We start from the raw sequence: 109240 nt of genomic DNA, 5'->3' as shown, positions 1-109240 counted from the left end.
GGACGAGGTGCTGTCGAGTTCGGTCCACCTGTTCGCCCGCGACGACGTCGCGGACGACGAGAAGGTCCAGCAGGTCGTGATGGCGCTCCGGTCGGTCCTCTCGGCCGACGGCAAGCGATATCTGATGATGAACGCGCCCGAGGCGCGACTGGAGGAGGTCCGGGACGTGATTCCGGGTCTCGGCGGCCCGACGGTGATGAACGTCGAGAGCGAGCGCGGAGACGGAGCGGACGGTGACGCCGCGGGCGAGGACGACGCGATGGTCGCGGTCCACGCCGTCGTGGACGAACGCGACGTGTTCGAGACCATCAACGAGTTGAAGTCGGTCGGCGCGAGCGGGATTCTCGTGACCGAAATCGAGCGACTGGTCGAGTAGTCACGTCGGCGCGGTTCCGAGCAGTCGCACAAGATTGAATATCGTGACCGCGGCGATGACGCTCACGGTGTAGTGGGCCGCCGCCACGACGCCCGCCGTCTTGTACTTCAATCGGTACACCGCCCGGATAGCGAAGAAGTCGGCGGTCGCGCTGACGAGGATGATGACTCCCGGATGGTACGCCTGTAGCGCGAACGCGATTATCGCGGGGACGACGCCGACCGCGAGCGCCCGCGGTATCGGGACGTCGCCGAGGACGTACCGCGCGGCGATGTGGGCCGTGACGCCGTAGAAGAGTACGGCGAGCAGGAACGTGCCGACCAGCGCGACGATGGGGACCGCCATGTTGGCCACTCGGAAGGCGCGGGCCAAGGAAGTAGCGATTCGGGGCGACGCGAGGCGGAGCGGTGGACCCGCCGCGTCCGAAAAACGAAGTACCGGCCGTTCCGTCGTTCGACCGCGCTATTCCAGCAGACCGAGTTCTTCGAGACGGGAGACGATCTTGTCGACCGCCTGTTCGGCGTCTTCGGGCTTCTTGCCGCCGGTGATGACGAGTTTGCCGGAACCGAACAGCAGCGCGACGACCTCGGGTTCGTCGAGTCGGTAGACGAGACCGGGGAACTGCTCGGGTTCGTACTCGATGTTCTCCAGTCCGAGACCGATGGCGATGGCGTTGAGGTTGAGATTTCGCCCGAGGTCCGCGGACGTGACGATGTTCTGAACGACGATTTCGGGGTCCTCGTTCACGTCGATCTGGAGTTCGCGGAGCTTGTCGAAGACGATTTCGAGACTCTCGTGTACGTCGGCCGTACTCTTCGCGCCGGTACAGACGATTTTGCCCGAGCGGAAGATGAGCGCCGCCGACTTTGGGTTCTGGGTTCGATAGACGAGACCGGGGAACTGCTCCGGGTCGTAGTCGGCCCCTTCGAGGTCCATGGCCACGCTCTGCAGGTCGAGTTCCTGCCCGATTCCGGTGGAGGCGACCACGTTTTCAATGTTGATGGTCTCCTTTGGGTCGGTCATGTGCGACTTAAATGTCGTATTTAAGGTTTATAAAGGTTGGTACTCCATCCTGACAGATGACCTCACGGGTTTTAATATCGGATTCCCCCGCTACGATGTCGTTCCCGGAGGGCGGTGCGTCGGGCGAGCGCGGCGCAGACGAAACCCCCAAGAGCCACCGCCGAGTCCGGTACACCGTGTACGCGCTCGAACTAGCCGGAGAGGACGACGGGTTCGCGGCCGCGGAGGCGGCGAGCGCCGCGACAGGCGTCGAAGTCGTCGCACCCGGACTCGCCACCGCGAACGCCGTCACCGACCGCGTGCGGACTCTGGCGTACACTCGCCGCGCGAGCGAGTTGGTCGGGAAGACCGACGCCAGCGTCGAGTCGGCCCGCGTCCTGCTCGAAGCGTGCGAGTGCGACCCCGAGGAGACCGCGTCTGGCTCCGACGCGGCGAACCCCGACTGCGGAGAGATGGGGACGAACTCCAAAGAGACGGTGGCGGTACGCGCCCGCGACGTGCGGGAGACCGCCGGAATCGACACCCAACGCGCCGAACGGGTCCTCGGACAGACCCTCGTGGACCGGGGCTTCGCGGTGGACCTCGACGACCCGGACCGCGAGCTTCGCGCCCTGTTCTCCGCGGACACCTGCTTGCTCGGCTGGCTCGAAACCGAGAGCGTCCGCGACTACGGCACCCGGAAGCCGACCGACCGGCCGTTCTTCCAACCCGGCGGGATGGACCCCCTGCTGGCCCGCGCGCTGGTGAACCTCGCGGGCGCTCGGCCCGGCGCGACCCTGCTCGACCCGATGTGCGGGACCGGCGGCGTCCTCATCGAGGCCGGACTGGTCGGCGCGACCCCGCTCGGCGCGGACGCCCAGCGCAAGATGGCCCGCGGCGCGGCCGAGAATCTGGGCCACTACCTCTCCGCAGACGAGGAGTGGGGTACCCTGCAAGGCGACGCGACCCACCTGCCACTTTCGGCGGATTCCATCGACGCCGTCGTGTTCGACGCGCCCTACGGCAGGCAGTCGAAGATAGCCAATCTCGACCTCGACGACCTCGTCTCGGGCGCGCTCGCGGAGGCCCGCCGCGTCGCCGACAGGGCCGTCGTCGTCGGCGACCGCTCGCTGGCCCCAGAGGCCCGAGCGGAGGGCTGGACCGTCGAGGCGGAGTTCGAGCGCCGGGTGCATCGGTCGCTCGTCCGGTACATCACGGTGCTGGACGACGCAGACGCCGGTCCGGTCGGTCGCGACTGATTCCGGTTCGGCCGCACTCGGGGCTGCGAACGCTCGTTCTCGCCGACTACGACTCCGCGTCCAGCGCCTGCTGGTGCAGTTCGCGCTCCTCGTCGGTCTCGACCGTCAGTTCCGGGACGGGGACCGGTTTCCCGTCCTCGCCGATGGCGACGAAGGTGAACGACGACTCGGTGGTGCGCTCGGTGTCGCCGGTTCTGGGGTCCTCGCGCCACGCCCGGACGCGGACCGTGACGCTGGTCCTGCCCGCTCTGTAGGCGTAGGCCTCTATCAGGGCGATGTCGCCGACCGGAACCGGTCGGTGGAACGAGAGGTCGTCCACGCCAGCGGTCACGCACGTCTCGCCCGCGAAGCGCATCGCGGACATGGCACCGATCTCGTCCATCCACTTCATCAGTTCGCCGCCGTGGAGCGTCTCGTAGTTGTTGGCGTCGTTCGGTTGGACGCGGTAGCGATTCCGGATGTGGGTGTCGGAGAGTCTGGACATGGGACGTGTTTCGCAGGGGAGGGTCAAGAGTCAGGGGGACGAATCGGTCGCCGTCGAGAGCAGGTCACGGATTCGGCGTCTGGCCACGACGACGCCGAGACCGACCGCGACGAGCCACCAACCGACCGCGAGCGTCCGGTTCGTCCCGGCCGACCCGGAGAGACCGACGAGCCAGAAGAGCGAGGCGAGGAAGTAACTCGTGAGCGAGAACTTCCATAGCTGGTGGTACGTGACCGCGAGGCGGTCGCCGACGACGAGCAACCCGACGACGAGTCCGGGGAGGACCCAAAGATACGGGAGAAATCGCGGTGCATCGGCGGTTCCGTACGCGAGCGAACTGAGCGCGCTCGTCGGGAGTGAGAGCAGGAACGCGCTGCCGACGACGACGCCGATTCGTTCGAGGGTGTCCGGGAGGGCCATCGTCTGGGTGTCGAACCCCCGACAGAAAACGGTTCGGTCCGAGTCGCTACGCCTCGCCCTTCGCGCCGAGTTCCGCGAGCATGTGTCCGAGGTGGACTCGGTCGCTGGACCCCTCGGCGAGGTCCGCGTCGATTTCGCCCGCGAGTCGGGTCAGTTCCGCGAGTTCCTCCTCGCGGCCCGTGTACCGGTTGGAGTTGCGCGCGACCGTCAGCACCTTCTGGAGGACCTCCTGTCCGTTGTACCCCTCGTCCACGAGCAGGTCGTCCAGCGTCTTGCGGGCGTCGCTGAACTCGCCCGCCTCCGCGGCGTCGAGCATCTCCTCGATCTGGCTCCGGATTCCGATTTCTCGGACGGTCTGGACCGTCTCTCTCGTGATTTCGCCCTCCTTCTCGTGGAGCGTCTGGGCGCTCAGGATGGCCTCGCGGAGGTTACCTTCGGCGTATCCGGCCACGATGTGGAGGCCCATCTCGTCGTACTCGACGCCTTCCGCGTCCGCGATGTGTTTCAGCACCTCGACGATCTCGTCGTTCGTCGGTGCGCGGACCGCGACCGGGAAGCACCGGGACTTGATGGGCGGGATGAGTTTCGTCGGTTGCCGGGTCGTGATGACGAACTGGGTCGTCTCGTGGAACTGCTCCATCGTCCGGCGGAGCGACTGCTGGAAGTCCTCGCGGATGTCCTCGGCGTTGTCGAGGACGAGCGTCCGGTACTCGCCAGAGGAGGGCGCGTACCCCGCGTACTCCTTGAGGATGTGGTTTATCATGTCGCGCTTCGACCACTGGCGCTTGTACTGCTTTCGCTGGTCGGACCCGCGCTTGAACTGCTTGGAGAACTCCGTCTCTCCCTGTAGGAACTGCTCGAAGCGCGGGTCGTTGCGAATCTCCTTCTTGGTGCGGTCGAAGAAGTCCGCGACGTTGAGTATCGTCAGGTCGTTCTCCGGGTCCTCGTGTGCCTCCCGGGCCAGCGCCCGCACTGCCGCGGTCTTACCCGCTCCGGCCGGGCCGTGGAGAACGAGGTTTATCGGGTCGTTCACGGCCTTCTGGAGGTACTCCCGAACCTCCGGTTGCGGGAGGTCGGCGAGGTCGGGGGCGTACCGTTCCGTCCACAGCGGCGCGTCCATTAGTGGAGGCTAGGGGGTCGGCGGGTAAGAATCGGTCGGTCCGGTTCGAGGCGCGGGACCTGCGACCGCGAGGAAAAGGGAACCGAAGTATCTGGCCCGAACGGCAGACGGCCGTTCAGGAGGACGGAGCGTCGAGATTCCAACCGGGGTCCCGACCGGTGCGTTCGATGTGGTCGGACCGGCACGCCGGGCAGTAGTCGGGGGTGGAGGTCACGCTGTCGGGGACGTAGACCGCGCCGCCACACTCCACGCACGCATCGTCGACGATGGTCGCGCAGTCGACGCAGAGGTTGAAGTCGTCGACTGTGAGGTCGCGCAGGGGTTCGAGTTGTTTGTCCAAGAGGTACTCGTCGATGACCGCCTGACAGTTTTGGCACGGTTGCATGTCGATCCACTCGGTACCATGAGACTGACACACAAAGACCTATCGCCTCTGTGGATATTCGCCACCTGCACCACCGTCCAGTGAGCGACACGCGTTCCAGCCAGTCGGAACGTGGCATCTGCTGGGATTCCGACTGCACCAAATCACTGGAAAGAAAGAGTCGGTGGCCGACCGCGTCGGTTCCGCGCTGTCGCGCTCAGTTACCGTCGCCTTGACCGCTCTGCTCGCCGCCGCCGAACGTCCGTTTCAGTTCCACCGACCCGTCCTCGGTCTCGATTTCGACTTCGAGTTCCTTCCGGTCGGGAACTGCGACGGTCAGTGTGCCGTCCGCGGCCGTCTCGCCGACGGTCTCGCCGTTCACCGAGACCGTCGCGTTCGCCACGGCGGTTCCGTTGCGCGTCACCGAGACGGTGGCGTTCTCTCCCCGAGTGACGTTACCGACGAAGGTCGCGTTCAGTTCCTCGGCGTCCGTCACCGTCTCGTTGTCCTCCGTTTCCTCGTCGCTGTCCTCCTCGTTCTCGTCGTCTTCCTTCTTGTCGTCGCGCTTTTTGTCGTCTCGTTTCTCGTCCACGTCTTCGATTTCCTCGTCGGTCCCCGACTCGCTGATGACCGGCTTGAGGATGTACTTGCCGCTCTTGCCCGCCTTGAACACCGAGATGTCGAAGACGTAATCGACCGACTGGTTCGCGCCGACCGAGAACGTCTGGTGAATCTGGAGTTTCTCGCTCGGCAGTTTGACTCGGACCTGCTCGCCGCCGGTCAGGGTCCCGTTCACCTCGCTGACGTGGACGAAGACGGTCTCGTAGGTCCGGTTCTCGACCGGGAACGTGCCGAGTCGGGTCGCGTTCGCACCCGTCAACTCGGTCAGGTCCACCGTGCGGTCGTTCACGTCGTGGGTCGTCCAGTTTCCGCCGGACTCCTTGAGTCCGACCTTCGAGATAGTGACGTTCAGGTGCGCGAAGTCGCCCATCGCGTTCTTCTCGTCGCTCACGTAGAAGTTCACCGTGCTCCCGCCGTCTCTCGACGCCGTGTCGTCGTCCGACGCCGTATCGTCGCCCGAGGCGGTCGTCTCGCCGACTGTCGTCGCGGCGTCATCCGTCGTAGGTGACGCGGTCGTTCCTCCCTGCCCGCCGACACATCCGGCGAGTAGCAACATGACTGCGATGCAAACGGCAGCGTATCGTTCCATGACGGTTCGTCTGCACTCAGCAGCGGTTAATAAAAGCCCGCCGCCGTTCGAATCCGTTCTAAAGGCGCTTCCGTCGGGCGGTTTAACGGTATTGAACTGCGAAAATGGTATGGAATTTGGCTTTTTCGAGGGGCGACCCGTCGGACCGGAGTTACGCTTCGGTCGTCGTGGTCGTCGTCTCGCCACCGGCGGGCGTCTCGGTTTCCGCGGCGGTGGTGGTCGTCTGCGTGCCCGCTTCCTCGATTACGATGATACCGAGTTCACCGAAGTTCTGGGTGTACACCCCGTGGACGTACTGACCCGCGGGAATGCCCTCGGTACTGACCTCGAAGGTCACGTTCGTCTGCTCGCCCCCGTCGAGCGTGACCGTCTGGCGACCGACGACGGTTCCTTCGAGTCGGAACGCGACGGTTTGGGTCACCTGCTGGTCGTTCGGATTGGAGACGGTGGCGGACACGTCGATGGTCTCACCGGCAGTCGCGCTCTCGGGCGCGTCCAGTCCAGAGACCGTGAAGGAGTCGACTTGAGCCTCCGTAGTCGTCGTGGTCGTCTCTTCCTCGGTCGTGGTTGTGGTTTCCTCCTCAGTCGTGGTCGTCTCTTCTTCAGTCGTCGTCGTTTCCTCGGTCGTGGTCGTCGTCGTTTCCTCCTCCGTCGTCGTCGTGGTCTCTTCCTCAGTCGTCGTAGTCGTCTCTTCTTCGGTCGTGGTTGTGGTTTCTTCCTCGGTCGTAGTCGTCGTCTCCTCGGTCGTGGTGGTCATCATCGGCGGCTGCGGAAGTTCGATGTCCTCCGGAGCCGTGACGACGAACGTGACGTTCTCGATGGTGACGTCGCTGATGACGAACCGGACGGTCGGGATGTCCTGTGAGATGTTCTCCTCGATCATCTCCTCGACCTGCTCGGGACTCTGCGTCGTTATCTGGCCGACTTCCTGCTGGTTGGCCGCGCTCTGACGGAGAACCTCGCTCAGGTTGATGGTGACCCGACGGTCGGTGATACTGATGTTGCTGACGGTCTCGGTCCGGTCGGGCGTTTCCTCGTCACCGACGACGAACGACCACCGGTCGATGTTCATCTGCTCTATCTGGAAGACGAACTTCTCCATCTCGGGGGCCGGTTCTTCGACCGCCTCAGTCGTGGTGTCCTCTTCCTCCACCGCTTCGGTCGTCGTGGTGGTCGTCTCTTCCTCCACGACTTCCTCGGTGGTCGTCGTGGTAGTCTCGTCTTCGACCATCTCGGTGGTCGTCGTGGTCGTATCCTCCACGACTTCCTCGGTCGTCGTGGTGGTCTCTCCGTTCGCCTCCTCGGTCGTGGTCGTCGTCTCCTGTGCAACGCTCACGTTCGCTTCGTCGACCACCACTTGCTCGTTCGCGGTGTACGGGCCGTCAACTTCCCCCGTCGAGAGGACGAAGTCGTACACTTGGTTGTCGTTGGTGTCCAAGTGCGGCATGGCAACGAGCGTCTGGGTCTCGCTGATGGGCCGGGCGAGCGTGACGGTCACGTTCTCGTGGGTCCCGGCTTCGAGGTAGACCGAGTTGCCGAGGACGCTCGACAGCGGAGCGTCTTGGTACGAACTGTCGTGGATAGCGATGAAGCCGCCCTCCGGCAGGGTCGCCGACTCGATGACGACCCGCTCACCCTCGGACTCCTGCTCGTTTATCGTGACGCTCGCTTGGTCCTGTTCTGTCGAATCGTCTGCCGCCCTCGTAGTCGTCTCTTGCACCGACGCCGCGTTTGTCCCGGCGTCCGATGCCGAATTACTCGTCACTGCGAGCGATACAGCTGTACCACTCGCTAAAATCAACAGCACCGCCATGAAGACGGCACTAAACGTCCTTCTATTACGTGTCATGTGTAACCCCCATTCCGCAAAGTACCGGACGACGAGTCCGAGAATAAACGGGCGCGACTGTTCACGCACGTAACAGCCAGATACGACGCATTAGGCCGGGACTATCCTTCAATTTCGGTCGCGCGGCGTCGGTCGAAACACGCTGTTTCCCCCGAGGTAATTTGGCGTACCACCCTCTGATTTCGAAGGCGCTTTCCCACGCGCTCTCCGAGGTGTTCCCGAGGATGTCGATGCGCGTTACCTTTCTCGGAACCGGCGGGGCAGTGCCGACTACAGAGCGAAACCCGAGTTCGGTGCTGGTCAACCGGGACGGAGACAGACTGTTGTTCGACGCGGGCGAGGGGACCCAGCGCCAGATGATGCGCTTCGGTACCGGGTTCACCATCTCGGATATCTTCGTCACGCACCTCCACGGCGACCACGTACTCGGACTGCCGGGCCTGATTCAGACGCTCGATTTCAACGACCGAGACGAGGCGCTGTCCATCTACGCCCCCGCCGGAACCGAGGAGGACATCGACGCGCTCGTCCACGCCGCCGACAACCGGCCCTCGTTCCCGGTCCACGTCTACGGCGTCGGACCCGACGAGGCCGCAATCCGACGCGACGACTACGAGGTCCGGACGTACCGGACCGACCACGACACCAACTCGCTCGGATACGCCCTCGTCGAGGACGACCGCAAGGGCCGGTTCGACCGCGAGAAGGCAGAGGAGTTGGGAGTACCGGTCGGCCCGAAGTTCTCGCAACTCCACGAGGGGAACCCTGTCGAACTCGAAGACGGCACCGTCGTGGAACCCGAGCAAGTGGTCGGCGACGCTCGACCCGGTCGGACGGTCGTCTACACCGGCGACACCCGACCGATTTCCGCGGTCGCAGAAATCGCCGCGGACGCCGACCTGTTGATTCACGACGCCACCTTCGCCGACGACCGGGCCGACCGCGCCGCCAGCACCGGCCACTCGACGGCGCGACAGGCCGCGGAAATCGCGAGGCGTGCCGACGCGGAACGCCTCGCGCTGACTCACATCTCCTCGCGCTACGCCGGAGACGTGTCCGACCACCTCGCGGAGGCCCGCGAGGCGTTCGACGGGGAGGCGTTCGTTCCGGACGACGGCGAGATTCGGGAGATTCCGTACCCGGACGAGTAGGCGACGCTTCTCTCTCGCCTCCGACTTCTCGCGCGACTTTCGCGTTCGACCATCACGCCTTCGACCAGCCCCGTCACTCGTCAACATTGTCCGAAAGCAGTGCGAATGGACAGTTATTTAATACTCCCTTATAGATTATAAATTGTAATTTCTAATAATAGTAAATTTAGCCGAAGAGGCGCGCTTCGACTGACTGGCGGCGTCGTTGCTGGCTCGGCGATGTCGGGGACGGCGGCGGCCGAATCCGTGTCCATCGCGAGCACCGACCCGGAACCCGCGCTGGGTGAGAACGTCACGTTCGAAGCTACGGGCTACGACCCCAACAGCGACTACTCCCAGTACAACTGGACCATCGAGGACTCCAGCGGGAACGTCGTCACCAGCGGCATCTGGGGCAAGACCATCGACTACACGTTCGACCGAGCCGACACCTACACCGTCTACGTCATCGCGTCCAGCGACTACAGCGGGAGCAAAGCGACCGACAACATCAACATCGGGGTCTGAGCGACTCCGCGCGTCGGCGTCACCGACACCCCACTTCGTTTCTCTCCAAGTAATTTAAACAATTAGTGTGTCGTATTTTGACTAATGAATGGGAAATAGCTGGATTTATTCTTACGTTCTACGAGCAAACGGACGCATGCGTCAGTCCGCATCGTTGTTACTGGTTCTCTGTCTCGTCGTCGCAGGTGCCGTGCCACCTGTCGCGGCGGGAGTGACCGAGTCGCACAGTACAACCGGGAGTACCGCGCCCGCCCCGAGCGCGGCCCAGACCCCGACGAACAACACGACGGGAGAGGGCACGACGCTGACCATCCTGTCGTACAACGACATCCAGACCGCGGCCGCCCAAGACGGGACGTTCCCACGGATGGTCCACCTGATAAACCAGCGTCGCGCCGCCCACGAGAACCCGACCGTGGTAGTCGGCGGCGGCGACCAAGTCAGCCCCCACTCGCTCTCGCCGCTCAGTCAGTGGCGACTGCCCGTGAGGGCGCTGAACGTCCTCGACCCGGCCGCCGAGGTCATCGGGAATCACGACCTCGACTACGGCTTCGAGGCCGTGGCGAACTTCAGCCAGCAGTCGGAGTTCCCGTGGCTGATGGCCAACATCGTGGACTCCGAGACTGGTGAGCCGATTCCCGGCACGAAACCCTACACCGTCGTCGAGCGCGACGGCGTGAAGGTCGGTATCGTCGGCGTCGCCGACGAGAAGATACAGTCCAAGACCGCGGTGGACTTCGACCAGCAGGGCTACGAACTCCGGAACTACTCGGAGACCGCCAGCGAGTACGCCACGATGCTCAAGGAGGAGAAGAACGTCGACGTGGTGGTCGTCTCGGCGCACCTCGGCGTGCCCGTGGCCAAGACCCTCGCCAACACCACCGAGAACGTGGACGCCATCGTGGTCGGCGACGACGAAATCGAGTATCCGCCACAGGAGACCGGTGGTGCGGTCATCATGGAGGCCGAGGCCCGCGCCGAACACGTCGCGGAACTCAACCTGACCGTCGAGAACGGCGAGGTGACGACGTGGAACGGTCGCCTCCTCGACGTGACCGAGAACGTGTCCAAGAACGAGACCGTCTCGAACATCATCACCGAGTCCCGGCGGGAGAGACTCAACGACGTGGCCGGGCGCACCGAGGTCGCGCTCGACGCGCGGTTCGCCTCGAACTACCACGACGAGACCGCACTGGGCAACATGATCACCGACTCGTTCCGGGCCCAGACCGGCGCGGAGGTCGCCGTCACGAACGCGGGCGGCATCCGGTCGAACGGCGTCTACGGCCCCGGAAACGTCACGGTCGGCGACGTGTACAACATCCTGCCGTTCAGCAACACGCTGGTCACAGTAGAGTTGACTGGCGCGGAACTGGAGCAACTGCTCGCCAGTCAGGTCGTCACGCTCGAAAGCGAGACCGGCCAGAACTACGGCGCGGAGTCCCAGTTGCAGGTCAGCGGCGTGACCTACGAGTGGGTCGGCCACGAGAACGAGAGCTACGTCCGCGACGTGTGGGTCGACGGCGAACCCCTCGCCGAGGACGAGACCTACAACGTGACGGTCAACTCCTACATGGCCGGTTGGGACGGGTCGGTCCTCGAAGACGCGCCGCGCGTCAGCGAGAGCCACATGCTGTACGGGACGGCGCTGCTGAAGTACATCCAGCAGAACTCCCCCGTCGCGCCCGAGGACACCGACCGCATCCGGCGCGTGGACGCCGTGACCGAGGTGCAGTCGGTCTCGGTCCGGAAGGGCACCGCCACGGTGAGCCTCGACGCCCCGAACGGCACGACCGACGTCGTCGCCGATAGCTTCTACGCGGTCCGGGGCGACTCCGGCGAGCGCCTCGACGCCGAATCGGTCTCGCTCGAAGACGGCGAGGTGACGGTCAGCTTCGAGAACGCCGAGTACCGAAAGCTCGCGGGCGAGGGCGGTCGACTCCAGATTTACGGCGAGTACGACACCTCGGCCTACGAGCGCGTCTACTTCGAGCACTCGGTCCTGAACGCCGACTTCGAGGCCAGCGACTCGGGGAAGAAGAAGGGCCACCAGAAGGACGGGAAGAAAAAGGGTGGCAAGAAGAAAGGTGGGAAGAAGAAAGGCCACCAGAAGAACGGTCACGACAGTCTCGCGCCCATCACGCAGACGTCGGCGACGCCGATTACCGCCGCGTAATCGCACTGCGAACGATTCCCGGCCGCTTCTTTTTCCGGCACGTCGCGCGAACTCGGTAGTCTCTCGACACCGTGGTGTTCGTTCAGCGCTACTGCCGGAGTCGGCAGTTCCAAGGACGGTCAGTCGGGTCGAACGCAATCGGTGCAAACGAGGAGAAACGCACTCCGGAACCGAGGTTGCGCGTCGGATTTATATCCGCCCGCACCCTACCCCGGAGCGTGAACGCCCGCACGAGTGCGCTCGACACGCTCGTCTTCGGCGTGGACGTCCAGAGCGGAGACGTCCGTGGCGACGCACCCTCCTACGCGCTCGTCGCGTTCGATGGCGAGAACATCGACCGCGACGTGGTATCTCACCGGAAACTACGGCGACTCGTCGAACGCGAGGAACCCACCCTCGTGGCGACCGACAACATGTACGAGTTAGCGTCCGACAAGGACGCGCTCGTCCACTTCCTGCGCGACCTCCCGGACGGGACTCGTCTGGTGCAGGTCACGGGGGCCGAGCGACCGGAACCCCTCTCGCGGGTCGCCTCGCGCCACGGCGTCCCCTACGGCAAGAAGCCCATGAAGGAGGCCGAGGCGGCCGCGCGCCTCGCGGCCGGGAACGTCGGCTACGAGGTCTCCGCGTTCACGAACACCACCGAAATCAAGGTCTCGCGCGGTCGCTCGACCGGCAAGGGCGGGTGGAGCGAGGACCGCTACACCCGCCGGATTCACGGTGCGGTCCGGAAGCGAAGCCGCGAAATCGAGAGCGAACTGGACTCGGCGGGACTCGACTACGAGCGCGACGTGACCGAGAAGTACGGGGGGTACTCGAACGCGGTCTTCGAGGTCGAGGGTCGGCCCGAGGACATCCCCGTCTCGAACGAGCGCTCGGGCGACGTCCGCGTCGAGGTCGAGCGCCAGCGACGCGACGGCATCGAGTTCGAACCCCTCGCAAAGCGACGGGATCACGTGCTGGTCGGCATCGACCCCGGCACGACTACCGCGGTCGCCGTCACCGACCTCGACGGGAACGTCCTCGACGTACTCAGCACGCGGACCGCCGACACCGCCGAGGTCATCGAGTGGATAATCGAACGCGGGCGGCCGGTCGTGGTCGCCGCAGACGTGGAACCGATGCCCGAGACCGTCGAGAAGATTCGCCGGAGTTTCGACGCCGAGGGGTGGATTCCCAACTCGGACCTGCCGGTGGACGAGAAGCAACACCGGACCCGCGACCACGACTACGACAACGACCACGAACGCGACGCGATGGCCGCGGCGCTCCACGCCTACGACGACCACGAGGACCAGTTCGAGCGCATCGCGGAGAAGGTGCCCCCGCGGATGGACCGCGGCGAGGTCACCGCCCGCGTGGTCGCTGGCGAGGACTCGGTCGAGACCGCGCTGGTCGCGCTCTCCGACGACGAGGAGACCGAGGAGGAGGAGACCGAACACACGCCGCGCGAACTGACCGCCGAGGAGAAGCGCATCAAGCAGTTGGAGTCGCAGGTCGAGCGCCTCGAAGACCACGTCGAGGACCTGAACGACACCATCGAGCGCAAGGACGGCCGCATCGGGCAGTTGAAGGGCGACCTCGAAGCGGCCAAGAGCGAGGAGCGAAAGGACGTACGCGAGCGCCGAGAGGTCACCCGACTCGAACGCGAGAACGACCGACTGGAGCGCGAACTCGACCAGAAGGACGAGCGAATCGACGAACTGGAGGGCAAACTCGCGCGCCTCAAGGAACTCTGGAAACTCGACCACTCGAACTTCAGCGACGTCTCCGAGAAGAAGGCCGGTCTCACGCCGGTCAAACCAGTCGAGAAGTTCACCAAGGGGGCCATCGAGTCGGCCCACGATAGTTTCGGTCTCGCCACCGACGACGTGGTGTACCTCCGGGACGCCTCCGGCGCGGGACGCTCGACCGCCGAGCGACTCGCCGAGGTGGACCCGAAGGTCGTGCTGATCGGCGACGGCGGTCTCTCGGACGCCGCAGACCGCGTCCTCTTCGAGAACGAGATTCCGGTCGGTCCCGCCGACGACGTGACGATACAGGAGGTGGACGAACTGGCGGTGACCCGCGAGCGAGAGGTCGAAGCCGTCGTCGAGGACTGGGAGGCCCGCGCGGAGGAACGCCGGAAGGAGCAGAAGGCCGAGCAGTTGGACCGACTCATCAGCGAACACCGGGCCGACCGAAGCTACGACTCGGGGTCCGAGGCCAGCGGCCAGAGTCCCTGACTATATTTCTCCATTGATACCGCAGATAAATAGCGTGAGGGCGGCCGACGTACACGTCCGAACCCTTGGCACGGTCCCGGAACGCTAAAGCACCGCGCGAGACACAGACCGCGTATGGACGCCTACGAGTTGATTACGCGGAACGTCGAGGAGGCAGTGACAGAGGAGGAGGTACGCGAACTCGCCGAGGACCCGGAAGGCAAGCGCGTCTACGTCGGGTACGAACCCTCCGGGGTGCTCCACATCGGGCACATGCTCGCCGCGAACAAACTCATCGACCTGCAGGAGGCGGGCATGGAGGTCGTCGTCCTGCTGGCCGACGTCCACGCCTACCTCAACGACAAGGGCACTTTCGAGGAGATAGAGCAGACCGCCGAGAAGATGCGCAAGCAGTTCCTCGCCTACGGTCTCGACGAGGAGAAGACCGAGTTCGTCTACGGGTCGGAGTTCCAGTTGGACGACGACTACGCCCTCGACCTCCACAAACTGGAGTTGGACACCACCCTCAACCGCGCCCAGCGCGCGATGGCCGAGATTCAGGGCGGTGAGACCGCGAAGGTCAGCCACGTCGTCTACCCCCTGATGCAGGCGCTCGACATCGAATATCTCGACCTCGACTTGGCGGTGGGCGGGATGGACCAGCGCAAGGTCCACATGCTGATGCGCGAGGAGTTGCCAGAAGTCGGCTACGACTCCCGGCCGGTGCTCCACACGCCCATCATCGCGGACCTCGGGACGGGCGAGGGCAAGATGTCGAGCAGTTCGGGCGTCACCATCTCGATGGAGGACAGCACCGAGGACATCGAGGAGAAGGTCAACTCGGCGTTCTGTCCGCCGACACGCGACCCCGAGGACGACCTCGAAAATCCGGTCCTCGAAATCTTCCAGTACCACGTCTTCCCGCGGTTCGAGACCGTCGTGGTCGAGCGTCCCGAGGAGTACGGCGGTAATCTGGAGTACGACGACTACGAGTCGCTGGCCGACGATTTGGAGAGCGGCGAACTCCACCCCGCCGACGCGAAGGGCGCGCTGGCGAGTTACCTCGACGAGTTGGTCGCGCCGGGCCGCGAGAAACTGCGAGAGATCGAGGGGTAATCGACACGACCCGCTCGTTCCGAGCCGCTGTACGTGCGTACACCCGGTCGCTCGGAGATGCGATAAAACCGGTATACTGTCGTACACGCCCTGAACTGGCGTGAATCGTCGTACTCCCTTATGGCGACGGTAGCTCATTGTCCGCCCGGAGATGACGACAAAACGACAGCGTGTTTCGATACGTTCGAAATCGGAGACGGTCCTCGCCGCACTGGTGTTCACGGGTATCGGTTCGCTCGCGGGGCTGTTGGGGGCTACTATCCCCGGAATGGCCGGGTTCGTGGCGGCGACGACCTCCGACGCGGTCTACATCGTGAGCAGTCGCGGCGTCCAATTCGGGTTCGGCGTGTTCGCACTCGGTTATCTGTCCTATACGGGTAGTTGGGACCGGTACGCGCGCTTTCGACGCCCGGGGCTGCGGGACGTCGGTGCCGTTCTCGGCGCGTTTCTCGCGCTCCTCGCGGTCGGGTACGTCGTAAACGCCGTCGTCGGGCTACTCGGCTTGCCCCACGAGGTCACCACGGGAACCACCGAACACAGTCTCGCGCTTCACGCACAGCCGCGCCTGTGGCCCCTCGCGTTCTTGGCGTGGTTCGCGTTCGCAACGCCAGCCGAAGAGCTGTTCTATCGCGGACTGGTCCAGACGCGTCTACGCGACGCGTTCCCAGCCACGACCGTCGTCGTTCTGGCCGGTGCCTGTTTCGCCCTGTCCCACGCGTCGTTCGCCGCGCTCAGTGGCGCGAGTGGAACTGCGCTCGCGGCGACCTTCATCGAGTTGCTCGGCGCGGGCATCGTGTTCGGCGCGCTCTACGAAGTGACTGACAACCTCGCGACCGTCGCCATCTTTCACGGATTGACGTGGCTCGAACTCGCCCACACCGTCGAACGGATAGTTGCCACTGTCCTGTGAGCCGCACGCGGTGCAAGCTGTAAGCGGAAAACTACAGTTCGTCCCATACTTTCCGCAGACGCACCTCGGGACGACGGAGCAAGTCGAGGGCGCTCCCCACCGCGCTTGCAGGGTCTCGGCGGAAGGTCGAGATAGCCGGGAGAACGTCGTGTTTGAGTGTCTGTGCAGCCTTGATGAGGAAGACTCCCGAGAGCGCCACGACGACCACGAGCGAACAGAGGTACACGAGGACGGTAGCACCGGCGCTCGTACCGAGTAGGTCTCTCGACGTCGTCGAATCGACGAGCAACGTCACGAACAGCGGGACGGTCGCGCTCGCAGTTAGTTTCAGCAGGCCGTCCGCGCGACTGTCCCAGCGGTTCTCCTCGAACTGCTCGCGGACGGAGACCTTCGTCTCGCGGCGTATCTCGGCCGCGGTCTGCAGGTCGAGGTCGTCGAGACTCCGTAGGTCTCCAGACTGTTCGGCCAACTCGTCGGCCCGACGGCGAGCGCGCGACAGGACGGTCTTCCGGTCCACTCCCTCCAGTTCCCGAACTCGTTCGAGGACCAACGTCGCGTCCGCGAGCGCTTCGCGGAGTTCGTCCTCCGAGAGGTCCTCGACGGCGAGGCCGAACTGCGCATCCGGGTACCCGGCGAGCACTCGGGTGTCGAGCAGTCCGGCCGCGAGTCGCTCCCTGATCTGTCGTTCGTCTCGGCGGCGCTTCTGTTCGTCCAAGTCCGCGAAATCGTTCCGAATCCGTCGGCGCTGGGTCTTGGTGAGAAGTGACGCCGTCCTGTCATCCATAACTGGAGTGTGTCCGCACGAAGTCTTAATAACCAAGTATCGTCGAGAGAATCGAAGCCGGGACGTTGGAATACACCGACACCGCGCGTAGTTCCGAGCCTCGCGCGTTCGAAATTACGTACGAGTTACTCGAAGCCGCCACCGCCGCCCATCATCCCGCCGAGTCCGAAACTCGACATGAGACCGGAGACGAGACCCCACGCGATCAACACGAACCCGACGACGACGAGTCCGATTCCGGCCGCGACTATCGGCTGTTGCCACGCGACGACGCCGAGACCCCCTATCAGGAGCAACACCCCGACGATGCCTTTCGCTCCGAGTTTACCGAGCATACGTCGGGGTGTGTCCGGATGTGACTTAAACACCCTTGCTCCGGTGCGGGGCGGACGGACGACAGTATATTTAAACCTCCCCGTCACCAAGTGGAATCTATGAGTGACAACGACGGCGGACGGCGAAAGAACCTCCGTATGCCCGACGACGACGAGGTATTCGCCACAGTCACTAACATGCTCGGTGCGAATCGTGTAAAAGTACGGTGCGCCGACGGAACGGAGCGCACGGCCCGCATCCCCGGCAAGATGCAGAAGCGCATCTGGATTCGGGAGGACGACGTCGTGCTGGTCGAACCGTGGGACTGGCAGGACGAGAAGGCCGACATCAAGTGGCGCTACGACAAGCAGGAAGCCGACCAACTCCGCGACGAAGGCCACATCCAGTAGAGCCTGTTACTCGGGGCGTTCGCTCGCAGTGGGAGGGTACCGCTCGACTGCGCACCGTTCGCTCGGTTCGCCGCTTCGATTCGATAGAAGTAGTTGTAGTTTCGAATACCGGTAGTTACACCGATGTCGGGTGGTTACATCTGCGTCAGGACACCAGACCCCAATCGGCAAGAACGCGGGCTTGCGTCCGGGCCTTAAGTGATACGCTCCTACTACTCTCCGATGAGTACTGGAGACACCGCGTTCGACACCGACGCAGCGCACGACGAGGCGATTCGAGCGATTCGGACCCGACGGTCGGGGCACAACTTCGACGCCGACGCCGAACTGGACGACGAGACGCTCGAAGAACTGATTCGAGACGCCGCGCTCGCGCCCTCGTCGTACAACCTCCAGCCGTGGGAGTTCGTCGCCGTGCAGGACGACGACCGACTGGACGAAGTCGTCGAACTGGCCTACGGGCAGGAACACGTCAAGGAGGCCGGGACTGCGATTCTGGTCGTCGGCCACACCGAACCCGAGACGGCCGACCGCGTCTTCGACGAGTGGGTCGAGGCGGGCCGCTTCGACGAGGAGACCGGCCAGCAGGTCAAAGAGCAGACGGTCGCTGGCTACCAGAGCGAGCAGGCCGGGCGCGACTACGGCATCCGCAACGCCAGCCTCGCGGCCCAGAACCTACTGCTGTCGGCCCACGCCCGCGGGCTTACCGCCACGCCGATGAGCGGTTTCGACTTCGAAGGGATGGCCGAGTTCCTCGACCTCCCGGAGGACAAGATTCCCGTGATGCTCGTCGCTGTCGGGCCGAGCGGCGGCGAGGAACCCGAGCGACTCCCCCGACGCGACGTCGAAGAGATTCTCCACCGCGAAACCTACTGACACCTACTCTCTCCTACCGAAGCCCACCCTTTTATCGCTGGACGCGCTAGGTCGGGACAGATGACGGAGGAGCACAGCCTGCTCGAACCCGAGAACGTCGAGGGCGTCGGGGACGAGTGGGAGGAGATAGACGTATCCGACACCGAGGCCGACAAGGTCCAGCGCCAGCGCGACCGGGAGTTCAACAAGTTCCGCGAGCGCCTGAAGAACACCGAGCAGTTCAAAGTCGAGCAGTCGGTGTTCGACGACGCGACGCTGGCGGCGCTCTACAAACTGGTCCAAGACGGCTACGTACAGGCGTTCGGCGGGCCGCTCTCCTCAGGGAAGGAGGCGAACGTCTACTCCGCGCTCGGGAGCGAGGAGCGAGGCGAAGTCGCGGTCAAAGTCTATCGCATCAACGCCTCGGACTTCCGCGACATGCGCGAGTACCTCGTCGGCGACCCCCGGTTCGAGGAGTTGGGCGGCAACAAGAAGCGGGTCGTGCTGGCGTGGACCCGCAAGGAGTTCGCCAACCTCAAGCGCGCACGCAAGGCCGGAGTGCGCGTCCCCGAACCGATTGCTGTCCAGCGCAACGTCCTCGTCATGGAGTTTCTGGGGTCCGACGGCGAGCGCGCACCTACCCTCGACGACGCCCACTTGGAAAATCCCGAGACGACCTTCGAGGTGGTCCGGGAGTACATGCGGCGACTCTACGACGCCGGACTGGTCCACGGCGACCTGAGCGAGTACAACATCATCGTCCACGACGGCGAACTCGTCATCATCGACCTCGGACAGGCCGTGACGATTCACCACCCCAACAGCGGCGAGTTCCTGACGCGCGACTGCGCCAACGTCGCCTCGTTCTTCCAGCGACAGGGGATGGACGTTCGCGGCGACGAACTGGAGGCGTGGATTCGGGACAACGCCGACCCCAGCAAGTGAACCACCCCCGAAAGTGACCTCGACCGCACACCTCCGACCCTGAACGAGCGAAACGCTCAAGTGGCGAACACGACTACTCCGACTCGATGAGGTCCGCTCTCTCGACTTGGCGCTGGCAGACGTCCAGAGAGCGGACAGTGTCGTAACTCGGGGCGCTCGGCTTCACCGGGCGTCGGCGGCGACGGCGCTCACTCGCTTTCTTCGCGCATCGACTTCCGAGCGACAGCGACACGTCACAACACCATGCCAGCAAACGACGCTTCCGACGACTTCACCGTCACGCCCTACGCGGTCGAAGGAGAGATAGACTACCGCGAACTCCTCGACCGGTTCGGCGCGGACGAACTGACCGACGACCAGATAGCTCGCTTCCCCGATCCGCATCCGATGGTCCGCCGAAAGGTGTTTTACGCGGGCCGGGACGTGGACCGATTCCTCACCGCGACCGAGGAGGGTCAGACCGTCTCGCTCGTGACCGGGGTCGGTCCCTCGGGACCGATGCACATCGGGCACGCGATGCACTTCTACCACGCCAAGCACCTCCAAGAGCGGACCGGCGCGCACGTGTACGTCCCGATGTCGGACGACGAGAAGCACTTCACCAAGGACCTCTCGCTCGCCGAGATATCCGAGTACGCCAGAGAGAACCTCCGGGACCTGCTCGCGGTCGGGTTCGACCCCGAGCGAACGCGCGTCGTCGTAGACACCGCCGACGCCGACGTAATCTACCCCGTCGCGGTCCAGTTCGCTAAGCACGTCACCCAGTCCACGATGGAGGCGACGTACGGCCGACCCGACAACGTGGGGATGTCGTTCTATCCGGCGGTCCAGATAGCCCACCTGCTCCTGCCTCAACTGGTCCACGGGCGACACGCCAGCGTCGTCCCAATCGCAGTGGACCAAGACCCGCACGTCCGACTCGCGCGCGACGTCGCCGCCAAGGAGACCTTCGACGTGGACAAGCCCGGGGCGCTCCTGAGCAAGTTCCTACCGACGCTCGACGGGCCGGGCAAGATGAGCAGTTCGGACGAAGCACCTGCTATCTACCTCACGGACGACCGCGAGACGGTCGAGGAGAAGGTTCAGACGCACGCCTACTCCGGCGGCGAGTCGAGCCTCGACGCCCACCGCGAACACGGCGGCGACCCGGAGGTGGACGTCGCCTACCAACTGCTCGCGTTCTTCTTCGAGGACGACGACGCAGTCCTCGAACGTCTCGCCGACGAGTACCGCGCTGGCGACCTGCTCAGCGGGGAACTCAAGGCCTACGCCGCCGAGAAGATAGCCGACTTCCTCGACGCCCACCAGGAGCGCCGCGAGGCCATCGACGACCTCGAAGCCGAGTTCCAGCGGTACCGTCTCACCGACGACGAACGCGAGCGCGCACTCCCGGAGGGGGTCGGCCTGTTCGACTGACCGCCGCCGGTTTCCGATGCAGTTTCGGGTTACTCGCACGCGGACGAAGCCTTAAAACACCCGGAGCGACTACCATACGCCATGCAACACGTGAAGATTCCGCAGGACCGAATCGGTGTTCTCATCGGCGAAGGAGGTGAGACGATGCGCGAAATCGAGAGTCGCGCGGAGGTGCGACTCGACATCGACTCCGAGAACGGGAAGGTCGACGTCGAGAAGACCGGCGACCCCATCCTCGGTCTAAAGGGACCGGAGATAGTGAAGGCTATCGGCCGCGGATTCGCCCCCGACGAAGCCCTCACCCTACTGGAGGACGACATGATGATGTTAGACGTCATCGACATCGACGCCGCCGCCCGGAACCAGAACGACCTCGAACGGCAGAAGGGCCGACTCATCGGCGAGAACGGCCGTACGCGCGAACTCATGGAGGAGTTGACCGGCGCGAGCGTCGTCATCTACGGCACCACGATGGGCGTCATCGGCAGTCCCCAGCAGGTCGACGTGGTCCGGAGCGCGGCCGAGATGATTCTCGACGGCGCGCCCCACGGATCGGTGTACTCGTTCCTCGAACGCAAGCGCAACGAGATGAAGCGCAAAGGGATGGAGTTCCACCAGTTCCCCGGATAGAATCGACTCGCAGTTTCTTTTCGACGTAGTCACCGAAGAAAATCGTCTCGTCTCGATACGACCCCGTTTTAGAAAGGCCCGTCTACTTCCGCGCTGACGGTCGTGTCACCCAGTTGTCCTGATGGATAGTATTACCGGATTCACGGATTAGGACGTCCTCACGTCCTATCGTAATTTAGCGTCGTACCCGCAGCGCGGCCGGTTTCCACATACCCTTATAAAACTACGCGTGTTAAGTATTCACATATCACGTTTAGGAGTCTGTGCTGGCGTTCTCGTCCAGGTTAGAGAAAGCTTTATGTAGAATGGCAATCAATCATTGCAACGAACATGGCACAACGAATGGGCAACCAGCCGATGATTGTACTTTCCGAGGACAGCCAGCGCACCTCCGGAAAGGACGCGCAGTCGATGAACATCACCGCAGGGACCGCCGTCGCCGAGGCCGTTCGGACGACACTCGGTCCGAAAGGCATGGACAAGATGCTCGTGGACTCCACGGGCGAGGTCGTCGTCACGAACGACGGCGTCACCATCCTCAAGGAGATGGACATCGAGCACCCCGCGGCCAACATGGTCGTGGAAGTCTCCGAGACCCAGGAGAACGAGGTCGGCGACGGCACGACCAGCGCGGTCGTCATCGCCGGTGAGCTCCTCGAGAAGGCCGAGGACCTCCTCGAACAGGACATCCACGCGACCACGCTCGCGCAGGGGTACCGACAGGCCTCCGAGAAGGCCAAGGAACTCCTCGAGGAGAAGGCCATCGACGTGGACGCCGACGACACCGAGACGCTCGAGAAGATCGCGTCCACCGCGATGACCGGCAAGGGCGCGGAGAACGCCAAGGGCCTGCTCTCGAAACTCGTCGTGCGCGCCGTCCAGAGCGTCGCCGACGAGGACGGCATCGACACCGACAACGTCAAAGTCGAGACCGTCGTCGGCGGTTCCATCGACCAGTCCGAACTCGTCGAGGGCGTCATCGTGGACAAGGAGCGCGTCCACGAGAACATGCCCTACTTCGTCGAGGACGCCAACGTCGCCCTGCTCGACACCGCCCTCGAGATTCAGGAGACCGAAATCGACGCCGAAGTCAACGTCACCGACCCCGACCAGCTCCAGAGCTTCCTCGACCAAGAGGAGGAACAGCTTCGCGAGATGGTCGACAAGCTCGAAGCCGTCGGCGCCGACGTCGTCTTCGTGGACGGCGGCATCGACGACATGGCCCAGCACTTCCTCGCCGAGAAGGGCATCATCGCGGTCCGCCGCGCCAAGTCCGACGACATGAGCAAGCTGGCCCGCTCGACCGGCGCGAGCGTCGTCAGCAACGTCGACGACATCGAGGAGTCGGACCTCGGCTTCGCCGGTAGCGTCGCCCAGAAGGACGTCGGCGGCGACCAGCGCATCTTCGTCGAGGACGTCGAAGAGGCCAAGTCCGTGAGCCTCATCCTCCGCGGCGGCACCGAACACGTCGTGGACGAGGTCGAGCGCGCCATCGAGGACAGCCTCGGCGTGGTCCGCGTCACGCTGGAGGACGGCAAGGTCGTCCCCGGCGGCGGCGCACCCGAGACCGAACTCGCGCTCGAACTCCGCAACTACGCCGACTCCGTCGGCGGCCGCGAGCAGCTCGCGGTCGAAGCGTTCGCGGACACGCTCGAAGTCATCCCGCGCACCCTCGCCGAGAACGCGGGCCTCGACCCCATCGACAGCCTCGTGGACCTCCGCAGTCAGCACGACGCCGGTAACTTCGGCTTCGGTCTCGACGCCTACACCGGCGACATCGTGGACATGGAGGAAGACGGCGTGGTCGAGCCGCTCCGCGTCAAGACGCAGGCCATCGAGTCCGCCACCGAGGCGGCCGTCATGCTCCTCCGCATCGACGACGTCATCGCCGCGGGCGACCTGAAAGGCGGTCAGGTCGACGGCGACGACGGCGGCGACGGCGGCGCGCCCGGCGGTGCCGGCGGTATGGGCGGCGGCATGGGCGGCGGCATGGGCGGCATGGGCGGCATGGGCGGCGCAATGTGACGTAGGCCGCAACCCTACTTCCTGCCCGTTCGACTGCCCGGCCGCATCGGCCCACTCCCGTTCGAATTACGCGGTGTCGCCCGACACCGCACCGCGGTATCCGATATCTCCGTTTTTCTTGCGGTCTCGCGCGTGAATCGTGAGTTCTGCGTCTGACCAGTGACGAAACGACTGTGACTCGAGAGACGGGACCGGTTCTCGTCACCGCGAGAAGTCGGGTGAGCGCTACGCTCAGAAGTCGCTCAGAAGCGTGTTCGAGACGAGTTTCGAGATGCCCCGGCGGAGGCGCTCGGAGGCAGACTGGCCGCTGATGTCGAGTTCGTCGCCCAGTTCCTCCAGTGCAGTCTCGCGGGGAACCTCGAAGTAGCCCACGCGCTCGGCCGTTATCAGCGCGTCTCGCTGTTCGGAACTCAGGCCGAACTCGTCTTCGAGGTCCGACTCGCCCGGCGTGTAGAGCCGGTGGAGTCGGAAGTCAACGGCCTTGTCGGCACAGGTGTTTCGCATCTCCACCACCGAATCGCGGTCGGGAAATCGGACCCGTCGTTGCCAGCCGTCGGCCGACCCCGTGGCGGCTATGGGCGACGCGCCGATGTCGTGGTAGATGGGATAGATGGCACAGACGCGGTCGTAGTCGAGTCGCGCGCGATATAGTTTCCGACCGGCGAGTTCCTCGATGACCGTACTTTCGAGGACCGTTTCGTCGCGTTCGAGTCCCACCTCCAACCGTTCGAGGTCGCCACCGAACGCCCAGAATACCATCACGGGCGCGTCGAACTCGGTCGCCATCTGCTGTTCGAGTTCGACGGTCACGTTAGTGGCTTCGTCGAGGGCGTCGGCCAACGCGAGTTCCGAAGACCTGAGGGAGAACTCGGCGATGAGACTCATTAGGAACTACCTACTCTCGATTGCTTGAAAGCCTATTGGTCCTAAATCAAGCAAATAATGCCTCGTGGCCTAGTCACTTCCGTCGATATCTAGGTCGAACTGCTCGTGTTCGCTGGCGGCGTTGAGGACGACGCTGGTGTTGCTCTCCTTGATATCGGGGTCGTTCAGCAGAGTCTTGATACCTCGGTTCATCCCGTCAGTATCCGTGAATTTCCCGACTGCGATGATGTCGTAGTCGCCCGTCACCTCGTAGACGCTAATCATCTGGTCGTGACGCTGGAGGCTCTCGGTCACGTCTTCCAGCGCGTTCCCTTCGACCTTGAGTTGGAGGATGGCGGTCACGTCGTACCCGAGGGCGTCGTAGTCCACTTTGGGCGTGTAGCCGTCGATGACGCCCTCGTCTTCGAGGTCCTGTAGGTGGTTCGAGACGGTCGTCACCGACACGTCGAGGTCCTCCGCCAGACTCCGGAGACTGGCCCGACCGTCGCCCAATAGCGCGTTCACCAACTTCGCGTCGAGATTTTCGTACGTCATTACGCTTCCAAACGGGACCCATCCTTTAGAATTTTACGAATATCCAATTCTAGCCCGAAAAGCCAGAATTGGGCCAACCGGTAAGGTTTTAATAGTACATGTAGTGGTGTAGAATGCCAACAAAAATGACGGATGGACAAGTTGCGGCCAGCAAAGAGGCGGGGTTGACGGACGCCGAGCGAGACGTACTCGAACAGATCGAGGAGGAGAACGTCGACTTCGTTCGCCTCCAGTTCACGGACATCACGGGGACGGTCAAGAACGTCAGCGTCCCGGCCTCGCAGGTCGAGAAGGCCTTCGAGGAGGGAATCTGGTTCGACGGCTCCTCCATCGAGGGGTTCGTCCGGATTCAGGAGAGCGACATGCGTCTCGAACCGGACCCCGAGACGTTCGCCGTCCTGCCGTGGCGGTCGGACGGTGACACCGCGAGCGCTCGACTCATCTGCGACGTGGTGAACACCGACGGAACGCCCTTCGAGGGCGGCCCGCGTCAGGTGCTCAAGAGCGTCCTCGCGGAGGCCGAGGAGATGGGCTACTCGGTCAGTATCGGCCCCGAACCCGAGTTCTTCCTGTTCCAGAAGGACGAGGACGGCCGGGCGACGACCGTTCCCCACGACTCGGGCGGCTACTTCGACCTCGCGCCGAAGGACCTCGCGAGCGACGTGCGCCGCGAAATCATCTTCACGCTGGAGCAGATGGGCTTCGAGGTCGAAGCCAGCCACCACGAGGTGGCCGACGGCCAGCACGAGATCAACTTCAAGTACGACGACGCGCTGTCGGCCGCGGACAACATCGCGACCTTCCGCGCGGTCGTCCGCGCCGTCGCCGAGCAGAACGACATCCACGCGACGTTCATGCCCAAGCCCATCAGCGCCATCAACGGGTCGGGCATGCACAGCCACATCAGCCTCTTCGACGACGAGGGCAACGCCTTCGCCGACGAGGACGACGAGTTCAACCTGAGCGAGACTGCCTACAAGTTCATGGGCGGCGTCCTGAACCACGCGGAGGCGTTCACCGCGGTCACGAACCCGACGGTCAACTCCTACAAGCGCCTCGTCCCCGGTTACGAGGCACCCGTCTACGTCGCGTGGAGCGACGTGAACCGCTCGGCACTCATCCGCGTCCCGGACGCCGCGGGCGCGAGTTCCCGGTTCGAGATTCGGAGTCCCGACCCGTCGTGTAACCCCTACCTCGCGCTCGCCGTGGTCATCAAGGCCGGACTCGAAGGCATCGAGAACGACGCCGACCCCGGCGACCCGGTCCGCGAGGACATCTACGAGTTCGACGACGCCAAACTCGACGAGTACGGGATCACCACGCTCCCCGGGAGCCTCGACAGGGCTATCGACGCGCTCGAAGGGGACGAAGTCGTCCGAGAGGCCCTCGGCGAACACGTCACCGAGAAGTTCGTGGAGGCCAAGCGCGCCGACTACGCCGACTACAAGACCCACGTCTCGGCGTGGGAGAAAGAGAAGTACCTCGAGAAGTTCTGAGTCGGACGCCCAGTTCAGGTCACTGTCGCCGACTCCTCTTTTCGCACGCGCTCGACCGCCAACGGGAGCGCCACGATTCCCGCCGGAACCAGCAGATTCAGGCCGAAGACCGCCGGTAGCGTGAGTTCGAGTGCGTTCCCGGCGTAACCGAGCGCACCCAGCACGGCGAGTCCTCCGAACGCGGCGAGCGGTCGTACCGACGCCTCGGACGGTACCTCGAACGCCGTCCACGCCGCGCCAGCACCGAGGACGCCCGCGGCCGCAGCGGTTGCGTCCGGCGTGAGTCCGTTCGTCAGAAGCGCGGCCGCCGCGGCGACGCCCGCGACGGCGAAGGCCCGTCTCGGTCGCCAGTCACGGACGCCGACGAGGGCCGCCACGTACGCGAGTCCCGCGCCGACGCCGACGACCACGTCCACGGCGTAGTGGACGCCGATGACGACCCGGGAGAGGCAGACGACCGCGACCGCGGCCGCGGCGACCGCCGCGCGACGCCGGTGACTCCCTCGGTCGAGAGCGAGCGCGAGGAGAGCGAACGCCACCGTCGCGGAGAGGGCGTGACCGCTCGGAAAGCCATAGCCGGTCGCGCGAGCGACGCGGACGGTCGTGGGTGGCCGCGGGAGCGCGAAGAGACCCTTCAGCGCGAGCGTCAGGGAGGACGCGCCGAGGACGCCCGCGAGCGCGACCGCCCCGCGTCGCCGGTCGCCGAACCAGTAGCAGAGCGCGACCGCGGCCAGCAAGACGCCGACGTCGCCGACGTTCGTGAGCAGGCCGAACAGTTCGCGGACCGCCGGTGGGAGGTGACGGTCGAACGCGACCGCGACGCCGATGCTGCGACCGGTCATCGGCTGGGGGTAAGACCGGCGGCAGGTATACCTTTCGACCGAGGGTTACCGATACGGTCTACGACCAGAAGGTACCGATGCGGTCTGCGACCGGAGAGTGTCGAGAGGGCCTACGACCGGAAGTTACCGATGCGGTCGCTGATGCGACTCGGGAAGGTCAGCACGCCGACGCCGAACCCGAGCATCACCATCAGCGCGTAGAGGCCGAGCGTCGAGAGCCAGACGACCAGCATCGCGAAGATGGCCCACCACCGGGTGAGCCAGAGGAACGCGCCGAGGGTCATCAGCGTCCCGTACAGCAACACGAGGTACGGACCCCAACCGCGGGCGTGACCGCGGCGCATCCGCTTGCGGACGTACTGCTTCAGTTCGGACTCGACTTCCGGCTTCTCGACCGTGCGCGATTCGATGTCCTCTTCGAACGATTCCACGTCTGCTCGTAACTCCCGCAACTCGTCGCGGAGTTCCACGATGTCGGGAGCGGATTCGTCGTCGTCGGTCATGTATTGGGAGAGTAGTTCCTGCTTGCGTTCGATGCGCCGTTCTTCCGGTTCCTTGGTCCGCTCGGCGTAGCTTCCGCGGTTGGCGAGAACGACGTTTACGACGCCGCCGAGCAGGACGAGGATGCTGGCGAAGTAGAGCCACGTCACCAGCAGGAGCGCGGTCCCGAGAAACTGGGAGGGACCGGTCGAGGAGGCCGCCGCGTATATCTGGAACAGAACCTGCAGTATCGTCCAGCCGACCGTCGCGACGACAGCGCCCGGGAGCGCCTCCCGAATCGAGACGCCGGCGTCCGGGAAGACGACGTACAGCGGGAGGAACACCGGCACCAGCGCGACCAACTGTACGACCGTCGCCACGACGCCGACGAACGGGAACTGCGGGAACAGCGCGGTCGCCGCGCCCGCCAGCACGAGAACGACGACACCGACTCCGATGGCTGCCAGCACGAGAAGAGCGTCCTTGACTTGGTCCGCGATTCCCGTCTTGGCGTCGGTCGCGTAGATGGCCGAGAACGCCTCGTCGAAGCCCCGGAACACCTTGATTGCGCTCCAGACCAGCACTACGAGACCGATTATCGTCGTCCCGCCGGCCCCCGGACTCGTGATGAACTGCCGTAGCTCCGACTGTCCCGTCGCCGTCAGCAGTCCCGACGCCTGATTGACGACCTGCGTCGCGAACTGGTCGCCAGCCACGAACGAGACGACGATGAAGGCCAGCAGTAGCAGGGGGATGAGCGAGACGAACGAGTAGTAGGCGGTACTCGCCGCCAAGAAGGTAATCTCCTGCTCGCGCGCCTCCTCGATGACCGAGCGACCGGCGTTCAGAGCGTTTCCGAGACTGGGCACGCGACTCATTTCGCCAACGAGATACAAATATTCATTGGCAATACGCCGGGTATCCGGTTCGGAGACGCGGAGTTACGAGTCTCGTGTCGCCTCGCGTATCGCTTCGACGGTCGCTGGCGTCTTGAACGTGGTTCCGCCGTAATGAGTCCGGGACGTTTCGTAGCCCGCGTCCCGGAGGTCCCCGAGGAACTCGTCCATGGCCGGGGCGGCCCGGCCCCACTCCTTGCAGAGGCGGTGCTGGTCGTAGTGGGTCGGTTCGTGGAGTTCGCCTTCGAGTGTGTCCAGCAACCGCTCGACCTTGCTCTCGGTCCCCATCGAGTCGTCCAACTCCTCGCGGACCGCGGCCACGAAGTCGGCGTCGTGGGCCGGGCCGAGCCACAGCGGTCCGGCCGTCAGGGTGCGCTCGCTTCCGCACTCCGGACACGTCTCGATGGGGTCGGCGACGAGACCGAAGTCGTGTTCGCGGTAGAGGCAGTCCTCGCAGTGGTAGACGTGGCCCAACTCGTCGATAGCGGCGTTGGCGTCGCTGGCGCTGTGGTCGAGTTCGAGGTAGGTCCGGACGTAGTGGCTCGTGGCGTGGGTGAGAATCGGCGTCACGCCCGCGTCGTAGCGCGCGGCGGTCCGGGCCATCGCCGACAGCAGGACGCGGACGCCCATCTCGGCGTGGTAGTCGGTGTTTCGCGGGACCGCGCTGTACTTCCGGACGCCGCTGTGGAAGTGCGCCCCGCAGAGCGGCGCGGTGTCGGTCGCGGTGACGCAGACGAGGTCACGTGTGTTGGCGAACGCGGCGTCCGCGAAGGGAATCGGCGTCCCGAAGGGGTCGATGTCCACCACGTCGAACACCTCTTCGTGCATCAGTGCGTTGGCGTCGCGCTGGACGACCTCGCCGTCGAGGTCGTTGCGCTCCAGATTTCGCTCGCAGAGTTCGACGGCGTCGGGGTCGATGTCCGCGAGGGTGGCGTTCCAGCCGTCGGCAGCGGCGCGGACGCCGCGGATACCGCTGGCGGCCATCGCGTCGAGGTAGTACTCCGCGCGCTCCTCGCGGTCCCGGTAGGCCCGGAGCGCGGCCACGGTCAGGTCGCGGTTCAGCTCCTGAACCGGGTTGAAGAACACCTCGTCGCCGATTCCCTCGTCGGCCTGCTCGGGGACCTCGACCTCGACTCCGCCTTCGCTGACGCGCATATCGCCACTCGTCGCTCCCCGGCGAAAAGCCAACCGATGCGAGACCACCTTTTTTCTCGTCGGGTGTCCTCGCGCCGACGGCGCTGCGGGCACCCTCCTCGAAAAAATCTGCACCGGCAGAGACAGGCTCTGACGAGCCTTCGTTCGCGTCGTTCACGAAGAGACCAAAAAACCGCTCGCTCACTGCGTTCGCTCGCGGTGAAGTCACTCGTTCTCCCGGTGGTCGCTCCGGTTCGGCCCTCCCGGGGTAGTCGGATTGGCTGTCCCCGGTCCGACTCCGGACGACCGCGCGACCGGAACCTGTTTAGGCCCGCCCTCCAAACCCCTCTGGCGTGTTCCCGGCCGACGCCACCCGACGCGCCTCGCCGCCCGTCGCTGCCCGGAGGCGGTGGTACTCGTGAACGAGGTCGAGGAGTGGCAGGACGACCTCGAAGCGGCGGGCGAACTCACGCCCGGCGTGACGAACCACATCCTGTCGGTCCACGACGACAGGGGCGCGCAGGCCATCGAGGCCGTCTCGGAGGGCCGAATCAAGGAGTATCGGGACTTCACGGTCGTCGTCGGTCACGACGACGAGTACATCGTGGAGGGACGCGGCTGTGGCTGTCGGGACAGCGAGTACAACCTCGACCCGGAGGACCCGACCGACCTCTGCTGGCACGTCATCGCCGTCGCCATCGCGCGCCGCGTGGACGAAGTGGACGACCACGACATGTGGTACTCCGAGGTCCGGGACTTCTTGTAACGCTAGAAAACGAGTCCGAGTCCGAGAGCGTCGGCGGGCGCTACTCTCGGCAGATGTCCACGAAGTTACGGAGGATTCGGAGACCCGTCTCGCCGCTCTTCTCCGGGTGGAACTGGGTGCCGAAGACGGTGCCGGACTCGTCGGCGACGATGGCGGGGAACGCTCGCCCGTAGTCGGTCGTCGCGACGACCGCGTCGTCGTCGTCGGGCACCGCGTAGTAGGAGTGGACGAAGTAGGCGTACTTCCCGTCGATACCGTCCACGAGAGGGTGGTCGCGCTGCACGTCGAGTTGGTTCCACCCCATGTGGGGAACTTTCTGGCCCTCGGCGAACCGGACGTTCGTTCCGGGGATCAGGTCGAGACCGCGGACGTCCCCTTCGCCGGCGTGTTCGGCCTCCTCGCTCGACGTGAGCAACATCTGCATCCCGAGGCAGATGCCGAACACGGGCGTCCCGCTCTCGGCGACTTCGAGGAGGGACTCGCGGTACGGTCCGGCGTTCTCGACGCCCTCGCGGAACGCGCCCACGCCGGGGAGGACGACGCCGTCTGCCGATTCGAAGCGCTCCGGGTCGTCGCTGGTCTCGACGTTCGCGCCCGCCCGCTCCAGTCCGCGGGTGACGCTCCGCAGGTTGCCGAGTCCGTAATCGACGACCACGACCGACGCCGCGTCTCCGCGCTCCTGCGTCCGCGCACGCTGACTACTCATACTCTAACGTGAGACTGGCGACGGCAAGTCGCTTTCCCTTGGGGCAGGAACTCCCCCGACCGCGGGCGCTGTTCGGTTGCCGACGATTGGGAGATTTCGCCATCTGTCGCCGTTCTACCGTCCGAACGGGGATAAAGTATATAGCAAAAATAGGAAGACTTAACCGACGTCTGTCTGACGAATAAGACGATTCGGTCATGGCAAACCGACGAAAATTCCTCAAGACGACTGGCGTAATCGGGACAGTTGGACTCGCGGGTTGTATGGGCGGTAACGGTTCGGACGAAGGGACCACCACGACCTCATCGGACACCACCGAGGGAGGCGAGAGCGACGCGACGGAGACGACCACGGAGTCGAAGATGGACTTCCAGAACGGCGAGATAAACTTCAACGTCTCGCCGAGCGTCGCTCAGGAGCGACTTCAGGCGCAGTATCAGCCCATCAAGGAGCACCTCCAGAACGAGTTCGACGTCCCCGCGAAACTCAAGCTGGCGAACAACTACAGCGCCGTCATTCAGGCGCTGGGCGCTGGCACGTCCGACATGGCCGAGACCGGTCCGTTCGCGGCCGCGCTCGGCGTCGAGGCCGGAAAGGCCGAAATCGCGCTCCAGCGGAAGGGGTACGGTAGCTGGGAGTACAAGAGCATCATCGTCGCGGCCGACGGTGTGGACGTGAGCAACCTCGACGAGATGAAGACGTACGTCGAGAACAACGAGACCACCATCGCGTTCGCCGACCGCCTCTCGGCGAGTGGCTGTCTGTTCCCGCTGTACGACCTGAAGAAGGCGGGCATCGAAATCGGGACGCTCCCCGAGGGCGGCGGCAGCGACGCCGCGTTCACGCCGAACTTCTCCAGCCACACCGGCGCGTACGAGACGCTCAAGAACGGACAGGCCGACTTCGCCGGGTTCGGCGGGTTCGTCCCCGGTCTGCAGGACAACTTCGAGAAGAACGCGACCATCATCAACGAACACACGGGCCTGCCCCGCGCGCCCATCGTCCTGAGTCCGAAACTGACCGAGGAAGAGAAGACGGCGCTCGTCGAGGCCTTCACGAGTGCTCCCGACAAGATTTACCTCGGGAAGGACGGCAAGAAGGACACCGACAAGAAGAGCGACGACCCCGACGACGACCTCTGGTTCAACGCCGTCCGGAAGGTCGACGTGGACAAGTATCAGCCGGTCATCGACGCCGCCAAGGAACTCGGCGTCGGCACGGACTACTTCAAAACGTCCTAAAATAAATAGATAAATAAACCGTTACACTCGTTTTTTCACCGATGCCAGCAGTCTCACTCGATAACGTAACTAAGATCTACGGGAGGGACACGGTCGCCTTGGAGGACATCAGCTTCGAGATTCCCGAAGGCGAGTTCGTGGTCCTCCTCGGTCCGTCGGGGGCGGGCAAGTCCACCATGCTCCGCGTCCTCAACGGGCTGACACAACCAACGGAGGGCGAGGTCATCATCAACGAGAAACCGGTCGGCGGAGAGCGGAGCGAGGTCGGCATGGTCTTCCAGATGCACTACCTCATCGAGAGCATGAGCGCGTTCAGAAACGCGCTCACCGGCGCGCTCTCCCGGTCGAACTTCGCACAGAGCGCGCTCACCATGTACCCGGACGAGGACAAGCGCGCCGCACTGGAGGCGCTGGAAACGGTCGGCCTGCTCGACGAGGCCGGACAGCGCGCCGGGTCGATGAGCGGCGGGCAGAAACAGCGCGTCGGCATCGCCCGAGCGCTGGTGCAGGACCCCGACCTGCTGCTCGCCGACGAACCCGTGTCGAGTCTCGACCCGAAGGCCGCGAAGGACGTGATGCGGTACATGAAGGAGGCGGCCAAAGAGCGCAACCTGACGACCGTCGCCAGCCTCCACCAAGTCAACATCGCCCGCGAGTTCGGCGACCGATTCCTCGGCGTCCGGGACGGCGAACTCATCTTCGACGGCGACCGCGAGGACCTGACGATGGACGTCGTGGACCAGATTTACTACGGCGACGACGAGGCGGCCAAGGAGCGAGCGGAGAATCTCGCCACCACGGCACCCGAGCGAGGTGAGGACGATGAGTAGTTCCCGAATCGGCGAGACGCTTCAGGTGCTGGAGCGACGCCGACGCATCCGACAGTTGTTCGCCGTGGCCATGCTGGCGGTCGTCCTCGCGGCGACGTACTTCGGTCTCGACTTCATCGGTTTCGACCCGAAGGAACTCTGGGCGCAGGTGCCCCAAGAGATAGAGTTCATCAAGAGCTTCGTGCCGCCGAACTTCGTGGACTTCACCATCTACACCGAGCAGAACAACATCACGGGCCTGAAGGCGATTCCGGCGAGCTTCCGGAACTTCGGCCAGCCCATCATCGAGAGCCTGACCAGCGACAGCGCGTCGCTGGTGCGGCTCAGCATGGTGACGATAATCCTCGGGTTCACCGGCACGGTGCTTGGCTTCCCGCTCGCGCTGTTCTTCGGCGTGCTCGGCTCCGAGCAGGTCACGCCGTTCCCGTTCAACTTCGTCTTCCGCGGCGCGATGAGTGCGATTCGGGCGATTCCGGCGCTGGTCTGGATTCTCATCTACGTGCCGCTGGCGGGCATCAACGAGGTCAGCGCGGTGCTGGCCATCGCCACCGACACCGTCGGGAATCTCGGCCGACTGTTCACCGACGAGTTGGAGGAAATCGAGGACGGACCCATCGAAGCCATCCAATCGACCGGGGCCTCGCGTCCGCAGGTCATCGGCTTCGGGATGCTGAGTCAGGTCTCGACCTCCTACGTCGCGTGGACGCTCTACATCCTCGAAATCAACACCCGCATCGCCATCAGCCTCGGCGTCGTGGGCGCGGGCGGCATCGGCCGGTACATCCGCCTGCGACAGGACCTGTTCAAGTATCAGAAGGCCGCGGCGGGCATCATCATGGTGTTCGTCATCGTCATCTCGGTGGAACTGCTCTCCTCGCGCATCCGCGCGCGACTCCGCCCGGACGAACACGAGAGCAAGTCCATCCTCGACGCCATCCGAGACCTCACCGACGGAAGCAAGTGGCTCGGGACCGGCTCGAACAGGCCCTGAGACGGGTTTCTACCGGTTTCCGTTTCTTTTCGCCGGTTGACTCGCGTCCCGGTCGGCTGACGGGGACGTGTATCTACTCGCCGCGCTCGACCGCTTGTTCACACCGCTCAGTACCGCGCATACTTCGCCTACTGCGTCGCGCTCCGTGACTGGCGGCCGTCGGAAGCCAAATCACCCAAACGATGAAGGCCGCAGAGCGTCCCCTGCCGATATGGTCTCCCGAGAGACGAGTCGGCGAACGTTCCTCCTCGGCGCGGGCGGACTCGGTGGCGCGAGTCGGTCCGCGGCGGACACCCGTGCGGTCGGCGCAACTCGCCGGTCGGCGCCCGGTCAACCGGCGGTTAGCGTTCCCGGTATCGACACCGACCACCGAGTTCGGTGGACGTTCGAGACCGACACAGCGGCGACGGTCTACCCCCCGGTCAGGACCCGAGAGGCCCTCGTCACGCTCGTCCGGAGTAGGTCCGACGGGGAGTCGCAGTACGAGGTGTGCGCCCTCGACGCCGAAACGGGGCAGACTCGCTGGCGACGCGAGTTGGACGGCCGCTCGACGTTCCCGAAGGCCGCCGACGGACTGGTCTACGTCGTGGACGGCGAGCAACTGCGCGCGCTCGACGCTAACGACGGTAGCGACCGGTGGCGAGTCGCCACGGGCACTCTCGATTACCGATACGTCGCGGTCGGCGACGGTGCGGTCGTCGTCGCCGCCGCCGACGGACGCGTGACCGCCATCGACGCCGCCCAAGGCGGTGAACTGTGGACGACCGAAATCGACGGCGAGGACCGACTCGTCGGTCCGTTGCTGGACGGCGAGCGCGTCTACCTCGGCGGGACGGGCGGCTACTACGCGCTCGGCCGGGAGGACGGTCGCCAGCGGTGGGTCGCCCGGACGCCCGGAGAAGAACGGGCGTGGGCCGCCGAAGTGCAGGACGGCCTGTTGGTCGGGTGGTCCAACGAAGCGGTCTACGGACTCCGGGTCGGCGACGGGACCCAACGCTGGCGGACACCCCACGAGCGACTCCCGCCTCATCCGTCGATGGGCACCGTCACCGCCGACACCGTCTTCGTCTGGGGACAGTCGCTGGCCGCGATAAACGTCAGAACCGGCGAGAAGCGGTGGACCTTCGGCGGCGACGCCGACCGAGGCTACGGCATCGAGACGGACGGAGATGGCGTCTACTTCTCGGTCGGCGACGAGTTGGTCGCGGTCGACGCCGAGTCGGGCCGCGAGCGCTGGCGCGCCGACACCGGAACTGGGAACAACTACTGGGGGACCGTGCGAGACGGACTCGTCTACACGGTCGGGAGGACCCGGACCGCCGCCATCGACGTCGGGTCGGGAGACGAGCGCTGGAGTCTCGACTTCGAGGACGACCGGGGACTCTGGGCCGACGTCGTCGGCGACCTCGCGCTGGTGGCGACCCAGAGCGGGACGCTGTACGCCGTGGACCGACCCTCGCCGCTCGCCACCGCACCGCTCGCCGCGGCCGAGCGATTCGCCACCTCCCCGTCGGGACTCGGACTGTTCGGCCTGCTCGGGGCCGGTCTCCTCGGCGTCGGCTACCGCCGAGCGACGCGCGCGACCGCCGGTAGCGACTCGGATGCGGAGTTCGGCCGCCTCGACCGACTCGGCGGCGGTCCGGTCACCGAGACGTACCGCGAGCGCGTCCGGACGCCCGACGGGCCGACGCTGGTCGCCGAGACCCGCGTCCGAGACGGCGTGGACGCCGAGACCCGGCGGGCGGTCGCCGACGCCGTCGAGCGGTGGGCCGACCTCTCCGGGGCGGCCGACGGCGTCCTTCCGATTCGGGAGTTCGACGTCGGCCCGGACGACGACCCGGTTCCGTGGTTTCGGACCCCCTTCGTCGCGGGCGGGTCGCTGGCCGACTCGTGGCCGGTCGCGGACCGCGAGCGCGTCGAAGTCGTCTCGGGCGTCGCCCGGGCGCTCCACGCGGCCCACCGCGAGGGCGCGGTACACGGCCGACTCGCGCCCCGCCACGTCTTCCGCGAGACCCCCGACGAGACCCGGCGCGACTCGATTACCGGCGACGACGTGCTGGTCGGCGACTGGTTTCTGGCCGAGGTGTCGGCCGACGCTCGGGACGCGACCGACCCCTACGCGCCGCCCGAGCGACCGCAGAAGTCCGGCGGGACACCGCGAGCGGGCGACGTGACATCACCGGAGGCAACCGGAGCGTCGATGCAGGAGACCGACGCGGCGAGCATCGAGGGCGACGTCTACCGGGTCGGCGCGTTGGCCTACCACCTGCTCACGGGCGCGGTTCCGGGGCCGGACCCCGTGCCCGCGAGCGACCGCAACCCCGCGCTCTCGGCCGAACTCGACGACGTCCTCGACCGGGCGCTCGCGGCCGACCCGGCCGACCGCTACGAGACGGCGCTGGCCTTCGACGACGAGTTCCGGTGGGCCGCGCTGGACCGCTAGCGACCCCGGACCGCCACGTAGCACGCCGCGACGAGCGGACACGCGACGCCGGAGAGGAACGTCGTCGCGCCCCACGCCAGCGGCGCGAGCGCCCGGTCGCGCGACCCCGCGGAACTCCGTCGCCAGCGGGCGTCGAGATACACCAGCGAGGCGAGGGCGAAGGGCACGAAGACGGCGGTTGCGACGACTGTGAGCGATTCTGACACCGCGACGAGACCGGGAATCGGGAGCGCCATGGGACCCGTTCTTCCGACGGAGGTCCCATTGTTATGCGGCGATTACTGTCGGAGAGCGAGGCGAACGACCGGGGCAGAAGCGCGAGACCGCTCGGGTTCAGAAGTCGCCGAGTTGGGACTGGCCGTTCGAGTCGCCGTCCGCCATCGCGGCGGCCTTGTCGAAGGCGGCGTCGAGTGACTCCTCCTGACTGCGGTCGTAGAAGGTCGCCGCGGGGTGGACGCAGACGAGGACGTCCCGGACAGCGCCGCCGAGGTCCACCTGTTCGACGTTGGCGGCCTCCTTCGTGACGGCCACGTCGCGGTCCAGCAGGTGTTCGCTCGGCACCTTGCCGAGCGTGATTATCACCTCGGGGTCCACCTGCTCTATCTCGGATTCGAGGTACGGCCAGCAGTTCTCCAATTCCTCGGCGGTGGGGTCTCGGTTCTCCGGCGGGCGGCACCGCACGCAGTTGGTGATGCGTACGTCCTGACGGGCCAGTCCCCGCTCGCGGAGTTTGTCGTCCAGAACCGTCCCGCTTCGACCGACGAACGGTTCGCCCTGCTCGTCCTCCTGTGCGCCCGGTCCCTCGCCGACGAACAGGAGGTCGGCGTCGGCCGGACCGGTACCGTTGACGATCTGGCTCCTGCTGTCCACGAGTTCGGGACAGCGCGTGCAGTCGGTCACTTCGAGACCGTCCATTTCTCCCATGGGTGAGGCCACGGGTCTCGGGTATTAAGAATCGGTGGCCTTCGGGTGAGATGACTGTATCCTCATACCATCTGCCAACCCACATCCAATAGGGTCTTAAGAACCAAGTGGAAAAGTAACCAAAAATGAATTTCGAGGAGTTTCGAGAATCTGTTAGAGACTTTGTAGACCTCCACGCAAGTAAATATGAAGAGGCCTTTGAGGAGCCTTTAAATAGAAAACTGGCTACTTCTTACGCCATCCAATATTTAGGCAGTTTCTCAAACCAAGAGGAGGTTGATGTTGTTTCGGAATATTATGAAAGCCGTACCTTAGATGATCGTGAAGAAAGAGTTGGGAAGGAAGTTGCACTAAGACTGACTAATGAGAAAGACGAATTTATTGAATATATTTCTAAGGCAGAGTTCAGCTACGTAACTGGGAGTGCTTTAAATAACAAGTCGGCAAAAATACTAACTAAGATGTACGAGAATATCCTGTCTTTAGAGCAGGAAAAGCAGGAAGGTCTCTATCTTTGGTATTTAGATGGATTCCCCCATGAAGAACTTGGCTCTTTAGAGAGGAACTATACAAGAGCAGTAAAATTCAGCGAAAATCACAGAGAGACGTTCAATATTGAGTCTCACGGTCACGCCAAATCCGGAATAGAATTTTATTCACGTCTAATTGATGTCTTTGACGTTGGTTCTCCCTTACTCTATGCTATATCTAGAAGCGAAGATGAAGTCTTGGATGAGACTATGGACTTTGTATCCTTAAACTTCGGCTACATCTATAACAAAATTCAAAATAGTCGATATTCATCAGTCATCTCACTAATTGATAGAGATATAAGAAATGGGGTAAAGCATGGAGATACACGAGTCCTCCCCAATCAAGAGAGTATTCGGATTGATAAGAATGTGAACATATCATACTCTAGTTTCAGTAAGAAAATAGCGAGGGCCTATATTGGGTGTGAGGTAGTGTATGGTCTACCGGCGATTATTGGACTTGCTGGTCAAAATCAAACCGATATTGATGCTTCGGTAGACTTCTGAGAATTTAATAACTAATGTCTCTAGTTCTCCTGAATTCGTCGCCCGCCCGCGCCGCCAGTCGCGCCACTCGCAGGGGTTCGGGTCGGCCGCCCTCGGGCGTGAACGCCCGCACCGCGTCGCGGGCCTCGCCGGAATCGACGCCGACCGACCGGACGAAGACGGTCTGGTCGTTCACCGCGAGTCGCTCGCGGGGTGGCTGGCGCTCGAAGACGGCTTTCCGTCGGGCGAGTTCCTCGCCCTCGAACTCGGCTTCCAGCGCCTCGACCAGTCCCGGACTCTCCTCGAACGTCACCGAAATCACGGGGCGGTCGGTCGCCTCGGACACCCGGTGTAGGTCCACGACGTTGTACCACGCCAGCGCGATACCGGCCACGAAGAGGTATCGCACGTCTTCGCGGTCGAGGTCCGAGAAGAGGTGGATAACGGCGTCGGTGGCGTCCGTCCCGCCGACGGTACAGGACTCGTAGGCGAAGCCGTCGGTGACGCGACTCGCGCGGGTGACGACGCCCGCCAGCGTGCTACGGCGTTCGCGATAGGATTCGGCGATACCCAGCGCGCGGACGCCGGACTTCACGGCTCGTAGGGTCGGTCGTAATTCCGTCCCGGTCCGAATCCGTCGTCTGATTGTGTCACGTTCGATACACCGTGAGTGGACGACCAGTGCTGAACAGAGTTACGACCGACCCTATCAGGTCTCGCTCTGTCCGTCGTCTTTGATGTCTTGAAGTCGGTCGATGAGTTCGTCGTTCGAGGCACCGATCTCGAAATCGACGCTGCCCTCGTGGGAGTTCTCCTCCGTGTCGACGCCGCTGTCGTCGATGTCGGCGTCGTAGTCCTGATTGTCCTGTTCGGACTCGTCGTAGCTCCCAAAGCCCATGTCTACTAGCATGTAGGCGCTTCGACCACTAAAGTCCCCCGCCGCCCGTCAGCGTTTTGAGGGGTGGTGCCGAACAGCCCGGCATGTACGTTCACAACGTCACCGCCGACGCGGAGACGTTCACCTGTAACGCCTACCTCGTCGAGGGCGACCGGACAGTGCTTGTAGACGCCGGGAGCATGCCCGGCGTCGTGGACGTAATCGCCGACCGCGTCGAGGACGTGGACGCGGTAGTGTTGACCCACCAGCACGGCGACCACATCGGCCAACTCGACGCCGTGCTGGAGGCCTACGACCCGGAACTGCTCTGTTACGCCGACCACCCGCGCCGAACCCGGGAACTCGACGACGGCGACTCGCTCCGCATCGGCGACGAGGAGTTCGAGGCGGTCTACTCGCCCGGCCACGCCGACGACCACCTCGCGTTCGTCGGTGACTCGACGCTCTTCAGCGGTGACGTGGTGGTGTACAACGACGGCGCGTTCGACGACGGGAGCTTCGGCCGGACCGACATGGCCGGTCAGTCCCGCGAGCGCGAAATCGAGAGCATCCGCGAGCTTCTGAACCGGATGCCCGAGGGCGTCGAAGACATGTACGCGGGCCACGGCGACGAGTTCAACGGAGACGTGCGCGAAGTCGTCGAGCGCGCGCTGGAGCGCGCCGAGCGCCGCGAACCGAAGTACCCCGACGAGTAACCGACAACAGTTTTACCCTTCGGCGTCCGGGTCTCAGTTGACAGATGAAAGCCCAAGAGAGAGTCGCGGAGTTCTTCGCGGAACACGACCTGGAGGGCGAACCGGCCTATCAGATTCTGGACCTCGCGTCGGAGGTCGGCGAACTCGCCAAGGACGTCAACGATTCGACCGACTACGGCGCGTCGCCCGAGGCGTTGGACGTGAAGACCGACGAACTCGGGGATGCGCTGTTCGCCCTGCTCGCGGTCGCCGAGTCGCTCGACGTGGACGCCGACGAGGCGCTGGACGAGGCGCTGGCGAAGTACCGGACGCGAATCGAGGAGACGGGCGACCCCGGTTCCGGGGAGTAACGCCGGACTCGCCACGTCGCCGTCGCTGTCTCGGTCGGAAGCGCAGAGACCGCCGACAGGCGGTCGCGTGTCGCGTCTGCGAGAGAGCGAAGCGACTGCTCGGCGACGCCGCCCGAAAGAAAACGGCCGCGGAAGAACGGTAACAGGACGCCGGAATCGACTCAGGCGTTTCGCGGTTCCTTGCTCTTCGGTCGGAGGTTGCCGTAGCCGCACTTCCGGCAGTTGTCGGCGTTCTTGGGGTTGCGAGCGTTACATCGCATGCAGATCGTCTTGTCGAGGGTTCGCGCTGTCGCTTTCTCGAAGCTAGCCATACCGACGCGTTGGCCGTCATCGCATTTAAGTCTTGCAGAGTGAGGCGGGCCGACGGTCGGTCGCGGGCGGCGACAAGCCATAACTTCCCGTCCGGTGACGTCTGGGCCATGCCGGACGGAATCGCCGCCGCGCTCCTCGGACTGGTGGTCGTCCTCGGCGTCGTCGGACCCGCGGGAGCGGCCGCAGGCGTCTCGGCGGAACCCGGAGCAGTCGGGACAGTATCGACCGACTGGACCGACCCGAGCGGCGGTCCCCAGACAACCGACGCGACCCGAACGACCGGCGCGACCGAAATCACGAACTGCACGACCGTCACCGAGTCCGGCGTGTACGTCCTCGCGGAGGACGTGAGGAACGCGTCGCCGACTCGCCTGCGGACCGGTCTCGGCGCCTGCATCGCCATCCGGGCCGACGACGTGACGCTCCGCGGCGGCGGCCACACCGTCGCGGCGGACGAGCGCGGCGGGGAACCCGGCGTCGTGGGCGTCCTCGTGAGCGCGCGAACGAGGGCTGGGGAGGCCACGCTCTCCGGCGCGACGGGCGGCGGACAGGAGCGGCGCTCGAACGTCACCGTCACGAACCTCTCGACGACGCGCTGGGGCGCGGGCGTCGCGGTCCTCGGAACGACCGACGCGACGCTCCGGAACGTCTCGGCCGTGGAGAACCTCGGCGACGGCGTCTTCGTGGAGAACTCGCCCGGCATCGAACTCCTCGGCGGGACGGTCCGCGCGAGCAACACCGGACTGTTCCTCCGGAACGCTCCAGACGCCCGCGTCGAGGGGCTGAACCTCACCGGCAATCTCGCAGGCGTCTCGGTCCGGAACTCCGACGGCGTGACGCTCGAAGGGGTCGGCGTCGCCGGGAGTTCACAGTACGGTCTCGGCGTCTTCGCGTCCGCAAACGCGACTATCGCCGACTCGACCGCCGCGGACAACGGTTTCGCCGACGTAATCCTCTCGCGGTCCGACGACGCGGCACTCCGGAATCTCACGATAGCGCGGGAGAGCGGAGGGACCGACGGTGGAGAAACGAGACCCCGGAGTCGCTCGGTCGGTATCTACCTGAACGACTCCGCCGACACCGCGCTCACACGCGTCTCGGTGGCCGACGCGCCGGGGACCGCGATTTACGCGGCCCGCGACTCGACCGCGGTCGGCGAGCGCGTGACGCTCGGGAACGCCACCCTCTCGTTCGAGACCCGCGACGTGGCGCTCGACCCGGCGACGGACGCGCCGCCGCTTCCGACCGACCGACAGGTCGTCGGCGTCCCGCTCCGGGCTGTGCCGACCGACGAGGATTCGGATCTCGCGCTGTCAGTCGGTTACGACGACGCCGCGGTGGACCGGACCAGTGCGACGGAGGACGCGCTGTCACTCTGGCGGTTCGACGCGGGCGAGGGGTGGCGACGGGTCGAGTCGGTCGCGGACGCCGAGCGAAACGTCGCGTCGGCCGAGTTCGGAGACCTGAGTCGGAACGGGACGGTCCTCGCGCTCGTCGGCGAGGCGGAGTCGGGGAACGCGACCGACCGGAGCTAACTACGAATCGGTCGCCGACTGTTCCGCTCCGGCGTCGAGGTACTCCTGCTGGACCGCGACGACTTCGGTCGAGTCCTCGCAGTCGGCGTACCGCCGGAGGGGTTCGGCGTTGAGTTCGAGGAACGTCTCGCCCCACGTGAACTTCGAGAGGATTCGCTCGGCGTGTTCGCGCTCGCCCAGAATCGTCAGGGCGGCGGCGAACGCCTCGACCGTGTTGAGTCGGAAGGGCTTGCCGTAGCTGACGGGGTTGGCCGCCACGAGGAACGGGAGCGCGCGGTGGACGCCCGGCATCTCGAACAGGGCCTGCTCGGCGGTCTCCCACGAGCAGTCGAGCGCGACCAACCGGTCGGTCTCGGCGCGGTCGGCGGGCGAGAGCGCCTGCTCGGCGTGGGGATTCAGCACGATGCCGTAGGGGGTCGCCGACGCGCTCCGGTGGAGTTGCGCGAGGTCGAACCGCGCGAGCTTTCTCGCGGTACACTTGTCGGGGTCGTCGTCGCCCTCGTAGCGGACGTGGAGATTCACTTTGCTGGTCGAGAGTTGGTCGCAGGCGGTGAAAAGTGGCTCGTTCGGGGCGGAGTTCGAGAGAAAGAGGACAGCTACAGCGACATAGTCACCCTGTCTCCTTCTTCGAAAGCGACCGGCCCCTTTCAGTCCCACCCGGTGGTTTGTTTGGCCAATCGTCGCTCGGTGGACCGTTCCACTCGGCGCGCACTGGCGGACCCTCGTGGTCCGCCTTCTCTGCGCGAGGGACGAGCGAAGCGAGGAGGTTGGGGAGGTATGAGGTCCGCGGTTGCGGTGCCGTGCGGTTGCGGTGACTCCTTGGCGTCGGCAGTAGCTAGCTGCTCGTTCGCTCTGGTCTTCGCTACGCTACTCAAAAACGAGTTCTCAAGAAAAGCTCCGAAGGTGTGTTCTACTCGTAGGCGGTAATCCCGGTTACTGACTGGCTTCGCCGCGTTACTCGGACTCTACCGAGTCACTCGTAGGCGGCGATACCGGTCAGGTCCTCGCCCAGAATCAGGGTGTGGATGTCGTGGGTGCCCTCGTAGGTGTAGACCGTCTCCATGTTCGCCATGTGGCGCATCGGCGAGTAGTCGGTCGTGATGCCGTTCCCGCCCAGCATCTCGCGCGCGATGCGCGACTGGTCGCGGGCCATCCGGACGTTGTTGCGCTTGGCCATCGAGACGTGCTGAGGACGCAGGTCCCCACGCTCCTTCAGTTCCGCCAGCCGGTGAGCCAGCAGTTGGCTCGTCGTAATCTGGGTCGCCATCTCGGCGAGCTTCTGCTGTTGAATCTGGAAGCGCGCGATGGGACCGCCGAACTGGTCGCGGTCGGTGGCGTACTTGCGGGCGGTCTCGAAGGAGTCGCGGGCCGCGCCGACCGCGCCCCACGCGATGCCGTACCGGGCCTGCGTGAGACACGAGAGCGGCCCCTTCATGCCCTCGACGCCCGGTAGGACGGCGTCTTCCGGGACGTACACGTCGTTCAGGCCGATTTCGCCCGTGACCGACGCGCGCATCGAGAGCTTGTCGTCTATCTTGTTGGTCGTCACGCCGTCCGTGTCGGTCTCGACGAGGAAGCCCCGGACCGGATCGTCCTCGGCCGAGCGGTCGCGCGCCCAGACGACCGCCACGTCGGAGATGGGGGAGTTGGTAATCCACGTCTTCGACCCGTTGAGGACGTACTCGCCCGCGTCCTTCTCGGCGTAGGTCTCCATGCCGGAGGGGTTCGAACCGTGTTCGGGTTCCGTGAGACCGAAACAGCCGACGAGTTCCCCGGTGCCGAGACCCGGGAGCCAGCGTTCCTTCTGGTCCTCGGAGCCGTAGGCGTGGATAGGGTACATCACGAGCGCGCCCTGCACGCTCGCCATCGAGCGGATGCCGGAGTCGCCCGCCTCCAACTCCTGCATCAGCAGGCCGTAGGCCGTCTCGCTGACGTTCGGCGAGCCGTACCCTTCGAGGTTGGGCGCGTAGAACCCGAGTTCGCCCATCTCCGGGATGAGTTCGGTCGGGAAGGTCCCGTCCTCGAAGTGGTCGCCGATGTCGGGTTTGACCTTCTCCTCGACGAACTGCCGGGCGGTGTCTCGAATCATGCGCTCCTCCTCGTCGAGGTCGTCCTCTAGGGAGACGTAGTCGAGCATGACAGACGTTGGAACGGGGAGTGTGAAAAACGCTCCTACTCCGGCGCAATTATTGCCGGAGCCACGCGACCGGCGCGACGCGGTCCGACCCTCAGACCTCGACGTTGTCGTCTCGACTCACCGCGATGTCCAGATACGCGTCGACCTGTTCGGCGAACGGGCCGGGTGCGACTACTTCGTCGCCCTCGTCGTACTCGATGAGACCCATCATCGAGAGCTTCGGCAGTTGCGAGTGGCGAAGCGACGTGAACACGCGCTTGCAGTGTTCCTCGGACACGAGGTCGATGGGTTTGCCGGTCTCCCACGCCGCGACCGTGTCCACGAGTTCCCGGAGGTCGAGGGCTTCGTCGGCCTCTCGCAGGGCGACGAGGACGTACCGACTCCGCCGGGAGGACAGCGCGTCGAAGAGGTTGTCCTGTGACAGCGGGGGAACGTCGATGCTGGGTTCCGTGTAGGACGGACGGGGTGACGCCGAACCGCCGTTGCCGTCGGCGAGGTCGTCGTTCATTTCCAGAAGATACGCCGCGAACCGGGGTGGGCTTGCTGGTTCACAGATAATGGTGTTTAAGTGGACTCGGATACGGAATCGACGGAAGGCGGCGACGTATCCTCGGGTAGCGACCGACAGGACGTTAGACAGCACTTTTCCGACTCGGACGCCGACGGGAAGGCATGTACGAGGCGCTACGCGAGAGTGCGACCGCAGGGGCGCTGTTGGTCGTCGTCGGAACGCTCGCAGTCGTGACGGGGCGGACGTTCCTCTTTCCCAGCCTCGGGCCGTCCGCGTTTCTGCTGGCGACCCGACCGTCCGCGCCGGTGAGCGCGCCGCGGCGCGTGGCGGGCGGTCACGCGCTGGGCGTGCTGGCCGGACTGGTGACCTACCACGCGCTCGCGTCGGGGGTCGCCGTCACCGCACCGCCGCCCGCGCTCACCGGTGCGAGCGCCTCGCTGGCGGTCAGTGGCGTCGTCTCGGTCGTGGTGACGACCGCCGGGATGGTCGCCGCGGACCTCCGGCACGCGCCCGCCTGCGCGACCACGCTCATCGTCTCGCTCGGTCTCCTCTCGTCGCCCGCCGACGCGCTGCTGGTCGTGACGTCCGTCGTCCTGCTGCTCGCGACCCATCGAGCGCTCCTCGCAGTCGAGAGAGCGCCAGTCCCCGCGGTCACGGACCGGACGAACTAGTCTCTCCGGAGATACCCAGAGAGGGAGCACCGCCGACGCGCGTGTCGCTACGCCGAGGCAGTTTCGCTCTCGCCCGAGGGGTCCGCGTCGCGCACCTCTCGGACGAACTCGCAGAAGTTCTCGAAGACCAGTTTGACCTCGCAGGCCGCCCGGTAGTTCTCCTCGGTGATGCCCGCCAGCACCTCGGCCATGCGTTCCTCCGACAGGTCCTTGCCCTTCGTGACCGACTCGGCCGTCTCGGCGTCGTACTCGGGGTGGAACTGAACGCCGAACACGCGGTCCTTCCGGAAGCCGTGGTTGGAGTAGTCGTTGGCCGCGATTTCCTCCGCGCCGGGCGGGAGTTCGGCCACCGCGTCCGAGTGGGTCGTGAAGACGGTGAACCGCCGGTCGATGCCGTCGAACAGCCGCGAGTCGCCGGTGTGTTCGACCTCTCGGTAGCCGATTTCGTACTCGCCCATGTCGCTGACCTCGCCGCCCAGCACGTCCGCGAGCAGTTGATGGCCCCAGCAGACGCCGAGGCACGGGATTCCGGCGTCGATGGCGTCTCTGACCCACGCTTTCGTTGGTTCTATCCACTCTTCGTCCCAGTAGACCGACGAACGGGACCCCGAGACCACGACGCCGTCGAAGTCGAGGGTCTCCGGGAGTTCGCCGCCCGTCGCGTCGAACTCCACGAGGTCGGCGTCCAACTCCCGGCGGAAGTTGCGCCGGGTGTCGGTGCCGTCGTGGGCGGCGTTGACGAACGCGATTCGCAATCGACTCATTACCAGTCACAAAACACTCGGGGTCCAAAAGGCGTTGCGCTGTGGGGAGTTCTGCCGGTATCCGGGACGCCCAGTCGCCACGACACGGGTCAGTCGGTAACGTCCGGGAAGAACTCCCCGTGGAAGCCGAACGGCACGACGTGCGGGAGCGGCGCGCGCGCTCGCTCCTCGAACGTCTCGGCGTCGAGGACGAGGAGGAACGACCGTTCGGCGTCGGCGTCGAGCGCGAGCGACAGCACCACGCCGCGGTCCTCGGCGTCCCCGTCCGGACGCGGCACGAATATCGGTTCGCCCGCGTAGACGCTCGCTTCCCACCACTCCAGCGCCTCGCCAGTCTCGACGTTCACCTTCGCCAGTCCGTTTCCGCCCTCGCGCCGGGTCGCCTGCCCGTAGGCGTAGCGGTACGCGCTCCCGCGTGCGGCCGGGGCGACGCGGGGCAGTTCCATCCCGCGATACAGCGATTCGCGTTCGACGTCACCGCCACCGCCACCAGCGTCGAGGGGCACGCGGAACCGCGCGAGCGTCCCGTCTGCGGCGTCGAGTTCCGGACTCCCCTCCCCGCCTCCCGCCGACCCGCTCTCGGCGTCCCCGTCCATCGCGCTCATGAAGAGATTGTCCACGATGGTCGCGTCGTCGTACGCCGCGAGGTCCACGACCACCTCGTCGTCGGTCTCGAACCCGTTGGCGGTGTGGAAGAAGAAGAAGGCCGCCGTGGACCGGTCGGCGACCAGTTCGCCCGACGAGCGGTCGAAGATCCGAAACCGGGTGCCGCGCTCGGGTCGCCACCGGTAGCTGTCGATGAACCCGCCGCCGCCGGGCAGGAGGAACCGGAGCGGGTTCACGACGTACGGCGGTTCGACGAGGACGGCGTACGTCGGCGTGAGCGCGAAGCTGTGGATGTACGCCGGTCTGTCCACCTCGACCGACGCCACGGGGACGCGCTCGGGGCGGTCGTCGGGCACCCGGTAGACGTGATACCGATTCCGACGGCCGAACTCGGTCCCGTAGCCGACCGTCTCGCCCCTGTCTCGGTCGTACTGGAGGTGGGCGGTGACGTGGTGGAGGGTCAGGTCGTCCCGGTAGCGCAGGTCGCCCCGCGTCGAGAGGTCGGCCGGGTCGAACCGCACGCGCCGGGGCGTCTCGGTCAGCGCGACGTACTCGCCGCCGAGGCGCGCGACGTGGACGTTGGCGTTGTCCGTCGGGTCGGTCAGGAACGACTTGAGCCGCCGGAGGTAGCTCCCCGAGGTGGCGAACTGGCTCGATAGCTCGCCCTCCTCGACGGCCGTCCGGAAGGTCTCGGTCCGCAGGAATCGGTTCGAGTACGTCACCTCGCCGTCCCCGAAGCGGAACGCCCGGAGCATCGCCAGTCCGTCGAACCAGTGGGCGACGCGCTCGCCGCCGACCTCGAACCTGCCCGGGCCGTTGCGCACGAGCGTCCCCGAGAGCCACGCCGGAATCTCGCCCTCGACGGGTACGTCGAGTCGGTCGCACTCGGACTCGCGCGAGCGGAAGCCGGGGCTGTACGCTGGCATCGGACGGTACTCACTCCTCGTCGATGCGCTCTTCACCGGAGAGGTCGCGCCGGAGCGCCGCGCGGTCGAGTTCGCCCGTCGAGCGCCGGGGGAGCGACTCCAGTCGGTCGAGTTCCCGGACGGCGACGGCCTCCGGCAGCGCGTCGTCGAGGACCGACCGGAGTTCGCCGGGGTCGGCGTCGCCGACGAAGGCCGCCAGCACGCCCTCCGCGTCGGGGACCACTCCCGCGGCGTCCACTCCCTCGCGCGCTTCGAGCGCGCGCTCGGCCGCCCGGGGGTGGACGCGGGCCGACGCGGCGTCGAGGGTCTCGCTGGCGCGCCCGAGCAGGTAGTAGTCGCCGCCCTCGCGGGTGGCCAAGTCGCGCGTCGGCACCCACTCGGGGAACGTCTCGCCGCCGTCGCCGTCCGCCGCCGTTCCGCCGCCGGAGAGATACCCCCGCGCCGTCACCGGCCCGCGGAACTGGAGTTCGCCGACCTCGCCGTCCGCGACCGGGGTCCCGTCCTCGCCGACGAGACGGGCCTCGCAGTCGGGGAACGGTCGGCCCACGCGGTCGGGGTCGGCGTCGTCGGACGCGTCACTGTCTGATGCTCCGCTTTCGGAACCCTCCCTCACGCTACCCTCGGGAGGGACGAAGAGGTTGTTCGGCCCGGTCTCGACTCGGCCGTAGGTCCGGACCACGGGCGCGTGCCGGGCCAGCGCGCCGCGGACGTCCGCGGGGAGCGCCGACCCGCTAGCGACCAACTCGACGCTCCCGAAGTCGGTCCCCGCGAACGACTCGCTCTCGACCAGTTCGCGGTACTCGGTCGCCCCCGCGAACAGCGCGGTCGCGTCCTCCTCGGCCACCGCGTCGAGGGCGTCCTCGGGGTCGAACGCCCGGAGCAGGGCGACCCGACCGCCGACGTAGAGCAGCGGCAGGGTGAGTCGGAGGAGCCCCTCGGCGTCCGAGAGCGGAAGCAGGGCGGGCGCGCGGTCGCCCCGGCCGAGACCCCACGCCGCGGCCGCGGTGATACAGTTCCACTCGACCGCTCGGGCGGGGAGGTCCACCACGCGCGGGGCCGTCGTCGGTCCCTCGCTCAGCGACTCGTCCCGTCGCTCGCGCTCCGGGTCTTCCCCGACCATGGGTCGGTCGGCCTCCGCTTTCGTGTGCAGGTAGAGCAGGGAGTCCTCCGGGTCCGGGTCCGCGCGCTCGTACGCCTCGCCGTCACGGCGGCCGAACTCCTCGAAGGTGTACGTCAGGTCGTCGGGCAGTTCCCGGACCAGGTCGCGCTGTGCCGACTCGTGGACGACCACCGCCGGGTCCGCGACCGCCAGCGGCCGCTCGACGGTCGCGGGCGTGAGTCGGTGCGAGACCGGCGCGAACACCGCGCCGAGTCGCCGGGTCGCGAACAGGAGCGCCAGCGTCTCGACGCGGTTGCGCGAGAGGACGGCGACCGGGTCGCCGGATTCGACCCCGAGCGCCGAGAGCCGCCGCGCCATCGCGTCGGCCTCGGATTCGAGGTCGGCGTAACTGACCCGCCGGTCGGTGTTCTCGTCCACCAGCGCAGTTCGGTCCCCCCAGAGCGCGGCCCGGCGTTCGAGCGAGAGCGTCATACCGGTGGTTCGGCGTCACCGACCGTAGGCGTTGTTGCGGATTCAGTGGCTCTGGCTGTGAGTCCTCGAAGAGACTGCACGGAGCAAAATCAGGTGGCGCTAGACGTTTCCGAGTCCGAGGCTGAGCTTTAGAGCCTCGTCTACCTCGGCCATCGTCTGCTCGCCGAGGCGTCCGACGACGGAGTGGATTCGCGTTTCGATGGAGACGACGCGAACTTGGTCGAGTCGAACCGACGAGTCCTTCTCGAACGGCGAGCCGTCTGCTTCGACTGGCACTTCGAATGGATAGCCGTGGTGAGTACCCGTCGCTGGAGCGACTATCGTCGTGTTGGCGTTTCGGTTTCCGACGTCGTTCTGGACGACGACTGCGGGCCGTGTCTTTTCCATCTCGCTTCCTTCGGCGGGGTCCAGTCGAACGACGACGACGTCGCCGCGACGGACCACGGTATCGTCGGTCATTTCTCTCCGTCGTCCCACGCCTCGTCCGACGCGTCCGCCCACTCCTCTGCGAGCGTTTCTGCACTCTCGGAGGCATCGCGGTACGCGGCGGCCAGTTCCTCCTCGTCAGGTCCGTCGGACTCGACTTCCACCACGGCGACGGTCACGCGCTTGTTCGCGTATTCGGTCCCGAGATAGATCCGGCCCCTGTCGTCCGTCTCGTTGGTTCGGAGGTCGTCGGTGTCTACTTTCATCGTATCTATCGGGACGACTCGCCGACGAATAACTCTTGCCCACTATTACCCACAGCCACAGACGCGTTTCGCGTTCGTTCACTCGCGCTCGATTCGGTCGGTCAGAAAGCCGACAAGCGAGTCGTTGACCGCCTTCGAGCGTTCGACGTAGAAGAGTCGCTCGCCGGGGAACGCCTCGAACTCGCCCTTCGGGAGACCGTCGGCCAGCAGTCGGCCGTCCGCGGCCGGAATCACCCGGTCATCGCTCCCGTGTGCCACGAGCGCGGGAATCGTAATCTCGTAGAGGCTGTCGCTGGCGTCGAAGTCGGCCATCGCGTCGAAATGTGCGCGCTGGACCGCCTCCGGGGCGTCCTCGTCGCGCCGCCACGCGACGATTCGCTCCACGAGGTCGTCGGTCTCCAGCAGTTCCGCGCCAGCGACCGGTTCGAGCGACTTCCGGAGGGCCGCCGCGTCGTCGGGACTGGCGAGCAGTCGCTCGCGCAGGCCGTCGGCGAGGGGGGTCGCGCGTGGACCGCCCGGCGAGGTGCCGAGGAGCGCCAGCGACCGGGCGCGCGAGAAGTCGAGCGCGTACCGGAGCGCGACCATCCCGCCCATTCCCGCGCCGACGAGGTGGGCCTTGCGCGCCCCGTGGTCGGCGAGGACGGCTTCGAGGTCGGCGGCCATCGCGTCGATGCCGTAGGAGTCGGTGGCGTCCGGGTCGGGCGCGTCCGAGTCGCCGGTCCCGCGTGTGCTGGGGACCACCACCTCGAAGGGACCGGCGAGCGCCGAGAACTGCCAGCCCCACTGCCACGGACCGTAGCCCGCGTCGGCCAGCAGGACGACCGGCGCGTCGCTCTCGACCGCGCCGTCGCCGCCGACCTCGTAGTGGATAGAGACGCCGTCGTTGTCCGCGTAAGGCATAGCCGGGACTTCACGTCGGGGGCGTTTCAGTGGTTCGTTCCGGCCTCAGTCGCGCTTCGTCACCAGAACGGTCCACGCGAGGAGCGCGAGTCCCGTCACCGCGCTGGTCGCCGCCATGACGGTGACGCCGACGTAGGGGTAGTTCCGGGCGAGGTGCCACGCGAGCGCGACGAAGCCGAGACCGGCCGCACCCACGAGCAGGCGGAAGAAGGGGTTGGCCGGAAGCGACCCGCGCTTGTGGGACTCTACGGCCGCGCCCACGGCGAACAGAACGCCAAAGATTGCCGGAAAGACCGCCAACGCTCGGCCGCCGGTCTCGGAGAGGTACCCCGCGACCGCGAACGCGACGAGCGCGAGGACGCTCCGGACGCGCGGGTCGAACCAGAGTCGCCGGAACCGCGCCGACCCGGCCTTCAGCGCGTGGAAGCTGCCGAAGAGCGCCCACGTGACGACGAGCCAGAACTCCCGCTCTGACGGCGCGTGCAGGCCGGTCAGCGAGGCGAGCGCGAACGCCGCGACTACGCCCAGCAGTAGCAGGCCTCCGGCGAGTTCGGACTTCGTGGAGTCGTGCGACGACACGTAGTTATCCGTAGTTCCACTTGTCAGTTGAAAAGTATTTCTGTCGGAGTCATCGGTCAGGTCCGACTCGTGAGGCCGGTACCGCCTCGACTGCGAAACCTGCTCTGGGTCTCGTGCGACGCCACTGTCAGCCCGGCGGACCGGACTGCGAGTGTGGTTCGAACCCTGACGTTTCGCCGCCGTGTCGGCGCTCGTCTCGGCGACTCTCGCGGCATCGCTTACTCGAAACTTGACCGAGTTCGCGCGACCGTCGCGAGCGGTGACGAGCAATACTCGCGCACTCGATTGCGAAACGGCGTCTTCGAACTCTCCCGGACCGTTCCGGAGACGGCGCTCTCCATCGAACCTCGCGTTTCGCGTTGAACGATTGTCGGTAGGTATGTGTGTAGTTAACGTACGTCGTCGCGGTTCACCGCACTCGGCTATCCGGTGAATGAGGAGCAAGAATGCCAGAAGAACATCACTACTCACAGATATCGGACGAGGAGCGTCGGGAGTTCCTCAAGGTACTCGGCGTGGCGAGTGCCGCCGCGACCGGCGGTTCGGCCGTCGACGACGTGACACTAGGCGACCTGCAGGACCTCGTCGCCGTCGAGTCGGCGGGCGAGTTCGCTCGTCGCGGGGAGGCCATCCGAAACGACCTCTCGGGCGCGCTCGACGCCGAACTACTGGCGACGGAGATGACGGGCGTCGCCGACGCGATAGCGGGCCTGTCGGCGGTACGCGCCGCAGGCGTTCCGGACCGCGGCGAGGAACTGTACGCGGAACTGACGACTCCGGCGTGGCGAATCGACGACCACCTGACCGAGGTCGGCTTCTACGCGAGCGCCGAAGCCAACCTCCCGCGGTTCACGTCCGAACACATCGAGCGCATGACGAAACAGCTCGTCCACACGGCGTCGCTCGCGGGGACCCTCTCGGAAGTCGGGTTCGACGAGCGCGAACGGACGGCACTGGTCGCGAACGTGGTCAGTCAGGCCGACCGACTCGCGCTCTGGGAACCGACGTGGGTTCTAGAGGAAGCGCCGGTCGAAGAGGTGAATCCCGACTACGTCTCGCCGCTCCAGAAACGGGCGGCGAGCGGCGCTCTCCTCTGGATAGACGGGTTAGACAAGCACCTCCGCAAGAACGAGGTGCTGATAACCGACGAGATGCTCGACGACGGCATCGCCGACGTCCGCGCGATGCTCGGCGGGTTCTACCTCCTGAGCGCGGCCGCGGACCGACTCGGTCGCGGGGAGATTTCCGACGAGGAACTGACCGCGCTCGTGTCCGGGAGTACCGCGATGCTGATAGCCAGCCAGACCGACCTGCAGTACGACCTCGTCCGCATCAGCGACGACATGCGAGCGCCGCGAACCGGAGGCGACTGACCATGCAGGACGGACATATTCCCAAGCCAGGCACTGCAGAAATCGAACAGTACGAGAACGTCGACGACATTCCGAAGCGCGAGGTGACCCAGCAACAACTCCTCGACAGCGGCGACGACCCGGAGGGGTGGCTACTGTACGGCAACAACTACGAACGCCACCACTTCAGCACTGCCGACATCATCACGCCGGAGAACGTCTCGAATCTCTCGCTCGAGTGGAAACACGAGACCGTCCAGAACGCGAGGCAGGCCGCATGGTTCCAGGGCTCGGTGCTCGTCGTCCCCGGCGACCCCCCGATCATCTATCAGACGAACGGCACCGAACAGACGCGGGCGATCAACGCCCGCACCGGCGAGGTTCTCTGGTTCCACCAGTACCACCCCAAGGGAATCGTGAGCGAATCGGAACCCCCCGCTAACCGCGGCGTGGGTGTTCTGGGCGACACAGTGTACAAGGCGACGCTCGACCACGGCGTACTCGCGCTGAACCGCTACGACGGGACCGAAAAGTGGTACTACAACGGAGCCTACGAGTACCGGGGCGAAACGGCCGAAGGCTCCCGTCAGTTGGCGATGCACGACGAGCTACAGACGTGGAAGCGCAACCGCAGTCAGGCGTCGAACTACCCCATCGTCCCCTTCGAGGACATGTTCGTCATGGGGAGCAGTGGCGGCGAATGGGGCGTCCACGGGTGGGCCGATGGCGTCATGACCGACGGCGAGCAAGCGTGGCACACGGGGATGACGCCGCCGGACCAGTGGGTCGGCGACGCGTGGAAGCACGGTGGTTCGACCGTCTGGCAGGCTCCCGCTATCGACCCCGAGTCCGGGACGACGGTGCTGCCGACCGGAAATCCGGGCCCGTGGTTCGGCACCGTCCGACCCGGGTGGAACCCCTACAGCGCCGGGAAGGTGGCGGTCGACTTCCACAGCGGCGACGTGAAGTGGAACTATCAGGAGTCGCCCCACGACTGGTGGGACTACGACTCGCCGAGCCCCGCGGTCATCTACGAGGCGGAGATGGACGGCGAGACGCGGAAGCTCGCCTCGTGGCCCGGCAAGACCGGATGGGTGTACACCGTGGACCTCGAAACGGGCGACCTCGTCGAGCGAAGCGAGGAGTACGTCGAACACATCAACACCTGGACGATTCCGCCACAGAACATGGAGGATGCCGAGTGGACGGCTCCGCACCTCCTCGGCGGGACCGACCCCCAGCCCTCGTCGTTCGACCCCCAGCGCCGGACGTTGTTCCTGAAGGCGAACAATCAGCCGATGAAGATGGCGTGGTCGTACATCGACTACGAGATGGGCGAGCAGTACAAGGGCGAGACGTTCATCACGGCCAGCGACAGCCAGCAGGGTTCGATTCCCGAGTGGGAGAAACCGCCGGGGAACATCACGGCGCTGGACCCGGTGACCGGGAAGATAAAGTGGCAGGACTGGATGGACGAAGCGCCCTGGGGCGGGCTCCTCTCGACGACGACCGGCCTCACCTTCGCCGGCACGCCGTCGGGGAACCTCGTCGCGTACGATTCCGAGACGGGCGACCGGCTGTGGACCGAACAGATCATCCCCCGCCTCGACGGAAATCCCGTCACGTGGGTCGACCCGACGACCGGGAAACAGTACGTCTACATCCAAGGCGGCGGTGGAACCGAGCAGAACGTCATCGCGGTCTACTCGATGGAGGGCTAATTCATGGCAGAGAACTCGACGGAAGGGTCGTCCCGGCGGCGGTTCCTCTCGACGACGGCGACGACCGGGGCGGTCTTCGGACTCGGAGGCATCGCGCGCGGCCGCCAACAGGTCGCAACGTCGTACGCCCTCGGTGGTGTCACGAGCGGTTGGCGAGGGCGCAGACCGGAGTCGATCGCGGACGCGGTCAACCCGACGTTGAGATTAGAAGCGGGGAAGAAGTACGAGGTGACGTGGGAAAACGTCGACGGTGCCCCGCACAACTTCGCCGTGCTCAGTCAGAACGGAGACGTGATGGTGCGAACCGAGATCATCAGTCAAGGTTCCCAGACGGTGACGTTCACGGCCGAGGAGAGTATGGCGGAGTATCTCTGTCAGGTCCATCCGTCGTCGATGCAGGGACCGGTCCAGTTCGGCGGTGGGGGACAGACGACCCGGACGGCGCAGAATCAGACGACCCGGGCCCAGGGGACGACGCAGAACCAGCTCGCCTCGAACCAGACGACCGCAACCCCGACCCAGAATCAGACGACCACGGCGGGACCCGGAACGACTACCGAGCAAATTCCCCAACCACCGGAAGGGGCGCTCGGGGAAGGGCCCCAGAAGTTTATCGCCCGTTTAGCGCCAGCACAGGGGATACAATCGGACGCCAAGGGAACGACCTACTTCACGCTACATCCGCCCAACGGTGTCCGAGCGAAGCTCATGTACGCGCTGTACGTGCAGAACGTCAACGACGTGACCGCGGCGTACCTCCGTCTGAACCGGCCCGGACGAGACGATCCAATCGTGGCTCGGCTGTTCCAGACGACAAACCCCGTCGATCACGTCGAAGGAACGCTCGTAGACGCCGTACTCACGGCTCACGACCTCGAGGGACCGTTCGAGGGTCGGCCTCTCGTCCCGCTGATCCAAGCGATACGCAGTGGCAACGTGTACGTCGAGGTACAGACCGAACAGTATCCCGACGGACTGTTGCGCGGACCGGTTCGACCGCTCGGAGGAGCGAGGACGCGAACCACCAGGAGGACTACCTTGAGTCCGGGGACCACCGAGCGGAATCAGACGACGGCAGCGAACGATATCGGTGCGAGCGAGGTAGCACAACGGGCCCGCGTACCCGGGTTTGGAGTGCTCACCACGCTCGGCGGACTCGCCGGAGTCGCAGGGTACCTGCTGAATCGCGGCGACGACTGACCACCTCGACCGCAGATACTTTTTGCAGTCCGTCGTGCGAGCGCCCGTCCGAGGGAGACCGCCGACGTGCGAAGGCGACGAGACGGACGCTTTTTGCCACCGCTCTGTCAAACCGGACCCGATGAAGGCCATCAAGGACAGCGTCCACGACCACATCCCCGTCTGCGACCTCGCGGCCGACCTGCTGGACACCCCCGAACTCCAGCGCCTCCGCCACATCAAGCAACTCAGCACGGTCCGCCTCGTCTACCCCTCCGCGAACCACACGCGATTCGAACACAGCCTCGGCGTCTACTACCTCGCCCGGGAGGCCTGCTCGCTGCTCGGGGTCGAGGGCGACCGGGCGAAGGCGGTCCGGGCCGCCGCCCTGCTCCACGACGTGGGCCACGGACCCTACGGCCACCAGACCGAGGGCGTCATCGAGCGCCGACTCGGCCGCCACCACGACGAGGTGGGCGACCTGCTCGCGTCGGGCGAACTGGGCGCGGTGCTGGAGTCCCACGGTCTGGACCCCGGCGAGGTCGCCGACCTCGTGGCGGGCGAGGGCAGACTCGGCCAACTCGTCGCCGGGGAACTCGACGTGGACCGGATGGACTACCTCGTCCGGGACGCCCATCACACCGGCGTCCCCTACGGCACCATCGACCACTCGCGCCTGCTGGCGGCCCTCCAGTTCCGCGACGACGACCTCGTCCTCTCGGCGGGCAACGTCCAGACCGCCGAGGGGACGCTGGTCGCCCGCGCGCTGATGAACGCGACGGTGTATCGCCACCACGTCTCGCGCATCGCGGGCGCGATGCTCGAACGCGCGAGCGAGCGCCTGCTCGATTCGACCGACCTCCGCCCGGAGGCGTTCGCGCGGATGACCGACGACCGCCTGCTCGGGGCGCTCCGGGACTGCCCGGCCACCGCCGACGCCGCCCGCCGCCTCGAACAGCGGGACCTCTACAAGCGGGCGGTCTGGGCCAAACTCGACGCGGTTCCCGAGGCCGTCGTCGCGGCCGACCGCGACGAGGTCCGGGCCTTCGAGCGAGAGATAGCGGAGACCGCGGACGCCGCGGGCGAGACCGACGTGTCGCCCGAGGACGTGCTGGTCGATACCCCCGGCGAACCCGGCATGCCGGAGTCCTCGACCCGCGTGGTCGTGGACGGCGAGGTCCGACGACTCGCCGACGAGTCGCCGCTGGTCGAGGGCCTGCGCGCGGCGGGACGCGCCCAGTGGCGACTGGGAGTCTACGCGCCCGAGGAGAAAATTCCCGAAGTCGGTGCGGCGGCCGAGCGAGTCCTCGGCGTCGAGACCTGAGCCGTCCGTACCGCTACCGGCGACCGTGTCCCTATACCGCTACCGGCGACCGTACCCCCGTCCTCGCTGGCTGGACCCGCCGGTTCCGGGGTGACCCCGCGTCTGGGTGCCGGTCTGGCGCGACTGCGCTCCGCCCTGTTGGGACTGCGGTGAACGCTCCGGTGGCTGGCGGTACTGCGACGGACTGCCGCCCTGCGAACCGCCGCCCTGCGGCGACGCCCCCGGACTGTCCGGAATCGCCTCGGGGGTGACGCTCTGGAGGTGGGCTTCGAGGAAGTAGAGTTGCTCGTCCACCTCGCGAGAGAGTTCGGTGTACATGTCGGCGGTGTCCTCGTCGCCGTGCTCGACCGCGAGTTCGATCTCACGCCGGAGGTTGTTGGCGTGGATGCCGACGCGTTCGACCAGCGCCGCGACGTACTCCGCCCCGGTAGTCACGTCCGGCGGAATCTCCGGGATCCGACTGTTCGCGGCGGCGGTCCGCGCGGTGCCGGTGGCCTCCCCGCCCAGTGCGGTCGCTCGTTCGGCGACGACGTCGGCGTGGTCCTCGAAGGTCTCGGCGATCTCGTCGAACAGCAGGTGCAACTGGTAGAAGTTCATCCCCTTCACGTTCCAGTGGGCGAACTTGCTCTGGGTCATCAGGTCCGTGGTGTCGGCGAGACTCTGGTTGAGCATCCCGACGACGGCCCGCCGGGTCTCGTCCGGGAGACCCACGGCGGTCCGGAACGTCCGCGGTCGGCGTCCCGTCTGGGACCCTCGCGCCGCGCTCTGTCCGGTCGTTCGGCCGCGCTGTGACTGCTCGGTCTGTCGTGTCGGTTGCGTCGTCATGGACTCTCCCCCGAGTCTTCCACGACGACTCGATGTAAGAAGATTCGGGCGAACCGCCCGGTCGCGTTTCGCCGCCGCGGACGGGGAGGAACCACCGACGTATCGGGTCCGCGACGGGCAGAGGCGTTTTGAGTCTCACGGCCGTACCACGGTGCGATGGGGGTTCACCACCGGATGGGGAGCGTGGTGCGTGCGACGTTACGCGAGGTCCACAACGAGAACATCACGTTCATGGCCGGGAGTATCGCGTACTACGCGTTCATCTCGACGCTGCCGCTGTTGCTGTTCGCCCTGTTCGTCCTCTCGGCCATCGACAACGCCGCGCTGACCGCGTACCTCTACTCGGCGACCGAGTCGGTACTCACGCCGTACGCTCGACAGTTGTTGGTGGACTCGCTCGGCGCGACCGACGCGCGGACCGGCGTCTCGATACTCGGTGCGGTCACGCTCCTGTGGGGGACCTCGCGGATATTCCGCGCGCTGGACGTCGCGTTCTCGGAGATTTACGGCATCGAGGAGAAGAAGGGTATCGTCGCGCAGGCCAGAGACGCCCTCGTCGTCGTGGTGGCGCTGACCGTCGCCATCACCCTCGTCGTCGCGGCCGGGGTCGTCTTCGCGCTGGCCCCGGCCCTGCCGTACCCCTCCGTCGTGAACCCGCTGTTAGTCGTCGCCGGACTGACGGTCGCGTTCTTCCCGGTCTACTACGTCTTCCCCGACGTGGACGTTCGGCCCATAGAGGTACTCCCCGGCACCGTCGTCGCCGCCGTCGGATGGGCAGTGCTGGAGGCCGCATTTCAGGGCTACGTCGCCTACGCCGGGCGCTACGAGGCGATTTACGGCACCCTCGGGAGCGCGCTCCTGTTGCTCATCTGGCTCTACTTCAGCGGACTCGTCCTGCTGGTCGGCGGGGTGTTGAACGCCGTGCTGGCGGGCCGGACCCGCGACGAGAACGCGCTGGGAACGCCCGAGAATTTCGAGGTGCCGGAGAACTTCGAGGTCCCCGAGACCGAAAACGGTCCCTCTCGGCGTTCCGAGACCGTTCCCGGCCGGTGGAGTGGAGACTCGGAACAGACGGCGACCTCCGGGCGAAGCGGGGACTTCGAGCGAAGCGGGGACTCCGGCCGGTCCGACGAACCGGCGGAATCGACCGCGACGAGACGCGATGGCGAGCGTCAGGGCGTCGCCGAGGCGTTCGACCGGTCGAACGCCGAGGTAGAGCGACTGGACGCCGAGAACGAGCGGTTGAGAACCGAAAACGAGCGCCTCAGGAACGAGCGAGCGCGTCTCAAGGAGAACAACGCCGACCTCGCTCGGCGACTGGAGCGTCGGCGTCGCTCGGAGTCGCTCTGGGCGCGGGCGAAGCGGTTGGCGCTGGGACGGGACGAGTAGGCCTGTACGGTGCCGCTTCGACCGCGAGTGTCCAGTCGTGTAGTGTCGCTCGTGCGACCGATGTCGGGGAGCGCCGCGTGGAGAAGAAATCGGCGAGAGTTCAGACGTTTGCGACCTGCTTCAGGACCTCGGGAGCGTCGTCCAGCGCGTCGTCGAGTTTCTCGGCGTCGGGACCGCCGCCCTGCGCGAAGTCCGGCGGGCCGCCCCCGCCGCCGCCGACCTTCTGGGCGAGTTCGCCGACGACCTCACCGGCGTTGACGCCGACGCCGTCCGGCACCGCGACCACGAACGTCGCGCCGTCCGCACCGCTCCCGATGACCGCTATCTTGCCCTCCTCCGCGAGGGCGTTGGCGGTCGCCCGGAGTTCGTCCATGTCGGCGTCGAGGCGCTGGACGACCGCGGTCGCGTCACCGACTTCGACCTCCTCGCCGCCTCCGCCGCCGGAGGCGCGGGCCTCGGCGAGCTGTTCCTTCAGGTCCTCTATCTGCTTGCCGCGGCCCTTCCACTCCTCGAAGAAGCGCTCGGCGGTCTCGGGCACCTCCTCGGGGGCCACGTCCAGAATCTCGGCGGCCTCCGCGAGCGCGGACTCGGTGCGCTGGGTCGCCTCGATGGCGGCCTCGCCCGCGGCGAAGGTGAGGCGCTCGACGCCGTCCTGCACGCGTTCGGTGTTCAGGATTTTGATGGTGCCGACGTCGCCGGTCCGCCGGACGTGGGTGCCACCGCAGGCCTGCACGTCCTCGGCGACGTGGATGAGGCGGATGTTCTGTCCCGGCGGGATGCCGCCCTGATACAGGTCGAAGCCGTACTCCTCCTCGGCCTCGTGGCGGTTGGGCCACTCCTGCTGGACGGACGTGTTGTCCATCACGAGTTGGTTGGCGACCATCTCTATCTCCGCTCGGGTCTCGGGGTCGATGCGCTCGTAGTGGCGGATGTCGATGCGGGAACTGTCGATACCCTTCTGGGCACCCGCCTGCCGGACGTGTTCGCCCAGCACCTCGCGGGCGGCGTGGATGACGATGTGGGTCGCGGTGTGGTGGCGCATCAGGCGACGCCGACGGTCGCGGTCTATCTTCCCGCGGACGATGTCGCCCTTGCCGACCTCGTCGTCGGTCCGGTGGAGGACGACGCCGTCGCGAATCTGCACGTCTTCGACCTGCACGCTCTTCTCGTCGGTGGTCAGGGTCCCGCGGTCGGACGGCTGACCGCCGCCTTCGGGGTAGAACATCGTCTGGTCGAGGACCACGTCGTAGACGGTCTCGCCGGTCTCGCCCTCGCGCTCGAACACGTCGAGGACCACGGCCTCGAAGTCGGTGCCGTACTGGTCCTCGTAGAACTGGCGCTCGGTCTTCGGCAGGTCGGCGAGGCGGTCGTCCTCTTCTACGTCCTCCTCGAATGCCTGTCCGGAGTCGTGGCGAGAGGCGACGACGCTGTAGAAGTCGTCGGGCACGTCGACCGTCGTCCCGAACTCCGCGGCAATCTCCTCGACCATGTCCGGTTGGATGCCGTGGGAGTCGTAGAGTTCGACCAGTTCGTCGGTCGGAATCGGTTCACCCTTCTCGGCGTGCTCTTCGGCGAGGCGCTCGACACGGCGACCGCCCTGTTCGAGCGTCTCGCGGTACTTCTCGACCTCCGTCCGGACGATGTCCCGGACGGTGTCGCGGTTCTCGTACTCCAGTCGCTCGGCCTGCATGTCCACGAGTTCGTCCAGCGGCGCGTCCACGCCCACGTTGTCACAGAGGCGTTTCGTGCGCCGGAGGACCATCCGCGTGAGGTAGCCCGTGCCGACGTTGCTCGGGACGATGCCGTCGCCGAGCATGTACGCCAGCGTCCGGCAGTGGTCAGCGATGGCGTAGATGTCTTCGAGGGGTTCGAGCAGGGCTTCGAGGTCCGACGTGGACACGTCCAACTGGTCGGCGATGTTGTCGCGGGCGGCCTCCATGTCCTCGGCCTCGTCGATGTCCATGTGACCCGCGAGTTTCGAGGCCCGGTGGACGAGTTCCTCCTGCTCGTCGGTGTGGTCGATTCCCGCGTTCTCCTTCAGGAACGATATCATCTCGGGGTAGATCGCCTCGTAGACGGTCGGCGTCCCCTGAGACATCCACGTCCAGCGTTCGAGACCGTAGCCGGTGTCCACGATGTAGGTGTCCATCTTGGAGTACCGGTTGCCGTCCTTCATCTCGTACTCGCCGTCGGGGTCCTGCTCCATCGACATGAAGACCAGCGTGGCGAGTTCCGCGCCCTTGTAGATGACCTCGATGGCGGGTCCGGCGTTGCCCCCTCCAACCCACGGGTCCTCGATGTACGTGATTTCCTCCAAATCGGCCCCCATCGACTCGAAGAACTCATCGCAGTACTGCACCGTCTCGTCCTTCCAGTAGACCTCGCCCTGATAGGCGTACTGGTCGGGGTCTTCGAGGTCCTCGCGGGCGTTGAACGCGTGGTGGGCCATCATCTCGAACGCCATCGTGTGGCGACCGGTCTTGCCCACGTTGTCGATGTCCTGCATCCGGATGCAGGGCTGGCTGATGGTCAGGGGGTTGGCGGGCGGCGGGGTCTGGCCCGACGTGACCAGCGGTTGGAAGTCGTAGATGGACGCCTGCGTGAGCAGCACGTCGTCGCGCCAGCGGTTCGCGGCCACCGGATACGGGTCGATTCGCTCGTGGTCGTTCTCCTCGAAGAACGAGAGGAACGCCTCTCGCATCTCTTCGAGCGTGTAGGACTCGGGGAACCCGGGGTCGTCGATGAACTGGTACGTCTCGCACGGCGGTTCGCCGCAGGTCTCGCGGCCCTCGTCGCGCGTCCAGAAGAAGTCACCGCACTCGGTACACTCCTTCCTGACGAAGCCCTCTTCCTCGAAATAATCGAGGCGGTACTCCTCTTCGAGTTCGCTCATTATTGTTCGTATTTCGCCAACGAACGGGTAAAACAGTTCCGCAACGTGCGTACTCAGTCGAGGACGTAGGTCTCGAACTCCCGCGTCGTCCACCGGTACGCGACCACCGGGCCGACCGCCCCGACCAGCACCGCCAGCGCCGCGCCGACCCCGCGGACGACGCCCCGCGGAACGCCGACGAGCGCACCCACGAACTCGGCTATCGGGCCGACGAGCGCGACCACCGCGCCGACCGCGCCGCCCAACAGCGCCAGCGAGTAGGCCGCGAACGCCCCCTTGCTCGGCATCGTGACCTCACGGCTCCGGAACACCTCGACCGTGCCGAACCGCGGGAAGAGGGTGCCGACGCCGACTGCGAGGACGGTTCCGGCGACGACGAGAACGACGCTCGCGCCGGTCAGCGCGAGCCACTTCGCGGGGTCGAGCGGACTCAGCGCGCCCGTCACGCCGGTCGCCAGCGCCACCAGCGGTACCCCGACCAGCGTCGCCGACAGGACGTGCCCGGCGACGAACTGGCGGCCGTCGACGCCCGACAGGAGCGTCGCGGGCAGGACCGACCCCTCGTCGCCGAGGGGGTTGAGCGCCGTCGCGCCGACCGCCCACGTCCCGTAGAGCGCGACCAGTATCGGCAGAGAGGTCGGTACGCCGCTCTCGAACGCGGTCCGGAGCGGCGCGTAGAGGAAGAACAGGGGATAGGTGACGTAGAGCAGTCGAATCGGCGAGCGCTCGGTCCGTCGCCACACCGCCAGCGTCACGGTCCGCGTGGGTCGCGCGAGGACGCCGGACCCCGAGAGGACTCGCTCGCCGAGACCCGCGCTCGTCTCCCGCGGTCGGCCCGCGGGTGTCGTGCGGTCGGCCCCGCGCTCCCGCGCCGTCGCCTCGTCCCTCTCGTCCTGCGTGCGGTCGAGACTCCTATCTTGGGCGCGGTCGGTGTACCACAGCGTCGTCGCCGACCGGACGCCGACCGCCGCGAACGTCGGAAGCAGTACCGCACCCAGCGCCGCCGCAGCGAGCGCGCGGGCCGGAACCGCCTCGATACCCGGGAGTCCGAGCAGGGCGGCGTCGCCGAACCACGCCAGCGGCGTGTCCCGGAGCGCGCGCTGGAGAGCCGTGAGTACCGCACCGAACGCCTCCGACGTGACCGCGAGGAAGTAGAGACCGAACAGCGCGACCAGCAGCGCGGTCTTGTGGCGGGCCAGCCACGGCGACCTGAGCGTGACCCACTTGACGCCGAGACCGACTGGAAAGCCGATGGACACCGCGACGCCGAGCAGGACTGCGGCGGTGGCCGGAACGGCGAGGAGCGGCGCGACGACGCCAGCACCCACCGCGAGCGCCGCGGCGACGGTCACGACCGGTATCGCGGCGACCAGCGCCATGCGGGCGTACTCCGCGAGTAGGAGACCGAGTGCGGCGTCCCGTGCGGGCACCGTCGTCAGGAGTCCCTCCGGCGATTCGAGTTCCCCCTTCTTGCCCGCGGACCGGGCGGCGGCGAGCGCCGCGAGACCGACCCACCCGACCGCCGCCCCGCCGCGAACGAGGTCGAGTATCGGGAGGGCGGCGGGGACTCCGGGGAGCGCTCGCCCGAGTCGATACGCCGCGAAGCCGCCGCCGACCGTCGGCAGGGCGACCCAGAACAGGAGTGCGAACCCGAACGCGGCGGTCCGCGTCGTGCTGGACCGCATCGCCCGGACGCTCCGCCGGAGTTCGACGCGGCTGATTCGCGTCGCGTGCGAGAGGTTCGGGCGCTTCATCGGACGAACTCCGACCGCTCCGCGTCCGCCCCGGCCGCCTCGCCGGGGCGCTCGCTCGTCACTTCGAGGAACACCTCTTCGAGGGTGGACTCCTCGCCGGACTCGGCCCGGTGGGTCAGCGACTCGGGCGACCCCTCGGCCACGAGTCGGCCGTCGTGGAGGACTCCGACTCTGTCGGCGAGTTCCTCCACGACGGGCAGGATGTGCGTCGAGAGGAAGACGGTCATCCCCTCCTCGCGGAGTTCGGTTATCAGGTTCCGGACCGTCCGGGCCGCCCGCGGGTCGAGTCCCGACGTGGGTTCGTCCAGAAACAGCACCGCGGGGTCGTGGAGGAGCGCCTGAATCAGCGCGGTCTTCTGTTTCATCCCCTTCGAGTAGGTCGAGATGCGGTCGTCGGCGTCGTCGGCGAGGTCGAAGCGCGCGAGCAACTCGCGGATGCGCTCGTCGGTCTCTGTCCCGGGCGAGTCGCGGAGTCCGGCGACGTACTCCAACTGCTCGCGTCCGGTGAGTTCGTCGTGAATCGGCGGCTCCTCCGGCAGATAGCCGAGTTCGTCCACCACCGCGTCGCGGTCGGTTATCGGCGCACCGGCGACCCACGCCTCGCCCGAACTGGGCCGGGTCAGCGTCGTCAGCATCCGCATCGTCGTGGTCTTGCCCGCGCCGTTCGGACCGAGGAAACCGAACACCTCGCCGCGCTCGACCGTGAGCGAGAGGTCCCGAACCGCGAGTTCGTCGCCGTAGCGCTTCGTCAGGGACTCGGTTCGGATGGGGGCGTTCGCGGTCATGGTCGCGGGCGTCGGGCGTCGTCGGTCGTCCGTTCGAGAGGGCGATAGCGCATACGCTACGGTTCGCCGACCAGTGACAAAAGTCTGGTTCGTGGCGACACCAGCGAGTGTCGTCCGGTCGTCTGCGAGGGACGAATCGTCCGGTCGTCCGCGAGAAGCGAGTCGTCAGTCGTCCGCGAGAAGCGAGTCGTCAGTCGTCCGCGAGAAGCGAGTCGTCAGTCGTCCGCGAGAGACGCCGCGTCCTCCGGGGCGGACGGGGCCGCCTCCGACCGCGCGCTGAGCGGTTCGGACCCGCAGTTCACGCAGGCGTAGTTGCCCTCTATCGTCTCGACGACGGGCGCGTTACAGTCGATGCACTTGACCTGTGCGTCCCGTACCTGACGTGGATAGCGTCCCATGATGTACTCGGTCGGGGCTACGACGGTGCGGGACATAAGAGAGGTGGCCGTTCGGGACCGTTTTCGGGAATAACGCGACGTTTTCGCAGTGAAATCCGTTTTCCCGAGCGCCACTGCCGACGAAACGAGCGATTTCGCTCGGGGTAGCATCGCGCTAACCCGCCGCGAACCGGGCGGCTACCGGCGAATTTGGAGCTATTCATCTTCGAGCGACAGCGACGCCAACAGCGCCTCCAGTTGGACGCTCTCGTTCGCGCCCTCCGTGATGCGGTAATCGACCTCGCCGACGCGGTCCATCAGGCGCACGATGGCCTCGTCGTCCAAGTCGAACTCCCAGACCGACCGATGGAGTTGGTCGATGATGTCGCCGCCCGCCATCCCCTTGTTCGTGAGCAGGTCGTCCAGCACCTTGCGCGCCTTGGTGAAGTCGCCCTCGATGGCGTGGGTGACCATCTGCTCTATCTCCTCCGGGCGGGCGGTGCTGGTGATGGTGAACACCGCCTCCTCGTCCACGACTTCGCCCATCACGGCCGCGGCCTGCAGCGCGTTGATGGCTTTGCGCATGTCGCCGTCGGCGGCGTAGACGAGCGCGTCCACGCCGTCCTCGGTCGTCTCGATTCCCTCCTCGGCCGCGATTTTGCGCGTCTGTTCGGCGATGGCCTCGTCGCCGATGGGACCGAATCGGAAGGTCGCGCACCGCGACTGGATGGGGTCGATAATCTTCGAGGAGTAGTTACACGACAGGATGAATCGGGTGTTGCTGGAGAACTGCTCCATCGTCCGGCGGAGCGCCGACTGGGCGTCCGACGTGAGGGAGTCGGCCTCGTCGAGGAAGATGATGCGATAGCTGTGCCCCCCGAACGACGACCGCGCGAAGTTCTTGATGCGGTCCCGGACCACGTCGATGCCACGCTGGTCGGAGGCATTGAGTTCGAGGAAGTTCTGCTCCCAGTCGTCGCCGTAGAGCTGCTTGGCGATGGCGACGGCGCTGGTCGTCTTCCCGACGCCCGCCGGTCCGGAGAACAGCAGATTCGGCAGGTCGTCGCGCTCGACGTAGCGCTTCAGGCGCGCGGTGATGTCGTCGTGGCCCGCCACCTCGTCCAGCGTCCCGGGCCGGTACTTCTCGATCCATATCTCGTCGCGCCCGGCCTCCGCCACCTCGGCCTCGTCGGGTTCGCTCTCGGCCACCTCGTCGGCCTCGCTCTCGACCTCGCTCATGTGACACACCAAGTGCTAGCCGGTCTTAAACTCCCCGAGGTTCGGACGGACGGCGACCGTCCGGCGGTTCGCACCCGGCGACGACCATTGACTGAACGACGACCACAGACCGAAGACTGAATCGGCGCGCGCTGGCGCGGCGCTCTCGTGCGCCGCGTCGAGTCGCGCGAGGGACGGCGGCCGCAGACGCGGCCGCCGAGGTTGGGGAGGAGTGAGGCGGTCGGGGTTGCGGAGCGGTGCTGTAGCGGTGCGGTCGCGGCGACTCCTCGGCTCAAGCAGTAGCTAGCTTCACTGCCGGGCTTCATGGCTTCACTGCCGGGCTTCATGGCTTCACTGCCGGGCTCATGGCTTCACTGCCGGGCTCATGGCTTCACTGCCGCGTGTAACTACCACGGTGGCGTGTAAGCGCCTCGTACAGTGGCGCGTAGTCGTCTCGTCGTTCCCGACACGCTTACCACTCGCGCCGCGGAAACTCAGTGCATGAACGTGACCGTCGAAGTCGTCGGCGAGGGGAGCCACGACTTCGAAGTCGAGGACGCGACCTACGCCGACCTACTGGCCGAGGTGGACCTCAGCCCCCACGAGGTGTCGGTGATGGTGGACGGTCGCCCGGTGCCGGAGGACCAACCGGTCGAGACCGACCACGTGAAAGTCCTGCGACTCATCAAGGGCGGGAGCGGCCGCGACGGAGACGCCGGTGCGGGGACGCCGGAGGGCCGGAGCGAGAACGGACCCGCCGTAGAGGCCGAGGCCGGACCCGTTACCGAGTTCGACCGAGAGCGCAGGGACCTCGGCGTCTCACAACTCGACTTCGAGTTACCCAACGCCGGGGCGGGTCCCGACCCCCTCGTCCTCTCGGACCTCGCGGCCGACCCCGGGACCGTGGTTCGACGCCCGCAGAGCAGTCGGACGCCGCCCGACGACAACGTCGCAGTCGTCCTGCTGTTCCAGCGCGACTACCGCTGTCGGAACTGCCGCCAGCAAGTGCAGGCGTTCGCCGACCGCTACGACGAGTTCCGCGACCGCGACGTCGCGGTCGTCTCGGTCCTGCCCGAGTCGAAGGAGAAGGCCGAGAAGTGGCAGCAGAAGTACCATCTCCCGTTTCCGCTCGCGGCCGACGAGGACAAGCGCGCCGCCGAAGCGTACGGGCAACCGACCCGGTTCGGCAAACTCGGCGCACTCCACGACCTGCTCGGTCGACTGCCGGAGGTGGCGATACTCGACGCCCGCGGCGGCGAACTGCGTCTCTACGCCGTCCATCGCGGCGAGAAGCCGAGCGACCGGCCGTCGGTGGACGACGTGCTGGCGATGACCGACCGGATGTTACGGTAGTGTCACCGCATTTCGCCTGAAACGTCGCTCACTCCCTCAGTATCCCCCACTAAACGTCAGAAAACTATAAGGAATGAGATTGTGTTTTTTCGTTACGTGGTTGATATAAACCATGAAATAAACCGGTGAGGAGTACTCCAGAAGATGGGTATTGCCGCCGGTGCGACCGCAATTGCGCCGGGCGTAGCTAGTGCAAACGAACTGACTGCGTCGGGCGAGATAGGTGTCGATATAGAGGAAGTGAGTAGTTCAGAGCGGAAAGCTCTAGTTGAGGCCGCGCGGGAATCAGAGCAGGTCCAGTTCGTCGTTGACCAGTTCGGGAGCGCACCGTCAGTGAGAACCGCTGGCAAGTACACTATCAGCGACGACGATGGGACTAGTCAGGGCAAGGTCGTCGTACTAGAGAACGAGGAAAAAGAGTTCACCGTCAAGTACTACGAATCGGCCGACTTCGAGGGGACAGTCGCTAAGGCAATAGGAGAGAAGAAGGTCGGTGACGGAGTACGGAAGATCGACGGAGAACACGGGAGCGTAGTAGACGTTGGCCACACCCCAAAGGTAGAGCAGACAGGACGGAGGATGATTGTCGAAGTGCTGTCAAACGGAGGGGCAGAGTCGATCGGCGACGGTCCGGCTGACCGAGTGGAAGTTGTTCGGGCACTGAAGCGCGTTCTGGCCAAGTCCGACAAGCAGGCTCCGAACCCCATGCTCGTTCAAATGCCGGAGAAAGACGCAAGTCGAGCATGGCTTCGGGTTCCAATAACACGAGAGGACGGCGAACCGCTGTACGTCAACGTAGAGGGTACTGTCGATAGCGATGAGGGGCTCTCACTCACGGTCTCTGAGAGTCAGTTTCGGGGCATACTCTCGTACGGGTCGTCGGACAGGGTCGGAATCCAGAACCACATCCAATGTGGCGGATTCTACTGCGTCGACGCCTGCAAGGTATTCTGCGGTACACTCTCCGCGGCCACAGGAACGTCGTGCGGCTCGCTGTGCGCGGCGTCAGTCGTCGCTTCGTCGTTGACCGTAGGTTGTGGTGTCTTCTGCGGTGCTGTCACGGCCGCCGTGTGCTATCCAACATGTAAACGTTATTCAGGACACTAACGGTACTATCGAAGATGGAGTGGAAGGTCAATTCGACCGAGGCCGGACTCATCATCGGCATCACCCTAGTCGTCGCCATTTTCAGTTGGTTCGACTCCGAACTCGTTGGCCTCCAGAACATGACGTCGGTCGCGTTCACGACCCTGACGACTGCGATAGTAGCGTACACGTTCACGAGACTCCGACGAAAGGCCGCTTCGTAGACCAACTGCATATATGGTCCGAATCACCTGTGCCACGGCCGACGACCGCCTCGGCGTCCGGCGCGTCCTCGACGCCGCGATGCTCGACGTGCGCGAGGACCTCCGCGACCGAATCGACGCCGGGGACGTGCTGGTGGCGGACGGGGAGCGGCGCGACTCGGAGAATCGAGCGGCGAAGCCGCGAGACGCGGAAGGCGGCGACAGTCCGATTCTGGGTGCGCTCGTACTCGTCGGTGGCGAAGACGGGAGTTCACGCATCGACGCCGTGGCGGTCCGGCGTGCGCGCCGGGAACGGGGAATCGGGTCGGCGCTGGTCCGGGCCGCGGCCGAGCGCCGCGCGCCGCTGACCGCCGAGTTCGACCCGGGCGTCCGACCGTTCTACGAGGCGCTCGGCTTCGAGATTTCGCCGGTCGAGGACGACGGCGAGCGACTCCGCGGGCGCTACGACGCGGACGAGCGGGCGTAGAAACGCCGCATCTCCACGTGAAACGTAGCGGTCAGTCACGACTCCGCATCGACATCGAGGTCGAAGACACATCTCTAGAGGTGCTAACCGATGGAAAATAGTACACCGGCCGAGTAATGCGAGAGTCCCGACGACCGATTCCAGCGAAGGGACTCCAACAGAGCCAACTTCCCCGGTGACCCTCTCACCGGTATGGACGAGCAACGACGCCGACGGACGGCTATCATCTGGACCGCGTTCGCGGCCGTGATGACCTACGTCACGTTCTCCGACGGATTCACGGCCGACGCGGCAGACCTACTCGGCGCAGTCGCGGTGGTTCTCGGACTCGGACTGGCCTACGTCTACTACGCGAACCCCAACGGGATGCTGGACTTCGGCGAGAGCGATACTTAGACCAGCGGCTCGACCAGTTTCCGTCCTTCCTCCAACAGCGCCTCCACGCGCTCCTCGCTCGCGGCCTCGGCGTAGACGCGCATCTTCGGTTCGGTCCCGCTCGGGCGCACGAGGAGCCACGACCCGTCTTCGAGCAGAATCTTGAACCCGTCGGTGTCGTTGACTCCCTCGACGCGTTCGCCCGCCACCTCGTCGGGGAGTTCGGCTTCGAGCGAGGACAGCACGTCCTGCTTGCGGTCGTCCGGGCAGTCCACGCTGACCTTCGACTGGTGAATCTCGCCGAACTCGTCGAGCAGGTCGTCAACGCGTTCGTCGTAGGACCGGTCGTTCTCCACCGCACCGGCGAGCAGCGCCATCAGCACGCCGTCCTTCTCGCGGACGTGGCCGCGGACGGAGAACCCGCCGGACTCCTCGCCGCCGATGAGCGCGTCGTGTTCGCCCATCGCCTCGGCGACCCACTTGTAGCCGACCGCGGTCTCCACGACCTCCTCGCCGTGGGCCTCGGCCACCCGGTCCACGAGGAAAGTGGTCGAGACGGTTCGGACCGCCGGACCCGAGTCGTCTTCGAGCAGGTAGTCGTAGGTCGCCGCGAAGAAGAGGTTCTCGTCGAGGAACCCCCGGTCGGGCGTCACGACGGCGATGCGGTCCGAGTCGCCGTCGTTGGCGACGCCGAGGTCGGCGTCGCGCTCGCGGACCGCCTCGACGAGACCCTGTAGGTTCTCGGCGCTGGGTTCGGGGTTCGTGCCGCCGAACTCGGCGTCCTGCTCGCAGCGCCGCCGGTGGACGGTCGCCCCGGCGCGTTCGAGCAGTTCGTCGGTGAACCCGCGGCCAGACCCGTGCATCGCGTCGTAGACGACTTCGAGTCCGTCCAGATTTTCGTCCTCGTCGGGACCGACGCCCACCACGTCGAAGACGTGTTCGGCGTAGGGTTCGAGCAGGTCCTCCTCCCGGACGCTTCCCTGTTCGTCTTCCGGGAGCGCGCGGGGTTCGGCGATGCGGGCCATGATCTCGTCGGTGACCTCCGGCAGGGCGGGCGCGGCGTCGTGGGGGAAGAACTTCACGCCGTTGTAGTTCGGCGGGTTGTGCGAGGCCGAGACGACCAGCGCACCCGCCAACTCGCGGTCCGCGATAGTCCAGACGGCCAGCGGCGTCGGGCAGTCCCGCGGCGGAATCAGCGCGTCGAAGCCGTTGGCCGCCAGCACGCGACACAGTTCCTCGGCGAACCCCCGCGAGGTCTCGCGGGCGTCGTAGCCGACCGCGACGGTGCCTCCCTCGCGGTCTTCGACCTCCCGCAGGTAGTCGGCCACCGCCTGCCCGACCATCCGGACGCGGGGCGCGGTGAACTCGTCCAGCGTCGCTCGCCAGCCGTCGGTTCCGAACGAAATCGGCGTCTCCATACGAGTATCGTCGCCACCCCCGCCGAAAAAACCACCGCGTGGCACCGTCGCACGGTGACGGAGCGGCGAGAAACCCTTCGGTCCGTCTCCGCCCGGCGACCGGTCACTTCACCGCTCGCGAGCGAACTGCGAGAAGACCCGCGACTCTATCTTTCGGAGGTGTTCGCCGACGGTACTCGGCGAGACGTCCAGCGCGTCGGCCACCTCCTCGTGGGTCGCCCGCCGAGGGTTCTCGTAGTACCCCCGTTCGAGCGCGGCGTCCAGCACCTCCCGCTGGCGCTCGGTGAGGCGGGAAAAGAGGCCGTCCGCTCGCGCCTGACGCTCGCCCATCTCCAGCAGTTCGACGTCGTAGCGCTCGGGGTCGGTCGGAATCGCGTCCGCGAAGGCGTCCTCGTCGCCGACGAAGGTTATCTCCCGCGCGCCGTCGGGCAGCGCCTCGATGGGCATCTCTATCATCAGTTCCGAGTCGCGGAACTCGGCCAGCGTCTCGCTGACCTGTTCGTTCGGTTCGAAGTGGACGTAGGCGTACCAGTTTCCCCCGGTCCCGGTGACGGCGTAGTCGTGGACGAACTCGCTGTCGGCGAGCAGTCGCTCGTACCGGTCCCGGTCGCCGCTGGCCTCCGCCAGCAACAGGCCGGTTCCGTCGTCGAGGAGTTCGATGCGGTGGACCCGCTCGCGCTCGACGCCCTCGACTTCGGCCAGGCGCGCGCCGAGCGGGTGGTCGCCCGCTCCCTCGGTCGGCGCGACTCGGACTCGCGCGTATCGCATAGGTTCGGCTACGCCCATCTCATATAAATTCACCCCGTATTCGCGGCAGTAGAATCAGGGTTACCTACCCTCTACATCCGAATATGACGACGCAATCACCGCCGGGACCGCGCGGCCTGCCGTTCGTCGGGAACACCCACCAGTGGGCGCGCGACCCCTGCGACTTCCGCGAGCGGTGCGCCGAGGAGTACGGCCGGGTCGTCAACTACGAGATAATCGGCTGGGACGCCTACATGCTGACCGACCCCGACGACGTGAAGCGCGTGCTGGAGGACACCGAGACGTTCCCGAAACACGAGAGCAGTATCGACAAACTGCGCGAAATCGTGGGCGAGGGACTCCTCACCAGCGAGGGCGACCGCTGGGAGCGCCAGCGCGAGGCCATCCAGCCAGCGTTCTTCATGAGTCACATCGAGAACTACGCCGACATCATGGTCTCGCGGACCGAGGACACCGTCGAGCGCTGGCGCGACGGCGGTACGGTGGACCTGCGCGAGGAGATGACCCGCACGACCCTCGAAATTCTGGTCGAGTCCATGTTCGGAGAAGATATCGACCTCGAAGCGCGCGGCATCTACGAGGCGGTCGAGGCCATGCAGGGGCCGCTGGAACCACAGAACCAGCCGATTACCTTCCTCGCGCCGGACTGGGCGCCGGTGCCGTTCCTCCGGCGGGCGAACCGCGCGCACGACCACCTCGAGTCGCAGATATTCGACATCCTCGCCGAACGCCGTCGCGCCGACACCGACCGCGAGGACCTGCTGGCGATGCTCCTCGACGCGGACGCCGAGATGGACGACGAGCAGATACGCGACGAGATGCTGACGTTCCTGTTCGCGGGCCACGAGACGACCGCGCTCACCCTGACCTACATCTGGGACCTGCTGTCGCGCAACCCCGACGCGGAGACCCGCCTCCACGAGGAACTGGCCGACGTCGTGGACGAGCGACCGACCATCGAGGACGTCTTCGAGTTCGAGTACGCCGAGGCGGTCGTGAAAGAGGCGATGCGACTCTACCCGCCCGCCCACGAGATTCGGCGCTCGCCCGCCGAGGCGGTGACGTTCGGCGACTACGCCGTGCCGGAGGAGTCGCTGCTCGTCATGCCGACGTGGGTCCTCCACCGCGACGAGCGGTTCTGGGACGACTCCGAGGAGTTCCGCCCCGAGCGATGGCTCGGCGACGAGAGACGAGGGAGACCAGAGTACGCCTACTTTCCGTTCGGCGGCGGCCCCCGGCGGTGCATCGGCCAGCAGTTCGCGATGACCGAGGCCCAACTCGTGCTGGCGACGATGGCGCAGGAGTGGACGCTGACCCGGGACTACGACGACCTCGAACTCTCGGCGGGGGTCACGCTCCAACCGAAGGGCGACGTGCCGGTGACGACCGAGCGACGCTGAACCTCGCCGAACCGACGCTCACCGCGGAACCGGCATCCACCACACACCCCTCCGTATTTTTACAAAAATCGAATCCCGGAAACTGTTTTCCTGCTCAGGCACCTAGCACCGAGCAAGATGGACGCAAACCCCGTCGTCGTCGCACTCTCCGGGAGCATGCGCGACGGAAGTTACACTCGCGTGGCGCTGAAGCACGTCCTCGACGCGGCCGAGGAGCGCGGTGCCGAGACCGAACTCCTCGACGTGCGCGAGTACGACCTCCCCGTCTTCGACCCCGACGAGGACGAACCGCCCGCGGCGACCGAACTCAAGCGCAAGATTCGGGAGGCCGACACGGTCATCCTCGGGAGTCCAGTCTACCACGGGTCGTACTCGTCGGCCTTCCGGAACGTCCACGACTACTGCGGGTTCGACGAGTACGAGGACACCACGGTCGGCCTGCTGGCGACCGCCGGAGGCGGGTCGTTCGCCAGCACTCTCGACCACATGCGCATCACCGCCCGCGGGGTCCACGCGTGGGTCCTGCCCCATCAGGTCGGCATCCGGAACGCCCGCGACAAGATAGAGGACGGCGAGATAATCGACGAGGACATCGCGGACCGCGTCCGGAAACTGGGCCAACAGGCCGTCGAGTACGCCTTCATCCATCCGGACGTGACCGCGCCGGACGCCGGAGTGGACGAGGAGCAGGCCGACGCCGAGCAGGCCGAAGCGGACGCCGACGACTGACTCACTGTGGACCGAGTCGTCCTCCTGACCGGCGCGACTAGCGGTATCGGCCGCGAGGCCGCCCGAAAGCTGGCCGAGCGCGGTGCGACCGTGCTGTTCACGGGACGGGACCGCGAGGCCGGTGCGGACGTGCTGTCGGCGGTCAGGGCGGCCGCCCCCGAGAGCGGCGGCGAGTTCTACCCGGTCGATTTCGCCGACTTCGACGCGGTCCGGGAACTGGCCCGGACGGTCAGGACGGAGTACGACCGCCTCGACGCGCTGGTGAACAACGCGGGGACCTCCCGGAGCGAGCGCCGGACGACCGAGGACGGCGTCGAACTCACGTTCGCGGTCAACCACCTCGCGCCGTTCCTGCTCACGAACCTGCTCGCGCCGCGATTGCGCGCGAGCGCACCCGCGAGAGTCGTCACTACGTCGAGCGCGCTCCACGAGAACGGGTCGCTATCGGACCTCGACGCCGTCGTCCGCGGCGAGGAGTTCGACGCGCTCGACGCCTACGCCGACTCGAAACTGGCGAACGTCCTGTTCACCCGCGAGTTGGCCGACAGACTGGCCGGAACCGGCGTCACCGCGAACTGCGTCCACCCCGGTTGGATTCCCGGTACTCGACTCGTCCGGAATGCGACGGGGTTCTCGCGACTGTTCACGAGTGCGGCGTCGCTGGTTGCCAGCGTCGCACCGGTCGGTCCCTTCGAGAGCGTCTCGGGGGCCGCCGACGCGCTCGTCTCCCTCGCGACGAGCGACGAAGTTGCCGACGTGTCCGGCGCGTACTTCGACCGGCGCGAGCGGGCGTCGCCCGCCGCGGCGGTGAACGACGAGGAACTCCGGACCCGACTCTGGCGTCGGAGCGCAGAACTGGTCGGTCTCCCGGCGTCGGTGCCCGAGGGCGACCCCCTGCGTTAGCCGCTGGATTCGCACTCGTCGTCGCGCTCGACTACCCGTTCTTTCTCCGCCCGCGACAACTGCTTGATGGCGTACTCGCGGGACATGGCCTCGGATTTCGTGTCGAACCGCTCTCGATGGACGAGTTCGACCGGGGTGCGTCCGCGGGTGTACTTCGCGCCCTCGCCGCGGTCGTGTTCGCGGACGCGGCGCTCCACGTCGGTGGTGTAGCCCGTGTAAAAACTGCCGTCGTCGCACTCGATAACGTAGACCCAGTGGACTGACACGCCTTACAGGCTTCGCGTGGTGGTTCTTATCCTTTCGGTTCCCGCCCGTTCGGCGGGCTATGCTCGAGCCTCTCTGGCGCGTTGGCGCGCGACTTCCGCGATTCCGGCGTTCGCCGAACACGAAACGCAGGCGTGGACTCGACCGTCCTCGTCGGCGAACACTCGTTCGAATCGTTCGGAGACGTGCGCGCCGCAGTGGTCACACTTTGGCATTGGGTTTCAACTGGCAGGGTCACTGCCAGTATCCAAATCTTTGTCCTACAACACCAAAAATGCTTCCCGAACGTGAGCGTGTTTTCCGAAAACGCAAAGAACGTTTGTGGTAATTGAACATCAATCCTGACAGCGCAAGTGGAAAAGGCCGGTCGAAGTCGCCGGTATCGCCCGGCGAAAGAGTGTCTTCGTGGCTACTCAAGTCGAGACTCGTCGCCGACCGCGGCGTCGATGGCGCGAGCGACGAGTCCCGCCTGCGCGCCCGCGACGAACCCCGCATCGACGTTCACCACAGACAGCACCGAGCAGGACTGGAGCATCCCCAACAGCGCGGCCTCGCCGTCGCCGCCGTACCCGTACCCGGTCGAGACAGGCAGGCCGATTACCGGCGTGTTCACCAGTCCCGCCACCACGGTCGGAAGCGCGCCCTCGCGGCCCGCGGCGACCACCAGCACGTCCGCACCCCGGAGACGGTCGAGCTGGTCCACGATGCGGGTCAGCGCCGCGACGCCCACGTCGTCGGTCCGTTCGACGGTCGCGCCCATCTCCTCGGCGAGCACCGCGGCCTCGCCCGCCGGAATCGCGTCGCTCGTCCCCGCCGTGACGACGCCGACGGTCGCGTCGAGGTCCGGCGGTTCGAAGTCCGCGGCGTGGGCGACGACGACGTTCGCCCGGTCGTGGACCGTCACCTCGGCGTCCGGGTGGTCGTCGGCCAACTGTTCGCGGACGGCGCGTCGTTGGTCGTCGTCGGTCCGTGTGAGAATCGCTCGGCCGGTGGTCTCGACCGCCGTCTCGGCGAGAGCGGCCGCCTCCTCCGGCGTCTTTCCGTCGCCGAGAATCGCCTCGGGGACGCCTCTCCGGGTCTCTCGGGCCGCGTCGAACCGTCCGGCGTCGCCGGTCGCGTACCCCGCCAATCGTGCCTCGGCCTCCGACGGACTCACCTCACCGGCGGCGACCGCTTCGAGCAGATCACGCATGTCCAACTCTCGGTACTCTACGTACTCCTATCCACCGACCTGCCGGAACGCCGCCACACAACTCCCTAGTATTTATTCCTTTTGGCATTCCTGATAGATGACCGGGAAATGACCGACATAGGCCCGTTCGCCCGCGAATTTGAGAAGCTTTATTAGGGGTGGCAGGAAAGAAAGGGTCGTATGGCAGACCTCATCGTCAAAGCCGCTGTCAAGGACGCACTGAACGACAAGAACGTGGCGTCGGACTTCTACGATGCCCTCGACGAGCGCGTCGAAGAACTCCTCGACGAGGCTGCCCGCCGCGCCGAGGCCAACGACCGAAAGACGGTCCAGCCCCGCGACCTTTAAATCGGCAATCACTTCGTTTCTTTTCGGCGTAGACTCCCCGTAGCCGATAGCTCGTCGCTCGGAACTGGCGTTCGGGAACGTCTTCGAGAGGCGTCGGTCCGAGAGCTATCGCTTCGAGAGACGAGAACGGGAGGCTACACTCAGGAGACCGCGGGATACCGACCGGAGACCGTCAGAACCGCCGGACTTCGACGCCGTCGTCGCTCCCGACGTGGACCTCGTCTGCCATGCCGACGAACAGACCGTGTTCGACCGCGCCGGGCAATTCGGCGAGTTCGGACGCGAGGACGCCGGGCGAGGGGATGGCACCGAAGTCGCAGTCCAGCACGAGGTTGCCGTTGTCGGTCACGACCGGGCCGTCCTTGCGTTCGGCGGTCCGGAGCGTCGGTGTCCCGCCCAGCGCGCGCACGTCCGCGGCCACGGTCGTTCTGGCGTCGGGCAGTACCTCGACCGGAATCGGGTGGTCGAGTTCGTCGGCGAACTTGCTCGGGTCGGCGACCACGAGCAGGCGGTCGGCGGCCGCGTCCACGATTTTCTCGCGGGCGTGGGCCGCGCCGCCGCCCTTCACCAGATGCGGCCCGGAGAACTGGTCGGCACCGTCGATGGCGAGGTGGACCTCGTCGGCCTCGTCGAGCGTCGTCAGCGGGATCGCGGCCTCTTTGGCCAACTCCCGCGACTGGAACGAGGTCGGAATCCCGCGCACGTCGAGACCGCTATCGACCCTCCGGCCGATGGCGCGAATCGCGTGGGCCGCGGTCGAACCGGTACCGAGACCGACGACCATCCCGTCTTCGACCGTCTCGGCCGCGCTCTCGCCCGCGGCGCGTTTCTCCGCCTCGCTTCCGCCGGTCGTCTTCATGCCCGCATCTGGGCGGCCCGCGGTGAAAAGTCTGGTCGAACGAGTGCAGCGGGGTCCGGCCCGGCGAGCGACCCGCCGACCGTTCGAACGAGTGCAACGGGACGTTTCCGCCCGGGACGGACGCTAGTGTTTTGGCAATCCCTCCCGTGATTCGAAAGACAATGGCTGCCAGCGACTCGGATACCGAGTCCGACGCCGGGACCGAGCAGGGGGAGGGCGAGGAGGCACACGGCGACGCCGCGGCGGAGGCCGTGGCGCTCCGCGACGTCAGGAAGACCTACTACCTCGGCGAACCCGTCCACGCGCTCGACGGGGTAGACCTCTCCATCTCGAAGGGGGCGTACACGGCGGTGATGGGACCGAGCGGGTCCGGCAAGAGTACGCTGCTCAATCTCATCGGCTGTCTCGACACGCCGACCGAAGGTGAGGTGTGGGTCAACGGCCGCGAGGTGTCGGCCATCTCCCAGCGCAAGCGCACGCGGGTCCGCGGCGAGGAGGTCGGCTTCGTCTTCCAGACGTTCAACCTCATGCCGAAACTGACCGCGGCCGAGAACGTCGCGCTCCCGCTGGTGTTTCAGGGGGTCGACAAGAGCGAGCGCATCGACCGGGCCGAGGACCTGCTCGCGCAGGTCGGACTCGGCGACCGGGGCGACCACCGGCCGAACGAACTCTCGGGCGGCCAGCGCCAGCGCGTGGCCATCGCTCGCGCGCTGGCGGCCGACCCGGCCATCATCCTCGCCGACGAACCGACCGGGAACCTCGACCAAGAGACCGGCGAACAGATAATGGGCCTGTTCCAGCAGTTGCACGACGAGGGCAACACCATCCTGATGGTGACTCACGAGCGACCCATCGCGGAACACGCCGACCGCGTGATTCACGTCCTCGACGGCACGGTCGAGCGGATAGAGGAGATAGAGTCGCCCCGTCGCGTCGAGACCGACCGTCCCTGATGGAGTTCGCAGAGAGCCTGCGCCTCAGTTGGCGGTCCATCCGGAGTCACAAGCTTCGCTCGACGCTGACGGCGCTGGGCGTCATCATCGGCGTCGCTGCGGTCATCACCTTCGTCACCCTCGGGAGCAGCCTGCAGGCGGACGTCCTCGGGCAGGTCGGGGCCGACCGCACGCCGAACGTCTACGTCTGGGCCGGACCCGAGGGCGAGAACGGCGGGCCGGGCGCGGGCGCGCAACCGGTGTTCACGACCCACGACCTCGACCGACTTCGCAACCTGTCGGGCGTCGAGTCGGTCGTCCCGCGGGGGGTGGTACCCACCGCGGCCGTCTCGGCGGGCGGCGAGACGGTGGCCCAGCGACAGGTCGTCGCCACTTCGCCGAGCCACTTCGACTCGGACAACTTCGCGGCGGGCCGGGCGTTCCGCGAGGGCCAGCGCGAGGTCGTGATAAACCGGCAGGCCGCCCAGTTGTTCGACCCGGCGCTCTCGGTCGGTCAGAACGTCACGTTCCGGCTCGCCTCCGGAGAGTCGATAGACGCGGAGGTCGTCGGCCTCCTCAACGCGTCGGCGTCCGGCGGGGCCTTCGAGGGCCTCGGCGGCGGGTCCGAACCGCTGGTGTTCGTGCCGACCGACCCCTTCTACCGGACGACCATCGAGAGTCCGACCACCGGCGAGAGTCAGCGGGTCTACCCCACCGTGACGGTCGTCGCCGAGGACTTCGCGGCCGTGCCCGAGACCAAGGCGGCGGTGCGGGCGTACCTCACGAATCGCTCGGATGCGGCAAGACTCGTGCCCGAGAGCTACGCCTTCTCGGTGGAGACCGACCAAGACCTCGTGGACCAACTCAAGGAACTGATAACCACCCTCACCAACTTCGTGACCGGCATCGCGGTCATCTCGCTCGTCGTGGGGTCCATCGGCATCGCCAACATCATGCTGGTGAGCGTGACCGAGCGCACCAAGGAGATAGGCATCATGAAGGCGGTCGGGGCGCAGAACCGCGACGTCCTCCAGTTGTTCCTGCTGGAGGCGGTCCTGCTCGGCCTGTTCGGGTCGCTGCTTGGCATCCCGGTGGGAGTCGCGGGGGCCTACGCCGCCGGGGAGTACATCGGCCTGAGCCTCGTCCTGCCCTACGAGTGGTTCGCCATCGCCGTGGCCGTGGGCGTCCTCGTGGGCGTCGTCGCGGGCCTCTACCCGGCGTGGAACGCGGCCAAGACCGACCCCATCGACGCGCTCCGGTACGAGTGAGGCGATGCGCGGGGTCGGCGGCGTTCGCTTTCGGGACTTCACGCCTTCTGCTTCAGTTCTCGCCGCCTCGATTCGGAATCCATGCTTTCACCTCGGCGCACGCTGGCGTCTGCGCGAGCGAAGCGAGCGCAGGCTCGTGGGAGCGTGCCTCCCACGGCGCGACCACGAGGGTCGCGCCGATGCGTGCGAGAGATGACTGAGCGACTGCAAGGAGCGAAGAAAGAGGCTGGGGAGGCGTGAGGCCGGTGGTTGCGGTGCTGGGGCGGTGCGGGGACTCCTTTGTTCAAGTAGTCGCTAGCTCTGCTACCACGGGGCTTCGTCCGCAGTGGCGTAATTCATCCGCCGCGAGGCAGTAGCTCGCGGAGTTCGGGACGTAGCTATCACGTTCGACACACTCGGACTACCCCGGAACTCGACGAAGCCGTCAAAACGTCCCGGGCCGTCACTCCACGCTCAGTTCGTCGCCGCCGCGCGGTTCCGTGAACTCGAACTCGACCTCCAACTCGGCCTCGCGGCCGCCGGAGAACTCGACCTCGATTTCGACCGGTTCGCGGTACTCGAACGGAATCTCCCACTCCTGCGAGGAGAGCGTGAGTCGAGTGTCGTTCTCGACCTGATCGGCCAGTTCCCGGAGAAACGAGGCGGTGGCCTCCCGCGAGAGGTGGATTTCGCGCTCGAAGAAGCCGTCGGTCACGGTGGTTCGCTGTCGGTCTCTGTCGTCGGGCAAGTTGACCCGGTCCCCCATGTCGTCGGTGTTCGGCCCGACGCGTCTAATATCGCCCGGCCCGCGCGACGCGCGGACCGCACGCTCGCCGACCGGCGCGACCTGCGAGTCCGAACCGCCGCGAGTCGCGACGAGACGACCCGCGAACGCCCGTTCATTTTTTGTGCGGGAGGTCGTACGCGACCCACCGTGTCGCTCATTGATTTGCTCGGGAGCAAAGCGCGAATCGAGATACTCCGGGAACTCTCGCGCGAACCGCAGTACGTCTCCCAACTCGCGGAGTCGGTCGGCATGGACGGCAAGACGGCGGTCCACCACCTCTCGAAGATGGAAGCGGCCGGACTCGTCGCCCACTACGAGCGCGGGAACCGGAAGTACTACTACCTCGCCAAGACGGTCGAACTCCGGGTCGCGCCGCCGCCCGAGCGCACCTTCGTCCTCCAGACCGACGAGTGCCGCGACGACCCGACCGAAATCGAGTCGGCGACCGACGACTGACGACGGGGGACGACCGCGACGCGCTGTCGGTCAACGTCGGATTTGCCGCCGCGCACTCCGTCGGTGAGCGACGCACTCGCCGTCCTCGACCGAGTAACGATTACCCTAACGACCGACGCTGGACCGTAACAGCCTGTTATCGACCGAATGCGACACCGCGGCCGAGAACTGCCGCGACTCGGCGCAGTCCGGAGTCACGCGGATTATCGACGCGGAAAACGCGGCTTATCCCGCCGAACGGTTCAAACGGTATCTCTGATTTATCCCAGATACCGCGGTAACTGTTCGGCGTGAGAGACATGAAACGGCGTCAGTTCGGGGCGGCACTCGCGACCGCGGCGTTCTCGCTCGGCGGGGTCGTCAAGACGACGAGAAGCGCATCGGCACAGGAGACCGAACCGCTACAGATAGAAGACGTAACCGTAAGCTTCGGCGGCGTCACGTCCTCGGTCGGCAGCGCGACCTTCTCGTTCGAGGACGGGACCATGCAGTTCCAAGTCAGCGACTGGACGATGGAGGGCGCGGACAAGTCGCTGTCGATAGCGCAGGCCAGCGTGTCCGCCGCCGACGTGTCGGCCGAGACCTACGCCACGATTCGCGGGGCGATGGTCGAGTCGTTCAGCGGGCGGTCGCTGTCGCCGCTCCTGTCCACGCTCGCGGAGGTGGACGTCAATCCGGACGCCTCGGTAGAGGTGGTCGTCGAGTCGGTGGAGACGGACGGCCAACTGGTCGCCGACCAGATTGCCGCCACCGGGACGGTCGGTTCGGTCGTTCCCGAAGGAACGCGCGCGCTCCTCCGTGACGGCGCGACGCTGGAGGAAGTCGCCGCGCTCGGCACCGCGGAGTGGAGCGAACTGACCGTCCAGCGCGGCAGTACCGAGTTCACCGCCACCGACGTGGTGATGGAACGGCAGGGGACGGGAGTCGCCATCTCCGCTCCGAGCGGGAGCGCGAGCGCCTCCGGCCGGACGTTCGAGTTCAGCGACATGAGCCTCGACCTCATGCCGCCGGAGACGATACCCGCGGCCCACGTCGAGTTCGCCTCGCAGGTCCGGCAGTTGGCCGCCGACGGGAACCTGTCGTCGTCCGCGGTCAGTTCGGCCGCCGAGGACGCGGGCGTCACCGCCGAGAACACGAGCGAGGCGGTCCGGAACGCTCGCTTCGAACTGTCGTTCGCCGACGTGACGGAGGGCGGCGAGACGGTCGTCTCGGACTTCCAGACCAGCGGGACGCTGGCCGAGTTACTGCAAGTCCTTCGCCAGCGGACGGATTCCGAAACCGGCGACGGAACGGAGGACCAACAACTACCGATGGAGGCCGTCGTCACGAACCCGGGCACCGACGAACCGGCGAACTACACGTTCAGGGTGACCGGCGACCTGCGGAACCTCGAACCGGACGAAGACGCCAGTGCAGCGACCGAGGAGATCACCGACCTCGGTGAGGAGGGGACTCGCGTGGAAGGCACGGTGGGGACCGGAGACGACAGGTTCGCGTTCTCCGGCGAACTCGTCGAAGAGGACGTTCCCGACTCGATTCAGATAGAAGTCAGCGAGCGGTAGTTCGGACGCTTGGGGTCTGTCCTCTTTTTCGCGCTCGTAGTCGGTCCGTCAGTAGACGAAAACGTCGCACCCGTCGGTGGCTAACTCCCTTCGAGTCGGTTCAGCACGGCCTCGGGTTCGTAGCGCAGGGAGAGTTGCCGGGAGCGTCCGCGACCCTCGACGTTGGTGTAGGTCGCGTCGATGATGTCGAGTTGGTCGAGTTTGTTGATGATTTCGGAGTAGCGCGTGTAGCCCAGTCCGGTCTGCTCGTGGAACTCGTCGTAGACGTCGCCAGCGCGCTCGCCGTCGTTCTCGGCGATGACTTCGAGCAGTTCGATTTCGCTGTCCGAGAGCGCCCGGAGACTGTGGCTGAGGTGGACGTACTTGGACTTCTCGTAGGCCTGTTCGACGTCCTCGGTGTTGACGGTCCGACTCGCGCGCATCTCGGCGTTGAGACCGGCCCGTCGGAGCAGGTCGATGCCGACCCGGAGGTCGCCGCTCTCGGCGGTGAGTTCGGCCACCTCGTCGAGAACGTCGGTCGAGATGACGCCCTCGTGGAAGCCGCGGTCCACGCGCCCCTGGAGGATGTCGGCTATCTCCTCGCGGTCGTAGACCGGGAAGTACACCTCCTCGGGTCGGAAGACGCTCTGGACCCGGCCGTCCAAGTCCTCGATGACGTCGAGGTTCAGGTCCGAGGAGACGACGATGACGCCGATTTTCGCGCCGGAGTGGGCCTCGTGAGCGCGCAGCAGCGAGTAGAGCGTGTCGGAGGCCTCGCCCTCGTAGAAGAGGTAGTTCACGTCGTCGAGCGCGACCACCAGCACCTCGTCCTCCTCGACCAGTTTCTCCGTAATCTGGCGGAAGAGTTTCTTGAACGAGATGCCGGAGGACGGCGGTTCGTACTCGAAGATACCCTCGAAGATTCGCGAGAACACCGAGTAGCGCGTCGAATCGACCTGACAGTTGACGCGAACGGTCCGAACGTCGGTCTGGGCACCCAACTCGCCGAACACCTTCTGGACCGCCGTCGTCTTGCCGGTGCCGGGCGGGCCGCGGGCGATGACGTTCAGCGGGCGGGAGCCACGGGCGGCAGGGCGGAGCGCGTACTTCAGGCTCCGCATCTCGCTCTCGCGGTGGGCGAACGTCTCGGGAACGTAGTCGATTTCGAATACGTGTTCGTCCCGGAACACGGATTCGTCCCACGAGAGCATCCCCTCCTCGGGGTCGTCTGCCATCACTTTCACCTCGCTGTCCCAGCTACTTAACCTTTCGGCAGCCAAAAACGTTACGCGGAAGAAAGGTCCTTCACGGCGGCTAAGCGGTCCTTAGCGACCGGGAGACGAGCCACGGGGTAGCGATTGTCAGCGTCCGAACTTGTACGGTGAACCGGCGGGTCTTCGTCGCTCTGTTACGTAGTTCTCGCGACCCACCGGGAAGGCGTGAACCGGAACTAGAACTTCTCCAGCAGTCGGTCGTAGAACTCCTCGCTGCTGTCGCCGTCTCGCGGGTCGCTGCGCCCCCCGCTCGACCCGTTCGAGGCGGTTCCCGCCCCGCCCGCCAACTTCTCGACGATGAGTTCCGGCGTCGAGCGCGCGAGGTGGTTCTTGACTGGCGAGCGATTCACGACGAGTTCGCCGTCCTCCAGTCCCTGCGCCTCGATGCCGTCGACCGGCACGTCGTAGTCTGCCATCTCCCGGATCTCGGCCGCGAGGTGGGAGACGAACACGCCGGTCACGTCCCGGCCCCTGAGTTCCTCCAAGATGCCCGCGATAATCTTGGCGCTCGCGCCGGGTTCGGTGATGCTCTCCAGTTCGTCCACGAGGACGAGGCGATTCCCACCGGCGTCGGCGTCCTCCGAGGAAGTTCGCGTCCCGCCGGTCGCCAGTCCCGCGAACTCCCGGAGGGTCGCCTCGAACGCCCCGGCGTCGAGGGTGCCCTGCGTCTTGGCGTGGTAGTGGAGTTCACCGAACCGCTGGATTCGGACCGACTCGGCGGGCACGGGCAGGCCCATGTGAGCCAGAATCGTGACCAGCGCCACGAGGTCCAGCGTCGAGGTCTTCCCGCCGCTGTTGACCCCGGAGAGCAGTGCCACGCCCGACACGTCGTAATCGACCGGTTCAACCGCCTCGAACGCCACGTCGAGCAGGGGCGAGCGCCCGCCCGAGATGTCGAACCCGGACGCGCCGCGAGACGAGGAACCGCGGGTCGAATCCCCGGATTCGGACGGTTCCGGGACGAATTCGGGCATCACGCAGTCGAAGTCCGCGGCGAATCGCGCGATAGCCAGTTCCACGTCCAGTTCCAGCGCGGTCCGAACCAGTCGCTCGGCGTCGTCGCGGCGGTCCGCGAGGTCGGCGGCGAGTTCGCGTTTCCGGCGGGCCGCCCGCCGGTCTTTCGCTGCCTGCAGGTCCTCGCGCAGGCGGGTGACGACCTCCTCGTCGCGCTCGACCGGGAACGTCGGTTCCTCGGGGAACGCCCGGCGGGCCACCTCGGCCTCGCCGGAGTCCAGTTCCAGCGACTCTATCAGTTCCTCGCGTGCCTGCGCGACGGCCTCGGCGTGTTCGTCGCTCAACTCGCGCGACAGCAGCGAATCGACGCCCGCGCCCTGTTCGACCAGCGAGAGCAGGTCCGACCCCTCGACGGTCACGTCCTGTTCCTCGATGGCGGTCCGAAGCGCGTCGTTGGCCACGCTCTCGGCCGTCGAGACGGCGGCGTCGAGGTCGTCGATGGCACGGGTGAGTCGGTCCAACTCGTCGTCGCCGACCACGGTCCCCTCCGAGTTCACGCGTTCGAGCGCCGACTCCAGCGCGTCCAAGTCGAGCGGCGGGTCGATGCCCGCGACCCGGTGGACCCGCGCGGCGGCCTGCAGGCACTCGCGGTTCGACGCGTAGAAGGCCAGCACGCGCTCGGGGACGACCTCGGCGGGTCGCTCCAGCGCGTCCGGTTCGACCCGCACGTCGCCGTCCACTGCCACGCCAGCGAACGCCTCGTCGAGCGCGATGACGGTCGAGTAGCCCCGCGCGAGGTCCGCGAGGTCGCGGGCGTCCTCGACCACCTCGACGGTCAACTCCGGAATCGCTCGCTGGGCCTCGCTGTACCGCTCGGCGTCGGCGGTCGCCAGACACCGGTCGCGGACCGTCACGTCGCGGGGTTCCGCGAGCGGTTCCACGTCGGCGAGCGCGTCCAGCACCTCGGGGTCCGGGTCGCGCTCGACCGCGCGTTCGGCGAACTCTTGGACCTCTTGGATGCGGGACTCGACTCCGCTGGGATAGAGTGTTTCGAGGCGCTTGTCGCCGTAACTCGTGACGGTCCGGTCTTTCAGCAGACCGAGCGCGTCGCGGTAGAGTTCCTTGGCTCGGTCGGTCGCCAGAAAGCCGCCGGGGTCGCCGTGGCGTTCCCGGATGGCTCCTCGCGCGATAGCCGCCGCTCGGCCCTCGGTGATGCCGGGCGCGCTCGCGAGTTCGGCGACGTCGCCCGTCCGAAGCGCACGTTCAGGGTCGTCTAACTCCGATAGCGCCGTCGCGGTCTTCGACCCGACGCCCGGTATCGCCTCCAACTCCATTCGGCGTGGAGTACCGACCCCGTGCTTAAAAATATTCGCGGAGAGTCGTCAGTCGAGCAGTCACACTCGACTCCGGACGCTCAGCAGGAACAGCACCCGTCCTTCGACCACTCGCCGCAGCGGTATCCGTCGCCGTAGTTGCAACACTGGCGCTCCAGATAGACGCACCCGCTACCGCTGCAGGCGTAGTTCGTGCAGTCGTGTTCGTAGTAGCAACTCCGGACGGTCACGTCGTCGCTTCCCGCCGGTGATTCGACGGTGTACGTCTCGTCGTCGGTCCTGACGGTGGCGTAGGCGCGACCGGTCTGTGGACGCGCGGCCACTTCGACCGTCGCGTCGGGAAGCGACGTCTCCGTCGTCAGATGAGTGACGGCCCTGCCGCCCTGGGAGAACGGTTCGACCGAGACGTCCTCGAAATCGAGTTCGGTGACGGCGCCACGGTCGAGGACGTCTCGGTCGGCGAGTTCGGACAGCACGGAACGGGCGTGCTCGGAGACGGCCCACCGAACTCGGGTCGGCGACCCGTACGCGGCGCGGGCGCGTTCCAGTTCCCGGGTCGGGACCTCGCGGGCGCTCGCGCTCCCGGTCGCGCCGAGCGCGAGACCCGTCGCACCGATACTCCTGAGCAGTCGTCGTCGGGTCCTACCGCTTTCGTTATCCGAGGACATACATCAGTTAGTATCTATCTCTAGTAGATAAATCTAGGCAGCTAGTCGAAATAATAGAGTTCGATAGATTCGCGAGTCGAGCGCCGAGCGACTCCGAGGAGTAACTGCGGTTCGTCGCCGCGTTCAACGCGCTTTTCTCCCTCAGACCCGAACCATCGGGACATGGCTTCAGTAGCGGAGAAAGCGCAGGCGGTCCGTGAGGACCTCGCCGAGCGCGAGGGAGTGCTCGTCGCGTTCTCGGGCGGAGTGGACTCGTCGGTCGTCGCAGCGCTGGCCCACGACGCGCTCGGCGACGACGCCGTGGTCTGCACCGCCAAGAGCGAGACCCTGCCGGAGGCGGAACTGGACGACGCCAAGCGAGTCGCCGACGAGATCGGCGTCCGTCACGAAATCGTGGAGTTCTCGGAGTTGGACGACCCCGACTTCGTGACCAACGACGACGACCGGTGTTACCACTGCCGGACGATGCGCCTCGGCAAGATGTTCGAGGCCGCCGAGGACCTCGGTATTCCGGTCGTCTGCGACGGGACCAACGCGAGCGACGCCGACGGTGGCCACCGACCGGGGTTGCAAGCCGTCGAGGAACTCGACGCTTACTCGCCGCTGTTGGCCCACGACATTGACAAGGAGGAGGTCAGGGAACTGGCCGACACCTACGACCTGTCGGTGGCCGACAAGCCCTCGATGGCCTGCCTCTCCTCGCGGATTCCCACGGGCCTCGAAGTGACCGAACAGAGACTCTCGCGGGTCGAGCAGGCCGAGACGCTCCTCCGCCAGTGGGGATTCTCGCAGTTCCGCGTCCGGGACCACGACGGACTCGCCCGCATCGAGGTCGGCGAGGACGAACTCGAAGCGGCGCTGAACCCCGACTTCGTGGCGGCCGCTCGCGAACGACTGACCGAACTCGGCTTCGACCACGTGACCCTCGACCTCCACGGCTATCAGACCGGCAGCGTCAGTCCCGACGAAGACGAGACTGTCGGAGACGGTGACGGGGCGGTCGACGATGACGAACCTGTCGTCGAGGACGTGTTCGCGTCGGAGTATCCGACCGCCGAGTAACTGACAGACTGATTTTCGCGGCGCTCACGAAGACGGTTCAGAAATGGCATGGGCGTTCGCACCCAGGGTGGCAGTTTGCTGGCACGCGAACTGCGGTGTATAGCTGCTGGCACGCGAGCTAAGTGGCAGGCGCGAACGCTACTACCTCGTAGGTAGCGCAGGCCCTTAGTTATACGCCGATTACGCCGACGGAAACGGGACGTTGGAACGTAGGAATCGCCGGAGGTCCGGAGAAACGGTCAGCGGTCCGTCCACTTGAGGAGGAACAGCGTCCCCTCGAACAGGGTAATCATCGTCAGCGTGACGAGGATGGGAGCCATCCCGGTCGGGTCGGGCGTGAACAGGAACGAGATACCGAGGAACGCGCCCCAGAACAGGAGTCGCCGGTCGGCGAGCCATCGCCGGGTCGTGAGACCCATCATGATGGCGAGCATGATGAACAGCGGAATCTGGAACACGACCGCCAGATACCCCATCAGCATCAGGATGAGGTTAAACGTCTTGGTGAGACCGAACGCCAACTCCGCGGCCCCTTCGGTGTACGAGATGAAGTACGTGAACACCGCGGGGAGGACGAGGAAGAACGCGAAACTTACGCCGACGACGGCCAACACGAGACTCGTCGGGACGGCCGCGAGGTAGTACCGGCGCTCGTGCGGATACAGGCCCGGCCGCATGAAGAGATACGTTTGGTAGACGAACACCGGCAGCGCGACGATGACACCGGCGAGACTGGCGACCTTCAGTTCGGTCAGGACCAGTGCCAAGGGGTGGTAGAGACGCGGGCGCGCCTGCTCGCCGAGTTGGTCGAACGGGATGATGTTGTACCAGAGGAAGTTGATGACTTGCTCGGAGAACGGAAGCGCGACGGCGGTGACCAGTCCCGCGACGGCGATGACGACCGCCAGCCGTTTTATCATCTCCTCGATGTGGTCGGCCAGCGGCATCTCCTCGTCTTCCAACGGCTCGTCCGGCGTCGGTGCCGGCTCGTTCAGCGTTTCGGTCTCTCGCGGTGCGGTTCCGGTGTCCTCCGCGGGCGAGAGATTGCTGGCCGTCGCCTCCGATTCGTCAGCCATTCAGTCGGTCTAAGCAGTCCTGTCATTATAGGCTTTCTTCTCTTGGAAGGACGAGAAGATTGATAACTAAGACACGGCTACCCCTTTCAAAGGATGTCTGGGACCGGAAGTAGCATCGTCGATGAGGACACCGCCCGTACCGTCAACAGCGGTCGTGAGACCGTCGGTGCGATGCTCTCGACGGCACAGGACCACCTCCAGAAGGTATTCATCGTCTTCCTCGTCGGCTTCGTCGCCTCTTTCTACGCGCTTCGCTCCGTCGGGTGGCCGTTCCTCAAGAGCGTCACCAAGGCCCAGATGCCGCCATCGCTGGCCGAATCGGTCACCATCATCGCCGTAACGCCGTTCGACGTCATCCTGTTACAGGCGAAAATCGGGGCCGTCGCTGGCATCATCATCGCGCTGCCGGTCTTACTCTACTACTCTCGGGACTCGCTCCGCAAGCAGTCGTGGTATCCGGGCGCGCCCATCGCCCGGTGGAAGATTGCCCTGCTCGTTCTGCTCGCGCTCGGTCTGTTCCTCGGCGGGATGCTGTACGGCTACGGCGTGTTCTTCCCGCTGATGTTCAAGTTCCTCGCCAACAACGCTATCACCGCGGGCTTCGAGACGCGCTACTCCATCGTGAAGTGGACAGAGTTCATCGCGTTCCTCTCGCTGTCGTTCGGATTGGCCGCGGAACTCCCGCTGGCGATGAGCGGACTGGGGTACACCGGCATCGTCCCCTACGAGACGTTCCGCGACAAGTGGCGCTACGCCATCATGGGCATCTTCGTGTTCGGGGCCGTCGCCTCGCCGCCCGACCCGTTCACCCAGATTATGTGGGCGACGCCGCTCATCCTGCTGTACGGGTTCAGTCTCTACCTCACGAAAATCGTCGTGACGCTCAAGCGCGGGAGCGAGCGACTCAGCTTCGTCGGGGTGGTTCGGGACAACTGGATTCGGATACTCGGCGTCCCCGCGCTGGCGTTCCTGCTCGTCAGGATGTTCTTCACGCGGGCTGGCGTCGAAACCGTCAACGCCGAACTCCCGGCGAAGTACGCGCTCCCGACCGTCGGCGAGGCACTCGGACTCCCGCGAACCGAGGCGGTCCTCGTCGTGTCCGGGGCCGTCGCGCTCGTCGCGTTCGTCGTCGCGTTCCTCTACTACCTCACGCAGGCGCTCGACGAGGCCGCGAGCGCCGCGCAGGCCGCTGCTGGCGTCGGTGCGCCTGCGGCGGGCGCTCCCTCGAACATCGACCTCGAGAACCTCGACGCCGGTGCGGTCCGGGCCGCACCGCCCGAGGTCTTCGCCGACATGAGCGAAGAAGAGGCCGTCGGCTACGCCCGTCAGGCGATGGACGCCGACGACACCGAGAAGGCCCAAGCCATCCTCGACCGCTACGACGAACTCCACCCGGAGGACGACGAGGAGGGCGAAGCGGACGCCGCCGCAGGGGCCGCGGGGGCCGAGGCGGCGGCCGACGCTGGCGAGGACGGAGAGACCACCGAAGCGACGTTCCCGCGTGAAGAGTCCGAGTCGTCGGGCAACGTCCTCGAGAGCACCGCCGCGGGCATGGCCGACGCGTTCACCGAGGACGAGACCACCGAGGACGACATCGGCGGGTGGTTCTACGACCTTCGGTTCATCTTCGAGAGCCTCACCTCGAAGATGATGTACCTCGTCGCGGTGTTCATGATAGTTCTCGCCGCGGTGTTCATGTTCCTCTACCGGGGCGGCATCGGGGTAATCCGCGAGGACTTCCTCTCGCGGATTCCCGCCGAAGTCCGGCCCGAAACCGGGTCGGGCGAGGAGATACTCAACATCGTGACGCTCCACCCGGTCGAGGCGCTGGTGTTCGAGGTCAAGATATCGACCCTGCTGGCGGCCGTGGCGGTGCTCCCGCTCCTGCTCTACTGGGCGTGGCCCGCGATGAAGGAGCGCGGTCTCGCGTCGGGCAGCCGCAGCGTGTTCGGTCTCTGGACCGGCGTCATCGCGGTGGGACTGGTCGCCGGGAGCGCGCTCGGTTACACCGTCGTCGCGCCGACCATCATCTCGTGGCTGGTCGCCGACGCGGTCCGCGCCGAGATGATAATCTCCTACCGGGTCAACAACTTCTTCTGGCTGGTGTTCTTCACCACGGCCGGAATCGGGCTGTTGGCCGACATCCCCCTGACGATGTGGCTGTTCGAGCGCGGCGGCATCGTCTCGTTCGACGCGATGAGAGACCGCTGGCGCGAGGTCACCATCGCTATCTTCGCGGTCGCGGGACTGGTCACGCCCGACAGCCTCTACACGATGTTCCTCATCGCCATCCCGATTTCGGTGGCGTACCTGATCGGACTCGGCGGTCTGTGGGTCGTGACGGTCGGCGGTCGGCGGTAACAGCGGATACCTCTAGTCGCCTCTTTTGTTTTGATACAGACCCTCTAAGAAGGAGGTACTCCATGCACCGACTCCAATTGCGATACCCGCATCGTGGCTAACAGTTGCTCCTACCGTTGCCCCTACGATAATCGCGATAGCCGTTCTAATGATTATTTTCTGTTCCTCGTTCAGTTCCGCGGAGAGTTCACCTGTATCAGTTACTGCGGCACTCAGTAGAAGTACCGCTTTCCAGACCAACTGTTGCCGCCTGAATCTCGAGTACTTGTACGGGGAAACAGTTCCTTCGTACAGCGATTCGAAGTACGTATTCGGTCCACCCCGGTCCGGGGACATCTCGTCTGTGGAATCTCGATTAGCCTCTATTCCCTTTATAAAGTGACTCATGTAGTGAGGATTATCCGGAGTCCCACGTACAGGATTGATTTCTAGAATCAAATTGTCCGGTAGGGCGTTCCAAAGTGCATCTTGAACAAGTGTCTTTACACCCTTTCCGCCACGTCTTTCGAGGAACATGATGCCTCTTTTTGGATCGTCTTCGGTTATTTGCGTATAAAAGTAGAACGGACGTTCCACAGTCGTCTCTGAGTCCCGTACGACATCAATTCTGGTTTTCTCTTCTAGAGAGAAATGATTGGATTCTACACCGAATTTGCCATAGCGGAGGACGCCTTCAGCAAACCCCTTGCTTGGAGAGACTGCATAATCGGAAACTGTCAAGGTTCGCTCCGCCTCCTCGTTTACGAACGTTTGTTGGTGCCAAAGACGGAGGTTGTCACCGAGGAACTCAACGAAGTTTTCTAACGATTTCGTCCCGCCGGTTGATGGCCACCCTGAAACCGAGGCGAGGTTATGGAGGTCGAGGAACTGATTCGTTTCCCCTTTTTTCCGTAATTTAATCGAATAGGGGACTAACGACGGATTTGCCATAAAACGGAATATGAACCAAACAGTGTTAAATATATCTGAGAATTGCTAAGTTGCCATCAAATGGACAAAAGAAAGCCGAATCATATATTACCTCGATAGCACCATGCGAATACATGAGCAAGATAAGCGTGGAAGTGCCCGACGAACTCCTCGCCGACTTGGACGACCACGTCGGCGACGACGGCAAGTTCGTCAACCGCAGCGAGGCAATCCGGGCGTCCGTCCGGAAGATGCTGGACGTGTTGGACGAGATAGACGAGCGACACGGACGACTCGAAGATGACTAGCGAGGCGCGAAGCGGCTCGGACAGTCGAGCGGGAAGGGACGATCCGCGAGACCCATACCGAGACACCACGCCGATTCCGACCGGTCGCATCGCGCTGGTGGCCCTGTTCGTCACCGCGCTGGTGACCGCTCAACTCACGGCGTCGAAACTGCTCGGATTCTCCATCCCGTTCGAGTTGCCATTCACCGGTGCCATGCTCGTGATGCCCGGCGCGGCGCTGGCGTACGCGCTGACGTTTTTCGCGTCGGACTGCTACTCGGAGCTCTACGGACCCGAAGAGGCCCACAAGATGGTCAACGTCGGCTTCGCGATGAACTTCGTCCTGTTGGCGCTGGTGTACTCGACCATCGCCGCGCCCGCCGCGCCGTTCGGCAGCGTGGACCCCGCGGCGTTCGAGCGCGTCCTCGGTGCGAGCCTCGACATCGTCGTCGCCAGTCTGCTGGCCTACGTCGTGAGCCAACACTGGGACGTTCGCGTCTTCCACAAAGTCCGCGAACTGACCGACGGCGACGACCTCTGGGTCCGGAACGTCGCCTCCACCGCGTCGAGCCAACTGCTCGACACCCTCATCTTCGTCTTCGTCGGGTTCGCCGCGATGCCCGCGCTCCGGGGCGGCGACGCGATGGCGCTGAACGGCCTGCTCGGTCTCGTCGTCGGGCAGTACGTCCTCAAACTCGTCATCGCGGTCGCGGACACGCCGTTCGTCTACGCGACGGTCGGCTTCCTCCGGTCGCGCGAGTCGGCCGTGCCCGCGCCCCGGACCGCCGACTGAACCGACCTTCCTGTCGGAAATCAGAGTACAGCGCCGGGTTTCCGGCTGACACCGACAGTTCTTTCCTGCCGCCATGATACCGACGAGTCACATGCGACGCAAAGCCCTCCAGTTACTCGTACTCGGTTGCCTCGTCGCCCTCGCCGGTTGCTCCGGTGCGCTCTCGGGCGGCGGCGCGGGCGAACAGACTCTCGGCGACGTCTCGTACCCCGCGGGCGTCTCGGAGAACGGAACGAACGTCACGGCGCTCGCGAACGCCCACGAGTCGGCCCTCGAAAACAGGAGTCTCACGCTCGGCATCGATTCGACCGTGAACTCCTCGGCCGGTAATCGGTCGGTCGTGCTGGACGCCGCGGTCGGTTCCGAGCGCGAGAACGTCCTCGTGAACGGCTCCGCGTCGGGTCGGCAGATGTCCGTGTATCTGACGCCGGAGAAACGCTACACGCGCATCGCGACCGGCGACAACAGCGAGGCCGCGTATCAGGCCACCAACCGTAGCCAAGAAGCGATGCGACTCGTTCCGTCGTACTCCGGGTCGGGATACCTCGACCAGTTCGCCGGGATGGCGAACTTCACGCCGACCGGCGTCCGGACGGCCAACGGGACGACGCTCCTCGTGTTGCAGGCGGACGGGAGCAACGCCACCGCGACCGACCGAGCGAACGTCAGCGAGTTCAACGCGACCCTCCTCGTGGACGAACGCGGCGTCGTCCACTCGGTGACCGTCGAGGCGACGAGTTCGCGCAACGGCCGGGAGTTCCGGACGACCTACTCGATGACGATTTCGGACGTGGGCGAGACCACCGTCACCGAGCCAGCGTGGCTCGACGAGGCGCGCAACCAGACCGGTAGCTGACCATTCTCGACATCGGTTTTCGGCCGTAAACGTTTCTTTCGTGGCGTAGAGTGAGCCAGACGGACATGCGAAAATTACTCGGTGGGTTGACTGCCGTCTTCGGTCTCGCCGTGGCCCTGTTCGGCGGGTGGATGCTCGTTCGGGGTCCCTTCCTCGGCGGTGCGGCGCTCGAATCGACGTCGATGCTGGCGGCGCTGACCGCGTTTCTGGTCGGCGTGGTCATCTTCTTCAGAGGGCTAGTGCGGTGGGCAGGGGTCGGAGCGCGACTGTAGGCTTTTCCGCTCGCGCGTCGATGCGCTCGCATGGGAAGCGACGGTCTCATCGAACTCGACCAGTCCTGTTGGTCTGCGCTGGCGAAGTACAATCTCGTCCTCGCGACGGTGTTCGCGGTCCTGCTGTTGGTCGTTCGGGAGTTGAATCCCGCACAAGCGCACTTGTTCCTGTTGATAGAGAACGGCGTACTGGCGCTCCTGTTCGGCGGGATTCAGACGTACTGCTGGATTTCGCGGTAGGAGAAACTCGACCGCCCGACGACGGAACTCAGACCAGTTCGGCGAACCCGAACCGGGGCTTGACTTCGGTGACCGCCACCTCGACCGTCTCGCCCTGCTCGGCCCCGGGGACGAACAGCGTGTACTCCTCGACTTTGGCCACGCCGTCGCCCTCCGACCCCTCGTCCACGATTTCGACCTCGACCACGTCGCCCGCCTCGACGGGCGCGGTCATCCGACCCTTGCCGACGAGGTAGACCTCCGAGGAGGAGTCCCGCGAGGCGTCGGGCCGGAGCGTCCGGACGTACTGGAACTCGGGTTCGAGGTCCGACCGGAAGTCGTCCAAGTCCTGCCCTTCGAACACCTTGACCGCGAAGTCGCCCCCGGAGTCGAGAACGTCCAGCGCCGTCTCGAACGCCTGCCGCGCGAGGTGGACCGACCGGGCGTGGTCCACGCTGTACTCGCCGGTCATGTTCGGGGCCATGTCCGAGAGGACGACGTCCACCGAGTCGCCCGCGATGTCCCGGACCTCCTGCTTCGTGGACTCCTCGGTCATGTCGCCCCGGACCGTCTCGACGCCGTCGATGGGGTCGATGCGCTGGAGGTCCACGCCGATGACGGTGCCCTCCTCGCCGACCTCCTCGGCGGCGACCTGAAGCCACCCGCCGGGGGCCGCCCCGAGGTCCACCACGGTCTTGCCCTCGTGGAGCAGGTTCTCCTCGCGGTCTATCTGCTGGAGTTTGTACGCGGCCCGAGAGCGATAGCCCTCCTGCTTCGATTTGTTGTAGTAGTGGTCTTTGTGACTCATAGATGCGTAACTCGTTCGTTGGCGGTCCTACGTGGCGACAACTCGTAAGCATGGCGAATGGGACCCGATTCCCGACCACACGTCGAGAGACGAACAGTTCCACCCGGTAGTAACCACGTGGTTATATTACTCGCGAATCTCCAGCTCTTGCCATGACCGTGACCGCGATGCTGACTGTCGCACCGTTGGACGACTCGGACGCCGACTTCGACGCCGAAATCGCCGCGGCAATCGACGCACTCGAACGCTTCGACGTGCGCTACGAGACCCACCCGATGGAGACGACCATCGAGGCCGACGACCTCGGCGAGGTGTTCGCCGCGGCGCAGGCGGCGACCGAAGCCGTAGACGCCTCCCGGACGCTGACGAACCTGAAGATAGACCACTTCCGCGAGGAGGACCTCGCGGCCGCGGAGAAGATCGAACGCGTCGAAGCTCACCTCGGACGAGACGCCCGGAGCGACCGATGACCGACCAACGACCCACCGACGCACCGACGAGCGACCGACGCGGGCGGACGAGTCGTCGGGGCGTCCTCGGGGGCACTGCGGCCGCGCTCACCGCCGTCGCCGGGAGCGGTTGCCTCGGCGGCGCGCTCCGCTCCTCGCCGGACACGCTCCGGGTGGGGACGTACAAGTCGTTCGTGGACGCGCCGAGTACGAGCGCCGGAGCGTGGGTGAAGAAGGAGTTCGAGCGCCGTCACGACGCGACGCTGGAGTGGGTCGTCAACGAGAACGAGTTCACGAGTTTCGTCCAGCGACGCAAGGAGGGCGTGGACCTCGGGGCCGACGCGTACGTCGGCGTCACTCCGGAGGACCTCGTCCGGGCCAACGGCGCGCTGGACGACCCGCTCTTCGGGTCGTTCGACACCGGGAGCGTCCGGAACGCCGAGAACATCGCCGAGGAGTACCACTTCGACCCCGAGCGGCGGGTCCTGCCGACGGGCGCGTCGTACGTCTGTCTCGTCTACGACGAGCGGAAGGTCTCGGCCCCGCCGACGCTCGACGCGCTGACCGGCGAGTCGTACCGGGACTCGCTGTTGCTGGCGAACCCGCGGAACACGACGACCGGCCTGCTGTTCCTGCTGTGGACTGTCAAGCAGAAGGGCCGTGACTCCTACCTCGACTACTGGAAGAAACTGATGGACAACGACGTTCGGGTGCTAGGGTCGTGGAGCGACGCGTACGCCGCCTACTCGAACGGCGAGGCCCCGATGGTCGTCTCGTACTCGACCGACCAAGTGTACGCCGCCAACAACGACGCCGACATGCGTCGCCACCAGATAGGCTTCCCGAACGACCAAGGGTACGCCTACGTGGACGGCGTGGGGAAGTTCGCGACCACGGACCGCGACGGACTGGTCCGGACGTTCGCGGAGTTCCTGTTAGACCCCGAGGTCCAGCGGAAAACCGCGGTGAAGAACGTCGGAATCCCCACGGTGGAGAACGCGTCGCTTCCCGAGGAGTTCCGACAGTACGCTCACGTCCCCGACGAACCGGTCCAGTTCAGTTACGACGTGCTGGCCGAACACGTGGACGAGTGGCGCGACGCGTGGGCGAGACAGGTGGCGAGTCGATAAGCGTCGGCGGCGGCCGCCAGCGCCGAACGCCGGTCCCCCTCGGGTCGTATCCCTTGCGCGTCGATGCCGTCGGACCGCCGCGTCCGCGCTCGGCGTTCACACGCGCACGCGCCCGAAGGGGGGACTTTTTATGGCGGGGGTTCGTACCACTCTCCAAGATGTTTAAGGCTATCGTGAGCGCCGACACGCTCAAGGACACTATCGACTCCGTGGGCGTGCTGGTGGACGAGTGTAAGATCCACCTCGAAGAGGACGGTCTCGCTATTCGTGCAGTAGACCCCGCGAACGTGGGGATGGTGGACCTCGAACTCGACGCCTCCGCTTTCGAATCCTACGAGGCCGACGGCGGTATCATCGGCGTGAATCTCGACCGACTCGAAGACATCGCCGGGATGGCCAGCGGCGACCAGCCGATTCACCTCGAACTCGACGAGGAGACACGCAAACTCCACATCCAGATCGACGGACTGGAGTACACCCTCGCGCTCATCGACCCCGACTCCATCCGGCAGGAACCCGACATCCCGGACCTCGACCTCCCGGCCGATATCGTCGTCGAGGGTGCGGACATCGACCGCTCGGTCACGGCCGCGGACATGGTCAGCGACCACATCGCGCTGGCGGTGGACGCCGACGCCGAGACGTTCGTCGTGGAGGCCGAGGGCGACACCGACGACGTGCGCCTCGAACTCGACCGCGACGACCTCGTGGACCTGCAGGCCGGTCCCGCCCGGTCGCTGTTCAGCCTCGACTACCTCAAGGACATGAACAAGGCCATCCCGAAGGACGCCGAGGTCACCATCGAACTCGGCGAGGAGTTCCCCGTCAAACTCCACTTCGACATCGCTGAAGGGCAGGGCAACGTCACCTTCATGCTCGCGCCCCGCATCCAGAGCGACTAATCCGACGGTTTTCTCTCGTAGTTTCACACTTCCGCAGCATCCGTTTAGAGGTCGTCCCACGCTCGGCGGAGCCGTCGGCCAGGAGTCGCGACGATTCGGTCGTAGAGCGTCGAGAGGGCCGTCTCGGGGTCCGTGACGAGCGTCCGAAGGGGAGAGACGACGCTGTGTTTGAGGAACTGGGCCGATTTTATCGCGACTGCTCCGGTCGTCGCGACCACGGAAACGGCGAACAACACGGCCCACACCGGCTTGTAGTCGGCCAGAAACGTCGTCTTCGCGACTTGGTCGGCTACCCACAACAGCAGTACCGGGAGAAGAAACCAGACGGCGGTCCGGAGGAGACGGTCGCTCCGTCTTCGCCACGGACTCGGCCGCTGTCGCTCGCGTACGTCGGCTTCAACTCGGCGACGGACCTCCGACGCGGTTTCGAAGTGCAAGCGGCCGAGCGTCTCCGTGTCGGCATCGTCGTCGGTCGCCGCCCGCGTTCGCTCGCGAGCGCGCTCGACCACTCGCTCTCGGTCGAGACCGCGACTCTCTCGGACGCGCTCCAAGACTACGCGACCGTCTGCCAGTACGTCGAGTAACTCGTCGTCGCCGTAGTCGTCGAAGGCCGTCCGGAGTTGGTCGTCGGGGTAGTCGACCAACAGACCGAAATCCTTCGTCCCCGCCGCGATGCGCTCGCGGATTCGTTGCTGGTCGCGCCTCCGCTTGCCGGAGTCGAGTTCCGCGAATCGGTTGCGGATGCGCTGGCGCTGGGTCTTCGTGAGGAGAGCGGCGGTCTCGGAGGACATGCTGTCGTCTATCGAACGGTCGTAGTTATATTCCACGACAGACACTTCCGGCGCGTCTCCTCGCGGACGACTCTCCGACCGGCGTCGCCGCGTGACGGACCGGAGAGCGAAAAACGAGAGCGGAAGAGCGGTGACTGTACGCCCGTATCACGATATTCCGAAACGTAGGTTTACGGCCGTACAGGGCCTGACGAAGGCGAAAACTATGTTCAGCGTTTAATACGGAATCGGGGCGACAGTCGTCCGATGACGGCAATCGAGACGAGCGGACTGACGAAGCGATACGGCGAGTTGGTAGCGGTCGAGGACCTCGACCTGACGGTCGAGCGAGGAGAAATCTACGGCTTCCTCGGGCCGAACGGTGCGGGCAAGTCAACGACGATAAACCTCCTGTTGGACTTCCTGCACCCGACCAGCGGCGAGGTGCGCCTGTTCGGACGAGACCCCCGCGAGGCGTTCCCCGAACTCCGTCGCCGAATCGGTATCCTGCCGGAGGACGCGACGCCCTACGACCGGTTGACCGGTCGGGAACACGTGGCGTTCACGAAGGCGTGCAAGGACGCCGACACCGACGTAGACACGATTCTCGACCGCGTCGGACTCGACCCGACCGACGCCGACCGTCCGGCGGGAGCGTACTCCACGGGGATGGCACAGCGGCTCGGACTCGGGATGGCGCTGGTCGGCGACCCGGACCTCCTGATTCTGGACGAGCCGTCGTCGGGACTCGACCCGAACGGGATGCGCGAGATGCGCGCGATACTCCGCGAGGAGGCCGACGACGGGACCGCGGTCTTCTTCTCCAGTCACGTCCTCGCCGAGGTCGACTCGGTCTGTGACCGCGCCGGTATCCTCGACGACGGGCGACTCGTCGTGCAGGACACCGTCGAGAGCCTTCGCGAGTCGGTGTTCACCGCTTGTCGCGTCGAAGTCACCGTCCGGACGATACCCGACGGGGAGTTCGGACTCGCCGACGTGGACGGGGTTGAGAACGTCGAGCGCGACGAATCGACGCTGCGAGTGACCTGCGCGAACCCGAGCGTGAAGGCGTCCGTGGTCGCCCACCTGCACGACCGGACGACGGTGACCGACCTCGTCTCGGAACCGGCGTCCATCGAGGAGACGTTCGAGGCGTACACCGCCGACGAGGCGGCCGACGGCGCGACTACGACGACAGCAGATGCCGCGATGGCGGGCGAGGAGGTCCGAACGTGAGTCTCGTCGCAATCGCTCGCAAAGAGGTGCTGGACCTCGGGCGGTCGAAGACGCCGTGGGCACTCGCGGCGGTCGTGACCCTCGTCGTCGCCGTCCCCGTCCTCACGCAGTCGGGTGGAGCGTCTCGGACGGACCTCGCCCCGGTCGAGAGGGCGCTGACGAGCGTCGTGACCCTCGGGTCGCTCTTGCTCCCACTCGCGTTGCTCGTTGCGAGTTACGACGCCGTGGCCGACGAGGTGGATTCGGGGAGCGTGACGTACCTCCTCGGTCTCCCCAACACTCGATTCGCGGCGGTCGCGGGGAAACTCGTCGGTCGAACGGTCGTCGCGTCGCTCGGCGTCGTCGCCGCCTTCGGAGTCGGCGGTCTCCTCTTCGTCGTCCAGTTCGGCGGACTCCCGGTCGTCACGTATCTCGCAATACTGGCGCTGACGCTGTACTTCGCCGCGACGTGGACGGCTATCGGCGTCGGCATCTCGGCGCTCGCCGGGACTCGGACGCGGGCGCTGGCCTGCGCGCTCGGGGCGTACCTGACGCTCGTCCTCGGGTGGATACTGCCGCTCGTCCTGCGGCCCCGGGCCGCAGCGGCGTACCTCGTGGAGTCGCTTCTCGGTCTCGGAGCGCGGCCGGAACTGTACGACTTCGCGTTCCGCCTCAGCCCGACGACGGCGTACGCGTCCGCGGCCAACGGCGTCCTCTCCGGCGGGGAAACAACGCCGTTCTTCCTTCGTGCGGGGTTCATGCTCCCGATACTGCTCGGTTGGCTCGTCGCTCCCGTCGCGCTCGGCTACCTTCGATTCCGGGACGCCGAGCTAGCGAGCTAATCGCCGTCGGCCTCGTCGGCCGAGAGCGTCGCAGAAATCGTCTAGAGACTCCGGTCGATGACCGCCTTCGCGGCCTCGGCCTTCTCCTTCCACCCGTAGCCCGACTCGTAGACGTGGCGCTTCTTGTTGACGAGTTCCTGGGGCGAGGCCTCCTCGAACCCGCCGCGGGTCCACGTCCCGGTGTTGCGGAGCCAGTCCACGACGCGGTCGCGGGTCTCCTCCCACGAGAGACCGACCATCTCGTACCACGCTATCATGGCGAAGACGGCGTTGTCGTGGGCACCCGGCACCGACCCCTTCTCGGCGACGGTCTTGATGGGTTCGACGTTCGGGTCGGTGACGTGTTCCTTGTACTCGGCGGCGGTCAGCAGTTCGAGTTGTCCGCCTTCGGTCCCCACCACGCGCTGTTCGTGGCGCAGGCGGTCCAGCGCGGCCTTGTGGATGGGACTCCAGCGGCCGTGGACCGCCTCGGGGAGCGCATCGTCGGGAAGCGGACCGCCCGAGAGGACCGCCACGATGTCGGTGTACGCTTTCTCGATGTCGGACCACGACGCGCCCTCGAACTCGCAGTCCGGGCCGTGGAGGTTGCTCGTCGTCCGACAGTCGGGGCAGGGGTAGTCGAACCGCGGCACGACTGGGAGTGTCTCCGCCGGGGTACTAAACTGGTCTGATTCGCTTCTGACGTCCTTCCGGGGACCCGTCTCGAAAGGGAGTGCGAAGCTAGCTATTGCCGACCCCGGGGAGCCTCCCCCGTTCGCCTGCGTCGAATCTTGTGTTCCGAACGTCGGAACTTTCAAGTCACATCGCCGAAGAGTTGGAGTCGTCTTCTCTCCGGTCGTAGCCGCGGGACTGTTCCTGCGATGCGACCGGTCGCCGCACGTCACGCGGCGCAACCTATGACAGACGACTCTGACGACGTACGCGACGCACTCGCAACGCTGACGAACGATTTCGAGATACGCGAGAAACTCCACGCCGTCCCGCCGCACGCAGTCTACGAGGTCGCGGTCGATGGCACACGCGCGGTCTGCAAGGTGGCTCGTGGGCCGCGCGCCGACCCCGCAACCGAGGCCCGGGTGATGGAGTACGTCGGCCGCGAGACGGGGGTTCCAGTCCCCCGAATCCTCGCGGCGGGCGACGACTGGTTCCTCGCAGAGTGGCGCGAGGGACTGCCGGACGAGGACCCGCCAGCGGACGCCCAGCGCGCTCGAATCCTCGGAACCGGGCTGGCGACGCTCCACGCCGAGACCGAGGGCGCGTTCGAGGCGACCGGCTTCCCGCAGGCCGAGGACGGACGCCTCGCGGTAGACGCCCGCGATTCGTGGGCCGAGACCGTCCGCGACCAACTGGCCGACCTGCGCGAGTACCTCGCGGCGTTCGGATACGCCGAGGTGGCCGACGAGGCGCGGTCGCTCCTCGCAGACCGCCCCGACCTGCTGTCGGGCGACGACGACCCCGTGCTGGCGCACGGCAACTACCTCCCGGCCCACGTCGCGGTCGCCGACGGCGAACCGACCTGCGTCGTGGACTGGGAACACGCGCTGGTCGCGCCAGCCGAGTACGACTTCTGGCGGACCGCGATGCCCCTGCTCGGCGGGTCCGACGGTCCCGAGACGAGCGACGTGTTCGCGGCGTTTCGAGAGGGGTACGGGTCGGTCAGGCCGCTCCCGACCGACTCCGACCGGCGGACCGACTGTTACAAACTGGTCAACGCGGTGTCGTACCTGAAGGCGCTGCACCTCCAGCGCCAGCGCACTGGGCAGGCGAAAGCGCGGTTCGCGGCCCGCGCTAGCGAGTCGGTCCGGGACACTGTCGCGGCGTTGCGCTCGGAAGGCGGACCGCGCTCGGAGGGCGAGCGATGACCGGGTTCGAAACCCGGATACGCGACGCGCTGGCGTCCCACACCAGCGACTTCGAGGTCCGCGAGGAACTCCTGACGACCGACCGCCACGCCGTCTACGAAATCGAATTCGCGGGACGGCGCGCGGTCTGTAAACTCGCCCGGGACGACGCGACCGGTCTGCACCGCGATGCGATAGTTCACGACCGGACCGCCGACAGCGGTGCGGTTCCGGTGCCCGACCTGCTCGCTCGGGGGGAGGACCACTACGTCACGGCGTTTGCGACTGGCGACGAGTACGATGGAGACGCGCCTCGGAGCGTTCGTGAGCGCCGCCTCCGCGACGCCGGAGCGACCCTCGCGCGCGTTCACGAAGCGTTCTCGTTCGAAGCGTACGGGGAACTCCGGCCCGCAGGCGACACGCTCGAACTCGACGCCACCGAGTCGTGGCCCGACCTGTTCGCGGAGTGGGTCGCCGACTGGAGCGACGACCTCTCCGGAACGCGCTTCTCGGACCTCGGAACGCACGTCCTGGCGTTCGTCCGAGACCACGCCGCAGCGTTCGAGACGGCCGGTCCTCCCGTCCTCGTCCACGGCGATTACGAGGACGACAACCTGCGGTTCGCCGAGGACGGCGTGTCGTCGGTCCTCGATTGGGAGGTGTCCAGGTCGGCTCCCGGCGAGTTCGACCTCGCTCGGGCCGAACTCGGCTGGTTCGAGAAACCGACCTCCCCCGAGAGCGACGGCGAACTCCGAGGCGCGCTAATCGCAGGCTACGAGTCGGTCCGACCGCTTCCGAACGGGTTCGACGCCCGGCGGGCGACCTACCGGGCCGCCCTGACGCTGAGACCGTTCCGGAGGCTGGCCGAAATCGGAACTCGGGCGGAGGTTCCCGCCGACGAACTCGGCGCGACGATGGAGTCGTTCGTCCGCGACCGACTCGACGCCGCCCGGCAGGACCTCCGATGATTCAGGCCCGTGCCATCGCCCGCGCCAGCGCGAACCCGTCCGAGAGCGGCATAGCCGTCGTCGGCGCGTCGGTCCGCTCGTCCCACTGCTCGTAGGCGTCCCGGTCGGGGAAGGCGTGGATGTAGGGACACATCGTCTCGTAGGTCAACCGGGCCGTCACCTCCGTGCCGGGTTCGACGGACGCCACACCGAACGACAGCACGGCGTCCTCGGGGTCGGTCTCGATGCCCGCCTGCGAGACGGCCGACGTGACCGTCTCGCCCGTCTCCGGTCCCGCCGAGTACACCTCGACGGACTCGTCGACGAGGAACGGGAGCAGGATGGCGTCGAGGACGCAGACGAATCGGTACGTCTCGTCGTCGGTCTCGGCGCGGTGGCGACCGTCCTCGTCGTGACAGAGTTCGGGGACGTCGGGCGGCCAGTCGTCGCCGAACGTGTCCGCGAGGGTGTCGAGCCATCCGCCGAACGTCTCGGGTCGGTCGTCGGTGCCGAACAGCGTCCGGAGATTCTCCGCGACATCCGGACGGACTCGTCGCTCCTCGACCGATTCGGCGTCGCTCGATTCGGTGGTGTTCGGTTCGGCGTCGCTCGGTTCTCCACTCGGTTCGACGTTCGCGCTGTCTGATTCCCACATCGACTTCACTTTGATTCCCAAAGCGCTTATACTGTCGAGTCCGAAGTATAGAACCAACTTCGAGGGACCGAAGCGATGGACGACGAACCCACACCACCGGACTCGACCGACGACGAACTCACCTGCTACTGCCGACTCGGCGGCGTTGTGGACCGCCTGAGCCGGAAGTACGCGATGCAGATTCTCTGCGTCGTGAACGCGACCGACCCGACGCGGTTCCGGGACCTCGAGGAGTACCTCCCCGACGCAAGCACCTCGACGCTGTCGGCCCGACTCGACGAACTGGCCGAGGCGGATCTGTTGACCCGGACTCAGTACGACGAGATTCCGCCCCGCGTCGAGTACGAGATGACCGACGACGGACGGGAACTGGCGGCCCGCCTCGAACCGGTGATGGAGTGGGCCGAGGAACGCGACAGCGCGGACGACGACGCCGCGGGCCAGCGTGCGACGGGCGAGAATTAAGTGGATACGACTCGACTCCGGACTATGGACGGAACTGGACTCGTAGAGTCGATTCACCTCGCGCCCGACTCGGGCGAGGACACCGAACCGACCGACTCCGTCGAGGCGCTCGCGGGCGAGGGAGTACGCGGCGACCGGCACTTCGGGGAGGAGAACGCAGACGTGACGCTCGTCGAAGCCGAGGCCCTCGACGCCGCCGCCGAGGAGGGCACCGACCTGCGCGACGGCGAGCACCGCCGGAACCTCACGACCCGCGACGCCGCGCTCAATCACCTCGTCGGCGAGCGGTTCCGGGTCGGCGAAGTAGTGTGCGAGGGCGTGGAACTCTGCGAACCCTGCGGTCACCTCGAATCGCTGACCGAGGAGGGCGCGGTGTCGGCGCTGCTCCACCGGGGCGGTCTCTGCGCCGACGTCGTGGAGTCGGGGCGCATCGAGGTCGGCGACGAAGTCGAACCGCTCTGAGTCGCCCGGTCAGTTCCACGGCGCGTCGTCGGGGTCCACCAGTCGCTCGCGCTCCTCGATGGCGTCGATTCTCCGCACCTCCTCCGCGGAGAGGTCGGGCGTCTCGAAGTTTGCCCGGAGGTGGTCCTCCCCCGTGGCCTTCGGAATCGGAACCACGCCGTCGCGCTGGCGGAGCCACGCCAGACTGACCGCTTCCGGCGTGGTGTCGCGGGACTCGGCAATCTCGGCCAGTTCGTCCACGTCGCCCGCCTCGCCCTGCATCAGGGGCGCGTAGGCGACGATGGTAACGTCGCGCTCCCGGCAGTAGTCGAGCAGGTCGTCCTGCGGGAGCAGCGGATGCATCTCGACCTGATTCGCGGCGATTGGCGCGTCCAAGATTTCGCGAGCCTCGTCCAGTAACTCCGTCGTGAAGTTGCTCACCGCGACGTTCTCGGCCGTGCCTTCCTCGTGGAGTTCGTCGAAGACCGGCAGCGTCGCCTCGGCGTCGTAGGCCCGCATCGGCCAGTGGACGTACAGCAGGTCCACCGCCGACACGCCGAGGCGCTCCAGACTCTCGGCGGTCGTCTCGCGGACGTCCTCCGGGGCGAGGTTCGAGGGGTGGACCTTGGTAGCGAGGAACACCTCCTCGCGGGGCACGTCGCTCGCGGCGATGCCGTCGCCGACCGCCGACTCGTTGTCGTACATCTGGGCGGTGTCCACGTGTCGATATCCGATTTCGAGGGCCTGTCGGACGGTCTCGGCGCACTGGTCCGGGTCGTCGTTTCCGGAGGTGCCCAGACCGGGACTCGGGATGGTTGGCATGGACGGAACGTGTCCGGCCGCGGGGAAAAAGCTACGCGCGTCGGCAAGGCGTCGTACGCCCGAGGGTAGGAGCGCTCGCCGAATCAGGTTCTCGTACCGCGCTGGACGAAAAAGCGAAAGGCTGCGCCCCCGAAGGTGTGGCCGTGACCGAACGCGACGTGCCGTGGCGACTCCTCGGAATCGGCGGACTGGCGAGTCTCTGCTGCGTCGGCGGGAGCGCGGTCGGCGGGGCGGCGCTGGCGACCGGCGCTGTCGCTGGCGGACTGGGCGCGAACGTCGTCCAAGTGTCAGTGACGGTGCTGACGGTCGGCGTTCTCGGACTGGCGTGGCGGCGGTTCGGTCCTGACCCGAACTGTGAACGCAGATAGCCGCGGACGGCGGAGACTGCTATCGGCCCGAGCGCTCGTGTCTGGAAGTGAGTGAGGGCCGCCGCGTCAACTCGGAGTTCGGACGATTTCTCAACTTAAAACCTTCTGAGTGCTCTCGCGGCCGAAACGCCCAAAACCGTCCCGTCACGCGTTTTTAGCCCGGCCTAAACCGAGTTCGCCCGCCGATACGTTTAAATGAAGTACCTTGTTTTAAGTACCTCGTCGCCCAAGTGAGCGTAGGTGAACTCCGATGGCAATCGATCCGCAATTCCACGAAAACCGCGAGAAGCTAGACACTCACGAGGGCCACGACGTGTGGGGTCCCGTCGACGAACCTGAGAAACTCGGCATCCACGGCACGCACGTCGCCGTCGATTTCGACCTCTGCATCGCGGACGGCGCGTGTCTGGAGGACTGCCCCGTGGACGTGTTCGAGTGGGTGGACACCCCCGACCACCCCGAGAGCGAGAAGAAGGCCGACCCCGCCAACGAGGCCCAGTGCATCGACTGCATGCTCTGCGTGGACGTCTGTCCCGTCGACGCCATCGACGTGGACGCCGGTCGGGCCTGACTCGCGGTATTTTCTCTCGAATCGGAACGACGAGCGAACGAAGGAGTGACTACTCTGCTCGGTCCACGTCGAGTTCCTGCCGGAGGTAGGCCAGCGCCTCGGTCTCCGCGAGGGTCTCGAACTGCTCGCGGAAGTGGGTCTCGCAGAGACCGACCCGGACGCCGTTCAGTTCGGGGGCGAACGACGCGTCGCGGTCGCAGTAATGACACCGCATATCAAGGAGTAGCGACTGGCGGAAGTTAACCCCTGCGTTCGGGCCGTCGGACCTGTCTGAACGGCGAGAGAAGCGCAGGAGTCACGCGAATCGAGACGCCCCCAAACCGGTCACAGGTTCACCGACGAACGGAAGTGACGGTACTCGGGTTTCGACAGGCCCGCGCGGCCGAGCGTGTCGTCGTGAGCGTCGCTCCCGCCGGTCGGAATCAGGTCGTGGTCCGCGATGGCGCGCTCGACCGGCCGGGGGTCCACCTCCTCCTCGTAGGGGTAGTATCGCTCGACGGCGTCGAGGTGACGGGTCAACTCCAGCGCCGCCTCTGGGTCGTCGTAGCGGTACGGGTGGGCCAGTCCGACGAGACCGCAGGCGTCCGAGAGGAGTTCGACGCCGCGCTCGAACGAGGTCACGTCACGGGCGACGTAGCATGGACCCCCGTCGCCGATGAGGTCGTCGAACACGTCGCCGACGGCGTCGTATCCGCTCTCGGAGTGGTCGGCGACCGCGCGGGCGACGTGGGGCCTGCCGAGACCCTCGCGCGCCTCGAGACCGAGGTCGATGCCGAGTCGGTCCTCGACGTTCTCGATTATCCGCCGACCGCGCTCCTTCCGGTCGGCCTGAATCCGGTCGAGTTCGTCAACGAGGTCCGGCGTCGGGGTCACGCCGTAGCCCAGCAGGTCTACGCGCTCGCCCGAAGCGGGTTCGACCCGCAACTCGATGCCGTGGACAACCGTCACGCCCTCGAAGGCGGTGACCGGCGTCGGGAGTTCGGGGTGGAGGCGGTCGTGGTCGGTGACGGCCACGACGGAGACGCCCGCGTCGCGGGCGGCCTCGGGGACCTCCGACAGGCGCATCTCGCCGTCGGAGTTGGTCGTGTGGACGTGGAGGTCCGCGAAGACGCTCATACCCCGAGAACGTGGCGGGTCTCCGAAAACGCTTCGCTATGGAAACGGACGACGACGCCGTGGTTCGCGGTCCTTAGATACCTTATATTCTCCAATGTCCTACCGCAGGAAGGTTTATAATTAACTTTGATGTAGAAGCTGTCGATGTCACTGAAGCAGGCGACGGAACTCCTCCGTCAACACGACTACCCTGCGACGACGAACCAACTGGCCGACTCCTACGGCGACTATGAACTCGACCACCCGAACGGGACCGAGACGCTCGGCGAGGTACTCCGCCGGGTCGAAGACGAGACGTTCAGCAGTTCCATCGAGGCCGAGGAGTTGCTCTACTCGGCGGTCAGCAGCGGAGCCATCGGACGAAAAGGGTACAGCGACCGCGACCCGACGACGCTCGGGACGATGGGTCCGGGGCAGGTCAGTTTCTGAGACGACGCTCCGTTCAGAGAACCGGCTAATACGTTTTTCGCGTTACACCCACTCGACGGCACCGTCGAGGTCCAGCGGCAGCGACCCCTTGCGGTAGGCCTCGACCGTGCCGGAGGGCCGCGCTCGGAAGACGACCGCGGGTCGGTGACGAACCTCCGGTTTCTCGCCCTTGACGGCGGCCCACTCGTCCTCGCGGAACCCCGAGCAGTCAACGAACAGCACCGCGCCGCCGCCGTGCTTCTGGAGTTGGCCGGAGGTCTTGGTCTCGGCCGTCTCGCGTACCGCGGCGACCGGCGTGTCCGCGTGGCGTCGCGTCGGGGGCCGGGGCCGCGTGACTTCGACCAGCGGGGACTCGCC

119 protein-coding genes and 1 pseudogene (2 of these 120 running past the window's edge) are annotated in these 109240 nt (G+C 65.9%); 63 read left to right on the top strand and 57 right to left on the bottom strand.

The window, feature by feature from the left end; translation table 11 throughout:
* Window positions 1–376 carry the 3' end of an ATP phosphoribosyltransferase gene (gene hisG / locus NGM06_RS17195; RefSeq protein WP_254268135.1) on the top strand. It extends 515 nt beyond the left edge of the window, so 376 of the gene's 891 nt are visible here — the last part of the coding sequence; its start codon lies off the left edge, out of view; it ends in the stop codon at window positions 374–376.
* On the opposite strand, the gene NGM06_RS17190 is transcribed toward hisG, so the two are convergent.
* On the bottom strand, window positions 377–721 hold the full coding sequence (locus NGM06_RS17190; protein WP_254268134.1) for a DUF7473 family protein: 345 nt from the start codon (window positions 719–721) through the stop codon (window positions 377–379).
* 117 nt (window positions 722–838) lie between these two features.
* Entirely contained in the window at window positions 839–1399 is a 561-nt protein-coding gene (locus tag NGM06_RS17185; protein WP_115797963.1) for a TATA-box-binding protein, read from the bottom strand.
* A 176-nt stretch (window positions 1400–1575) separates the two neighbouring features.
* On the opposite strand from NGM06_RS17185, the gene NGM06_RS17180 reads away from it, so the two are divergent.
* Entirely contained in the window at window positions 1576–2637 is a 1062-nt protein-coding gene (locus NGM06_RS17180) for a THUMP domain-containing protein (RefSeq protein WP_254270047.1), read from the top strand.
* A 46-nt stretch (window positions 2638–2683) separates the two neighbouring features.
* On the opposite strand, the gene NGM06_RS17175 is transcribed toward NGM06_RS17180, so the two are convergent.
* The 6 genes from NGM06_RS17175 to NGM06_RS17150 all read right to left on the bottom strand — a co-directional run bounded on the left by NGM06_RS17175 (window position 2684) and on the right by NGM06_RS17150 (window position 8000).
* Window positions 2684–3121 carry an acyl-CoA thioesterase gene (locus NGM06_RS17175; RefSeq protein WP_254268133.1) on the bottom strand — a complete coding sequence of 146 codons (438 nt, stop codon included), beginning with the start codon at window positions 3119–3121 and terminating at the stop codon, window positions 2684–2686.
* Window positions 3122–3151: 30 nt separating this feature from the next.
* Window positions 3152–3541, bottom strand: a complete 390-nt coding sequence (locus NGM06_RS17170; RefSeq protein ID WP_254268132.1) for a hypothetical protein — start codon at window positions 3539–3541, stop codon at window positions 3152–3154.
* A 46-nt stretch (window positions 3542–3587) separates the two neighbouring features.
* A complete protein-coding gene (locus tag NGM06_RS17165; RefSeq protein ID WP_254268131.1) occupies window positions 3588–4661 on the bottom strand; it encodes an AAA family ATPase in 1074 nt (357 codons plus the stop codon).
* Between the two features lie 115 nt (window positions 4662–4776).
* Window positions 4777–5046 (bottom strand): DUF7571 family protein, encoded by a 270-nt coding sequence (locus NGM06_RS17160; RefSeq protein WP_254268130.1) that lies wholly within the window; start codon window positions 5044–5046, stop codon window positions 4777–4779.
* A 196-nt stretch (window positions 5047–5242) separates the two neighbouring features.
* A complete protein-coding gene (locus tag NGM06_RS17155) occupies window positions 5243–6202 on the bottom strand; it encodes a DUF4382 domain-containing protein (protein WP_254268129.1) in 960 nt (319 codons plus the stop codon).
* 184 nt (window positions 6203–6386) lie between these two features.
* Window positions 6387–8000, bottom strand: a complete 1614-nt coding sequence (locus NGM06_RS17150; protein ID WP_254268128.1) for a DUF7282 domain-containing protein — start codon at window positions 7998–8000, stop codon at window positions 6387–6389.
* Between the two features lie 308 nt (window positions 8001–8308).
* On the opposite strand from NGM06_RS17150, the gene rnz reads away from it, so the two are divergent.
* From rnz to NGM06_RS17120, 6 genes are all read left to right on the top strand, one after another.
* Complete coding sequence (gene rnz / locus NGM06_RS17145; RefSeq protein WP_368410451.1) at window positions 8309–9235, top strand: ribonuclease Z; 927 nt, start codon at window positions 8309–8311, stop codon at window positions 9233–9235.
* A gap of 246 nt (window positions 9236–9481) precedes the next feature.
* Complete coding sequence (locus NGM06_RS17140; protein WP_254268126.1) at window positions 9482–9742, top strand: PKD domain-containing protein; 261 nt, start codon at window positions 9482–9484, stop codon at window positions 9740–9742.
* Between the two features lie 136 nt (window positions 9743–9878).
* Complete coding sequence (locus NGM06_RS17135) at window positions 9879–11918, top strand: bifunctional metallophosphatase/5'-nucleotidase (RefSeq protein WP_254268125.1); 2040 nt, start codon at window positions 9879–9881, stop codon at window positions 11916–11918.
* A 218-nt stretch (window positions 11919–12136) separates the two neighbouring features.
* Window positions 12137–14143 carry a DUF460 domain-containing protein gene (locus tag NGM06_RS17130; RefSeq protein WP_254268124.1) on the top strand — a complete coding sequence of 669 codons (2007 nt, stop codon included), beginning with the start codon at window positions 12137–12139 and terminating at the stop codon, window positions 14141–14143.
* A 114-nt stretch (window positions 14144–14257) separates the two neighbouring features.
* On the top strand, window positions 14258–15238 hold the full coding sequence (locus NGM06_RS17125) for a tyrosine--tRNA ligase (RefSeq protein WP_254268123.1): 981 nt from the start codon (window positions 14258–14260) through the stop codon (window positions 15236–15238).
* 151 nt (window positions 15239–15389) lie between these two features.
* On the top strand, window positions 15390–16148 hold the full coding sequence (locus tag NGM06_RS17120) for a CPBP family intramembrane glutamic endopeptidase (protein WP_254268122.1): 759 nt from the start codon (window positions 15390–15392) through the stop codon (window positions 16146–16148).
* A 31-nt stretch (window positions 16149–16179) separates the two neighbouring features.
* On the opposite strand, the gene NGM06_RS17115 is transcribed toward NGM06_RS17120, so the two are convergent.
* Together NGM06_RS17115 and NGM06_RS17110 are read right to left on the bottom strand one after the other, a co-directional pair.
* Entirely contained in the window at window positions 16180–16932 is a 753-nt protein-coding gene (locus NGM06_RS17115) for a hypothetical protein (protein ID WP_254268121.1), read from the bottom strand.
* A 125-nt stretch (window positions 16933–17057) separates the two neighbouring features.
* Window positions 17058–17267 carry a DUF7470 family protein gene (locus NGM06_RS17110; protein WP_254268120.1) on the bottom strand — a complete coding sequence of 70 codons (210 nt, stop codon included), beginning with the start codon at window positions 17265–17267 and terminating at the stop codon, window positions 17058–17060.
* A gap of 99 nt (window positions 17268–17366) precedes the next feature.
* Here NGM06_RS17110 and eif1A point away from each other — a divergent pair, with 99 nt between their 5' ends.
* The 6 genes from eif1A (at window position 17367) to thsA (ending at window position 23528) form a co-directional block, all read left to right on the top strand.
* Window positions 17367–17657: a translation initiation factor eIF-1A gene (gene eif1A, locus NGM06_RS17105; protein WP_128477100.1), complete on the top strand. Its 291-nt coding sequence runs from the start codon at window positions 17367–17369 to the stop codon at window positions 17655–17657.
* 222 nt (window positions 17658–17879) lie between these two features.
* On the top strand, window positions 17880–18533 hold the full coding sequence (locus tag NGM06_RS17100; RefSeq protein WP_254268119.1) for a nitroreductase family protein: 654 nt from the start codon (window positions 17880–17882) through the stop codon (window positions 18531–18533).
* A gap of 60 nt (window positions 18534–18593) precedes the next feature.
* Window positions 18594–19457, top strand: a complete 864-nt coding sequence (rio1, locus tag NGM06_RS17095) for a serine/threonine-protein kinase Rio1 (protein WP_254268118.1) — start codon at window positions 18594–18596, stop codon at window positions 19455–19457.
* Between the two features lie 243 nt (window positions 19458–19700).
* A complete protein-coding gene (locus NGM06_RS17090) occupies window positions 19701–20873 on the top strand; it encodes a tryptophan--tRNA ligase (RefSeq protein ID WP_254268117.1) in 1173 nt (390 codons plus the stop codon).
* Between the two features lie 81 nt (window positions 20874–20954).
* Window positions 20955–21503: a KH domain-containing protein gene (locus tag NGM06_RS17085; protein ID WP_254268116.1), complete on the top strand. Its 549-nt coding sequence runs from the start codon at window positions 20955–20957 to the stop codon at window positions 21501–21503.
* Window positions 21504–21845: 342 nt separating this feature from the next.
* Window positions 21846–23528 (top strand): thermosome subunit alpha, encoded by a 1683-nt coding sequence (gene thsA / locus NGM06_RS17080; protein WP_254270046.1) that lies wholly within the window; start codon window positions 21846–21848, stop codon window positions 23526–23528.
* Between the two features lie 231 nt (window positions 23529–23759).
* On the opposite strand, the gene NGM06_RS17075 is transcribed toward thsA, so the two are convergent.
* Together NGM06_RS17075 and lrp are read right to left on the bottom strand one after the other, a co-directional pair.
* Window positions 23760–24413 carry a helix-turn-helix domain-containing protein gene (locus NGM06_RS17075; protein ID WP_254268115.1) on the bottom strand — a complete coding sequence of 218 codons (654 nt, stop codon included), beginning with the start codon at window positions 24411–24413 and terminating at the stop codon, window positions 23760–23762.
* 69 nt (window positions 24414–24482) lie between these two features.
* On the bottom strand, window positions 24483–24947 hold the full coding sequence (gene lrp / locus NGM06_RS17070; RefSeq protein WP_254268114.1) for an HTH-type transcriptional regulator Lrp: 465 nt from the start codon (window positions 24945–24947) through the stop codon (window positions 24483–24485).
* A 125-nt stretch (window positions 24948–25072) separates the two neighbouring features.
* Here lrp and glnA point away from each other — a divergent pair, with 125 nt between their 5' ends.
* Window positions 25073–26443: a type I glutamate--ammonia ligase gene (gene glnA / locus NGM06_RS17065; RefSeq protein ID WP_254268113.1), complete on the top strand. Its 1371-nt coding sequence runs from the start codon at window positions 25073–25075 to the stop codon at window positions 26441–26443.
* 14 nt (window positions 26444–26457) lie between these two features.
* Here the strand turns inward: glnA and NGM06_RS17060 are convergent, their stop codons facing one another.
* The 3 genes from NGM06_RS17060 to NGM06_RS17050 all read right to left on the bottom strand — a co-directional run bounded on the left by NGM06_RS17060 (window position 26458) and on the right by NGM06_RS17050 (window position 29816).
* Window positions 26458–27285 carry a phosphatase PAP2 family protein gene (locus NGM06_RS17060; RefSeq protein WP_254268112.1) on the bottom strand — a complete coding sequence of 276 codons (828 nt, stop codon included), beginning with the start codon at window positions 27283–27285 and terminating at the stop codon, window positions 26458–26460.
* 110 nt (window positions 27286–27395) lie between these two features.
* The gene (locus NGM06_RS17055) at window positions 27396–28634 is read right to left on the bottom strand and encodes a YihY/virulence factor BrkB family protein (protein ID WP_254268111.1); all 1239 of its coding nucleotides are present in this window, start codon (window positions 28632–28634) and stop codon (window positions 27396–27398) included.
* Window positions 28635–28706: 72 nt separating this feature from the next.
* Window positions 28707–29816 (bottom strand): tRNA (guanine(26)-N(2))-dimethyltransferase, encoded by a 1110-nt coding sequence (locus NGM06_RS17050; RefSeq protein ID WP_254268110.1) that lies wholly within the window; start codon window positions 29814–29816, stop codon window positions 28707–28709.
* A gap of 397 nt (window positions 29817–30213) precedes the next feature.
* Between NGM06_RS17050 and NGM06_RS17045 the strand changes: the two genes are divergently transcribed.
* Window positions 30214–30561, top strand: coding sequence for a hypothetical protein (locus NGM06_RS17045; RefSeq protein WP_254268109.1), 348 nt, complete (start codon window positions 30214–30216; stop codon window positions 30559–30561).
* 40 nt (window positions 30562–30601) lie between these two features.
* On the opposite strand, the gene hisH is transcribed toward NGM06_RS17045, so the two are convergent.
* Window positions 30602–31267, bottom strand: a complete 666-nt coding sequence (gene hisH / locus NGM06_RS17040) for an imidazole glycerol phosphate synthase subunit HisH (protein WP_254268108.1) — start codon at window positions 31265–31267, stop codon at window positions 30602–30604.
* 263 nt (window positions 31268–31530) lie between these two features.
* Here hisH and NGM06_RS17035 point away from each other — a divergent pair, with 263 nt between their 5' ends.
* From NGM06_RS17035 to NGM06_RS17020, 4 genes are all read left to right on the top strand, one after another.
* Window positions 31531–32508, top strand: coding sequence for a PhnD/SsuA/transferrin family substrate-binding protein (locus NGM06_RS17035; protein ID WP_254268107.1), 978 nt, complete (start codon window positions 31531–31533; stop codon window positions 32506–32508).
* A gap of 41 nt (window positions 32509–32549) precedes the next feature.
* Window positions 32550–33338 (top strand): phosphonate ABC transporter ATP-binding protein, encoded by a 789-nt coding sequence (phnC, locus tag NGM06_RS17030; protein WP_254268106.1) that lies wholly within the window; start codon window positions 32550–32552, stop codon window positions 33336–33338.
* The gene (gene phnE, locus NGM06_RS17025) at window positions 33331–34329 is read left to right on the top strand and encodes a phosphonate ABC transporter, permease protein PhnE (RefSeq protein ID WP_254268105.1); all 999 of its coding nucleotides are present in this window, start codon (window positions 33331–33333) and stop codon (window positions 34327–34329) included. Before phnC ends, phnE begins: the two co-directional genes overlap by 8 nt.
* A gap of 211 nt (window positions 34330–34540) precedes the next feature.
* Entirely contained in the window at window positions 34541–36772 is a 2232-nt protein-coding gene (locus NGM06_RS17020; RefSeq protein WP_254268104.1) for an outer membrane protein assembly factor BamB family protein, read from the top strand.
* On the opposite strand, the gene NGM06_RS17015 is transcribed toward NGM06_RS17020, so the two are convergent.
* On the bottom strand, window positions 36769–37008 hold the full coding sequence (locus NGM06_RS17015; protein WP_254268103.1) for a hypothetical protein: 240 nt from the start codon (window positions 37006–37008) through the stop codon (window positions 36769–36771). The two genes, NGM06_RS17020 and NGM06_RS17015, sit on opposite strands and share 4 nt — an antisense overlap.
* 97 nt (window positions 37009–37105) lie before the next feature.
* Entirely contained in the window at window positions 37106–37696 is a 591-nt protein-coding gene (locus NGM06_RS17010) for a uracil-DNA glycosylase (RefSeq protein WP_254268102.1), read from the bottom strand.
* Window positions 37697–37821: 125 nt separating this feature from the next.
* Here NGM06_RS17010 and NGM06_RS17005 point away from each other — a divergent pair, with 125 nt between their 5' ends.
* Window positions 37822–38736, top strand: a complete 915-nt coding sequence (locus tag NGM06_RS17005) for a hypothetical protein (RefSeq protein WP_254268101.1) — start codon at window positions 37822–37824, stop codon at window positions 38734–38736.
* Between the two features lie 4 nt (window positions 38737–38740).
* Here NGM06_RS17005 and NGM06_RS17000 read toward each other — a convergent pair whose 3' ends face one another.
* Window positions 38741–39310 (bottom strand): endonuclease dU, encoded by a 570-nt coding sequence (locus tag NGM06_RS17000; protein WP_254268100.1) that lies wholly within the window; start codon window positions 39308–39310, stop codon window positions 38741–38743.
* Between the two features lie 114 nt (window positions 39311–39424).
* Window positions 39425–39613, bottom strand: coding sequence for a DUF5786 family protein (locus tag NGM06_RS16995; RefSeq protein WP_254270045.1), 189 nt, complete (start codon window positions 39611–39613; stop codon window positions 39425–39427).
* A gap of 83 nt (window positions 39614–39696) precedes the next feature.
* On the opposite strand from NGM06_RS16995, the gene NGM06_RS16990 reads away from it, so the two are divergent.
* Together NGM06_RS16990 and NGM06_RS16985 are read left to right on the top strand one after the other, a co-directional pair.
* On the top strand, window positions 39697–40308 hold the full coding sequence (locus NGM06_RS16990) for an MBL fold metallo-hydrolase (RefSeq protein WP_254268099.1): 612 nt from the start codon (window positions 39697–39699) through the stop codon (window positions 40306–40308).
* 44 nt (window positions 40309–40352) lie between these two features.
* Window positions 40353–40658 (top strand): MazG nucleotide pyrophosphohydrolase domain-containing protein, encoded by a 306-nt coding sequence (locus tag NGM06_RS16985; protein WP_254268098.1) that lies wholly within the window; start codon window positions 40353–40355, stop codon window positions 40656–40658.
* Between the two features lie 161 nt (window positions 40659–40819).
* Here the strand turns inward: NGM06_RS16985 and NGM06_RS16980 are convergent, their stop codons facing one another.
* Entirely contained in the window at window positions 40820–40969 is a 150-nt protein-coding gene (locus tag NGM06_RS16980; RefSeq protein ID WP_163519731.1) for a 50S ribosomal protein L40e, read from the bottom strand.
* A gap of 108 nt (window positions 40970–41077) precedes the next feature.
* On the opposite strand from NGM06_RS16980, the gene NGM06_RS16975 reads away from it, so the two are divergent.
* Entirely contained in the window at window positions 41078–42505 is a 1428-nt protein-coding gene (locus NGM06_RS16975; RefSeq protein ID WP_254268097.1) for a right-handed parallel beta-helix repeat-containing protein, read from the top strand.
* On the opposite strand, the gene NGM06_RS16970 is transcribed toward NGM06_RS16975, so the two are convergent.
* From NGM06_RS16970 to NGM06_RS16960, 3 genes are all read right to left on the bottom strand, one after another.
* Window positions 42506–43027 carry a DUF367 family protein gene (locus NGM06_RS16970; RefSeq protein WP_254268096.1) on the bottom strand — a complete coding sequence of 174 codons (522 nt, stop codon included), beginning with the start codon at window positions 43025–43027 and terminating at the stop codon, window positions 42506–42508.
* Between the two features lie 451 nt (window positions 43028–43478).
* Window positions 43479–44642 carry an acyl-CoA dehydrogenase family protein gene (locus NGM06_RS16965; RefSeq protein ID WP_254268095.1) on the bottom strand — a complete coding sequence of 388 codons (1164 nt, stop codon included), beginning with the start codon at window positions 44640–44642 and terminating at the stop codon, window positions 43479–43481.
* Between the two features lie 91 nt (window positions 44643–44733).
* Window positions 44734–45150: a DUF7344 domain-containing protein gene (locus NGM06_RS16960; protein ID WP_254268094.1), complete on the bottom strand. Its 417-nt coding sequence runs from the start codon at window positions 45148–45150 to the stop codon at window positions 44734–44736.
* 164 nt (window positions 45151–45314) lie between these two features.
* On the opposite strand from NGM06_RS16960, the gene NGM06_RS16955 reads away from it, so the two are divergent.
* Window positions 45315–45824 (top strand): HPP family protein, encoded by a 510-nt coding sequence (locus NGM06_RS16955; protein ID WP_254268093.1) that lies wholly within the window; start codon window positions 45315–45317, stop codon window positions 45822–45824.
* Between the two features lie 47 nt (window positions 45825–45871).
* Here the strand turns inward: NGM06_RS16955 and NGM06_RS16950 are convergent, their stop codons facing one another.
* The 7 genes from NGM06_RS16950 to NGM06_RS16920 all read right to left on the bottom strand — a co-directional run bounded on the left by NGM06_RS16950 (window position 45872) and on the right by NGM06_RS16920 (window position 51882).
* Complete coding sequence (locus NGM06_RS16950; RefSeq protein WP_254268092.1) at window positions 45872–46588, bottom strand: type 1 glutamine amidotransferase; 717 nt, start codon at window positions 46586–46588, stop codon at window positions 45872–45874.
* 89 nt (window positions 46589–46677) lie between these two features.
* Window positions 46678–48120, bottom strand: a complete 1443-nt coding sequence (locus NGM06_RS16945; protein ID WP_254268091.1) for a carotenoid oxygenase family protein — start codon at window positions 48118–48120, stop codon at window positions 46678–46680.
* 10 nt (window positions 48121–48130) lie between these two features.
* Entirely contained in the window at window positions 48131–49711 is a 1581-nt protein-coding gene (locus NGM06_RS16940; RefSeq protein ID WP_254268090.1) for a class I adenylate-forming enzyme family protein, read from the bottom strand.
* Window positions 49712–49810: 99 nt separating this feature from the next.
* Window positions 49811–50170, bottom strand: a complete 360-nt coding sequence (locus NGM06_RS16935; RefSeq protein ID WP_254268089.1) for a type II toxin-antitoxin system PemK/MazF family toxin — start codon at window positions 50168–50170, stop codon at window positions 49811–49813.
* The gene (locus NGM06_RS16930) at window positions 50167–50403 is read right to left on the bottom strand and encodes a hypothetical protein (RefSeq protein ID WP_254268088.1); all 237 of its coding nucleotides are present in this window, start codon (window positions 50401–50403) and stop codon (window positions 50167–50169) included. The genes NGM06_RS16935 and NGM06_RS16930 overlap by 4 nt, the downstream gene beginning before the upstream one ends.
* Before the next feature lie 78 nt (window positions 50404–50481).
* Entirely contained in the window at window positions 50482–51303 is an 822-nt protein-coding gene (locus tag NGM06_RS16925) for an alpha/beta fold hydrolase (protein WP_254268087.1), read from the bottom strand.
* 45 nt (window positions 51304–51348) lie between these two features.
* On the bottom strand, window positions 51349–51882 hold the full coding sequence (locus tag NGM06_RS16920) for a hypothetical protein (RefSeq protein WP_254268086.1): 534 nt from the start codon (window positions 51880–51882) through the stop codon (window positions 51349–51351).
* Window positions 51883–52328: 446 nt separating this feature from the next.
* Here NGM06_RS16920 and NGM06_RS16915 point away from each other — a divergent pair, with 446 nt between their 5' ends.
* The 4 genes from NGM06_RS16915 (at window position 52329) to NGM06_RS16900 (ending at window position 57458) form a co-directional block, all read left to right on the top strand.
* Window positions 52329–53255, top strand: a complete 927-nt coding sequence (locus NGM06_RS16915) for a hypothetical protein (RefSeq protein ID WP_254268085.1) — start codon at window positions 52329–52331, stop codon at window positions 53253–53255.
* A 2-nt stretch (window positions 53256–53257) separates the two neighbouring features.
* Window positions 53258–54955 carry an outer membrane protein assembly factor BamB family protein gene (locus NGM06_RS16910; RefSeq protein ID WP_254268084.1) on the top strand — a complete coding sequence of 566 codons (1698 nt, stop codon included), beginning with the start codon at window positions 53258–53260 and terminating at the stop codon, window positions 54953–54955.
* A 3-nt stretch (window positions 54956–54958) separates the two neighbouring features.
* Complete coding sequence (locus tag NGM06_RS16905) at window positions 54959–56155, top strand: CHRD domain-containing protein (protein ID WP_254268083.1); 1197 nt, start codon at window positions 54959–54961, stop codon at window positions 56153–56155.
* A 121-nt stretch (window positions 56156–56276) separates the two neighbouring features.
* Window positions 56277–57458, top strand: a complete 1182-nt coding sequence (locus NGM06_RS16900; protein WP_254268082.1) for an HD domain-containing protein — start codon at window positions 56277–56279, stop codon at window positions 57456–57458.
* A 39-nt stretch (window positions 57459–57497) separates the two neighbouring features.
* Here NGM06_RS16900 and dps read toward each other — a convergent pair whose 3' ends face one another.
* A complete protein-coding gene (dps, locus tag NGM06_RS16895; protein ID WP_254268081.1) occupies window positions 57498–58283 on the bottom strand; it encodes a DNA starvation/stationary phase protection protein Dps in 786 nt (261 codons plus the stop codon).
* 156 nt (window positions 58284–58439) lie between these two features.
* Between dps and NGM06_RS16890 the strand changes: the two genes are divergently transcribed.
* Window positions 58440–59672 carry a YhjD/YihY/BrkB family envelope integrity protein gene (locus tag NGM06_RS16890; RefSeq protein ID WP_254268080.1) on the top strand — a complete coding sequence of 411 codons (1233 nt, stop codon included), beginning with the start codon at window positions 58440–58442 and terminating at the stop codon, window positions 59670–59672.
* Window positions 59673–59772: 100 nt separating this feature from the next.
* On the opposite strand, the gene alaS is transcribed toward NGM06_RS16890, so the two are convergent.
* The 5 genes from alaS to NGM06_RS16865 form a co-directional block, all read right to left on the bottom strand.
* Entirely contained in the window at window positions 59773–62565 is a 2793-nt protein-coding gene (gene alaS / locus NGM06_RS16885; RefSeq protein ID WP_254268079.1) for an alanine--tRNA ligase, read from the bottom strand.
* Window positions 62566–62618: 53 nt separating this feature from the next.
* Window positions 62619–64319 (bottom strand): hypothetical protein, encoded by a 1701-nt coding sequence (locus NGM06_RS16880; RefSeq protein WP_254268078.1) that lies wholly within the window; start codon window positions 64317–64319, stop codon window positions 62619–62621.
* Window positions 64316–65104 (bottom strand): ABC transporter ATP-binding protein, encoded by a 789-nt coding sequence (locus NGM06_RS16875; protein ID WP_254268077.1) that lies wholly within the window; start codon window positions 65102–65104, stop codon window positions 64316–64318. Before NGM06_RS16875 ends, NGM06_RS16880 begins: the two co-directional genes overlap by 4 nt.
* A gap of 215 nt (window positions 65105–65319) precedes the next feature.
* On the bottom strand, window positions 65320–65502 hold the full coding sequence (locus tag NGM06_RS16870) for a hypothetical protein (RefSeq protein WP_254268076.1): 183 nt from the start codon (window positions 65500–65502) through the stop codon (window positions 65320–65322).
* Between the two features lie 195 nt (window positions 65503–65697).
* Window positions 65698–66720: a replication factor C small subunit gene (locus NGM06_RS16865; RefSeq protein WP_254268075.1), complete on the bottom strand. Its 1023-nt coding sequence runs from the start codon at window positions 66718–66720 to the stop codon at window positions 65698–65700.
* 480 nt (window positions 66721–67200) lie between these two features.
* Between NGM06_RS16865 and samp2 the strand changes: the two are divergent.
* From samp2 to NGM06_RS16835, 6 genes and pseudogenes are all read left to right on the top strand, one after another.
* Window positions 67201–67395 (top strand): annotated as a pseudogene (samp2, locus tag NGM06_RS16860) (ubiquitin-like small modifier protein SAMP2); the annotation flags it as partial.
* Complete coding sequence (locus tag NGM06_RS16855; RefSeq protein ID WP_254270044.1) at window positions 67375–68052, top strand: peroxiredoxin family protein; 678 nt, start codon at window positions 67375–67377, stop codon at window positions 68050–68052. The pseudogene samp2 and the gene NGM06_RS16855, both read left to right, overlap by 21 nt.
* Before the next feature lie 144 nt (window positions 68053–68196).
* Window positions 68197–69159 (top strand): hypothetical protein, encoded by a 963-nt coding sequence (locus NGM06_RS16850; protein WP_254268074.1) that lies wholly within the window; start codon window positions 68197–68199, stop codon window positions 69157–69159.
* Between the two features lie 14 nt (window positions 69160–69173).
* Window positions 69174–69362: a hypothetical protein gene (locus tag NGM06_RS16845; protein ID WP_254268073.1), complete on the top strand. Its 189-nt coding sequence runs from the start codon at window positions 69174–69176 to the stop codon at window positions 69360–69362.
* 13 nt (window positions 69363–69375) lie between these two features.
* On the top strand, window positions 69376–69828 hold the full coding sequence (locus tag NGM06_RS16840; protein WP_254268072.1) for a GNAT family N-acetyltransferase: 453 nt from the start codon (window positions 69376–69378) through the stop codon (window positions 69826–69828).
* Window positions 69829–70020: 192 nt separating this feature from the next.
* Window positions 70021–70224 carry a hypothetical protein gene (locus NGM06_RS16835; RefSeq protein ID WP_254268071.1) on the top strand — a complete coding sequence of 68 codons (204 nt, stop codon included), beginning with the start codon at window positions 70021–70023 and terminating at the stop codon, window positions 70222–70224.
* On the opposite strand, the gene NGM06_RS16830 is transcribed toward NGM06_RS16835, so the two are convergent.
* A complete protein-coding gene (locus tag NGM06_RS16830) occupies window positions 70221–71621 on the bottom strand; it encodes a phosphoglucomutase/phosphomannomutase family protein (protein ID WP_254268070.1) in 1401 nt (466 codons plus the stop codon). The two genes, NGM06_RS16835 and NGM06_RS16830, sit on opposite strands and share 4 nt — an antisense overlap.
* A gap of 108 nt (window positions 71622–71729) precedes the next feature.
* Entirely contained in the window at window positions 71730–72389 is a 660-nt protein-coding gene (locus NGM06_RS16825; RefSeq protein ID WP_254268069.1) for a helix-turn-helix domain-containing protein, read from the bottom strand.
* Window positions 72390–72472: 83 nt separating this feature from the next.
* On the opposite strand from NGM06_RS16825, the gene NGM06_RS16820 reads away from it, so the two are divergent.
* The 3 genes from NGM06_RS16820 (at window position 72473) to NGM06_RS16810 (ending at window position 75421) form a co-directional block, all read left to right on the top strand.
* On the top strand, window positions 72473–73789 hold the full coding sequence (locus tag NGM06_RS16820; RefSeq protein ID WP_254268068.1) for a cytochrome P450: 1317 nt from the start codon (window positions 72473–72475) through the stop codon (window positions 73787–73789).
* A 117-nt stretch (window positions 73790–73906) separates the two neighbouring features.
* Window positions 73907–74518 carry an NADPH-dependent FMN reductase gene (locus NGM06_RS16815; RefSeq protein WP_254268067.1) on the top strand — a complete coding sequence of 204 codons (612 nt, stop codon included), beginning with the start codon at window positions 73907–73909 and terminating at the stop codon, window positions 74516–74518.
* A 6-nt stretch (window positions 74519–74524) separates the two neighbouring features.
* The gene (locus NGM06_RS16810; RefSeq protein ID WP_254268066.1) at window positions 74525–75421 is read left to right on the top strand and encodes an SDR family oxidoreductase; all 897 of its coding nucleotides are present in this window, start codon (window positions 74525–74527) and stop codon (window positions 75419–75421) included.
* On the opposite strand, the gene NGM06_RS16805 is transcribed toward NGM06_RS16810, so the two are convergent.
* From NGM06_RS16805 to larB, 3 genes are all read right to left on the bottom strand, one after another.
* A complete protein-coding gene (locus NGM06_RS16805) occupies window positions 75418–75687 on the bottom strand; it encodes a GIY-YIG nuclease family protein (protein ID WP_254268065.1) in 270 nt (89 codons plus the stop codon). The two genes, NGM06_RS16810 and NGM06_RS16805, sit on opposite strands and share 4 nt — an antisense overlap.
* 57 nt (window positions 75688–75744) lie before the next feature.
* The gene (locus NGM06_RS24475) at window positions 75745–75900 is read right to left on the bottom strand and encodes a DUF7563 family protein (RefSeq protein ID WP_438267628.1); all 156 of its coding nucleotides are present in this window, start codon (window positions 75898–75900) and stop codon (window positions 75745–75747) included.
* A 194-nt stretch (window positions 75901–76094) separates the two neighbouring features.
* Window positions 76095–76877 (bottom strand): nickel pincer cofactor biosynthesis protein LarB, encoded by a 783-nt coding sequence (larB, locus tag NGM06_RS16800; RefSeq protein ID WP_254268064.1) that lies wholly within the window; start codon window positions 76875–76877, stop codon window positions 76095–76097.
* A gap of 180 nt (window positions 76878–77057) precedes the next feature.
* On the opposite strand from larB, the gene NGM06_RS16795 reads away from it, so the two are divergent.
* Complete coding sequence (locus NGM06_RS16795) at window positions 77058–77225, top strand: DUF1931 family protein (RefSeq protein ID WP_163519698.1); 168 nt, start codon at window positions 77058–77060, stop codon at window positions 77223–77225.
* 172 nt (window positions 77226–77397) lie between these two features.
* On the opposite strand, the gene rpiA is transcribed toward NGM06_RS16795, so the two are convergent.
* Window positions 77398–78084 carry a ribose-5-phosphate isomerase RpiA gene (gene rpiA / locus NGM06_RS16790; RefSeq protein ID WP_254268063.1) on the bottom strand — a complete coding sequence of 229 codons (687 nt, stop codon included), beginning with the start codon at window positions 78082–78084 and terminating at the stop codon, window positions 77398–77400.
* A 161-nt stretch (window positions 78085–78245) separates the two neighbouring features.
* Between rpiA and NGM06_RS16785 the strand changes: the two genes are divergently transcribed.
* Both NGM06_RS16785 and NGM06_RS16780 read left to right on the top strand, forming a co-directional pair.
* Complete coding sequence (locus NGM06_RS16785) at window positions 78246–79037, top strand: ABC transporter ATP-binding protein (protein WP_254268062.1); 792 nt, start codon at window positions 78246–78248, stop codon at window positions 79035–79037.
* Window positions 79037–80284, top strand: a complete 1248-nt coding sequence (locus NGM06_RS16780) for an ABC transporter permease (RefSeq protein ID WP_254268061.1) — start codon at window positions 79037–79039, stop codon at window positions 80282–80284. The genes NGM06_RS16785 and NGM06_RS16780 overlap by 1 nt, the downstream gene beginning before the upstream one ends.
* A gap of 442 nt (window positions 80285–80726) precedes the next feature.
* Here the strand turns inward: NGM06_RS16780 and NGM06_RS16775 are convergent, their stop codons facing one another.
* On the bottom strand, window positions 80727–81029 hold the full coding sequence (locus NGM06_RS16775; protein ID WP_254268060.1) for an amphi-Trp domain-containing protein: 303 nt from the start codon (window positions 81027–81029) through the stop codon (window positions 80727–80729).
* A 168-nt stretch (window positions 81030–81197) separates the two neighbouring features.
* Between NGM06_RS16775 and NGM06_RS16770 the strand changes: the two genes are divergently transcribed.
* Window positions 81198–81506, top strand: coding sequence for an ArsR/SmtB family transcription factor (locus tag NGM06_RS16770; RefSeq protein ID WP_254268059.1), 309 nt, complete (start codon window positions 81198–81200; stop codon window positions 81504–81506).
* 290 nt (window positions 81507–81796) lie between these two features.
* Window positions 81797–83068, top strand: coding sequence for a hypothetical protein (locus tag NGM06_RS16765; RefSeq protein WP_254268058.1), 1272 nt, complete (start codon window positions 81797–81799; stop codon window positions 83066–83068).
* An 80-nt stretch (window positions 83069–83148) separates the two neighbouring features.
* Here the strand turns inward: NGM06_RS16765 and NGM06_RS16760 are convergent, their stop codons facing one another.
* The 3 genes from NGM06_RS16760 to NGM06_RS16750 all read right to left on the bottom strand — a co-directional run bounded on the left by NGM06_RS16760 (window position 83149) and on the right by NGM06_RS16750 (window position 87277).
* Window positions 83149–84282: an ORC1-type DNA replication protein gene (locus NGM06_RS16760; protein WP_254268057.1), complete on the bottom strand. Its 1134-nt coding sequence runs from the start codon at window positions 84280–84282 to the stop codon at window positions 83149–83151.
* 215 nt (window positions 84283–84497) lie between these two features.
* Window positions 84498–86609 carry a helix-hairpin-helix domain-containing protein gene (locus NGM06_RS16755; RefSeq protein ID WP_254268056.1) on the bottom strand — a complete coding sequence of 704 codons (2112 nt, stop codon included), beginning with the start codon at window positions 86607–86609 and terminating at the stop codon, window positions 84498–84500.
* A gap of 80 nt (window positions 86610–86689) precedes the next feature.
* Complete coding sequence (locus tag NGM06_RS16750; protein WP_254268055.1) at window positions 86690–87277, bottom strand: hypothetical protein; 588 nt, start codon at window positions 87275–87277, stop codon at window positions 86690–86692.
* A gap of 162 nt (window positions 87278–87439) precedes the next feature.
* Between NGM06_RS16750 and larE the strand changes: the two genes are divergently transcribed.
* Complete coding sequence (larE, locus tag NGM06_RS16745; protein WP_254268054.1) at window positions 87440–88339, top strand: ATP-dependent sacrificial sulfur transferase LarE; 900 nt, start codon at window positions 87440–87442, stop codon at window positions 88337–88339.
* Window positions 88340–88578: 239 nt separating this feature from the next.
* Here the strand turns inward: larE and tatC are convergent, their stop codons facing one another.
* Window positions 88579–89415 carry a twin-arginine translocase subunit TatC gene (gene tatC / locus NGM06_RS16740; RefSeq protein WP_254268053.1) on the bottom strand — a complete coding sequence of 279 codons (837 nt, stop codon included), beginning with the start codon at window positions 89413–89415 and terminating at the stop codon, window positions 88579–88581.
* A 93-nt stretch (window positions 89416–89508) separates the two neighbouring features.
* Here tatC and NGM06_RS16735 point away from each other — a divergent pair, with 93 nt between their 5' ends.
* A complete protein-coding gene (locus tag NGM06_RS16735; protein WP_254268052.1) occupies window positions 89509–91776 on the top strand; it encodes a twin-arginine translocase subunit TatC in 2268 nt (755 codons plus the stop codon).
* Between the two features lie 12 nt (window positions 91777–91788).
* Here the strand turns inward: NGM06_RS16735 and NGM06_RS16730 are convergent, their stop codons facing one another.
* On the bottom strand, window positions 91789–92706 hold the full coding sequence (locus NGM06_RS16730) for a hypothetical protein (RefSeq protein ID WP_254268051.1): 918 nt from the start codon (window positions 92704–92706) through the stop codon (window positions 91789–91791).
* A 113-nt stretch (window positions 92707–92819) separates the two neighbouring features.
* Between NGM06_RS16730 and NGM06_RS16725 the strand changes: the two genes are divergently transcribed.
* From NGM06_RS16725 to NGM06_RS16705, 5 genes are all read left to right on the top strand, one after another.
* A complete protein-coding gene (locus tag NGM06_RS16725) occupies window positions 92820–92993 on the top strand; it encodes a ribbon-helix-helix domain-containing protein (protein ID WP_163519684.1) in 174 nt (57 codons plus the stop codon).
* Window positions 92986–93765, top strand: coding sequence for a queuosine precursor transporter (locus tag NGM06_RS16720; protein ID WP_254268050.1), 780 nt, complete (start codon window positions 92986–92988; stop codon window positions 93763–93765). The genes NGM06_RS16725 and NGM06_RS16720 overlap by 8 nt, the downstream gene beginning before the upstream one ends.
* Window positions 93766–93856: 91 nt before the next feature.
* Window positions 93857–94621: a DUF7537 family lipoprotein gene (locus NGM06_RS16715; protein WP_254268049.1), complete on the top strand. Its 765-nt coding sequence runs from the start codon at window positions 93857–93859 to the stop codon at window positions 94619–94621.
* A gap of 65 nt (window positions 94622–94686) precedes the next feature.
* Window positions 94687–94893, top strand: coding sequence for a DUF8132 family protein (locus tag NGM06_RS16710; RefSeq protein WP_163519681.1), 207 nt, complete (start codon window positions 94687–94689; stop codon window positions 94891–94893).
* A 30-nt stretch (window positions 94894–94923) separates the two neighbouring features.
* Window positions 94924–95133, top strand: a complete 210-nt coding sequence (locus tag NGM06_RS16705; protein ID WP_254268048.1) for a hypothetical protein — start codon at window positions 94924–94926, stop codon at window positions 95131–95133.
* A 28-nt stretch (window positions 95134–95161) separates the two neighbouring features.
* On the opposite strand, the gene NGM06_RS16700 is transcribed toward NGM06_RS16705, so the two are convergent.
* Window positions 95162–95920 (bottom strand): 23S rRNA (uridine(2552)-2'-O)-methyltransferase, encoded by a 759-nt coding sequence (locus NGM06_RS16700; RefSeq protein ID WP_254268047.1) that lies wholly within the window; start codon window positions 95918–95920, stop codon window positions 95162–95164.
* A 152-nt stretch (window positions 95921–96072) separates the two neighbouring features.
* Here NGM06_RS16700 and NGM06_RS16695 point away from each other — a divergent pair, with 152 nt between their 5' ends.
* The 3 genes from NGM06_RS16695 to NGM06_RS16685 all read left to right on the top strand — a co-directional run bounded on the left by NGM06_RS16695 (window position 96073) and on the right by NGM06_RS16685 (window position 98401).
* Entirely contained in the window at window positions 96073–96390 is a 318-nt protein-coding gene (locus tag NGM06_RS16695) for a thiamine-binding protein (RefSeq protein ID WP_254268046.1), read from the top strand.
* Window positions 96387–97499 (top strand): thiamine ABC transporter substrate-binding protein, encoded by a 1113-nt coding sequence (locus NGM06_RS16690; RefSeq protein WP_254268045.1) that lies wholly within the window; start codon window positions 96387–96389, stop codon window positions 97497–97499. The genes NGM06_RS16695 and NGM06_RS16690 overlap by 4 nt, the downstream gene beginning before the upstream one ends.
* Window positions 97500–97657: 158 nt before the next feature.
* A complete protein-coding gene (locus NGM06_RS16685; RefSeq protein WP_254268044.1) occupies window positions 97658–98401 on the top strand; it encodes a DNA polymerase sliding clamp in 744 nt (247 codons plus the stop codon).
* A gap of 44 nt (window positions 98402–98445) precedes the next feature.
* Here NGM06_RS16685 and NGM06_RS16680 read toward each other — a convergent pair whose 3' ends face one another.
* Complete coding sequence (locus NGM06_RS16680; protein WP_254268043.1) at window positions 98446–99192, bottom strand: hypothetical protein; 747 nt, start codon at window positions 99190–99192, stop codon at window positions 98446–98448.
* 246 nt (window positions 99193–99438) lie between these two features.
* Here NGM06_RS16680 and NGM06_RS16675 point away from each other — a divergent pair, with 246 nt between their 5' ends.
* Window positions 99439–100407, top strand: coding sequence for an ABC transporter ATP-binding protein (locus NGM06_RS16675; RefSeq protein WP_254268042.1), 969 nt, complete (start codon window positions 99439–99441; stop codon window positions 100405–100407).
* Window positions 100404–101228 carry an ABC transporter permease subunit gene (locus tag NGM06_RS16670; protein ID WP_254268041.1) on the top strand — a complete coding sequence of 275 codons (825 nt, stop codon included), beginning with the start codon at window positions 100404–100406 and terminating at the stop codon, window positions 101226–101228. Before NGM06_RS16675 ends, NGM06_RS16670 begins: the two co-directional genes overlap by 4 nt.
* 41 nt (window positions 101229–101269) lie before the next feature.
* On the opposite strand, the gene NGM06_RS16665 is transcribed toward NGM06_RS16670, so the two are convergent.
* Window positions 101270–101860 (bottom strand): DUF7474 family protein, encoded by a 591-nt coding sequence (locus NGM06_RS16665; protein WP_254268040.1) that lies wholly within the window; start codon window positions 101858–101860, stop codon window positions 101270–101272.
* 264 nt (window positions 101861–102124) lie between these two features.
* Here NGM06_RS16665 and NGM06_RS16660 point away from each other — a divergent pair, with 264 nt between their 5' ends.
* On the top strand, window positions 102125–103090 hold the full coding sequence (locus tag NGM06_RS16660) for a phosphotransferase family protein (protein WP_254268039.1): 966 nt from the start codon (window positions 102125–102127) through the stop codon (window positions 103088–103090).
* Window positions 103087–104037, top strand: a complete 951-nt coding sequence (locus tag NGM06_RS16655; RefSeq protein ID WP_254268038.1) for an aminoglycoside phosphotransferase family protein — start codon at window positions 103087–103089, stop codon at window positions 104035–104037. Before NGM06_RS16660 ends, NGM06_RS16655 begins: the two co-directional genes overlap by 4 nt.
* Window position 104038: 1 nt before the next feature.
* Here NGM06_RS16655 and merB read toward each other — a convergent pair whose 3' ends face one another.
* On the bottom strand, window positions 104039–104671 hold the full coding sequence (gene merB, locus NGM06_RS16650) for an organomercurial lyase (protein ID WP_254268037.1): 633 nt from the start codon (window positions 104669–104671) through the stop codon (window positions 104039–104041).
* Between the two features lie 75 nt (window positions 104672–104746).
* Here merB and NGM06_RS16645 point away from each other — a divergent pair, with 75 nt between their 5' ends.
* Window positions 104747–105136 carry a winged helix-turn-helix transcriptional regulator gene (locus NGM06_RS16645; protein WP_254268036.1) on the top strand — a complete coding sequence of 130 codons (390 nt, stop codon included), beginning with the start codon at window positions 104747–104749 and terminating at the stop codon, window positions 105134–105136.
* Window positions 105137–105160: 24 nt separating this feature from the next.
* Window positions 105161–105598, top strand: a complete 438-nt coding sequence (locus NGM06_RS16640) for an MOSC domain-containing protein (protein WP_254268035.1) — start codon at window positions 105161–105163, stop codon at window positions 105596–105598.
* A 9-nt stretch (window positions 105599–105607) separates the two neighbouring features.
* Here the strand turns inward: NGM06_RS16640 and NGM06_RS16635 are convergent, their stop codons facing one another.
* Complete coding sequence (locus tag NGM06_RS16635; protein ID WP_254268034.1) at window positions 105608–106399, bottom strand: aldo/keto reductase; 792 nt, start codon at window positions 106397–106399, stop codon at window positions 105608–105610.
* A gap of 143 nt (window positions 106400–106542) precedes the next feature.
* On the opposite strand from NGM06_RS16635, the gene NGM06_RS16630 reads away from it, so the two are divergent.
* Together NGM06_RS16630 and NGM06_RS16625 are read left to right on the top strand one after the other, a co-directional pair.
* Window positions 106543–106767: a hypothetical protein gene (locus NGM06_RS16630; protein WP_254268033.1), complete on the top strand. Its 225-nt coding sequence runs from the start codon at window positions 106543–106545 to the stop codon at window positions 106765–106767.
* Between the two features lie 250 nt (window positions 106768–107017).
* Window positions 107018–107338: a 4Fe-4S dicluster domain-containing protein gene (locus NGM06_RS16625; RefSeq protein WP_163519669.1), complete on the top strand. Its 321-nt coding sequence runs from the start codon at window positions 107018–107020 to the stop codon at window positions 107336–107338.
* 49 nt (window positions 107339–107387) lie between these two features.
* Here NGM06_RS16625 and NGM06_RS16620 read toward each other — a convergent pair whose 3' ends face one another.
* Together NGM06_RS16620 and NGM06_RS16615 are read right to left on the bottom strand one after the other, a co-directional pair.
* Window positions 107388–107552, bottom strand: a complete 165-nt coding sequence (locus tag NGM06_RS16620; protein ID WP_205427110.1) for a DUF6757 family protein — start codon at window positions 107550–107552, stop codon at window positions 107388–107390.
* A gap of 110 nt (window positions 107553–107662) precedes the next feature.
* On the bottom strand, window positions 107663–108454 hold the full coding sequence (locus NGM06_RS16615; RefSeq protein ID WP_254268032.1) for a PHP domain-containing protein: 792 nt from the start codon (window positions 108452–108454) through the stop codon (window positions 107663–107665).
* Between the two features lie 144 nt (window positions 108455–108598).
* Here NGM06_RS16615 and NGM06_RS16610 point away from each other — a divergent pair, with 144 nt between their 5' ends.
* Window positions 108599–108883, top strand: a complete 285-nt coding sequence (locus tag NGM06_RS16610; RefSeq protein WP_254268031.1) for a DUF5789 family protein — start codon at window positions 108599–108601, stop codon at window positions 108881–108883.
* A gap of 42 nt (window positions 108884–108925) precedes the next feature.
* Here NGM06_RS16610 and NGM06_RS16605 read toward each other — a convergent pair whose 3' ends face one another.
* Window positions 108926–109240, bottom strand: partial view of a DUF5784 family protein gene (locus NGM06_RS16605; RefSeq protein WP_254268030.1) — the 3' end only. 696 nt of this gene lie beyond the right edge of the window; only the last 315 of its 1011 coding nucleotides appear in the window; its start codon lies off the right edge, out of view — the gene reads right to left on this strand; the stop codon is at window positions 108926–108928.

Origin of the sequence: Halorussus aquaticus, assembly GCF_024218795.1 — an archaeon.
GTDB classification, from domain to species: domain Archaea; phylum Halobacteriota; class Halobacteria; order Halobacteriales; family Haladaptataceae; genus Halorussus; species Halorussus aquaticus.
The sequence above is the reverse complement of the archived record's forward strand: the minus strand, read 5'-3'. Positions and strand labels throughout refer to the sequence as shown.

What these genes read in the sequence shown, in the direction of transcription:
- NGM06_RS17190 (WP_254268134.1), bottom strand. Translation starts at nt 721, where the DNA reads ATGGCGGTCCCCATCGTCGCGCTGGTCGGCACGTTCCTGCTCGCCGTA.
- NGM06_RS17185 (WP_115797963.1), bottom strand. Translation starts at nt 1,399, where the DNA reads ATGACCGACCCAAAGGAGACCATCAACATTGAAAACGTGGTCGCCTCC.
- NGM06_RS17175 (WP_254268133.1), bottom strand. Translation starts at nt 3,121, where the DNA reads ATGTCCAGACTCTCCGACACCCACATCCGGAATCGCTACCGCGTCCAA.
- NGM06_RS17170 (WP_254268132.1), bottom strand. Translation starts at nt 3,541, where the DNA reads ATGGCCCTCCCGGACACCCTCGAACGAATCGGCGTCGTCGTCGGCAGC.
- NGM06_RS17165 (WP_254268131.1), bottom strand. Translation starts at nt 4,661, where the DNA reads ATGGACGCGCCGCTGTGGACGGAACGGTACGCCCCCGACCTCGCCGAC.
- NGM06_RS17160 (WP_254268130.1), bottom strand. Translation starts at nt 5,046, where the DNA reads ATGCAACCGTGCCAAAACTGTCAGGCGGTCATCGACGAGTACCTCTTG.
- NGM06_RS17155 (WP_254268129.1), bottom strand. Translation starts at nt 6,202, where the DNA reads ATGTTGCTACTCGCCGGATGTGTCGGCGGGCAGGGAGGAACGACCGCG.
- rnz (WP_368410451.1), top strand. Translation starts at nt 8,309, where the DNA reads ATGTCGATGCGCGTTACCTTTCTCGGAACCGGCGGGGCAGTGCCGACT.
- NGM06_RS17135 (WP_254268125.1), top strand. Translation starts at nt 9,879, where the DNA reads ATGCGTCAGTCCGCATCGTTGTTACTGGTTCTCTGTCTCGTCGTCGCA.
- NGM06_RS17125 (WP_254268123.1), top strand. Translation starts at nt 14,258, where the DNA reads ATGGACGCCTACGAGTTGATTACGCGGAACGTCGAGGAGGCAGTGACA.
- NGM06_RS17120 (WP_254268122.1), top strand. Translation starts at nt 15,390, where the DNA reads ATGACGACAAAACGACAGCGTGTTTCGATACGTTCGAAATCGGAGACG.
- NGM06_RS17115 (WP_254268121.1), bottom strand. Translation starts at nt 16,932, where the DNA reads ATGGATGACAGGACGGCGTCACTTCTCACCAAGACCCAGCGCCGACGG.
- NGM06_RS17110 (WP_254268120.1), bottom strand. Translation starts at nt 17,267, where the DNA reads ATGCTCGGTAAACTCGGAGCGAAAGGCATCGTCGGGGTGTTGCTCCTG.
- eif1A (WP_128477100.1), top strand. Translation starts at nt 17,367, where the DNA reads ATGAGTGACAACGACGGCGGACGGCGAAAGAACCTCCGTATGCCCGAC.
- NGM06_RS17100 (WP_254268119.1), top strand. Translation starts at nt 17,880, where the DNA reads ATGAGTACTGGAGACACCGCGTTCGACACCGACGCAGCGCACGACGAG.
- rio1 (WP_254268118.1), top strand. Translation starts at nt 18,594, where the DNA reads ATGACGGAGGAGCACAGCCTGCTCGAACCCGAGAACGTCGAGGGCGTC.
- NGM06_RS17090 (WP_254268117.1), top strand. Translation starts at nt 19,701, where the DNA reads ATGCCAGCAAACGACGCTTCCGACGACTTCACCGTCACGCCCTACGCG.
- NGM06_RS17085 (WP_254268116.1), top strand. Translation starts at nt 20,955, where the DNA reads ATGCAACACGTGAAGATTCCGCAGGACCGAATCGGTGTTCTCATCGGC.
- thsA (WP_254270046.1), top strand. Translation starts at nt 21,846, where the DNA reads ATGGGCAACCAGCCGATGATTGTACTTTCCGAGGACAGCCAGCGCACC.
- NGM06_RS17075 (WP_254268115.1), bottom strand. Translation starts at nt 24,413, where the DNA reads ATGAGTCTCATCGCCGAGTTCTCCCTCAGGTCTTCGGAACTCGCGTTG.
- lrp (WP_254268114.1), bottom strand. Translation starts at nt 24,947, where the DNA reads ATGACGTACGAAAATCTCGACGCGAAGTTGGTGAACGCGCTATTGGGC.
- glnA (WP_254268113.1), top strand. Translation starts at nt 25,073, where the DNA reads ATGACGGATGGACAAGTTGCGGCCAGCAAAGAGGCGGGGTTGACGGAC.
- NGM06_RS17060 (WP_254268112.1), bottom strand. Translation starts at nt 27,285, where the DNA reads ATGACCGGTCGCAGCATCGGCGTCGCGGTCGCGTTCGACCGTCACCTC.
- NGM06_RS17050 (WP_254268110.1), bottom strand. Translation starts at nt 29,816, where the DNA reads ATGCGCGTCAGCGAAGGCGGAGTCGAGGTCGAGGTCCCCGAGCAGGCC.
- hisH (WP_254268108.1), bottom strand. Translation starts at nt 31,267, where the DNA reads ATGAGTAGTCAGCGTGCGCGGACGCAGGAGCGCGGAGACGCGGCGTCG.
- NGM06_RS17035 (WP_254268107.1), top strand. Translation starts at nt 31,531, where the DNA reads ATGGGCGGTAACGGTTCGGACGAAGGGACCACCACGACCTCATCGGAC.
- phnC (WP_254268106.1), top strand. Translation starts at nt 32,550, where the DNA reads ATGCCAGCAGTCTCACTCGATAACGTAACTAAGATCTACGGGAGGGAC.
- phnE (WP_254268105.1), top strand. Translation starts at nt 33,331, where the DNA reads ATGAGTAGTTCCCGAATCGGCGAGACGCTTCAGGTGCTGGAGCGACGC.
- NGM06_RS17020 (WP_254268104.1), top strand. Translation starts at nt 34,541, where the DNA reads ATGGTCTCCCGAGAGACGAGTCGGCGAACGTTCCTCCTCGGCGCGGGC.
- NGM06_RS17015 (WP_254268103.1), bottom strand. Translation starts at nt 37,008, where the DNA reads ATGGCGCTCCCGATTCCCGGTCTCGTCGCGGTGTCAGAATCGCTCACA.
- NGM06_RS17010 (WP_254268102.1), bottom strand. Translation starts at nt 37,696, where the DNA reads ATGGGAGAAATGGACGGTCTCGAAGTGACCGACTGCACGCGCTGTCCC.
- NGM06_RS17005 (WP_254268101.1), top strand. Translation starts at nt 37,822, where the DNA reads ATGAATTTCGAGGAGTTTCGAGAATCTGTTAGAGACTTTGTAGACCTC.
- NGM06_RS16995 (WP_254270045.1), bottom strand. Translation starts at nt 39,613, where the DNA reads ATGGGCTTTGGGAGCTACGACGAGTCCGAACAGGACAATCAGGACTAC.
- NGM06_RS16990 (WP_254268099.1), top strand. Translation starts at nt 39,697, where the DNA reads ATGTACGTTCACAACGTCACCGCCGACGCGGAGACGTTCACCTGTAAC.
- NGM06_RS16985 (WP_254268098.1), top strand. Translation starts at nt 40,353, where the DNA reads ATGAAAGCCCAAGAGAGAGTCGCGGAGTTCTTCGCGGAACACGACCTG.
- NGM06_RS16980 (WP_163519731.1), bottom strand. Translation starts at nt 40,969, where the DNA reads ATGGCTAGCTTCGAGAAAGCGACAGCGCGAACCCTCGACAAGACGATC.
- NGM06_RS16975 (WP_254268097.1), top strand. Translation starts at nt 41,078, where the DNA reads ATGCCGGACGGAATCGCCGCCGCGCTCCTCGGACTGGTGGTCGTCCTC.
- NGM06_RS16965 (WP_254268095.1), bottom strand. Translation starts at nt 44,642, where the DNA reads ATGCTCGACTACGTCTCCCTAGAGGACGACCTCGACGAGGAGGAGCGC.
- NGM06_RS16960 (WP_254268094.1), bottom strand. Translation starts at nt 45,150, where the DNA reads ATGAACGACGACCTCGCCGACGGCAACGGCGGTTCGGCGTCACCCCGT.
- NGM06_RS16955 (WP_254268093.1), top strand. Translation starts at nt 45,315, where the DNA reads ATGTACGAGGCGCTACGCGAGAGTGCGACCGCAGGGGCGCTGTTGGTC.
- NGM06_RS16950 (WP_254268092.1), bottom strand. Translation starts at nt 46,588, where the DNA reads ATGAGTCGATTGCGAATCGCGTTCGTCAACGCCGCCCACGACGGCACC.
- NGM06_RS16945 (WP_254268091.1), bottom strand. Translation starts at nt 48,120, where the DNA reads ATGCCAGCGTACAGCCCCGGCTTCCGCTCGCGCGAGTCCGAGTGCGAC.
- NGM06_RS16940 (WP_254268090.1), bottom strand. Translation starts at nt 49,711, where the DNA reads ATGACGCTCTCGCTCGAACGCCGGGCCGCGCTCTGGGGGGACCGAACT.
- NGM06_RS16935 (WP_254268089.1), bottom strand. Translation starts at nt 50,170, where the DNA reads ATGACCGACGATACCGTGGTCCGTCGCGGCGACGTCGTCGTCGTTCGA.
- NGM06_RS16930 (WP_254268088.1), bottom strand. Translation starts at nt 50,403, where the DNA reads ATGAAAGTAGACACCGACGACCTCCGAACCAACGAGACGGACGACAGG.
- NGM06_RS16925 (WP_254268087.1), bottom strand. Translation starts at nt 51,303, where the DNA reads ATGCCTTACGCGGACAACGACGGCGTCTCTATCCACTACGAGGTCGGC.
- NGM06_RS16915 (WP_254268085.1), top strand. Translation starts at nt 52,329, where the DNA reads ATGCCAGAAGAACATCACTACTCACAGATATCGGACGAGGAGCGTCGG.
- NGM06_RS16910 (WP_254268084.1), top strand. Translation starts at nt 53,258, where the DNA reads ATGCAGGACGGACATATTCCCAAGCCAGGCACTGCAGAAATCGAACAG.
- NGM06_RS16905 (WP_254268083.1), top strand. Translation starts at nt 54,959, where the DNA reads ATGGCAGAGAACTCGACGGAAGGGTCGTCCCGGCGGCGGTTCCTCTCG.
- NGM06_RS16900 (WP_254268082.1), top strand. Translation starts at nt 56,277, where the DNA reads ATGAAGGCCATCAAGGACAGCGTCCACGACCACATCCCCGTCTGCGAC.
- dps (WP_254268081.1), bottom strand. Translation starts at nt 58,283, where the DNA reads ATGACGACGCAACCGACACGACAGACCGAGCAGTCACAGCGCGGCCGA.
- NGM06_RS16890 (WP_254268080.1), top strand. Translation starts at nt 58,440, where the DNA reads ATGGGGGTTCACCACCGGATGGGGAGCGTGGTGCGTGCGACGTTACGC.
- alaS (WP_254268079.1), bottom strand. Translation starts at nt 62,565, where the DNA reads ATGAGCGAACTCGAAGAGGAGTACCGCCTCGATTATTTCGAGGAAGAG.
- NGM06_RS16880 (WP_254268078.1), bottom strand. Translation starts at nt 64,319, where the DNA reads ATGAAGCGCCCGAACCTCTCGCACGCGACGCGAATCAGCCGCGTCGAA.
- NGM06_RS16875 (WP_254268077.1), bottom strand. Translation starts at nt 65,104, where the DNA reads ATGACCGCGAACGCCCCCATCCGAACCGAGTCCCTGACGAAGCGCTAC.
- NGM06_RS16870 (WP_254268076.1), bottom strand. Translation starts at nt 65,502, where the DNA reads ATGGGACGCTATCCACGTCAGGTACGGGACGCACAGGTCAAGTGCATC.
- NGM06_RS16865 (WP_254268075.1), bottom strand. Translation starts at nt 66,720, where the DNA reads ATGAGCGAGGTCGAGAGCGAGGCCGACGAGGTGGCCGAGAGCGAACCC.
- NGM06_RS16850 (WP_254268074.1), top strand. Translation starts at nt 68,197, where the DNA reads ATGGGTATTGCCGCCGGTGCGACCGCAATTGCGCCGGGCGTAGCTAGT.
- NGM06_RS16845 (WP_254268073.1), top strand. Translation starts at nt 69,174, where the DNA reads ATGGAGTGGAAGGTCAATTCGACCGAGGCCGGACTCATCATCGGCATC.
- NGM06_RS16840 (WP_254268072.1), top strand. Translation starts at nt 69,376, where the DNA reads ATGGTCCGAATCACCTGTGCCACGGCCGACGACCGCCTCGGCGTCCGG.
- NGM06_RS16835 (WP_254268071.1), top strand. Translation starts at nt 70,021, where the DNA reads ATGGACGAGCAACGACGCCGACGGACGGCTATCATCTGGACCGCGTTC.
- NGM06_RS16830 (WP_254268070.1), bottom strand. Translation starts at nt 71,621, where the DNA reads ATGGAGACGCCGATTTCGTTCGGAACCGACGGCTGGCGAGCGACGCTG.
- NGM06_RS16825 (WP_254268069.1), bottom strand. Translation starts at nt 72,389, where the DNA reads ATGCGATACGCGCGAGTCCGAGTCGCGCCGACCGAGGGAGCGGGCGAC.
- NGM06_RS16820 (WP_254268068.1), top strand. Translation starts at nt 72,473, where the DNA reads ATGACGACGCAATCACCGCCGGGACCGCGCGGCCTGCCGTTCGTCGGG.
- NGM06_RS16815 (WP_254268067.1), top strand. Translation starts at nt 73,907, where the DNA reads ATGGACGCAAACCCCGTCGTCGTCGCACTCTCCGGGAGCATGCGCGAC.
- NGM06_RS24475 (WP_438267628.1), bottom strand. Translation starts at nt 75,900, where the DNA reads ATGCCAAAGTGTGACCACTGCGGCGCGCACGTCTCCGAACGATTCGAA.
- larB (WP_254268064.1), bottom strand. Translation starts at nt 76,877, where the DNA reads ATGCGTGATCTGCTCGAAGCGGTCGCCGCCGGTGAGGTGAGTCCGTCG.
- NGM06_RS16795 (WP_163519698.1), top strand. Translation starts at nt 77,058, where the DNA reads ATGGCAGACCTCATCGTCAAAGCCGCTGTCAAGGACGCACTGAACGAC.
- rpiA (WP_254268063.1), bottom strand. Translation starts at nt 78,084, where the DNA reads ATGAAGACGACCGGCGGAAGCGAGGCGGAGAAACGCGCCGCGGGCGAG.
- NGM06_RS16785 (WP_254268062.1), top strand. Translation starts at nt 78,246, where the DNA reads ATGGCTGCCAGCGACTCGGATACCGAGTCCGACGCCGGGACCGAGCAG.
- NGM06_RS16780 (WP_254268061.1), top strand. Translation starts at nt 79,037, where the DNA reads ATGGAGTTCGCAGAGAGCCTGCGCCTCAGTTGGCGGTCCATCCGGAGT.
- NGM06_RS16775 (WP_254268060.1), bottom strand. Translation starts at nt 81,029, where the DNA reads ATGGGGGACCGGGTCAACTTGCCCGACGACAGAGACCGACAGCGAACC.
- NGM06_RS16760 (WP_254268057.1), bottom strand. Translation starts at nt 84,282, where the DNA reads ATGGCAGACGACCCCGAGGAGGGGATGCTCTCGTGGGACGAATCCGTG.
- NGM06_RS16755 (WP_254268056.1), bottom strand. Translation starts at nt 86,609, where the DNA reads ATGGAGTTGGAGGCGATACCGGGCGTCGGGTCGAAGACCGCGACGGCG.
- NGM06_RS16750 (WP_254268055.1), bottom strand. Translation starts at nt 87,277, where the DNA reads ATGTCCTCGGATAACGAAAGCGGTAGGACCCGACGACGACTGCTCAGG.
- larE (WP_254268054.1), top strand. Translation starts at nt 87,440, where the DNA reads ATGGCTTCAGTAGCGGAGAAAGCGCAGGCGGTCCGTGAGGACCTCGCC.
- tatC (WP_254268053.1), bottom strand. Translation starts at nt 89,415, where the DNA reads ATGGCTGACGAATCGGAGGCGACGGCCAGCAATCTCTCGCCCGCGGAG.
- NGM06_RS16735 (WP_254268052.1), top strand. Translation starts at nt 89,509, where the DNA reads ATGTCTGGGACCGGAAGTAGCATCGTCGATGAGGACACCGCCCGTACC.
- NGM06_RS16730 (WP_254268051.1), bottom strand. Translation starts at nt 92,706, where the DNA reads ATGGCAAATCCGTCGTTAGTCCCCTATTCGATTAAATTACGGAAAAAA.
- NGM06_RS16725 (WP_163519684.1), top strand. Translation starts at nt 92,820, where the DNA reads ATGAGCAAGATAAGCGTGGAAGTGCCCGACGAACTCCTCGCCGACTTG.
- NGM06_RS16720 (WP_254268050.1), top strand. Translation starts at nt 92,986, where the DNA reads ATGACTAGCGAGGCGCGAAGCGGCTCGGACAGTCGAGCGGGAAGGGAC.
- NGM06_RS16715 (WP_254268049.1), top strand. Translation starts at nt 93,857, where the DNA reads ATGCGACGCAAAGCCCTCCAGTTACTCGTACTCGGTTGCCTCGTCGCC.
- NGM06_RS16710 (WP_163519681.1), top strand. Translation starts at nt 94,687, where the DNA reads ATGCGAAAATTACTCGGTGGGTTGACTGCCGTCTTCGGTCTCGCCGTG.
- NGM06_RS16705 (WP_254268048.1), top strand. Translation starts at nt 94,924, where the DNA reads ATGGGAAGCGACGGTCTCATCGAACTCGACCAGTCCTGTTGGTCTGCG.
- NGM06_RS16700 (WP_254268047.1), bottom strand. Translation starts at nt 95,920, where the DNA reads ATGAGTCACAAAGACCACTACTACAACAAATCGAAGCAGGAGGGCTAT.
- NGM06_RS16695 (WP_254268046.1), top strand. Translation starts at nt 96,073, where the DNA reads ATGACCGTGACCGCGATGCTGACTGTCGCACCGTTGGACGACTCGGAC.
- NGM06_RS16690 (WP_254268045.1), top strand. Translation starts at nt 96,387, where the DNA reads ATGACCGACCAACGACCCACCGACGCACCGACGAGCGACCGACGCGGG.
- NGM06_RS16685 (WP_254268044.1), top strand. Translation starts at nt 97,658, where the DNA reads ATGTTTAAGGCTATCGTGAGCGCCGACACGCTCAAGGACACTATCGAC.
- NGM06_RS16680 (WP_254268043.1), bottom strand. Translation starts at nt 99,192, where the DNA reads ATGTCCTCCGAGACCGCCGCTCTCCTCACGAAGACCCAGCGCCAGCGC.
- NGM06_RS16675 (WP_254268042.1), top strand. Translation starts at nt 99,439, where the DNA reads ATGACGGCAATCGAGACGAGCGGACTGACGAAGCGATACGGCGAGTTG.
- NGM06_RS16660 (WP_254268039.1), top strand. Translation starts at nt 102,125, where the DNA reads ATGACAGACGACTCTGACGACGTACGCGACGCACTCGCAACGCTGACG.
- NGM06_RS16655 (WP_254268038.1), top strand. Translation starts at nt 103,087, where the DNA reads ATGACCGGGTTCGAAACCCGGATACGCGACGCGCTGGCGTCCCACACC.
- merB (WP_254268037.1), bottom strand. Translation starts at nt 104,671, where the DNA reads ATGTGGGAATCAGACAGCGCGAACGTCGAACCGAGTGGAGAACCGAGC.
- NGM06_RS16645 (WP_254268036.1), top strand. Translation starts at nt 104,747, where the DNA reads ATGGACGACGAACCCACACCACCGGACTCGACCGACGACGAACTCACC.
- NGM06_RS16640 (WP_254268035.1), top strand. Translation starts at nt 105,161, where the DNA reads ATGGACGGAACTGGACTCGTAGAGTCGATTCACCTCGCGCCCGACTCG.
- NGM06_RS16635 (WP_254268034.1), bottom strand. Translation starts at nt 106,399, where the DNA reads ATGCCAACCATCCCGAGTCCCGGTCTGGGCACCTCCGGAAACGACGAC.
- NGM06_RS16625 (WP_163519669.1), top strand. Translation starts at nt 107,018, where the DNA reads ATGGCAATCGATCCGCAATTCCACGAAAACCGCGAGAAGCTAGACACT.
- NGM06_RS16620 (WP_205427110.1), bottom strand. Translation starts at nt 107,552, where the DNA reads ATGCGGTGTCATTACTGCGACCGCGACGCGTCGTTCGCCCCCGAACTG.
- NGM06_RS16615 (WP_254268032.1), bottom strand. Translation starts at nt 108,454, where the DNA reads ATGAGCGTCTTCGCGGACCTCCACGTCCACACGACCAACTCCGACGGC.
- NGM06_RS16610 (WP_254268031.1), top strand. Translation starts at nt 108,599, where the DNA reads ATGTCACTGAAGCAGGCGACGGAACTCCTCCGTCAACACGACTACCCT.